The following is a 113,031-nucleotide window of genomic DNA, read 5'->3' as shown; positions in this document are numbered from 1 at the left end:
CGAAGTGGGGGATCACCCGGCAGGACCAGGAGGAGTTCGCCCTGCGCTCCCACCAGCGGGCGGTGCTCGCCATCGACGAGGGCCGCTTCGCCCGCGAGAGCGTGCCCTACGGGGAGGTCACCGCCGACGAGGGGCCGCGCCGGGACACCTCCCTGGAGAAGATGGCCGGACTCAAACCCGTCCTCGACGGAGGCACCGTCACCGCCGCCTGCTCCTCGCAGATCTCCGACGGGGCGGCGGCGATGCTGCTGGCCTCCGAGCGGGCCGTGCGCGACCACGGGCTCACCCCCCGCGCGCGCGTGCACCACCTCTCCGTGCGCGGCGAGGACCCGATCCGGATGCTCACCGCCCCCATCCCGGCCACCGCGCACGCCCTGAAGAAGACCGGCCTGACCATCGACGACATCGACCTCGTCGAGATCAACGAGGCCTTCGCCCCGGTCGTCCTGGCCTGGCTGAAGGAGACCGGCGCCGACCCGGAGCGGGTCAACGTCAACGGCGGCGCGATCGCCCTGGGGCACCCCCTCGGCGCGACCGGCGTCAAACTCATGACGACCCTGCTGCACGAACTGGAGCGCACCGGCGGCCGCTTCGGTCTGCAGACCATGTGCGAGGGCGGCGGCCAGGCCAACGTGACGGTCATCGAACGGCTGTGAGCCGCCTCAGCGTCTCCTCGGCCTCCTTCACGATCCGCTCCACCAGCTCCGCGCACGAGGGCAGGTCGTCGATCACCCCGGCGACCTGCCCGGACGCCATCACGCCCAGGTCCGTACGGCCGTCCACCATCGCCGACTTCAGCAGCATCGGAGTGTTCGCGGCGAGCAGCACCTGACTCCAGGACAGGTCCTTGCCGTGCTTGAGGGCCAGCCCGTCGTGGGCCAGCTGCCGCCAGGTCAGCCCGGACAGCCTGCGGAACCCGGCCGCCGCGCGCACGGCCCGCACCAGCGCCCCGGCCCGGCCGGCGCCCTCCAGGGCTGCCACCAGTTCCGTACGCAGCATGCGGTGCGGCAGCCCGTCCACCGCCCGGGTCACCGTCACGTCCCGCACGGTCGCCGCGAGGTACCGCGCCTTCACCGCGTCCGGCACGGTCGAGTCGGAGGTCAGCAGGAACCGCGTGCCCATCGCCACGCCCGCCGCCCCGTAGGCGAGGGCCGCGGCCAGCCCGCGCCCGTCGAAGAACCCGCCCGCCGCGACGACCGGTATCGGCACCGCGTCCACCACCTGCGGCAGCAGCACGGTCGTGGCCACCTCGCCGGTGTGCCCGCCGCCCTCCGAGCCCTGCACCAGCACCGCATCGGCGCCCCACGCCGCGACCTTCTCGGCGTGCCGCCGCGCCCCCACGGTCGGCATGACGACCACACCGGCCTCCTTGAGCTCGCCGATCAGCTCCCGGGAAGGGGCGAGGGCGAACGAGGCGACCCGGACGCCCTCCTCGATCAGGATCCGGACGCGGTCGCCCGCGTCGGCGGCGTCGGCACGCAGGTTCACCCCGAACGGCGCGTCGGTCCGGGCCTTCACCTCCCGTACGGCCTCGCGCAGCCGGCCGGGCGTCATCGTGGCGGACGCCAGGATGCCGAGGGCGCCCGCGTTCGCCGTGGCGGAGACCAGACGGGGACCGGCCACCCAGCCCATCCCGGTCTGCACGACCGGATGGCGGACGCCGGTGAGCCGGGTCAGTGCCGTCTCCCTCACGCGCCGACCTCCCTGGCCCGGGCGCCGGCCGGGTCGACGACCTCCCGGATCAGCCGGAGCTCCTCGGCGGTCGGCTCACGCGTCGGCGGTACGTCGTCCGGGACGGTCAGCCCGAAGCCCGTCGCCGCCCTGACCTGCTCGACCGTGACACCCGGGTGCAGCGAGGCCAGCCGCATCGAGTGGTCGGTGGTGGCGAAGTCGAAGACGCCCAGGTCGGAGACGACGCGCGGGATGCGGTGGTAGCGCGCGCCGGCCGCACGGTCGTAGCCGACTCCGCAGACCATGTCGACCCGCTCGACGAAGACCCGCCGGGAGTGCCTCGGGATCCAGTAACTGGTCGGGTTGTTGAGGGTGTTGACCGGCGCGCCGCGCACCCCGAGCAGCTGCCGCCTCGGCCGCTCCCAGTCGCCGATGCACGCGATGTTCTGGTTGCCGTAGCGGTCGATCTGGCTCGCACCCATCATCACGTGCCGCCGCCCGCCCGTGACCCAGGCCAGATGCTCGCGGTACGGCAGCCAGCCCTCGGGTGTCCCGTCCGGGCGGACGAGCAGCGCCTCGCCGTCGGTCAGCAGCAGGTCCGGCGCGAAGGTGAGCCGGGCCAGCCGGGCGCCGATCGAGGGGATCAGCCCCATGGGGCTCGCCAGCACCTCGCCGTCGCCCCGCCAGGCCTCCGCGCAGGCGATCACGCAGTACTCGGCGCGCGTGGGTCCGCTCATGTGCCCTCCCGCACGGCCGCCTGGTACGCCTGCTCGTCCCCGCCGAGGTACCCGGCCTTGAAATCGGGCCAGGGCGTGGTCGCATACGTCTTCTGGAAGGCCTCGTCCCGGCCGTAGTCGGGCGCGCAGGACGTGAAGTGCGCCCCGTTCGGGGTCTCGACCACACCGGTGACGGTGTGCCGCCTGACCAGCAGGGTCTGCGGCGGGCCCTCTTTCGTCAGCTCGGCCGTGTCGACGATCCGCTCGCAGCTCACGTACGCCGTGTCGGCCGCCGCGCAGAACAGGTCGTCGAAGTACGGGTCCGGGCCCAGGTACTGCCCGTTGCCCGACCGGTCCGCGCGGTTGACGTGCACCAGGGCCGCGTCCATGCGCAGGGCGGGCACGGCGACGAACGTCTCCCCGTCCTCGTACGGCGAAGTGACCGTCCTCAGACCGGGGTTGACCCGCATCACGTCCGAACCGAATCCGGCCCGCACCGGCAGGAACGGCAGCCGGTTCGCCGCCGCCCGCAGGCCCCACAGGAACATCGCCTCGTCGATCTCCGTCAGTGCGAAGGCACCCCGCTCGCGGGCCGCCCGGTAGTGCGGTTCCAGGGGGATCGAGTCGAGCGTGACGAAGGCCGTGACCAGTCTCCGGATCCGCCCGGCCGCGGCCAGCATGCCCACGTCGGGGCCGCCGTACGAGACGACCGTCAGGTCGGTGATCCCCGACCGGAGCAGCCCTCTCACCAGGGCCATCGGCTTGCGGCGCGAGCCCCAGCCGCCGATGCCGAGGGTCATGCCGCTGGACAGCCGGGACACGGCCTCGTCCGCCGACATCGTCTTGTCCCTCATCGCGCTCCCTCCTGACCGGATGTGCCGGGGCTGCCGGAGTCCCCGAAGCTGTCGCGCACTCGCGCTCCCACCCCGCTGAGGCCCGCCTCGAAGGTGAAGCCCTGCTCGAAGCGGTAGCTGCGCCGCACGTCCACGGGGTCGATGCCGTTGAGCGCGGCCTTGGCCAGGCGGAGCAGCCGGCCGTCCTTGGCGGCGATCTCCCGGGCCAGCTCCAGTGCGGCGGCGCCCAGTTCGCCACGCGGCACCACCCGCCACACCGATCCGTGCGCGTGCAGGTCGGTCGCGCTCGCCGTGCGCGCCGTGTAGTACAGGGCCCGCATGAGGTGCTGGGGAACCAGCCGGGCCAGGTGCGTGGCCGCGCCCAGGGCGCCGCGGTTCAGCTCGGGCAGCCCGAACACCGCGTCCTCGCTGGCCACGATCGCGTCCGCGTTGCCCACCAGGCCGATGCCGCCGCCCAGGCAGAAACCCTGCACGGCCGCCACGACCGGCACCTCGCACTCGTAGACCGCCGCGAACGCCTCCGCGCAGCCGCTGTTCGCGCCGCGCAGCGCGCTGTGCTCCCGGTCGTCGGCCTGCAACTCCTTGATGTCCACCCCCGCGTTGAACCCGCGCCCCTCGGCGGCCAGCACCACGCACCGGACCTCCGGGTCGCGTCCGGCCGCGCGCACCGCGCCGGCCAGGGAGAACCAGCCCGCCACCGGCAGGGCGTTCACCGGCGGGAAGTCGACCGTGACGACGACGATGCCCTTTTCCCCGCACGAGGTGGAGACACCCATGGCCGCATCAGCTACCTTTCCACCAAACGTTTGTTAGGTGGAAGGTAGCAGTGCATGGAGCTGGACGGGAAGGTCGCCGTCGTCACGGGCGGTACCCGCGGCGTCGGCGCCGGCATCGCGCGTGCCTTGGTACGGGCGGGCGCCGAAGTCGTGGTCTGCGCCCGCCGGCCACCGGAAGTCCCGCTCCCCGGCACCGAGTTCGTGCCGCTGGACGTCCGGGACGCCCACGCCGTCGGGCGCCTGTTCACCGCTCTGCCCAGGCTGGACGTCCTCGTCAACAACGCGGGCGGCGCACCCCACCGGCTGCTCACCGAGGCCGGGGCGGACCGGCACGCGCGCGTGGTGGAGCTCAACCTGCTCGCGCCGCTGACCGTGTCCCTCGCCGCATACGAGCACCTCCGGCGGGCGAGGGGCTCGATCGTCATGATCGGCAGCGTCAGCGGCGGCCGCCCCTCGCCCGGCACCGCCGCCTACGGTGCCGCCAAGGCGGGCCTGGAGAGCCTCGCCCGTTCGATGGCCGTGGAGTGGGCGCCCGGCATCCGGGTCAACACCCTCGTCGTGGGCATGGTCCGCACGGAACTGTCCCCCCTCCACTACGGCGACGAGGACGGCATCGCCGCCGTCGCCCGCACGGTCCCGCTGGGGCGTCTCGCCGAGCCGTCCGACGTGGGTGGCGCGGCCGTGTTCCTGGCGTCCGACGCCGCCGCGTACATCAGCGGGGCGAGCCTGCTCGTGCACGGCGGCGGGGAGCGGCCGGCGTTCCTGGACGCGGCCACCGCCTGCCACCCGCCTGCCGCGGACAAGGAGAGCTGACATGAGCGGTATCTGTGCCGGCCGGGTCGTGGTCGTGACGGGCGCGGGGCGTGGGCTCGGCCGGGCCCACGCGCTCGCGTTCGCGGCCGAGGGGGCACGGCTGGTCGTCAACGACCTCGGGGTCGGGCTCGACGGCACGCCCGGCACCCCCGGCCCCGACAGCCCTGCCGCCCGGGTCGCCGAGGAGATCCGCGCGGCGGGCGGCGAGGCGGTGCCGCACGGTGGTGACATCGCCACGACCGAGGGCGCCGCCTCGCTCGTCCGGACCGCCCTGGAGACGTACGGCCGGCTGGACACCCTCGTCAACAACGCGGGCTTCCTGCGGGACCGGATGCTGGTCAACCTCGGCGAGGACGACTTCGACGCGGTCGTACGCGTCCACCTCAAGGGCCACTTCCTGCCCCTGCGGCACGCGGCCGCGCACTGGCGGTCCGAGGCGAAGGCGGGCCGCCGGTCCGAGGCCCGGATCATCAACACCAGCAGCGGCGCGGGCCTGCTGGGCTCCGTCGGGCAGGGCAACTACAGCGCCGCCAAGGCCGGAATCGTCGCCCTGACCCTGGTCGCGGCGGCCGAACTGCACCGCTACGGCGTCCAGGTCAACGCGATCGCTCCCGCCGCCCGGACCCGGATGACGGAACGCACCTTCGCGGACACCATGACGGCCCCCGACTCGGGCTTCGACGCCATGGCCCCGGAGAACGTCTCGCCCCTGGTCGTCTGGCTGGGCTCAGCGGCGAGCACGGGGGTGACGGGCCGGGTCTTCGAGACGGAGGGCGGCCGGATCACGGTGATGGAGGGGTGGAGGCCCGGGCCGAGCGCGGACAAGGGAGGGCGGTGGAGCCCGGCCGAGGCGGGGGAGCAGGCACGGAAACTGCTGGCGGAGACGGGAGTGCCCGGGGCCGTCTACGGCGCTTAGAGGAGACGCAGGCACCTCGCACGCGACGACGCCGGACCGACGGACAGCCCACCTCACAGGCAACCGGGACGGCTTGCGAGTCGGGCGGGGGTAGGCCGGGGGACTGGGGGCGGGCTGCGGCACAGCCCGCCCTGCACGCTCCGGGCCGGCTGGCAGGGGCACACGCCCGCCTGCCTCGTACTGCTCCGGGCAGGAGCGTAGGCCGGGGCCGGGGCCGGGGCCGGGGCCGGGGGCCAGGGGTCGGGCTTCAGCCCAGCCCACCCTGCACGTTCCAGGCCGGGTGGCAGGGGCACACGCCCGCCAGCCTCCTACGCTTCGGGCCGGAGCGTAGGCCGCCGGTGTCTGGGGGCGGGCTACAGCGCAGCCGCCTCGACACTCCGGGCCGTATGGCAAGGGCACAGCACGGCCCGCCTCACATGCTCCGGGCCGGATGGCAGGGGCCCCCGCGCGCCCTACGTGTCGCACTCCAGCACGCTCCGGCACAGCGCACACCGCGCCCTGACCCGCCCCCGCACCGGCACCCTGATCCGCTGGTGACACGTAGGACAGGGGAACGACACCCGCAACCGCCCGACCCCGTCAGGGGAGAACGCGTACCGCACCCCCGGCTGCGGCGGATCCGACGGCCCGTGCCGCCGGTCCCGGGCGTACCGCCGCCGCCCCGCCCACCCCGCCGCGGTCAGCGGCGGCTGCTGCTCATCACGGCGGGCCAGCTCCATCCCCTTCACATACGCCGTGTACGCCTGCGCACTGGTGAACCACACCGACGGGTCCTCGCCGAAGACCAGCGCCCGCTTGGCCAGCACATAGCCGAACTCCTCCGGCGTGAGATACCCCAGCTTCTGCGACGACGCCCCGTCCTCCCGGTACGCGTCCAGCAGCAGCCACCCCGCCCCCAGATACGTCGTCGCCGTGTCCGTGAGGATCTCGTTGTCCCGGACGCCCGGGAAGGACAGGTCGAGGCGATGCAGGTACACGTGCATCACCTCGTGCGCGAGGGCCGCTCCGATGTCCCGCCGATGCGAACGGAACCGGTCGTTCAGCTCCACGAAGTACTCAGGCCCGGCCGCGAGCTCCACGTTCGCCGCGTGCCGCATCTCCCGGAAGCTCACGATCAGCCGGGCATCCGGCAGCCGGTAGTGCCGCACCAGCTCGCGCGCCACCCGCTGCGCCCCCAGATACAGGTCGTCGGTGTCGCAGAACGCCATGTCGGCGGGGACCACACTGGTCGCGAACGTCTGGATGGTGTCGTACGACAGTCGCCTGTACAGCGCCGTGATGGCGGCCCGCACCGTCTCCAGATGCGGGTAGCCGTGCTCGACCGGCCCGTCGTTCGCCACGCCTCACCCCCAAGACGCCCCTGAACCCGGTTCCACTGTACGAGGACGCGACCCGCAGGGGACGGGCCGTACCACGGCGAAAACCGGTCGTCGCCGCCCGGCACCTCCGGCAGAATCCGGGCCGTGACCAGCGAACAGCACACCGTCGCCGCCGCGCTCCGGGTGGGCGGCCGGGACGACGACCTCAGCGCCCGGCTTCTACCCACGCCTCGGCTACCGGGAACGCGGCCGGATCGAAGGCGTCCCCGGCGGTCACGAGGACGTCTACTTCCACAAGCGACTCTTACCGCCGAAGAATGAGACGGCCCACGGCCACCCGGCGTGGTCCCCGTAGGCTGACGCCCCATGACCACCAGCAACACCGGTTCCCGCGACGTCGACCCCGCCGTCCGTGAAGAGCTCGCCCGGCTGCGCGACAGCATCGACAACATCGACGCGGCCGTCGTCCACATGCTCGCCGAGCGTTTCAAGTGCACCCAGCAGGTCGGCCACCTCAAAGCCCGGCACCAGCTGCCGCCCGCCGACCCGGCCCGCGAGGCCCGCCAGATCGCCCGGCTGCGCGCGCTCGCCGAGAGCGCCAAACTGGACCCGGCCTTCGCCGAGAAGTTCCTGAACTTCATCGTCGCCGAGGTCATCCGCCACCACGAGCGCATCGCGGACGAGGCGCTCAACGGCTCCGCCACCGGCGCCAACTGACCCCACGCGCGCCCCGGGGGAGTGACACGGCGGCCCGCCGGGGGCATGCTGCGCTCTACACAGCATGTCAACTGACGGGCACTGCGCGTCAGTGTCCCGGACTACTCTGGTCCTCCACGAGGGAGGGGCGTCGGGCCATGCCGTCGGATACCAGGATCCTCATCGTCGACGACCACGAGGACACGCTGTACGCACTGGAGAGCGCCCTGGCCCCGCTGGGCTACCAGCTCAGCCGGGCCACCAGCGGCGACGAGGCACTCAAGCAGGTCCTGCGCGGCCAGGTCGGCCTGCTGCTGCTCGACGTACGCATGCCCGGCGTCAGCGGGCTGGAAGTCGTGCGCTACATGCGGCGCGTGGAACAGACCCAGCACATCCCCGTCATCCTGCTCACCGGCTTCGGCGCCGACCACGAACTGACCACCACCGCCTTCGGGCTCGGCGTCGCCGACCTCGTCCTGAAACCCGTGGACCCCTGGGCCCTGCGCACCAAGGTCCGCTACCTCTACGACGCCCACCGGCGCCATCTCGCCCTGGAACGAGAAGTGCACCGCCTGCGCACCCTCGTCGGGGAGCACACCGAAACCGCCGCACACCCCCGCCCCGGCCTGCCGCACCCCGACGCGCGCGTCCCCCTGCAACGGCCCATGGGGGCGCACGCCGGGGAGCTCGAAAAGGACCGCACATAAGACCGGACATTGGGCACGTACCGATCCGCCTCTGTGCCTTGCCGACGCCATCAGGCAGCATGTCACGCATGTCCGTACTGACGCGCGACGAAGCGCAGACCCGAGCAGACTTCCTCGACGTCCACCACTACACGATCGAACTCGACCTGACCTGCGGAGACGACACCTTTGACTCCCGCACCCTGATCAGGTTCGGCACCCGCGTGGACGGGGACACCTTCGTCGAGCTCAAGCCCGCCGAGCTGCGCTCCGTCACCCTCGACGGACACCCCCTGGCCCCGGAAACCCTGGACGGCAACCGGCTCGCCCTGCCCAACCTCACCGCCGGCGAGCACGAACTGCGCGTGGACGCGCGGATGCGCTACTCCCGCACCGGTGAGGGCATGCACCGCTTCACCGACCCCACCGACGGCGAGACCTACGTCTACACCCAGCTGTTCATGGACGACGTCCAGCGGGTCTTCGCCGCCTTCGACCAGCCCGACCTCAAGGCCGTCTTCGAACTGTCGGTGAAGGCCCCGCAGCACTGGACCGTCCTCGCCAACGGCATCACCGAACAGGCCGACGGCGTATGGAAGGCGGCCCCCACACCGCTGATCTCCACCTACCTCGTCGCCGTCGCCGCAGGCCCCTGGCACTCCGTACGCACCGAGCACCGCGGCCTGCCCTTCGGCCTGCACTGCCGCCGCTCCCTCGCCCCCTACCTGGACGCCGACTGCGACGAACTCCTCGACGTCACACGCGCCTGCTTCGACCGCTACCACGAGAAGTTCGACGAGCCCTACCCCTTCGACTCCTACGACCAGGCCTTCGTCCCCGAGTTCAACGCCGGCGCCATGGAGAACCCGGGCCTGGTCACCTTCCGCGACGAGTTCGTCTACCGCTCCGCCGTCACCGACACCGAACGCCAGACCCGCGCCATGGTCATCGCCCACGAGATGGCCCACATGTGGTTCGGCGACCTCGTCACCCTCAAGTGGTGGGACGACATCTGGCTGAACGAGTCCTTCGCCGAGTACATGGGCTACCAGACCCTCACCGAAGCGACCCGCTTCACCGACACCTGGACCGACTTCGGCGTCACCCGCAAGTCCTGGGGCTACGACGCCGACCAGCGCCCCTCCACCCACCCCGTCGCCCCCGAGGCCGTCGACGACACCGCCTCCGCCCTGCTCAACTTCGACGGCATCTCCTACGCCAAGGGCGCCAGCGCCCTGCGGCAACTGGTCGCCTGGCTCGGCGAGAAGGACTTCCTCGCCGGCATCAACACCCACTTCGCCCGGCACAAGTTCGCCAACGCCACCCTCGCCGACTTCATCGACAACCTCGCCGGCGCCACCGACCGCGACGTCCACGCCTGGGCCGACGCCTGGCTGCGCACCACCGGCGTCGACACCCTCACCCCGCGGATCACCCCCGGCGAGCACGGCACCTGCGCCCTCACCGTCGACCGCGCCGGCAGCCGCCCGCACCGCATCGCCGCCGGCCTCTACGACCGCGACCTCGGCGACGACGGCGGCCAGCTCGTCCTGCGCGAACGCCTCCACCTGGACCTCCCGCAGACCGACGCCCACCCCATCGGCAAGCGGCCGGCCCTGCTCCTCCTCAACGACGGCGACCTCACCTACGCCAAGGTCCGCTTCGACCCCGAGTCCTTCGAAACCGTCCGCAAGGAGCTGTCCGGCCTGCCCCGGCCGCTCACCCGCGCGGTCGTCTGGAACACCCTGAGGGATGCCGTCCGCGACGGCGAACTCGCCCCCGCCGCCTACCTGGAGACCGCCAGGGCCCACCTCCCGCTGGAGACGGACCTCGCCATCGTCCAAGGTGTGCTCGCCTTCGCCTCCACCTACATCGCCGACCGCTACCTCACGCCCGAGGAGCGGCCCGCCGCACTCGCCACCCTCTCCGAACTGTGCCGCGACCTCATCCGCCGCACAGAAGACGGCGACAACCCCGGCCTGCGCCTGATCGCCGTACGCCACCGCATCGACGTGGCCGCCCACCCCGACACCATCGCCGCCTGGCTCGCCGACGGCACCGTCCCCGGCGGCCCGGAACTCGACCCCGAGCTGCGCTGGCGCGTGCTCGCCCGGCTCGCCGTCCTCGGCGCCACCGACGAGGCCGCCATCGCCGCCGAACTGGAACGCGACCCGAGCGCCACCGGCCAGGAAGGCGCCGCCCGCTGCCGGGCCGCCCTGCCCGACCCCGAGGCCAAGGCCCGCGCCTGGGAGGCCATGTTCGGCTCCGACGACCTGTCCAACTACCTCTTCACCGCCACCGCCCGCGGCTTCTGGCAGCCCGAACAGGCCGACCTGGTACGCGAGTACGTGGCGCGCTACTACCCCGACGCCCTCGCCGTCGCCGACCGCCGAGGCCCCGCCATCGCCGAGGCGGCGGGCCGCTGGGCCTTCCCCGCGCACGCCGTCGACCCGGACACCCTCCGCCTCGGCGAGGCCTGCCTGCGCGACGCCGACCCGATCCCGGCGCTGCGCCGCAAACTCGTCGACCAACTGGACGACCTGACACGGGCATTGCGGGTCCAGGGGATCGGGAAGGACTAGGACCGTCCACCCGGCGCACCTGCGGGGCGGCCGGCCCCCACCGCTGATGCGGCGTGCCGGCCGCCCTGTTCGAGGGCAGATGTCCAGGCGGGCGGCGACCTGAACCCCGGGCCTGTCGGCCGCGCTCCCGGCCTGCCGGTCGAACCCCGGGCCTGTCGGCCGCGCTCCCGGCCTGCCGGTCGAACCCCGGGCCTGTCGGCCGCGCTCCCGGCCTGCCGGTCGAACTCCGGGCCTGCCAGCCGTGTTCCCGGCCTGTCGGCCGAACCCCCGGCCTGCTGGCGGCGGCGCGAGCCGCCGGGGCGCGCCACACAGCCCGCCCCTTCACCGCCTGGGACGCGGGCCGCGGGCCGGCTTCGAGACCTTGAGACCGCAGGCCGCGACCGACGCCGAGACCTGAGACCGCGGGCGCGGCCGGCCTCGAGAACCGACACCGCCGGCCAAGCGACCCCGACCGGTTTTCCCGTACGGAGGTACCTCCACCCGGGTTGGGTCGTTGGGCTCTTCGGGCGCGCCGCCCCGCGCACCGGAGGTCAGCCCCATGAGCACGCCGCCCCTCGCCTCAGGCCCCGAAGGCCCCCGCGCCCTGCGGCCCTTGCTCGACACCGTCCTCGAAGCGCTGGACACCGGTGCCCGGGCACGGGGCGGGCCGCTGCCGGCGGGCGGCCCGGAGGCGGTCGCGGCCCGGATGCGAGCGGCCGTGGGAGACGTCCTCCCCGATCGGGGCGACCCGCACGCCGTCCACACCCTGGTCCACGCCTTCGCCGAAACCGCCGCCGACCCGGCCCACCCCCTGTGCGCCGCCCACCTCCACTGCCCCCCACTCGCCGTCGCCGCCGCAGCCGACCTCGCCGCCTCCGCCCTCAACCCCTCCCTGGACTCCTGGGACCAGGCACCCGGAGCGTCAGAACTGGAGAAGCTGGTCGCGGGAGCACTGGCCCGCGAGATCCACGGCAGCGGCGGGCCCGGAAAACCCGACTCCCTCATCACCACCGGCGGCACCGAAGCCAACCAGCTCGCCCTCCTCCTCGCCCGGGAGACCCACGGCGCAAACGTCCGGCTCGTGTGTGGGACCAACGCCCACCACTCGCTGCCCCGCGCCGCCTGGCTGCTCGGGCTGCCCGAACCCGTCGTCGTACCCGCCCCCGGCGGGAGGCTCGACCCCGACGCGCTCGACCGGGCCCTCACCGGCCTGACCGGCCCGCTGCTCGTCGCCGCCACCGCCGGCACCACCGACGCCGGACACATCGACCCGCTGGACGAGATCGCCGCCCGCTGCACCGCCCACGGCGCCCGGCTCCACGTCGACGCCGCCTACGGCGGAGGCCTCCTCTTCAGCGACCGGCACCGGAACATGCTCGCCGGCCTCGACACCGCCGACACCGTCACCCTCGACCTGCACAAACTCGGCTGGCAGCCGGTCGCCGCCGGCCTCCTCGCCGTCCGCGACACCCACGATCTCGCCGCCCTGCGGCAGCACGCCGACTACCTCAACGCCGACGACGACACCCAGGCCGGACTGCCCGACCTGCTCGGCCGGTCCCTGCGCACCACCCGCCGCCCCGACGTCCTCAAAATCGCCGTCACCCTCAAAACCCTCGGACGCAGCGGCTTCGGCGCGCTCGTCGACCAGGTCTGCGCCCACGCCCGGCAGTTCGCCGACCTCGTCGACGCGCACCCCGGCTTCGAACTGCACGCCCCACCCGTCATCAGCACCGTGCTGTTCCGGCCCACCGACGCCACCGACGCCACCGTGGCCGCCGTACGCCGCGCGCTGCTCACCGAAGGCCGCGCCGTCCTCGGCCGGGCCCGCCTCGACGGCCGGCTCTGGCTCAAGGCCACCCTCCTCAACCCCGCCACCGGGCCCGACGACCTGGCCGCCCTGCTGCACCTCGCGGCAGCGAGCCGAGCGACACTCGTGGAAGGACACACCCCCCGATGAACCCCGCGCAAACCCCCCGTCCCGACGCCCCCCGCGACCTCGTCGGCATCGGCATCGGCCCCGCCAACCTCTCCCTCGCCGCACTCGCCCACCCACTCGGCGGCCTCGACACCGTCTTCTACGACCAGCGCCCCGCCTTCGGCTGGCACCCCGGCCTGCTCATCGACGGCGCCACCATCCAGGTCCCCTTCCTCGCCGACCTGGTCTCCCTCGCCGACCCCACCAGCCCCTGGACCTTCCTCAACTACCTCAGGTCCCGCGAGCGGCTGTTCCCCTTCTACTTCGCCGAACGCTTCCACATCCAGCGCGCCGAGTACGACGCCTACTGCCGCTGGGTCTGCGAAAACCTCCCCGGCCTGCACTTCGGCCACCAGGTCGACGCCGTCCGCTGGGACCCCGAACGCGACCTCTTCGAAGTCGACTTCACTCAACTCGACACCGACGGAGAAGCCGAGGCCCTCGGCCGGACCTACACGCGAAACGTCGTCCTCGGCATCGGCACCGAACCCTACGTCCCCGACCCCCTCAAGCCCCTCGTCGAAGCCCCCGGCGTGCCCGTCCTGCACGCCGCCGACTACCTCGACCACCGCGCCGCCCTCCTCACCGCCGAGCACGTCACCGTCGTCGGCATCGGACAGTCCGGCGCCGAGATCTTCCTCGACCTGCTCCGCAACAGGCCGGCCGGACGCGAGAAACTGCACTGGCTGGGCCGCACCGAGGCCTTCGCACCCATGGAGTACTCCAAGCTCGGCCTGGAACACTTCACCCCCGACCACACCCGCTACTTCCACGCCCTGCCCGAGTCCACCCGCGACCGCCTCGTCGACGGCCAGTGGCAGCTGCACAAGGGCATCGACGCCGCCACCATCGCCGCCGTCCACGACGAGCTCTACCGCCGCACCCTGCACGGCGGCTGGCCCGACGCCGTCCTCACCCCCGGCGTCCGCGTCCGCACCGCCGGCCGCGTCGCCACGACCAAGGTGGAACTCCACCTCGAACACGGCCGGCAGGACAGCCGCTCCCGCCTCACCACCGACGCCGTCGTCCTCGCCACCGGCTACCGCGAACGCCCCCTCGACCGGATCCTCTCCGGCCTCGACCCCTACATGCGCCGCGACAACCGGGAACGGCCGCGTGTCGACGAGGAGTACCGGCTCGTCCTCGACCCGTCCGTCACCGGCACCGTGTACGTCCAGAACGCCGAGACCCACACCCACGGCGTCGGCGCCCCCGACCTGGGCCTCGCCGCCTGGCGCAGCGCGATCACCCTCAACTCCCTGACGGGCAGGGAGGCCTACGCTCTCCCTGCCCGCACCGCCTTCACCACCTTCGGCCTCACCCAGCGGGGCCACGTCCCGCCGCCCCGCGAGGCACCGGCACTGACCCCCCTCGTCGACGACCGAAGGTGACGAACAGCGCGGCTCAGAAGACGGGCGTGCCCTCGCGCGTCAGCTTCCAGTCCACCGAGGCGAACCCGGCCGGGTCGATCGCCCCCTTCGCCTTCACCCAGGCGATCATGGTGTTGCGGATCTCGTCCGAGTTCGACCACAGCAACTGGGCCGCGGCGACATGCGGGAAGTTCCCGCCGCCGTTGGCCCGGTAGTTGTTCACCGCGAACACGAACTGCGCGTCGTCCGCGAGCGGCTGCCCCTCGAACCGCACATCCGCCACCCGCGACCCGGCCGGCCTCGCGATGTCGATCTCGTACGTCAGACCGCTCACCACGTCGTAGTTGTAGTCCGGCGTGCCGTTCGCGTTCGTCAGCTTCGCCGGATCCACCGGGGCGCCCGGCGCCGTCTGCACGAAGTAGTTCGCCGAGAACTCCAGATACGCCTTCATCTGCGCACCCGTCATCAGACGCGCCTCCAGCGTGTTCTCGAAAACGTACAGACCCGCCACGTCCCGGATCGTCACCTCACCCGCCGGAATCCGGGCACTGCGCGAGAAGCACGCCGCCTGCGACAGCACCGGCAGCGCCGCGTGCTCCGTGCCCGCCAGCGCCTGCTTCACCGTGTCCGCCTGGATGTGGTTGATCAGATCGATGATCGGCACGTCCTTGTACGGCGCCTCCGCCGACGTCATCTCCGCCGCGTTCGTGCCGATCACCTGGTTGACGTACGCCACGACCTTCTCGTGCTCGTCCGACAGCAACCCGACGATCTTCGGGTCCTCCTCCACCGCGTTGGAGTTCAGGACCTTCGCCCCCACCTTCTCGACCTTCCAGCAGCCCTTCTCCCAGACCAGCTCGAAGTCGAACACCGTCAGCCGCTGCCCCCACTTCAGCGGCTCCGACAACAAGACCTGCTGACCGGTCGCCTTGTTCGTGACGAAGTACTCCGGGATCTCCGTGTGCGCGTGCCCGACCAGGATCGCGTCGATCCCCGGCACCTGCTCGGCCACCAGACCCGCCGCGTTCTCGACGTACGGCAACTGGTCACCGTAGGACGACGTCCCCGACGAACCACTGTGCGCCGACACGATCACCACGTCCGCGCCCATCGACCGCAGCTTCGGCACCCACTTCGCCGCCTGCTCCTCCAGACCCGGGAACGTCATCTTCCCCTGCACGTTCGCCTTGTCCCAGATCGCGATACCCGGGTTGGTCAGCCCCAGCACCGCCACCTTCACATCCCGCCCGTGCGGCGTACGCAGCCGGTGCATGCTGTACGGCGCGAACGCCGGCCGCAGCGTCTTCGCGTCCAGCGCGTTCGCACCCAGCAGCGGGAAACGGCACTGCTGCTCGAACTTCCGCAGCACCGGAATGCCGTAGTTGAACTCGTGGTTGCCGAGCGCCGCCGCGTCATAGCCCATGGCGTTCATCGCCTGCGCCATCGGATGCACCGGACCGCCCTTGGCCGTGATCGGGTCCACCTTGGCGTAGTAGTACGACAACTGCGTGCCCTGGATGGTGTCGCCCGCGTCGATCAGCAGCGTGTTGCGGCGGCCCTTCTCCTCGCGGACCTGGTTCACCAGGGTCGACACCTTGGCGAGACCGATGTCGTTGTGGTCCTTGTCGTCGAACTCCTTGTCCGTGAAGTAGTCCCAGTTGAAGACGTTGCCATGCAGGTCCGTCGTCCCCAGCACGGTGAACGCGTACCGCTTCGCACCCCGCTCCGCCTCCGCCGCCTGCGCACCCGGCGCTGCGACCGCACCGGCCAGCGCCACCCCCGCCCCGGTCACAGCGGACTTCTCCAGGAACTTCCGGCGGTTCAACGGCATGTCTGGCTCCTCGCGGAATCTGTGGAACGACGCGCGTAGATAACGCGCGTAGATTCTGACCCGCCCACGACCGGCCGCAACAGACCCGGCAGGTTGCGATCTGATGACTCGACCTCCCGGAACCCAAGCCCCCAACCAGCCCAGACATGACAGAGTGGGACGTATGACCGCGGCCACCCCAGACGCCTCCCAGCCCGCCGTCCCCTACGGCACACCAGAGGCCCCCCGCATCGCCGTCCGCGGCGAAGCCCGCCTCGAAGTCGACCCCGAGATCGCCCGCATCGGCATCACCGTCGCCGCCCGCGGCCGCGACCGCCGCTCCGCCCTCGACGACCTCACCCGCCGCAACGCCGGCGTCCTCGACCTCGTCAAGTCCTACGGCGACGCCGTCGAACGCCTGGAGACCGGCGCCTTCTCCATCACCCCCGAACTCACCAAACACGGCCGCGGCGAACGCGTCCGCACCTACCACGGCAACGTCCGCGTCACCGCCGAACTCACCGACTTCACGGCCCTCGGCGAACTCACCACCCGCCTCGCCGACCTCGAACTCACCCACGTCGACGGCCCCTGGTGGGCCCTGCGCCCCGACTCACCCGCCCACCGCGAGGCCAGGAAGAAGGCCGTACGCGAAGCCGTCCAACGCGCCCGCGAATACGCCGAAGCCCTCGGCACCAGCCTCTCCGCCCTCGTCGAACTCGCCGACATCGGCGCCGAAAGCGCCCCGCCGGCCTACCCCCAGGCCCCCGGCCGCATGCGCTCCGCCGCCTTCGCCGGCAACGCCGAGGACACCCCCGCCCCCCTCGACCTCGAACCCCAGCGCCAGCGCGTCCACGCCCAGATCAACGCCCGCTTCACCATGGTGCCGCCACAGCTGTAATCCCCACCGGGCGATTTCCCGAAAGCGCGACCGAATTCCCCCGGGTGCTCATCGGAGCACCCGGCCGCACAATTCAACACTTGGCAATAACACTTCACCCAAAGTCTGTTGAGTGGTCACACCCGACCAATTCACTACCAGTCGGTAACTCATAGGCTCGTTCCATGCGCCGAGCAAAAATCGTCTGCACCCTTGGACCCGCCACCGACTCGTACGACCAGATCAAAAACCTGGTCGACGCCGGAATGGACGTAGCCCGCTTCAACCTCAGCCACGGCGACCACGCCGAACACGAGGAGCGCTACCACCGGGTCCGCAAAGCCGCAGACGAAACCGGCCGCAGCGTCGGCCTCCTCGCCGACCTCCAAGGCCCGAAAATCAGACTCGGCCACTTCACCGAAGGCCCCGTACTCCTTGAACGCGGCGACACCTTCACCATCACCGTCGAAGACGGCGCCGAAGGCGACGGCCAGACCTGCGGCACCACCTACGCCGGCCTCGCCACCGACGTCACCACCGGCGAACGCATCCTCATCGACGACGGCAAGGTCTGCCTCGAAGTCACCTCGGTGGACGGCCCCCGCGTCCACACCGAGGTCATCGAGGGCGGCGTCATCTCCGACCACAAAGGCCTCAACCTCCCCGGCGTCGCCGTCTCCGTCCCCGCCCTCTCCAAAAAGGACGAAGACGACCTCCGCTGGGCCCTGCGCACCGGCTTCGACGTCATCGCCCTCTCCTTCGTCCGCACCGGCCGCGACATCCAGGACGTCCACCGCATCATGGACGAGGAAGGCCGCCGCCTCCCCGTCATCGCCAAAGTCGAAAAACCACAGGCCGTCGAAAACATCGACGACATCGTCGCCGCCTTCGACGGCATCATGGTCGCCCGCGGAGACCTCGGCGTCGAAATGCCCCTGGAGCAGGTGCCGATCGTCCAAAAGCGCGCCATCAAACTGGCCAAACGCAATGCCAAACCGGTCATTGTCGCCACGCAAATGCTCGACTCCATGATCGACAACGCCCGCCCGACACGCGCGGAGGCGTCGGACGTCGCCAACGCCGTCATCGACGGCACCGACGCGGTGATGCTCTCCGGCGAGACCAGCGTCGGCAAACACCCCGTCGAAACCGTCCGCACCATGGCCCGCATCGTCGAAGCGGCGGAGGAAGACATCCTGGCGAAGGGCCTCCCGCCCCTGACCGAACGCAACAAGCCCCGCACCCAGGGCGGCGCGGTGGCCCGGGCTGCCGCAGAAATCGGAGACTTCCTCGGCGCGAAATTCCTCGTCGCCTTCACTCAGTCCGGCGACACCGCCCGCCGCCTCTCCCGCTACCGCTCCCCGATCCCCCTCCTCGCCTTCACCCCCGACCAGGCCACCCGCTCACAGCTCGCCCTGACATGGGGCGTCGAGACCTTCCTCGGCCCGTGCGTGGACTCCACGGACGCGATGGTCGACCAGGTCGACGAGCTACTGCTGCGCTCCGGCCGCTGCGAGAAGGGCGACATGGTCGTCATCACGGCAGGCTCCCCGCCCGGCGTCTCCGGCTCGACGAACATGGTCCGGGTCCACCACATCGCGGAGTAACCAGGTCAGTACTTGGGACCGACGTGGGCGTCCATGAGAGCGACTGAGGCTTTGCGGGCGACGGAGATGTTCCGCGCGTTCGCCTGCTTCCACTCGACGCCCACGTAGTCGAGCGTGGTGGTGAAGAGGCGGATGATGTCGGGCGAGAGGTTGGTGAGGAAGTACCGGGGATATTCGTAGCGCTTCTGCTCACCGGCAACGGTTCGGGTCGTCCAGTTGGTGATTCGGCAGCCGTCGGAGTGGATGAGTCCGCGGATGAACTCCCAGGGATAGGCGTCGACGATGACTTGTTGCCAGGGTTCGAGGACGATACGGCGTTCGTGCTTCTTGCCCGGCCCGTGCTGGGGGAAGAAGTGCGGCCAGTGCCTGCTGTAGCTGACCACTGAGACGTATCCCTGCGCCTGAGTGCGAGAGGCGCACCCAGTCGGGTTGATGGCGCGCATGGCAATCTCGCATGCTTCGATCAGACCGGGCCATGAGTTCGCGCACGCGATTCTCAGGTAATAGCCGGTGCTGCGAGGGTGGCCGCTGATGCAACCATCTCCGAGATATAGGCCTAGCAGGTAAGCGTACGCGCACTCGTCGGCGGGCGGCCCCGGGGTCGGAGGCGCCATTCGGGGCAGCGGTTCGAGGCGGTCCTGCCAGGAGCGGATCGCGGCCCGTGAGATGCCCGTCTCACGGCTCACCGAGTTCAGGCTGCGGCCCTGGGTCATCAGTGCGAGTGCTCGCTTGCGTGTGCTGACGTCGTACATGAGGCCACTGTGCGAGTGTGGCCATGGCGACACGCAGCAAAAAACGGATGTTCACGAGAACGTGGACATCCGCTTCAGAGTGACCTTGGAATCAAAGGAAAAGTGCCCCGGGTGGGATTCGAACCCACGCTGTCGGTGGTTTGAGCACCGTGTCTCTTCCGCTGGACTACCGGGGCTTCCTGCAAAACAAAGGCGGGCAGCCACCCGCCGTGCCCCCACCTTACCGCAGCTAGGTACGCTCTTGGGAGCAGTACCGGCCTGCCCCTACCAAGGAGCCCACGTGAGTGCCCCCGAGTCGCCCCAGCCTGTTGACGTGCCTGAAGAGGACAAGTCGCACGTGCCTCCGTTGACGACGCGGGTCGTCATCGCCGAGGACGAGGCGCTGATCCGGCTCGATCTGAAAGAGATGCTGGAGGAGGAGGGGTACACCGTCGTCGGTGAGGCCGGTGATGGTGAGCAGGCGGTGGAGCTGGCTCGTGAGCACCGGCCCGATCTCGTCATTCTCGATGTGAAGATGCCGAAGATGGACGGTATCTCCGCGGCGGAGAAGATCGCGGAGGAGAGCATCGCGCCGGTGCTGATGCTGACCGCGTTCTCGCAGCGTGATCTGGTGGAGCGGGCTCGGGACGCGGGTGCGATGGCGTATCTCGTGAAGCCGTTCAGCAAGACGGACGTCGTGCCGGCGATCGAGATGGCTGTCTCGCGGTTCACGGAGCTGAAGGAGCTGGAGAAGGAGGTCGCCGACCTCACGCTGCGGCTGGAGACGCGGAAGCTGGTGGACCGGGCGAAGTCGATTCTGCAGACGGAGTACGGGCTGTCGGAGCCGGCGGCTTTCCGGTGGATCCAGAAGACGTCGATGGACCGTCGGATGTCGATGCAGCAGGTTGCGGAGGCGGTCATTCAGGACGCCGACGAGAAGAAGGCCGACAAGGGCTGAGAGCTCGACGCGAGAGGCCCGCTTCCCTTCTGAACTGAAGGGGAGCGGGCCTCTCGGCGTACGGGGTGGGACGTCAGTCCTCGCCCAGGTATGCCTTGCGTACCGACTCGTCGTGGAGCAGGTCCTGCCCGGTTCCGGAGAGGACGATGTTGCCGACCTCCATGACGTGGCCCTGGTCGGCGAGGGAGAGGGCGGCCTGGGCGTTCTGTTCGACGAGGAGGATCGTCGTGCCCTGGGACTTCAGCTCCGAGATGGTCGCCATGATCTTCTGCATCATGATCGGGGAGAGTCCCATGGAGGGCTCGTCGAGCATGAGGAGCTTGGGCTGGGACATGAGGGCGCGGCCCATGGCGAGCATCTGCTGTTCGCCGCCCGACAAGGTGCCTGCTGCCTGCTTCCTGCGTTCCCCGAGGATGGGGAAGAGGTCGTAGGCGCGCTGGATGTCCTTTTCGATGCCTTCTTTGTCCTTGCGGAGGAACGCTCCGAGCTGGAGGTTCTCGGCGATGGTGAGGCGGGGGAAGATGTGCCGGCCTTCGGGGGAGTGGGCGAGGCCGAGGGCGACGATCTTGTGGGCGGCGATGCCGTTGAGGGGTTTGCCGTCGAAGAGGATCTTCCCGGAGGTGGGCTTCAGCAGGCCGGACAGTGTGCGCAGGGTGGTTGTCTTGCCGGCGCCGTTGGTGCCGATGAGGGTGACGACCTGGCCTGCTTCGACGCTGAAGGAGATGCCTTTGACGGCTTCGATCTTGCCGTAGGAGACCCGGAGGTCTTCGACCTCGAGGAGTGCGGTCACTTGGCTTCTCCCTTGGTGCTGCTGGTGGTGCTGGTCGCGTCGGCGGCGGCTTCGGCGGCCTCGACCTCGGCGGCTTCGGCTTCTCCGGGGTCGCCTTCGAAGGGTTCGCCGAGGTAGGCGGCGACGACGCGTTCGTCGGCCTGGACGACGTCGGGGGTGCCTTCGACGAGCTTTTCGCCCTGGACGAGGACGGCGACGCGGTCGCTGAGGTTGAAGACGAAGCGCATGTCGTGCTCGATGAGGAGGACGGCGATGCCCTTGTCGCGGATGGCGAAGACGAGTTCCTCGGCGGCCCTGGTCTCTTGGGGGTTCATGCCGGCGGTGGGTTCGTCGAGCAGGAGCAGGCCGGGGTCGGAGGCCATGGCGCGGGCGATCTCCAGCTTGCGCTGTTCGCCGTAGGGGAGGTTCCGTGCGAGGTGGTCACGCTTGTGGGCGAGGCCGATGAACTCGAGGAGTTCCATGGCGCGTTCTTCGCTGGCGCGTTCGGCCTTCTTGAAGCCGGGGCCGCGCAGGAGGGCTGACCAGAGGCCTTCCTTGGTCCGCGTGTGGCGTCCGACGAGGACGTTTTCCAGGACCGTCATGTTGGCGAACAGGCGGATGTTCTGGAAGGTGCGGGCGATGCCTGCCTGGGTGACCAGGTGGGGCTTCGGCGGCAGGACCGTGCCCTTGTAGGAGACGGTGCCCTCGGTGGGGACGTAGAGGCCGGTCAGGCAGTTGAAGAAGGTGGTCTTGCCGGCGCCGTTGGGGCCGATGAGTCCGACGATCTCGCCTGCGTTGACGGTGAAGTCGACGGAGCGTACGGCGGTGAGGCCGCCGAAGCGCATGGTGACGCCGCGTGCTTCGAGTACAGGTGTGGGCTGTGTGGTCATCGTGGTTACGCCCCCGCCTTGGTGACGGCCGGTTCGTCGGTCAGCGTGGTCTGTTTGGGTACGTCGAGTTGGCCGGTCTCGTGGAATTCGAGCTGGCGCCGGCGGTTGGCGATGATGCCTTCGGGGCGGAAGCGCATCAGGAGGATGAGCGCGATGCCGAAGGCGAGGAGTGACTTCTCCTGGAGGAAGACGAGCTTCTCGGGGAGGAGGTAGAGCAGGGCTGCGCCGAGGAGGGGTCCTGCGACCGTGCCCATGCCGCCGAGGACGACCGCGGCCAGGAGGAACGCGGAGTTGGGCGGGGTGGAGCCGGCGAACTGGTACGGCGTCGGGACGACGCTGTAGGTGACGTGGGCGCTGACGGTGCCGGCGAGGCCGGCGAGGGCGGCGCCGAGGGCGAAGGCGACGAGTTTGACGCGGAAGCCGTTGATGCCCATGGCGGTGGCGGCGGTCTCGTCCTCGCGGATGGCGATCCAGGAGCGGCCGATGCGGGAGTCCGCTGCACGCGTGTAGACCAGGACGACGATGGCCATGACGAGGACCATCAGCAAGTAGTAGTTGGCGAACCGGCCGAGGGTGAAGCCGCCGATGTCGTGCGCCTCGCCGAAGTTGAACCCGAGGAGCTTCAGGTCGGGGATGGAGGGGATGCCGTTGGGGCCGTTGGTGACGTCGGGTCCGGACTGGCCGTCCATGTTGTTGACGGCGATGCGGAAGATCTCTCCGAAGCCGAGGGTGACGATGGCGAGGTAGTCGCCGCGCAGTCGCAGGGTCGGGGCGCCGATGAGGACGCCGAAGACGAGGGAGGCGGCGGCGCCGGCCAGGGCGGAGGCCCAGAAGGGCAGGTGGAAGCCGGAGATGGTGGAGAACTCGGAGCCGGAGACGAGGGCGGCGGTGTAGGCGCCGACGCCGAGGAAGGCGACGTATCCGAGGTCGAGGAGTCCGGCGAGGCCGACGACGATGTTCAGGCCGAGGGCGACGGTCCCGAAGATCAGGATGTTGACGCCGATGTTGGCGTAGTGGTCGTCGGTCTGGGTGAAGGGGAAGGCGATGGCCGCGGCGAAGCCCATGGCGAGGGTGAAGCTGCGGTTGCCGGCGACGAGTGCGGAGAAGCGGTCGAGGAGGCCTGCGGTGTGCAGGGCCCAGATCGCGAAGGTGACGACGAAGAGGTAGCCGACGAAGAGTTCGCCGTACTCGGTGTCGATGCCGTAGGTGAAGACGCCGAGGCCGATGATGGTGACGACGGTGATGACGGCCCGCTGGATCCAGGGTGCGGTGGCCTGGGGGGCGGGGATGCGGTCGGGTTTGGCGATGTAGGCCTTGAGGGCCTCCTTGGTGCCGGCGGTGCCGGTGCGCTCCTGGGGGAGGGCGAAGGCGCCGATGACGGGCAGCAGGGAGGCTATGGCCGCGATCCAGCCACCGGGTTCGAGGTTGACGACGCCGCCGAGCTTGGTGCTGATGGCGATGACGGTGAACCAGGTGACGGCGAAGCCGCCGAGGGCGGTGAGGGCGAGCGGCGCGTTGTTGCGGGCGGGCAGCAGCCAGCCGAGGCCGCGGACGCCGTAGGAGGCGAGGGCGAACAATGCGGTGAGGACGCCGGCGGTGAAGGTCAGCCACTGCAGGCCGCCGGGGTAGCCGTTGAAGGTGAGGTCGCCGGGGAATTCCGCGGTCCAGGTCCAGGCGAGGTACGCGGAGGCGGCGGTGGCGATGCCGCCGGCGAGCAGCAGGGCGCGGGCGGCCGCGGTGGGCAGTGGTATGAGACCGCGCGGTGCGGGCGTCGGGGTGGGGACGGCGTCCGGGACTGGGGTCTTGGTCGTCTCGGTCATGTGATCACGCCCTGTCCGCGACGCGCTCGCCGAGCAGGCCCTGTGGCCTGAAGAGGAGCACGAGGATGAGGAGGCCGAAGGCCCAGACGTTGGCCCAGCTCTGGCCGCCGAGCTGCTGCATGCCGGGGATCTCGTCGATGTAGGCGGAGGCGAGGGTCTCGGCGACACCGAGGACGACGCCGCCGAGCATGGCGCCGTAGATGTTGCCGATGCCGCCGAGGACGGCCGCGGTGAAGGCCTTGAGGCCCATGAGGAAGCCCATGCGGTAGTCGACGTTGCCGTACTTGAGTCCGTAGGCGACGGCGGCGACGGCGGCGAAGAAGCCGCCGATGGCGAAGGCGATGACGATGATGCGGTTGGTGTCGATGCCCATCAGCTGCGCCGTGTCGGGGTCCTGCGCGGTGGCCTGCATGGCGCGGCCGGTGCGGCTGCGGCGCACGAAGAAGGCGAGGGCGGCCATGCAGCCGATGGCGGCGAGGATGAGGAAGATGTCGGCGTCCTTGATGGTGACGGAGCCGATGTCGTGGGTGGTGTCGAGGCCGGGGAAGGCGCGGGCGCGGTCGGCGCCGGGGTAGAAGTTGCGCACGACCTCCTGGAGGGCCAGGGAGAGGCCGATGGCGGTGATGAGTGGTGCCAGGCGTGGTGCTCCGCGCAGTGGTCGGTAGGCGAACCGTTCCGCTCCGACGGCTATGAGGATGGCCACGAGGGCTCCGCCGAGGAGCATGAGGGGTACGGCGAGGGCCATCGAGGTGCCGTCGGGGAGGATGTAGAAGTAGACCGTGAGGGCGCCGAAGGCCCCGGTCATGAAGATCTCGCCGTGCGCGAAGTTGATGAGCTGGACGATGCCGTACACCATCGTGTAGCCGATGGCGATCAGCCCGTACATCGAGCCTAGAAGCAGCCCGTTGGCCAGCTGCTGCGGCAGGGTGTTCACCGCATGGCCTCCATGTCGCTGGTGGTCGTGTGCACTGGATGTGTGCGTGGTCGCGTGCTGTGTGGGGGTGTGGAAACGGGCCGCGCGGTCGGGGTCCCCTTCCGCGCGGCCCGTGGTGGGGCGTTGTGGCGGGCCGGACTACTGCAGGTCGGCGGTGCCGGTCTCCACGTCCTTCCAGGCACCCTTCTCGACCTGGTAGACCGTCAGCTGCTTGTTGGTGGTGTCGCCGTACTCGTCGAAGGAGATCTTGCCGGTGAGGCCTTCGAAGTCGGACTTCTGGACACCGTCGACGACCTTGGAGCGCAGGTCGTTGATGTCGGTGGGCACCTTGCCGCCGTTGGCGTCGGCCGCGGCCTTGACGGCCTTGATGATGGCGGTGGTGGCGTCGTAGGCGTAGGCACCGTAGGCGCCGTAGTCGCCCTTGTAACCCTTGTCCTTGTACGTCTGGATGAAGGTCTTGGCGGCGGGCAGGGTGTCGGCGGGGACGCCGATGGCGGTGGCGAGGTCGCCCTCGGAGGACTTGCCGGCGGCCTCGATGTAGGTGGTGGCGAACATGCCGTCGCCGCCGAACAGCGGGATCTTGACGCCGGCGTCCTTGAGCTGCTTGGTGATCAGCGCGGACTCGTCGTACTGGCCGCCGTAGTAGAGCAGGTCGGCACCGGAGTTCTTGATCTTGGTGACGAGGGAACCGAAGTCCTTGTCGCCGGTGTTGACGTGGTCGGTGCCGACGACCTTGCCGCCGAGCTTCTTGTACTGCTCGTTGAAGATTTTCGCGAGGCCGGCGCCGTAGGTCTGCTTGTCGTCGACGACGAAGGCCTTCTTCTTCTTGAGGCCGTTGTAGGCGTACCCGGCCGCGAAGCTGCCCTGGAGTTCGTCGGTGGTGGCGGTGCGGAAGTACGTCTTGAACGGACGCTTCTTGTCCGTCTGCCAGTTCTTGCCCTGGGTCAGCTCGGGGGCGGTGTTCGCCGGGGAGATCTGGACCATGTCGGCCGAGGCGAAGACCTGCTGCATCGTCTGGGCGACGCCGGAGTTCAGCGGGCCGACGGCGCCGACGGCGGTCTTGTCGCCGACGATGTTGGTGGCGTTGGACTGGCCGGTGGCGGGCTGCGCCTTGTCGTCGAGGGCCTTGAGCTTGAACTTCACGCCCGGGACCCAGTTGTTCTTGTTGGCGTCGTCGACGGCTATCTGGGCGCCGTACTGGATGCCGAGGCCGGTGGTGGAGTTCTCACCGGAGAGGGGGGCGTCGACGCCGATGGTGAGCGTGGTGCCGCTCCCGTTGTCTCCGCCCTTGTCACCGCTGTCGTCTCGGGAGCCGCAGGCGGTGAGAGTCAGAGCTCCGGTCGTGAGAACGGAGGTAAGAATCACCAAGGAACGCTGTCGCACAATCAGTCCTTTCACAGGCAGGCCCCGCCCTGGTCGGGGGGTGAGTGCCGCGCTGGTACCGAACTCCCGATGGAGGCGGTGACTGGCCGTGACTCTAAGCCCGGGGTAAGGGCAGGGTCAGCGGCGTGGGCTGGCTTGTGACTTTCTTGTTATGACGCGGTGGATGCCCGGTCTCGGCGGCGGGCCCTCTCGGCGGGTTTGGTGGATTTTCGTCGAGGTCCGCATTCTGAGAACGCGCACTTCCGGTTGGCCATGGCTGGGATCGTGCGGTGCCCGGGCCGCTTGCGGGCCGGAAGAGATCAGAAAGGCCCCCGGGCGTGGGCGCGGCCGAGGATGAATGTGTGGCGTTGTATTGCGCGCGCGTTACGGAGCGTTACGTGGAGAGAAGTGGATGGCGGGCGTGCGGGGGCAGCGCCGGGCCATCGGAATCGGCGATTTCCGCGGTGCTCCGCGGGGGGTGCCGGGCGACGCGGGCGGTGCCGGCCGGGTGGGGGGTGCCTGGATGAGGGCTTCTATTTCGTGTCCGTCGAGTTGGCCGGTTCGAACGGGGCCGGTGCCCCGCCGCTTCGCGGGTGCGCGATGCGGCGGGGCGGTCGGCCGTGCCGTGCGGCCGGTGGCCGTCGGTGCGGGTGACGCCGGTGAGGGTGACGGTGGTACGGGTTACGGCAGCTTCACGAACGGTGAGAGGAACGCGCGGGCGCCGGGGGTATCCAGGCGGTACGTCACGTTGGTCGCGTAGCAGGGGGTGTCGCCGGTGATGGTGGTGGCGGCGAGGATGCTCCTGCCGCCGATCACGGCGAAGTTGGGGCCGCCCGAGTCGCCGTAGCAGGCGCCTCCGTTGCCCTGGGGTGCGGTCATCGCAAGCCGGGCCCACGAGTCGTTGAGGGCGTTGAAGGTGACGGGTGCCTTCATCCGGACGCCGCCGCCGGGGTGGGTCTGGCCGCCGGGGCCGTTGACGGCCTCCTGGGTGCCGTATCCGGCGACGAGCCAGTCGGTGTCGTTCAGGCCCTGCGGGCCGAGTCTGCCGAGCTGGTCGGCGGTGGGCAGGGTCGCGGGGGTGAAGCTCCAGCGGGCCTTGACCTGTGCGGCGGGCAGCTGGATCACCGCGATGTCGTGGGTGTCGGAGGCGGGCCCCGGGTAGCCGGGGTGGCTGTGGGCGGTGCCCGGGACGGCGACGGCGGCGGCCTGCGCGGCCGGGTCGCCGGGGTACTTCTTCGCCGCCGCGTCGAGCCCCAACTGCACGTCCTGGTCGAGGGAGACGTAGAACCGCACGTTGTCGGGCCAGTCCGAGGTGCAGTGCGCGGCGGTCAGGAAGGTGTCCGCGTCGATCATGGTGCCGGAGCAGACCCAGTCGGCCCGGTCGGGGGTCGTGGGGTCGCCGTCGTCGTCCCAGGTGGCCACGAGTGCGCCGACCTCGGTGCGTTCGGGGGCGGGTGCGGCGTTGTAGGAGTTGATGGCGGAGGAGGGCAGCGCGGTGGCGAGCACGGTGGCACAGGCCGCCGCGGTGACGGCGAAGGCGCGTACGGAGGTCAAGAGAAACCCTTCTGCGGGTGGGACGGGTCTTCTCCTGTGGGGGTGGGGCGCCAGTGAAATGCCCGGAGGGCGGTCGCGACAAGAGCGCGTCCGCCTCTCCAGGGTTTTCCCTACGTCGCTCAGTTCGCGGCGCGGATGAGTTCCTCGTCGCCCGGATTCACGTCGCGCAGGAGGCAGGTCAGCCGGGCCGTGCACACCCTTTTGTCGTTTTCGTCCGTGATGACGATGTCGTATGTGGCGGTCGACCGCCCCCGGTGCACGGGCGTGGCCACACCGGTGACCAGCCCGGAACGCACGCCGCGGTGATGGGTGCAGTTCAGGTCGACGCCCACGGCGATCTTGGAGCTGCCGCCGTGCAGCATCGAGCCGATCGAGCCGAGGGTCTCGGCCAGCACCGCGGAGGCCCCGCCGTGCAGCAGTCCGTAGGGCTGGGTGTTGCCCTCCACCGGCATCGTCCCGACGACCCGGTCCGCCGACGCCTCGGAGATCTGGACGCCCATCCGGTTCCCGAGGTGGCCCGCGGAGAACAGGGCCAGGAGGTCCACGCCGAGCGCGGCGTACTCGTCGATGACCTCTTGCGGGAACTTCACATGCTGCTGCTCACCCATCGGGCCCGGCTCCGTTCGTCCTCGTCACTCGGCTGCCTCTGTCACTGAGCGAACGCTCAGTCGGTCGCCGATTGTTCCAGACGCACCACCACGGACTTGCTGGCCGGGGTGTTACTGGTGTCCGCCGTGGCATCCAGCGGCACCAGCACGTTGGTCTCCGGGTAGTACGCGGCCGCGCAGCCCCGGGCCGTCGGGTAGTGCACGACGCGGAAACCGGGCGCCCGGCGCTCCACCCCGTCCTTCCACTCGCCCACCAGGTCGACGTAGACGCCGTCCGCCAGCTTCAGGGTCCGCGCGTCCTCGGGGTTGACCAGCACCACCCGGCGGCCGTTCCTGATGCCCCGGTAACGGTCGTCGAGGCCGTAGATCGTGGTGTTGTACTGGTCGTGCGAGCGCAGCGTCTGCAGCAGCAGACGGCCCTCGGGCAGCTGCGGGTACTCCACGGGCGCGGCCGTGAAGTTGGCCTTGCCGGTGGCCGTGGGGAAGCGGCGCTCGTCGCGCGGGGCGTGGGGGAGCGCGAAGCCACCGGGGCGCGCCACGCGCGCGTTGAAGTCCTCGAAGCCCGGGATCACGCGCGCGATACGGTCCCGGATCGTCGCGTAGTCCTTCTCGAACTCCTCCCACGGCGTGCGGCTGTTCTCGCCGAGCACGCGGCGGGCCAGACGGCTGACGATGGCCGGCTCCGACAGCAGGTGCCGGCTCGCGGGCTCCAGGCGGCCCCGGGAGGCGTGCACCATGCCCATCGAGTCCTCGACCGTCACGAACTGCTCGCCGCTGCCCTGCAGATCACGCTCGGTGCGGCCGAGCGTCGGCAGGATCAGGGCCCGCGCGCCCGTGACCGCGTGCGAGCGGTTCAGCTTCGTCGACACGTGCACGGTCAGCCTGGCCCGGCGCATGGCCGCCTCGGTGACGTCCGTGTCGGGCGACGCCGAGACGAAGTTGCCGCCCATCGCGAAGAAGACCTTCGCCTCGCCGTCACGCAGGGCGCGGATGGCGCGCACGACGTCAAAGCCGTGCTCGCGCGGGGGCGCGAAGCCGAACTCCTTCTCCAAGGCGTCCAGGAACGCCGGGGCGGGCCGCTCGAAGATGCCCATCGTGCGGTCGCCCTGCACGTTCGAATGCCCCCGCACCGGGCACACGCCCGCGCCCGGGCGGCCGATGTTGCCGCGCAACAGCAGGAAGTTGACGACTTCCCTGATCGTGGGGACGGAGTGCTTGTGCTGGGTGAGGCCCATCGCCCAGCACACGATGGTGCGTTCGGAGGCCAGGACCATGCGGAGGGCCTTCTCGATGTCCTCCTGGCTCAGGCCGGTCGCGGTGAGCGTCTCGTCCCGGTCGGCGGCGCGGGCGGCCTCGGCGAACTCCTCGTAGCCGTGCGTGTGCTCCCGCACGAACGCCTCGTCGACCGCGCCGTCCGTCTGAAGGATCAGCTTGTTCAGGAGGCGGAACAGGGCCTGGTCGCCGCCGATGCGGATCTGCAGGAACAGATCGGTGAGCGCGGCGCCCTTGACCATGCCCTGCGGTGTCTGTGGGTTCTTGAACCGCTCCAGGCCCGCCTCGGGCAGCGGGTTGACGCTGATGACCCGCGCGCCGTTGGCCTTGGCCTTCTCCAGCGCCGACAGCATGCGCGGGTGGTTCGTCCCGGGGTTCTGCCCGGCGACGATGATCAGGTCGGCCTGGTAGAGATCCTCCAGCAGGACGCTGCCCTTGCCGATGCCGATCGTCTCCGACAGGGCCGAACCGGACGACTCGTGGCACATGTTCGAGCAGTCGGGGAGGTTGTTCGTGCCGAACTCGCGGGCGAACAGCTGGTAGAGGAACGCGGCCTCGTTGCTGGTGCGGCCGGAGGTGTAGAAGACGGCCTCGTCCGGGGAGGTGAGCGCGGCGATCTCCTCGCCGATGATGTCGAAGGCGCGCTCCCAGGTGACCGGCTCGTAGTGCGTGCCCCCCTCGGGCAGGAACATGGGGTGGGTGAGCCGGCCCTGCTGGCCCAGCCAGTAGCCGCTGCGGCCCGCCAGGTCGGCGACCGGGTGCGCGGCGAAGAACTCGGGCGTGACCCGGCGCAGGGTGGCCTCCTCGGCCACGGCCTTCGCGCCGTTCTCGCAGAACTCCGCCTTGTGCCGGTGTTCCGGCTCCGGCCAGGCGCAGCCAGGGCAGTCGAAGCCGTCCTTCTGGTTCACGCTCAGCAGCGTCAGCGCGGTGCGCTTCACACCCATCTGCTGCTGGGCGATCCGCAGCGTGTGCCCGATCGCCGGGAGCCCCGCGGCCGCGTGCTTCGGCTCGGCGACCTGCGGCGCGTCCTGAACCGGATCGCTCTTGGGCGGCTTCGACGCCATCGCACACTCCCCTTCGACTGCGCTGTGAGGTACGTCTCCGATCCTCGCACGCGGTGGTGACAGCGGGTGAGGGCGGGCCGGGGAGGCAAGGGCCTGTGCGGTGTCCCCGCGGGGCCCGCCCACCCGGGCACCTCCGTGGGGCCGGGGCCGAGTGTCAGTGGGGCGTGGCAGGATCGGGGGCGTGGCAGAGACAGCATCGAAGACGACCGACCAGACCTCCGGCGGCAGCCGGCCGCGACTGATGCTCATGGACGGGCACTCGCTGGCCTACCGTGCGTTCTTCGCGCTGCCCGCGGAGAACTTCACCACCGCGACGGGCCAGCCGACGAACGCGATCTACGGCTTCGCGTCGATGCTGGCCAACACGCTGCGCGACGAGGCGCCCACGCACTTCGCGGTCGCCTTCGACGTCTCCCGCAAGACCTGGCGCTCCCAGGAGTTCACGGAGTACAAGGCGAACCGCTCCAAGACCCCGGACGAGTTCAAGGGTCAGGTCGAGCTGATCGGCGAGCTGCTGGACGCGATGGGCGCCCAGCGCTTCGCGGTGGACGGCTTCGAGGCGGACGACGTCATCGCCACGCTCGCCACCCAGGCCGAGGCCGAGGGCTTCGACGTGCTGATCGTCACCGGCGACCGCGACTCGTTCCAGCTGGTCAGCGAGCACACCACGGTGCTGTACCCGACCAAGGGCGTCTCCGAGCTGACCCGCTTCACCCCGGAGAAGGTATTCGAGAAGTACGGGTTGACGCCCGCGCAGTACCCCGACTTCGCGGCCCTGCGCGGCGACCCGTCCGACAACCTCCCCGGCATCCCCGGCGTCGGTGAGAAGACCGCCGCGAAGTGGATCAACCAGTTCGGCTCCTTCGCCGAACTCGTCGAGCGCGTCGAAGAGGTCAAGGGCAAGGCCGGCCAGAACCTCCGCGACCACCTCGAATCCGTCAAGCTCAACCGTCGGCTCACCGAGCTGGAGCGCCGGGTCGAGCTCCCCAAGGGTGTCACCGAACTGGAGCGCGCGGCCTACGACCGCAAGGCCGTCGCGATGATCCTGGACACCCTGGAGATCAGGAACCCCTCGCTGCGCGAGCGGCTCTTCGCCGTCGACCCCGGCGCCGAGGAGGCCGAGACCACCCCGGTCAGCACCGAGGGCGTCCAGCTGGACGGCGCGGTGCTCGGCACCGGCGAGCTGTCCGCCTGGCTCACCGAGCACGGTACACAGCCCCTCGGCATCGCCACGGTCGACACCTGGGCGCTCGGCACCGGCTCGGTCGCCGAGGTCGCCCTCGCCGCGCCCGGCGGGCCGGCCGCCTGGTTCGACCCCGCCGAGCTGGACGAGGCCGACGAGAAGGCATTCGCGGCCTGGCTCGCCGACGCCGGCCGGCCCAAGGTCTTCCACAACGCCAAGGGCGCCATGCGCGTCTTCGCCGAGCACGGCTGGAGCGTCGAGGGCGTGCGCATGGACACCGCGCTCGCCGCCTACCTGGTCAAGCCGGGCCGCCGCTCCTTCGACCTGGACGCACTGTCCCTGGAGTACCTGCACCGCGAGCTGACCCCGGCCGCCGCGGCCGACGGCCAGCTCGCCTTCGGCGCGGACGAGGGCGCCGAGGCCGAGGCCCTGATGATCCAGGCCCGGGCCGTCCTCGACCTGGGCCAGGTCTTCGAGAGCCGCCTGGAGGAGGTCGGCGCCGCCGACCTGCTGCGCGACATGGAGCTGCCCACGTCCGCGCTGCTCGCCCGCCTGGAGCGGCACGGCATCGCGGCCGACCGGCCCCACCTGGAGGCCATGGAGCAGATGTTCGCCGGCGCCGTCCAGCAGGCGGTCAAGGAGGCCCACGCGGCGGCCGGACACGAGTTCAACCTGGGCTCCCCCAAGCAGCTCCAGGAAGTCCTCTTCGGCGAGCTGGCCCTGCCCAAGACCAAGCGGACCAAGACCGGCTACACCACGGACGCCGACGCCCTCGCCTGGCTCGCCGGCCAGACGGACAACGAGCTCCCGGTGATCATGCTCCGCCACCGCGAGCAGGCCAAGCTCCGCGTGACCGTCGAGGGCCTGATCAAGACGATCGCCGCGGACGGCCGGATCCACACGACGTACAACCAGACCGTCGCCGCGACGGGCCGCCTGTCCTCGACCGACCCGAACCTGCAGAACATCCCGGTCCGCACCGACGAGGGCCGCGCCATCCGCCGGGGCTTCGTCGTCGGCGAGGGCTTCGAGTCGCTGATGACGGCCGACTACAGCCAGATCGAGCTGCGCGTGATGGCGCACCTCTCCGAGGACGCGGGCCTGATCGAGGCGTTCACCTCGGGCGAGGACCTGCACACCACGGCCGCCTCCCAGGTGTTCGCGGTAGAGCCGACCGCGGTCGACGCCGAGATGCGCCGCAAGATCAAGGCCATGTCGTACGGCCTGGCCTACGGACTGTCCGCCTTCGGCCTCTCCCAGCAGCTGAACGTCGAGGCGGCGGAGGCCCGCGCCCTGATGGACGCGTACTTCGAGCGGTTCGGCGGCGTACGGGACTATCTGCGCCGGGCCGTCGACGAGGCCCGGGCAACGGGCTACACGGCGACGCTCTTCGGACGCCGCCGCTACCTCCCCGACCTCAACAGCGACAACCGCCAGCGCCGCGAGGCCGCCGAGCGGATGGCCCTCAACGCGCCCATCCAGGGCACGGCGGCCGACATCGTCAAGATCGCCATGCTCAAGGTCGACGACGCCCTGAAGGACGCCGGCCTCGCCTCCCGCATGCTTCTCCAGGTCCACGACGAAATCGTGCTGGAGATCGCCCCCGGAGAGCGGGCCGCCGCCGAGGAACTGGTCCGCCGGGAGATGGCGAACGCCGTCCAGCTCCGCGTCCCGCTGGGCGTCTCGGTGGGCGCGGGCCCGGACTGGGAGTCGGCGGCCCACTAGCCCGCTGCCCGGCGGCCCGGGCGAGGTCCGACGGGCGGGGTGGGACCGGCGTGGGCGGGGAGTACGCCCACGCAGCCCGGGCCCTGACTCGGCCGGGCCACTGGGGTCCCGTCCCGGCAGAAGCACTGGGGCCCTGGCCGGGGCGAGGTCCGACGGGCGCCGGCCGTGGGCCTGCTTGAGCCGGGGCGCTGCGGTTTCCTCCGTCGGAGCTCGGGCGGGGTGGGACCGGCGTGGGCGGGGGAGTACGCCCACGCAGCCCGGGCCCTGCCCCGGCCGGGCCACTGGGGTCCCGTCCCGGCAGAAGCACTGGGGCCCTGGCCGGGGCGAGGTCCGACGGGCGCCGGCCGTGGGCCTGCTTGAGCCGGGGCCCTGCGGTCCCCTCCGTCGGAGCTCGGGCGTGATGGGGCCGGGGTGCGCGGAGAGTACACACCCAGCCCGTCCTGCTGAGCCGAGGCCCTGGGCGTCCGCCTGAGCCGAGACGCAAGGCTCCGCCCGAGCCAGGGCCCCCGGGGCGCCCCGGGGCCCAGCCGCCCCGGGCCCCGGCCCCGGCCCCGCGGAAAAATGTCACTCTCGTGGCCCCCGAGAAGGCGCCTCCCCTCCCGGCGGTCGCAAAGATGCGGGGCATGGGTATACGCACGCTCCTCAGCCGCACGGCACCAGGCGTGGCACTACCGCCGGTCCCGGCATTCGAGGCCGCCGCGAGTACGGTTCGCGTCCCCGTCACCTTCTCCACGGCCCTGCGCCACGCGACGGCGGACCTCCGGCAGCGCCTGACCGCCCGCGGACGGCGGCCCGCCGCCGACACCGGCGACCCGACTGTCGCTCCTGCTCTCCCCGGCGGCGCTGGTGGCCTGGCCGCCGCTCCTGCCCTCGCCGGCAGCGAGGCGCCGGCCGCCCTCACCGGCCTCATCGGCGCCGACGCCACGCCGACCGGCACCGGTCCGCACGTCGCCACCGGCCGCCCACCTGCCGAGGCCCGGCTCTCCGGCACCCCAGAAATTCCGGGCAAACCCTCCCGCCCCTGGGCCCGACTGGCCCACGACTACCTGACCCTCGTCCTCACCCTGCTCCCGCGCCCGCACCCCGCGCACACCACCATCAGCGTGTACATCACGACGACGGACAGTGTCCTCAGCGGGCGGCCGGGCGGCTCGGCTCCGCATCGGCGGCAGGGGCAGGACCGGCGGGGGCCGGAACCGGACGCCACACCCTGACTGCCACGGCGTAGAGCAGCAGCGCCGGGACGAGTCCCGCGCCCGCGCCGAAGCACACCGTCGGGATGATCTCCCACGGCTTCGCCGCCGAGCCCCAGTACGCCCACCAGCGCGACGCCCGCTGCACCGCCCCCACCAGCGCGAAGCCGCAGATCACGGCGGCGGCCGCCCACCGGTCTCCTACGGCGAGCACGGGGACTCCCACCGGCTCGCGCTCGGGCGCCCGCCGCAGCGCGTGCGCCACGAACACGGCGATCACGACCGTGGCCACCGCCGAACCGCCGTACTGCAGGTACCAGTACAGCGGCGAGCCCGCCACCTCCCGGCCCAGCGCCGGAAACACCCGCATCCCCCACTGGTCGAGATGCGTGAACGCGTCCCACACCACATGGGTCGACGCACCGAGCACCGCGGACACGTACCACCACGCCACCAGCGACGGCCGCACCCGCGCGCGTGGGGCCCCGCACCGCAGCAGGGCCGCCACCCGCCCCTGCCGGGCCCGCGGCAGCAACGCCACGAGCGGCTCACGCACCAGCAGCCACAGCCCCACCAGTGCCCAGGCGATGAGCACATCGACCGTGAAGACACCCGGGAACGCGTGTGTGACGTCACCGAACTCCATCGCCCCGGACAGCACACTCGCCGCGTAATAGGTCATGTCGGGCGCGAAGGAACCTGCCACGAGCACGGCGGGCACCAGCGAGCCCCGGCCGGTGCCGTCGGCGCGTACGGCGGGCAGTACGGCTGCCGCATGGCTCAACGTGAACGGCAACTCGGCTCCTCGCGACGGTCGTTGCACCAGGCCCGGGGTGCCCGGCGGTCAGTGGCCCAGTATGCGGGATACGGCTCCGTCGACGACGTCACGAGCACATATGACCAACTGGTGAAAAACGGTCACGAACGGGTGCCCGAGCAAAGGAAGTTGTCGTAGGGTCGCCAGAGTCGCCGCGCGGGGAGTGCGTCGACCACGTGAACGCGGTAAAGAGCAGAGCACGCAAGAGAACAGAGTTGTGGCCGTCGGAGGGCAACCCCTCGGGCGGTTGGATCGTCACAACAGGGCGAACACTGCAGACGTAGACCGGGCGCTCGGGCGTCCACGGGAGGGGTTCACTCTATGGCGGCGCAATTCGGCAGGAGGCTGTGCAAGGGGGCGGCGACCACCGCCGTGGCCGCGGTAGCGGTCGCGGCCCTGTCCGCCTCCCAGGCTCCGGGCGTGAACGACCACGGCGGACAGGCCGCTGCCGACGCCACCTCCTCACCCGAAGCGAGTGCCTCCGACGGCAGTGCCACCGGCAACTCGCCGTACTACACGGACCTGCCCCCGCTCAAGAGCCCGAACCCGTCACCGTCCACGGGCCCCGGCCCGGGCGGCACGGGCACCACGGAAGCCGGTATCCCCGCGACCGTCCTCGACGCCTACAAGAAGGCCGAGGCTTCGCTCCGCGAGGCCAAGCCCGGCTGCAACCTGCCCTGGCAACTCCTCGCCGCCATCGGCCGGGTGGAGTCGGGACAGGCTCGTGGCGGCCAGGTCAAGGCCGACGGCACCACCATCAAGCGGATCCTGGGCCCGCAGCTCGACGGCAACGGCTTCGCCCTCATCAAGGACACCGACGACGGCGCGTACGACGGCAACAGCTCGTACGACCAGGCCGTCGGCCCCATGCAGTTCATCCCCTCCACCTGGGCCTGGGCCGGCCGCGACGGCAACGACGACGGCAAGAAGGACCCCAACAACATCTACGACGCCGCGCTCGCCGCGGGCCACTACCTGTGCCGCAACAACTGGGACCTGTCCGACCAGGGCGACCTCGACCGGGCGATCCTCAGCTACAACAACTCGCGGGACTATTTGAACCTCGTCATGAGGTGGCTGGAGTACTACCGCAAGGGCACGCACGAGGTCCCGGACGGCACCGGCACGCTGCCCGACAACCGCAGCGACGACGGCGCGGGCGCGAGCCCGACACCCACCACACCCGGCACGACCGTTCCGGGCGGCTCGACGCCGAAGCCCGGCCCCAAGCCCGAGAAGCCCGGCGGCGCTCCGACCACCCCGAAGCCGCCCACCACTCCACCCACGACCCCGCCCGGTACGCCGTCCACGCCGCCCACGACGCCCCCCACCCCCACCGACACGGTGGACCACCTGGAGGACGCCGGAACCGCCAAGCTCACCGCGATGGCCGGCGACGCGTTCAGCCGGCGGATCAGCACGCGCGCCGAGACCGAGGCAGGCAAGGCCGTCGCCAAGGTCAGGGTCCGCTTCACGATCCTCGGCGACACGGACACCACCTTCACCGGCGGTGAGAGCGTGGCCACGGTCGCCACCAACAGCTCCGGCGTGGCCGTGGCGCCCGCCCTGCAGGCGGGGGAGAAGACCGGCGCCGTCACCGTCCGCGCCACCGTGGTGGGTCGTGCCGTCCCGGGCCTCGACTACAAGGCCACCGTCACCGAGCGGGCCGCCGACGCCCTCGCCCGCACCGGTGACGCCGCGCTGACCTGCGCCCCGGGCGGCGAGTTCGCGAACCAGGTCGAGGTGAAGGCCACGTACCAGGGCGCCGTCGCCGACGGTGTCGCGGCCACCGCCACGCTGATCAAGTCGGCGGACGACCCGGCTGCCAACGACAAGGGCCCCTACTTCAAGGACGCCGACGGCAAGACCGTCCGCACCCTCACGGGCCTGAAGACGGACGCGAAGGGCCTGCTGAAGCTGCCCGAGCTGTACGCGGACGACACGACCGGCACGTTCCTGCTCCGCATCACCACGGCCGGCGGAGCGACGCTCACCGTCGAACTGACCGTGGCGGCGGCCGAGACGTCCTCGCCGAGCCCGTCGGCCAGCCCGAGCGCGTAGCTCTCCGGTACGACAGACGACGCCCCTCCTTGTAAGGAGGGGCGTCGTTGTGTGTGCAACGTGTTCTCATCTCCGCCGCGCGTTGCTACGGTGCCGAGAAACCTGACGGAGCATCAGTTCTGCCCGTCACGACCCGTGGGGAGGCTCGTATGCGCGCCCTTGTCGCCGCCGCCACCGGTCTCGCCGTCGCGTTCGCCGTGGTCCTGACGCTGACCGCCCTCGGCTCCCCCTCGGGGGAGACGTCCCCGAAGCCGCTGCTGACGACGGTGCCCGCACACCCCTGACCGCCCGCCCGGGAGGGAGGCCGAGATGCGCCGCAAGGCCGGCCTGGTCCTGCTCGCCCTCGCCGTGTTCTTCGCGGCCCTGTCCCCGCTGCTGCGCTGGTACGCCTTCCCGCGCCTGGCCAAGGTCCCCGCGCACCAGTACCAGGACATGGTCCTGGAGGCGAAGGACGCCACCCTCCTCGACTACGGCACGATGCGGGCGAAGAAGGTCTCCAAGGTCACCATCGTCCAGACCCTCAAGGGCGACGTGGAGGCCTCCGAGCGGATCGAGGAGTCGGCCGGCCGGGACGTCGTCGTCTGGGACGGCCTGTCCTACGTCGTCGGCCCCGACGGCAAGATGGTCTCCAAGATCCCCGAGCGCTACATCTTCGACGCCCACACCCAGGAACCCGTCCACGCCACCGGCGAGACGGTCGACGGCGACCCGGTGCGCCGCCAGGGTATCGAGTTCAAGTGGCCCTTCCTGACGGAGAAACGGGACTACGAGTACTTCGACGCCCAGGCCCGCATCACCGCGCCCATCGAGTACAAGGGCACCGAGGACTTCCGCGGCCTGGAGGTCTACTACTTCGAGCAGACCATCCCCTGGACCAAGGTGAAGATCCCGAAGACCCTGCCCGTGAAGGGCCTCACCGCCGAGGCGGTGGCCCGGACCGGCACGACCCGCTGGTACACCACGGTCCGCAAGTTCTGGGTCGAACCCCTCACAGGCGCTCCCGTGTACGGAGAAGAGATCCACCAGGAGGAACTGCGCGGCGGTGCCCTCCTCGGGGACCGTGACAAGGTGACCGCGTTCGCCGGCCACGTGAAGATGCGCGAGGACTACATCACGCACACCGTCGACCTGGTGAAGTCCCAGCGTCTGCTCGTCCTGCTGATGACGTCCTGGCTGCCCTGGGGCTTTCTGACCCTCGGCGTCCTCCTGCTGGCCGTCGCGCTGTACCTGGAGGCCCGCAGCCGCCGCCCCTCGGGCCCGGCACCCACGGCGGCCGAGGAACCGTCGTCGGTCACCGCCTGAGCCGCGCGTTGGTGTGCCGGGTCGGCTCGGCGCCCGCCGGGTCCTCGGGCCACGGATGCTTCGGATAGCGGCCCCGCAGCTCCGCCCGTACACCCTTGTAGCCCTCCCGCCAGAACGAGGCGAGATCGGCGGTGACAGCGGCCGGCCGGCCCGCCGGGGACAGCAGATGCACGAGCAGCGGCACCCCGGCGACCCGCGGCGACTCCTGGAGCCCGAACATCTCCTGCAACTTCACCGCCAGCACGGGCTGCTCGGGCCGGGAGTAGTCGATCCGGATCCTCGACCCGCTCGGCACGGTCATCTGCTCCGGGGCCAGCTCGTCGAGCCGCCCCGCCACTCCCGAGGCCCAGGGCAGCAGCCGGGCGAGCGCCTGCCCGGCATCGATCCGTGCCAGATCGGCCCGCCGCCGCGCCCGGCCGAGCTCCGGCTCCAGCCACTCCTCCACGCGCGCGTGGAGCGCGTCGTCGGACACGTCCGGCCAGGGCGCACCGAGATGCAGCCGCAGGAACGCGAGCCGCTGCCGCAGGGCATCGGCCTCCGCCGACCACCGCAGCAGCCCGAACCCCTCCCGCCGCAACCCGTCGAGCAACGCGTCGCGCACGAGCCCGGGATCGGCGTCCCTCAGCGCCCGCACCGCCAGCTCCACCGCCCCCAGCCGCTCCACCCTCCGCGCCACGACGTCCCCGTCGTCCCACCCGACCTCATCCCGCTCCTCCAGCAGGGCGCCGGCCGCGAGCCGGGCCGTCTCCTCGTCGATCACAGCCCCGAGCCGCACACGCGCGTGCCCCTTGCCGACGGGCCGGTCGGCCATGGCGACGGCGATCCAGGGTGAACCGCGCAACGCGCTCCCGTCCCCGGCCTCGGCACGGGTCCCGGACGCCATGAGATACGACCCTCCGTCGGCCTTGGCGACGCGCTCGGGAAAGGCCAGAGCGGCGACGAGGCCCACCTGCTGGTCATCGGAGAGGTTCTCCGGCCCCTGGGAAGTGCCCGGGGCTCCCGGAGAGGCGGCCCGCAGCCGCCGTACTTCCGCCCGCCACCGCCCGGCATAGGCGTCGCCCCCACGCCGAGCACGACGCAAGGCACCCGTCAGGTCATCCCCGTACTCCCGCGGAGCCTCCTCACTGAGCAGCGCGATGACCTCAGCGGCCCTGTCCACCCCGACCGAGCCGGACCCGTCCAGCAGCGCCCGCCCCAGCCGGGGATGCAAACCCAGCCGGCTCAGCCGGACTCCCCGCTCGGTGGCGCGCCCGACGGAGTCCACCGCCCCCACCGCCGTCAGCACATTCCGCGCCGCCGCCATCGCCCCACCCGGCGGCCCGTCCAGCAGCGCCAGCCCGGACGCGTCCGGATCCCCCCAGCACGCCACCTGCAGCGCGAACGCCGTCAGGTCGGCCACCTTGATCTCCGGCGACGGATAGCGCGGCAGACGCGCGTCCTCGGCCTCCGCCCAGCAGCGGTACACCGCCCCCGGTGCCTCACGCCCGGCCCGCCCCGCCCGCTGCCGCCCCGCGGCCTGCGACGCCCGTACCGTCGTCAGCGCGCTCAACCCGCGCGCGTGGTCCACCCGCGGCTCGCGCGCCAGCCCCGAGTCCACGACCACGCGCACCCCGGGCACCGTCACAGACGACTCCGCGACGGACGTGGCCAGCACGACCCGCCGCCGCTGCCCGGGCACCAGTACCGCGTCCTGGACGGCCGCCGGCGCCCGCCCGTGCACCTGGAGCACCTCGACGTCACCGAGCCCCCCGAGCTGCCCGGCGACGCGGGCGATCTCGCCCACGCCCGGCAGGAAACACAGCACGTCCCCGTCCCGCTCGGCCAGCGCCCGCCGCACCACGGACGCCACATGCGTCAGCAGCGCCGGATCCACCCGCATCCCGTGCGGCGGACGCACGGGCCGCACCGGCGGCACCCACACGGCCTCCACCGGATACGCCGTCCCCTGCGCCTCGACCACCGGCGCCCCGCCCAGCAGCCGCGCCCACCCCTGCGCGTCGGTCGTCGCCGAGGCGGCCACCAGCCGCAGCTCCGGGCGCAGGGTCTGCCGCACGTCCCAGAGGAAGGCCGCCGCCGTGTCCGCGTCCAGGTGCCGCTCGTGGCACTCGTCGAGCACCACCACGTCGGCACCGGCCAGCTCCTGGTCCCGTTGCAGACGCTGGACGAGCACACCGGTCGTGACGACCTCCACGCGCGTGTGCCGCCCGACGACCCGCTCCCCGCGCACGGTGTAGCCGACGCTCTCGCCGGGCTTCTCGCCCAGCAGCCACGCCATCCGCCGCGCCGCGGCCCGGGCCGCGATCCGCCGCGGCTCGGCCACGATCACCCGCCGCTCGGGCCCCTCCCCGAGCAGTCCCGCCAGTGTCGGCGGCACCAGGGTCGTCTTGCCGGTGCCGGGCGGCGCCACGAGGACGGCGGTGCCGTGCCCCTCCAGGGCTTCGGCCAGGGCAGGCAGGGCAGCGCGTACGGGCAGGGCGTCCAGAGCGTCGTAACGGATCACGCCATCAGTGTCGTACGCCCGGGAAGAGGGGCCACGCGCGTGGATCAGTCCCGCTCGCACACGAAGATCGCCGTCCCCGGAATGAGGTTCCCGCGCAACGGCGACCAGCCGCCCCACTCGGAGGTGTTCCAGACGGGCCACTCCGGCTCCACCAGGTCGACCAGACGCAAGCCCGACGCCACGACGTCCCGGACGCGGTCGCCGAGCGTGCGGTGGTGCTCGACATAGACCGCCTGCCCTTCGTCGTCCTGCTCGACATAGGGAGTGCGGTCGAAGTACGAGGCCGACACCGAGAGCCCCGCCGGCCCCGGCTCGTCCGGGAAGGCCCAGCGGATCGGATGCGTCACCGAGAAGACGAGACGGCCCCCGGGGCGCAGCACCCGGCGCACCTCGTGCAGGACCTGACGCGGGTCGGCGACGAAGGGCAGCGCCCCGTACGCCGAGCAGGCCAGGTCGAACGAGCCGTCCGCGAAGGGGAGCGCACCGGCGTCGGCGCACACCAGAGGGAAGGAACCGCCGATGCGCAGCGCGTGCTGCAACTGCCGGTGCGAGATGTCCAGGGCCACCGGGCGCGCGCCCTGGGCGGTCAGCCAGCGGGAGCACTGCGCGGCGCCGGCGCCGATCTCCAGGACGTCCCGGCCCTTCAGCTCCTCCGGCGGGCCGAGAAGTTCGGCCTCCACCTCGTCCAGACCCTCGGGGCCCCATACGAAACGGTCGTCGCCGAGGAACGTGCCGTGCTCGACCTGGTAGTCGTCCGCGTTGCGGTCCCACCAGCCACGATTGGCGCGGGAGCTCTCCGTGGTCCCGGCATCACGCCGGGTGGCCTCGGGTTCGGGTGCTTCGGACTCTTGGATGATCGGCTCCCTCGTCGTACTCTTCCGTCCAGCCGGTCCCGGCGGTGTCACACAGGGGGCGTCGTACGGCCAGCGTGGCCTCGGACGACAGGACTTGTGCCGGGTATGCGGCGATCCGCCCCGCGTGGGCGGCTTCGCGCATTGACCCTGCCCGGCTGCCCCCGTATGCTACAAGTTGCGCTGCGGGCCTGCGCACCTCAGACGTAGCAGGTTGCGCTCGCATCTGTATGTATGTCCCCTCGGTTCTCGAGGCGCCACCGTTTCTGTGTGGCGCTTCCTTGGCTGTCCGGCTTCTGCAGAGCGAAACGGGCTCCCGGCGTAGCAGTACCTACGACTCAATGTCCGTACCGGAGCCCTTTCCCACATGACGAGCAGCACCGAGACCACCGCAACCACCCCGCAGGTAGCGGTCAACGACATCGGTAACGAGGAAGCCTTCCTCGCCGCGATCGACGAGACGATCAAGTACTTCAACGACGGCGACATCGTCGACGGCGTCATCGTGAAGGTCGACCGGGACGAGGTCCTGCTCGACATCGGTTACAAGACCGAAGGCGTGATCCCGAGCCGCGAACTCTCGATCAAGCACGACGTCGACCCCAACGAGGTCGTCGCCGTCGGTGACGAGATCGAGGCCCTTGTTCTCCAGAAGGAGGACAAGGAAGGCCGCCTGATCCTCTCGAAGAAGCGCGCTCAGTACGAGCGTGCCTGGGGCACCATCGAGAAGATCAAGGAAGAGGACGGGATCGTCACCGGTACCGTCATCGAGGTCGTCAAGGGTGGTCTCATCCTCGACATCGGCCTCCGTGGCTTCCTCCCGGCCTCCCTGGTCGAGATGCGCCGCGTTCGCGACCTCCAGCCCTACGTGGGCAAGGAGCTCGAGGCCAAGATCATCGAGCTGGACAAGAACCGCAACAACGTGGTCCTGTCCCGCCGTGCCTGGCTGGAGCAGACCCAGTCCGAGGTCCGCCAGACGTTCCTCACGACCCTCCAGAAGGGTCAGGTCCGTTCCGGCGTCGTCTCCTCGATCGTCAACTTCGGCGCCTTCGTGGACCTGGGTGGCGTCGACGGCCTGGTTCACGTCTCCGAGCTCTCCTGGAAGCACATCGACCACCCCTCCGAGGTTGTCGAGGTCGGCCAGGAAGTCACCGTCGAGGTTCTCGACGTCGACATGGACCGCGAGCGTGTCTCCCTGTCGCTGAAGGCGACCCAGGAAGACCCGTGGCAGCAGTTCGCCCGCACCCACCAGATCGGCCAGGTCGTGCCCGGCAAGGTCACGAAGCTGGTTCCGTTCGGTGCGTTCGTCCGCGTGGACGAGGGCATCGAGGGTCTGGTCCACATCTCCGAGCTGGCCGAGCGCCACGTGGAGATCCCGGAGCAGGTCGTCCAGGTCAACGACGAGATCTTCGTCAAGGTCATCGACATCGACCTCGAGCGCCGTCGCATCAGCCTCTCGCTGAAGCAGGCCAACGAGTCCTTCGGTTCGGACCCGGCCTCGGTCGAGTTCGACCCGACGCTCTACGGCATGGCCGCGTCGTACGACGACCAGGGCAACTACATCTACCCCGAGGGCTTCGACCCCGAGACCAACGACTGGCTCGAGGGCTACGAGACCCAGCGCGAGGCGTGGGAGACCCAGTACGCCGAGGCGCAGCAGCGCTTCGAGCAGCACCAGGCGCAGGTCATCAAGTCCCGCGAAGCGGACGAGAAGGCCGCTGCCGAGGGTGTCGACACCGCGGGTGCGGCTCCGGCCGCGTCCGGTGGTGGCGGTTCGTACTCCTCCGAGGGTCCGGACAACTCCGGCGCGCTGGCCTCGGACGAGGCGCTGGCCGCGCTTCGCGAGAAGCTGGCCGGTGGGCAGAGCTGAACGCCCGCTGAGCTGTAGCTCCTGACTGAAGGCCTGCACCTTTCGAGGTGCAGGCCTTCAGCGTGTTTCAGGGCCCGTCGTCCGGCTGCCGACCGGTGGGGGCTGGTCACGCAGTTCCCCGCGCCCCCTGAGGGGCGTTGCCCCAGCCGCCAAGATCAATGTTCTCCTCCTCCGGGGAATGCCCACGCCCGCAACGGCGTTGTGGAGTGTGAACACGAGGAGGAGCGGTCACTGTGCTTGATCCGCAGGATTTGTACGCCTGGGAGCCGAAGGGGCTGGCCGTCGTCGACATGGCGCTCGCCCAGGAGTCGGCCGGACTTGTCATGCTCTACCACTTCGACGGATACATCGACGCGGGCGAGACGGGCGACCAGATCGTCGACCGGGTGCTCGACTCTCTGCCCCACCAGGTCGTCGCCCGCTTCGACCACGACCGGCTCGTCGACTACCGCGCCCGCCGCCCGCTGCTGACGTTCAAGCGCGACCGCTGGAGCGACTACGAGGAACCCGCTCTCGAGGTGCGGCTCGTGCAGGACGCGACCGGCGCGCCCTTCCTGCTGCTGTCCGGCCCCGAGCCGGATGTGGAGTGGGAACGCTTCGCCGCCGCCGTGAAGCAGATCGTGGAGCGGCTCGGCGTCCGTCTCTCCGTGAACTTCCACGGCATCCCCATGGGCGTCCCGCACACCCGGCCCGTCGGCCTCACCCCGCACGGCAACCGCACCGACCTCGTCCCGGGCCACCCCAGTCCGTTCGAGGAGGCGCAGGTGCCCGGCAGTGCCGAGTCCCTCGTCGAGTACCGCCTGCTCCAGGCCGGGCACGACGTCCTGGGTGTCGCCGCCCACGTCCCGCACTACATCGCCCGCTCCCCGTACCCGGACGCGGCCCTGACGGTCCTGGAGGCCATCACGGCGGCGACCGGACTGGTCCTGCCCGGCATCGCCCACGCCCTGCGCTCGGAGGCCCACCGCACCCAGACGGAGATCGACCGGCAGATCCGCGAGGGCGACGAGGACCTCACCGCGCTCATCGACGGCCTGGAGCACCAGTACGACGCCGTCGCGGGCGCCGAGACCCGGGGCAACATGCTCGCCGAGCCGGTGGACATCCCGTCGGCGGACGAGATCGGCCAGGAGTTCGAGAAGTTCCTGGCGGAACGAGAAGGCGACAACTGATCCCGGTGGACCTGGGCGAGGGCTCTGTCAGTGGCAGGGCCTAAGCTGCGGAACATGCTGAAGGTGGGCCTGACCGGCGGCATCGGCGCCGGCAAGAGTGAGGTGTCACGGCTGCTCGTCGCGTGCGGGGCCGTGCTGATCGACGCGGACCGCATCGCGCGGGAGGTCGTCGCACCGGGGACGCCGGGGCTCGCCTCGGTCGTCGAGGCCTTCGGGGAGGAGATCCTCGGCGCCGACGGCAGCCTGGACCGGCCCCGCCTCGGCGCCATCGTCTTCGCCGACGCGGACAGACTCGCGACCCTCAACTCGATCGTGCACCCCCTGGTGGGCGCCCGCTCCCGCGAGCTCGAGGAAGCCGCCGCCGAGGACGCGGTCGTGATCCACGACGTCCCGCTCCTCACGGAGAACGGCCTGGCACCGCTGTACGACCTCGTGATCGTCGTCGACGCGGCTCCCGGGACCCAGCTCGACCGGCTCGTCCGACTGCGCGGCATGACCGAGGAGGACGCCCGCGCGCGGATGGCCGCCCAGGCGACACGCGAGCAGCGCCGGGAGATCGCGGACATCCTGATCGACAACGACGTCCCGCTGGAGCAGCTGGAGCAGCGCGTGAAGGACGTGTGGGCCGACCTGGTGCGCAGGGCGCAGGCGCCCCGGCCGTCTCCCGCGGAATAGCGGCACCCCGTGGGGGCGTTGAACCCGTCGAGTGAGGGAAGGACTCTGCCGTGCCCGAGACCAGCGGTTCGACCGGACCCAGCCCGGAGACGCATGTCATCGACTTCCGTGCCGCCGAGCAACTGCTCGCGGCGCGGGACCCGCGGGGCGCGGTGAAGCTGCTCGACGGGGTCATCGCCACGCACCCGGAGAACACCGCGGCGCGGCTGCTGCGGGCGCGTGCCTTCTTCGCGGCGGCGCAGCTGAGGCCGGCGGAACTCGAGTTCCAGATCGTCCTGGAGCGGGAGCCGGACAACGCCTTCGCGCACTTCGCGCTCGCCCGTACCTATGAGCGCCAGGGCCGCCCCGACCAGGCGAAGCGCCACTTCCGGCTGGCGGCCGCGCTCGACCCGAATCCGGAGTTCGTGAAGGCGGCGCGCTTCGACTCGTGAGCGGCCGCGCCCGTCTGCTTCAGGGGCGTCGGTCCGGCGGCCGGTAGGGCGGGATGCCGGGGCCCGGCTGGTAGTGCGGACCCTGACGGATGCGCCGCAGGACGACGGCCAGGTCGATCGTGACGATCAGCAGCAGCACACCGCAGGCGATGGCCCACCCGGTCCGCCCGGCGAGCGCGAACGCCACCGTCCCGACGAGCGCCCAGACCAGCCCCCACACACTCAGCCAGAAGCGCGCCCGCAGGGCACTGCGCGCGGTCCGCGGTTCATTGCCTGTACGCATCCTTCGATCACCACTCCTGCTTGCAACGTACTCTTCGTGGCGTGTGTTCACCAAGGTCGACAGGGGGAGCCGCGCATGCTGCCGGACGCCGGCACACGGCCCGAGCTCCTGCTCGACCTGGCGGTGCCGCAGACATCAACGACCTGGTCGCCCTGCGACGGACCTCGTCGCGGACGCCGAGGCCGTGAGACTCCTGGCGGAGTGCGTCGAGGAGCTGGTACGGGACATCGGAGAGTTCGGGGTGGAGGTGCCGCTCGATGCTCGCGCGTCGCCGAAGCCCGTCCGCTTCGTCTTCGAAGTCCCGGACCTGCCGGTGGCCGGTCTGCCGAGGCGCACGTCGGTGGAGCGGGCGCTGGCGGACCCTCTGCGGGCGGGCCGTCACTGGCACATCGGGCACGGCTGGTTTCCGCTGTAGCCATCCATGGTCCTCAACTCCTGGCGCTCGCTGCCCCGTTCACTCGGTCGGGTGAAGAAGGCTGTCACGGGAACGGGCGTGCGGATGTGGCCCGTTGGACGGACATGGAGATGAAAATGCGTGAGGGGTACGAGGGGACGGGGCCGGGGACCATCACCCCGGACGGCTGCGCGGTGGAGCTCTACTCACGGCTGCCCGTCGGGGACGAACCGGATGTCATCGCCGCCGCGGCCCCCGAGGGCGCGCGCATCCTGGAGCTCGGCAGCGGAGTCGGACGCATGACCCACGCCCTGCTGGAGCGCGGCTTCACGGTCACGGCGGTGGACGAGTCCGCCCCGATGCTGGAGCGCGTGCGCGGCGCGCGGACGATATGCCGCCCGATCGAGGAGCTGGACCTGGGCGAGAGGTTCGACGTGGTGCTGCTCGCGTCGTTCCTCGTGCACGCGGGAGACGTCGAGGTGCGGCGCGGCATACTGCGCACCTGCGCACGCCATGTCTCGGAGACCGGCTGCGTACTGATCCAGCGGGAGGGCGAGGACTACCACGACGACGTGCCGCGCGAGCGCGAGGACCCCAGCGGCTTCACCGTGCGGATCGCGTCGTCGGAGCCGGTCGGCGCCGGGGTCAACTCGGTGCGGGCGGAGTACGAGTTCCCGGACGCGGTCTGGACCCAGACGTTCCGGGCGCGCCCCCTGACCAGGGAGCAGTTCGAGGAGGCGCTGGAGGAGGCGGGTCTGACGGTGGACCGGTATCTGACGCCTGACCGTGTGTGGGTGAGGACGGTGCCGAGGGACTAGCCGGGGCGAGGGGGTGGGAATGACCGGGCGAGGACGTCTGACCGCCTACGACTCTGTCTCGACACACCTCGCGTTGTGCGGGGACGCCGAACTGCGCGCACTGCTGGACACCGCCGTACCGCTGGGCACCGGCATCGGAGGGAAGTCGGCCCGGCTGGACGTGGCCGGAACACCGGTCTTCGTGAAACAGGTGCCCCTGACGGACCTGGAGCGGCGGCCGGAACACCTGCGGTCCACGGCCAACCTGTTCGGGCTGCCGGCCATCTGCCAGTACGGCATCGGCGGGCCCGGGTTCGGGACGTGGCGGGAGGTCGCCGTCCACACCATGACCACGAACTGGGTGCTCTCCGGGCAGCATCAAGGCTTCCCCCTGATGTACCACTGGCGGGTGCTGCCGGGCGAGGCGCCCACGTTGTCGGAGGAACTCGCGGACGTGGAGCGGATGGTGGCCTACTGGGACGGCAGCGTGGAGGTACGCCGGCGCGTCGAGGCGCTGCACCAGTCCTCGGCCGGCGTCGCGCTGTTCCTGGAGTACATCCCCCACACTCTGCACACGTGGCTCACCGACCAGGCGCGAGCCGGTGGCGAGGCTCTCGACCGGGCGTGCTCCCTGGTGGAGGAGGAGCTGGCGGCCGGCACAGCCTTCATGAACAGCCGTGGGCTGCTCCACTTCGACGCTCACTTCGAGAACATCCTGACCGACGGCCGGCGCCTGTACTTCGCCGACTACGGCCTCGCCCTGTCCGACCGTTTCGACCTGACGCGCGCCGAGGCCGACTTCTTCCACCGGCACAGCGCCTACGACCGCTGCTACACGGCCAGCTGGCTGGTGAACTGGCTGGTCACCGCCCTGTACGCGGACGACGGGGACGCGCGAGAGGCACGGATACGGGCGTTGGCCCAAGGCCGGCGGCCCACCGGGACACCACCCGGGATCACGAAGATCCTCACTCGGCACGCGCCGGTCGCGGCAGTGATGACGAACTTCTACCGCACCCTCCAGAGGGAGAGCAGGAAGACCTCGTATCCGGCGGAGAGACTCCGGCAGCTCAGCCCCTGAGGGACGGCGGCGGCGAACGAATCGTGCGGAAATCGCCTGGGGCGCGATGAGTTCGGCGCCATGAGCCGGTCTACCCCAACGACAGCATCACGGACCACTTGCCCCAGGAGACCTCCATGTCAGAGACCACCGCTCCCACCACCGCGCCCACCGCCTCCGCCCCGGCCGGTGTCGTCGTCGCCGAGTCCGCGACCGCTCGCGGGCGGCGGGCCCGGATAGCGCTGCGCGGTCTCCAGGTCCTGCTGGCCCTCTTCTACGTGATCGCGAGCGCCCTGCCCAAGCTCATCGCGCACGCGTCGGCCGTCGAGTCCTTCGATGAGCTGGGCTGGGGCAGTGCCGGGATGTACACCATCGGTGTGCTCGAACTGGCAGGAGGGGCCGCCCTGTTGATCCCGGTGCTCCAGTCGGTGGCGGCGATGGCGCTGGGCGCGCTGATGGTGGGCGCGTTCGTCGTCCAGGTCACCGTCTTCGACGGGCAGTACGCGGCGACGCCGCTCATCCTGATCGTGCCGCTCGCCCTGATCGCCTGGGCGAGGCGGAGTCACAACGCCGACCTGGTGCGACTGCTGAAGCGACAGGCCTGACCGTGTCGGGTGCGACTCCGGCCGCTTCCGGGAGGGCCGAGAGGCCCGTTCCGGGCGCGGGCGCCGGCGTGCCGCTCCGGCTCAGGGCTCCGGCTCAGGGCTTCGGTTCAGGGCTTCGGTTCACCGAAGTCGGGGCCGGCACCAGGACCGGGGGCCGGGCCGGGGCCGCCCAGGCCGCGGAGGCGTTCCAGTTCACGGCGGTCGCGCTTCGTCGGGCGGCCCGCGCCGCGATCGCGGATGCCGGCGGGGGCGACGGCCTCGCGGGGCGGGGGAGGCGGGGAGTTGTCGACGTAGCACTGGGTGGCGACAGGGGCCCCGACCCGCTTGCGGATCAGCCGCGTGACGACGACGACCCGCTCGCGGCCCTCGTGCCGGAGACGTACTTCGTCACCGACGCGGACGCCGTGTGCGGGCTTCACACGCTCGCCGTTGACCCGCACGTGGCCGCCCCGGCAGGCGGTGGCTCCCATGGAACGGGTTTTGACGAGGCGTACGGCCCAGATCCAGCTGTCGACGCGGACGGTCGTACCGCCCTGCGGGCCCGCGGCCTCGGCCGCGGCGATCGCCGCGGCGACCTTCGGGTCCACGGGCTTGGTGTCGTCTCCCGCGGAGGTGCCGACCGGCTCGGGGGACTCGGGCGCCGTTGCGTCGGTCCCGTCCGCCCTGTCGTACTGCGCACCTTGAGAAGCCATGTCCCCGACCTTAGTCCTCCGCGTCGTGCTGCCGGGCGGAATATCGCCCCCCGAGGCAACTCTGCCAAACAAGTTTTGCAAAAACTCTTTTGCCGAGTGGGTCCGGCTGCCTAATCTCGCGGCATGGACAGTGACGAGCACAAGCGCGTACTCGATCCCGAGCACGACACCGCCGCCCTGAAGGCGCTCACCCACCCCCTGCGGATCCAACTGCTCGGGCTGCTGCGGCAGGACGGGCCCGCCACGGCGAGTGAGCTGGCAGCGCGGACGGGGGAGTCGTCGGCGTCGGCCAGCTATCACCTGCGGGTGCTGGCGAAGTACGCGTTCATCGCCGAGGCCGAGCACCGCGACGGCCGGGAGCGGCGCTGGCGGGCACTCCATACCCTCACGTCCTGGAGCAACGAGACGATGGAGTCCACCGCCGCGGGCCGGGCCTTCGTCAGCCTGGCGCGGCGGCGGCAGATCGAGCACCTGGAGAGATCCCTCGCCCGGCACGAGGCGGACATGGCCGCCGGACGGCTCGGCCAGGAGTGGGTGGAGGCGTCCGGGATCAGCGACCTCCTGCCCCGGCTGACGGCCGAGTCGCTCACCGAACTCCTCGACACCGTCGCCGGGAAGCTGGCGGAGCTGACCGCCCGGGACGCGGACGACCCACGCGCCGCACAGGTCGTGTTCCTCGCCGCCGGACTGCCGCTCGCCGCGCACGAACACGCCGACGTCGACGCCGAACACGCCGACATCGACCCCGAAGACCTCAAGGGTTCCCACCCCGAGAACCCCGACAGCGGAAACGCCCCGTGACGCGGCTCATGACCGAGCCGTCCGGGGAACGGACCGCTCGGCGCCGGTACGTCACCGTCTGTGCGCTCCTCTGGCTGCCGCCGGGTCTGGGCATGGCCACGATGGTCCTGCTGTTCAGCGAGCGCGGCATGTCCCTCGCCGCGGTCGCGGGGCTGTTCGCCGCGCACTCACTGACCGTGGCCGTGCTGGAGCTGCCCACGGGAGGGCTCTCCGACGTCCTCGGGCGCCGGCCGGTCCTGGCCGCGGCCGGCGCACTCAACGTGGTCGCCTTAGCGCTGGTCGGCCTCGGCACCACCGCCTGGCCGCTCACCGCCGGCATGGTGCTCATGGGTGCGGCCCGGGCCCTGGCAAGCGGTACCGCCGAGGCCTGGTACGTCGACACCGTCCAGGCGTGTTCCGGCCCGGACACCGAACTGCGCTCAGGCCTGGCCCGGGGCGGCTCCGCGACCTCCGCCGCGCTCGCGGCCGGCATGCTGCTCGGCGGTGCCCTGCCCTGGCTGCTCGGCCTGGGACCCGACCTGGGTGCCCGGCTGAGCGAGGCGACGGACGGGGCGGTGCTGCCCCTGTCCGTTCCCCTGTTGCTGGGAGCCGCGCTGAGAATCGCCTTCGTCGCCTACGTGCTGACCGCACTGCGGGAGCCCCCGCGACCGCCGGCGACCCTGCGTTCGGTGCTGCGCGGCGTCCCCGTCACGGTGCTGGACGGGCTGCGGCTGGGCGGACGGGACGCGATGGTCCGCAGGATCCTGCTCTGCGCCGCGGCCGCCGGAAGCGCCCTGGCGGCCATCGAACTGCTCGTACCGGGCCGTACCACCGCACTGACCGGCGCGACCGGCTCCGGAGCGATGGTCTACGCCGCACTGTCCTGCGCGGGCTTCGTCTGCTCCGGTGTCGGCAGCCACTTCGCGCCGCTCACCGCCCGGCTCGCGGGCAGCGGCGAACGAGCCGTGCTGGTCGCTCTCGCGGCCGGAGCGGGCGGCCTGCTGCTGCTCGGGGCCACCGCGTCCTCCGTCCACCCCGCGGCCACGACCCTCGCGGCCGTCGGCTTCGGACTGGTCTACCTCGGTCTCGGCGCGGCGGCCCCGAACGAGAACGAGCTGCTGCACCGCCGGGTCGCCGGCCCGGGCCGCGCCACCGCCCTGTCCGTCCAGTCCCTCGCCCAGCAACTGGTCGGCGCGCTCACCGGCCTGGCCGTCGGGGTGTTGCGCCCGGGCCCCCTGCCCTGGCTGCTGACGGGCGCCGTACTGCTGGCGGGGGCCCTGCTCTGGCTGCGCCGGAGCGACGCACGGGCCGTGCGCGTCACCGGCGTCTGAGCCCGGCGGAGAGCGGGCCCGGACAGGTCCGCGCGGATCTCGCCCCCGTGACGAGCGCGACCCCGCCTGCGCCTACGGTGGAGTGATGGATGCCAGCGGCCTTCCCCTCCTCGACCGGCGCATCGCCGACTGCCGGGCCTGCCCGCGGCTGGTCGCCTGGCGCGAGGAGGTGGCCGGTGCCAAGCGGGCGGCCTTCGCGGACTGGACGTACTGGGGCCGGCCGGTGTCGGGTTTCGGGCCGGCGGATGCCCGGCTGCTGATCGTGGGACTCGCCCCCGCCGCCCACGGCGGCAACCGCACCGGCCGGATGTTCACGGGCGACCGCTCCGGGGACGTCCTCTTCGAGGCGCTGTACGACGTCGGCCTCGCCTCCCAGCCCACCGCCGTGCACGCCCATGACGGTCTGGAGCTGTACGGCGTGCGCGTCACCTCGCCCGTGCACTGCGCCCCGCCCGCCAACAAGCCCACCCCGGAGGAGCGGGACACCTGCCGCCCCTGGCTCGTGCAGGAACTGCGGCTGCTGCGCCCGACGCTGCGGGCCGTGGTCGTACTCGGCGCCTTCGGGTGGCAGGCCGCGCTGCCGGCGTTCGCCGAGGCCGGCTGGCCCGTGCCCCGGCCGCGCCCCGCCTTCTCCCACGGCGCCCGGTTCCACCTCGACGGCCTGGAGCTCTTCGGCTGCTTCCACGTCAGCCAGCGCAACACCTTCACGGGCCGGCTCACCCCCACCATGCTGCGCGACGTCCTACGGACGGCCGGACGGGCGGCGGGACTGCCCACCGCCGACGGCTAGGCCGTGTCCGCGAAGTCCCGTCGTTCGCCCGTAGGGCAGGCGGGACTTCGCGGACACGGCCTCTAGGGAGCCTCCTCGCCGAACAGGTGGCGGACCGTGGAGCGGTAGTTGGTCCGCACGTGCGTCAGCGCGTGCGCGCGGGCCCGGTCCGGGTCGCCCGAGGCGATGGCCTCGTACAGCTCGCGGTGCTCCACGAGGAGCTGGGGCCACTCCTCGTTGCGCCGGGTCATCCAGCGCAGCCGGCCGGCCACCGGTTCCAGGGCCTCGGTCAGCAGGCTGTTGCCGGCCATCGCCACGATGCGGTCGTGCAGACGACTGTTGACGTCGGTGATCACCTCGGCGTCCGCGGCCTCGGTGGCGGCGGCCGCGCGGTCGATGAGCTCCCGGACCTCGGCCAGGTCCTCCGGTGTCGCGCGGGACGCGGCGAGTCCGGCGGCGTAGACCTCCAGGGCTTCTCGCAGTTCGAACAGTTCCTTGACGTCGGTCGGGGTGAGGCGGCGTACTACCGTGCGACGGGGTGTCTCGAAGTGGACGAAGCCCTCGGCCACCAGCGCCCGGATCGCCTCCCGGACCGGCACGCGCGAGACACCGAAACGCTCCGCCAGTTCGCGCTCGACCAGGCGGTCCCCGGGACGGAGGCTGCCCGCGATGATCTCCTGGCGCAGCTCGGCCGTGACGCGTTCGCGTACCGCTCCGAGAGGTTCGATCTTCGTCATGCAGCCCATCCTCGTCGACGCGAGGTGTCTTTTACGCGGCGTTAACGAGAGCGACATCGGTCGGAACGGTTGACGGGGGACCATGACGCAGTTTGGTATACCAAACACCTCGCAGGGTGGCCGTTCGCGGTCCTGCTGAGCAGTCCTCCGTCGTCCCCTTGCTCTGGAGGCCCCCGTGTCCCTCGCCGACCGTGCCGCGACCACCGGCACTCCAGCGTTCGTCCCAGACCCCCGGCTCACCAACGAAGACCTCGCGCCCGCCAAGAAGCGCAACTGGAAGGTCTTCGACCTCTTCGCCATGTGGATGTCCGACGTCCACAACCTCGGCAACTACACCTTCGCCGCCGGGCTGCTCTTCCTGGGCATGAACGTCTGGCAGATCTTCACGTCCCTGCTCGTCGGATTCGTGATCATCTACATCGGTATGAACTGGATGGGGAAGATCGGCCAGCGCCACGGCGTGCCCTTCCCGGTGGTCAGCCGGATCGCGTTCGGCATCTGGGGCGCCAACATCCCGGCGCTGATCAGGGCCGTGATCGCCATCATGTGGTACGGCATCCAGACCTACCTCGCCTCCGTCGCCGTCAACGTGATGCTGCTGGCGGCCTGGCCGGGCCTGGAGTCGTGGACGCACAACTCCTTCCTGGGCCTGGACGCGCTCGGCTGGGTCTCCTTCATCGCCCTGTGGCTGGTCCAGGCGGCGATCATCAGCCGGGGCATGGAATCGGTCCGCAAGTTCCAGGACTTCTGCGGCCCGGCGATCTGGCTCGTGATGATCGCACTGGCCGTGTGGATCCTCGCCAAGGCCGGCTGGACGATCTCGCTCACCTCGACGCCGCACCCGGTCTCCGTCGGCGAGCAGTGGCGCCAGTGGTTCGGCGCGATCGGCCTGGTCCTCGCCACGTACGGCACGCTGATGCTCAACTTCTGCGACTTCTCCCGCTTCGCCCCCGACTACAAGTCGGTCAGGCGCGGCAACTTCTGGGGCCTGCCCGTCAACTCCACGGCCTTCGTGATCGTGTCGGTCATCGTCACCGCGGGCGCCTTCGAGGTCTTCGGCAAGGAGATCACCGACCCGGCCTATCTCGTCGCCGAGATCGGCAACACCTGGGTGCTGGTGGTGGGCGCGCTGACCTTCGCCATCGCCACCATGGGCGTCAACATCGTCGCCAACTTCGTCTCACCGGCGTACGACCTGGCCAACGTGTGGCCGCAGAAGATCACCTTCAAGGTCGGCGGCATGATCAGCACGGTCGCCGCGTTGCTCGTCACCCCGTGGAACCTCTTCTCCAACCCGACCGTCGTGAACTACTTCCTCGGCGGCCTCGGCGCCTTCCTCGGCCCGCTGTTCGGCGTGATCATGGTCGACTACTACTGGGTCAAGCGCGGCCGCGTGAACGTGGACGAGCTGTTCGACGCCTCTCCCGGCGCCCGCTACCACTACCGCAGGGGCTTCAATCCCAAGGCGCTGTGGGCGTTCCTGCCGGCGGCCGGTGTCGCGGCGGTGCTCGCGCTGGTGAAGACCTTCAGCGACGTGGCCCCGTACTCCTGGTTCATCGGCACGGCGCTCGCCGCCGGTCTGTACGCGGCCCTGTGCCGTCCCGAGCGCGCCACCGCGGAGGTCTGAGAGACGTGCGGATCGTCGTCACCAACTGCAACACCACGCAGGAGATGACCGAGGAGATCGTGCGAGGTGCCCGGGCCGCCGCAGGCCCGGGCACCACCGTGACCGGACTGACCCCCACCTGGGGGCCCGAGTCCGCGGAGGGCTGGCTCGACAGCTACCTGTCCGCCGCGGCCGTCCTGGACACCCTGCGGACCTACGACGGACCGCCCTACGACGCCGTGGTCATGGCCGGATTCGGGGAGCACGGGCGGGAGGGCGTACGGGAGCTGGTGGGTGTGCCGGTCGTCGACATCACCGAGGCCGCGGCACACCTCGCCTGCCTGCTGGGCCGCCGCTACGGCGTCGTGACCACGCTGGAGCGCTCGTGCGGCCAGATCGAGGACAGCCTGGCGACGGCGGGCGTGGCGCGGAACTGCGCGGCGATCGTCGGAACGGGCCTGAACGTGCTCGACCTCGGCGACGACGAGCGGACCGAGGCGGCGTTCCTGGCCGCCGCCGAACGGGCCTGCGCGGCCGGGGCGGAGGTGCTCGTCCTGGGCTGCGCCGGCATGACGGGGCTGCAACGGGTCGTCGGGGAGAAGCTGGGCCTGCCGGTCGTGGACGGGGTCGGCGCGGCGGTCAAACTGGCGGAGTCGTTGGTGGCGCTGGGGCTGACGACGAGCCGGGTGGGGAGCTATGCCGAGCCGCTGCCGAAACGGAGGACGTGGGGGAGGCCCGCAGGGCGGTAGCTCAGGCCGGGCCGTCGAGGGTGACGTCGTCGCGGTGGGCCCCGTAGAACCCCGCCTGCAGGGCCATGACCTCCCGCATGGAGGTGCCGCGCGGGATGCCGTACACCGTGCCGGGGAAGTCCAGCGCCTCCTGGATCTGCCAGAGTTCGTGCGGGCCGACGAGCACCGCGTCACCGATCACGGCGGATGCGCGGACCGCCCCCGCACCAGCGCGTTCTCCATGACGACGACGTCGGAACCGACCCGTACCTCCCCGTCCTCCGCGGTGAGCACGGCCCCGTGCAGCACCCGGCTGCGCTCACCCAGGACGACGGCCCCGCACAGGACGGCCGTCGGCGCGACGTACGCGGACTCGGGAACGACGGGACGCAGCCCGCGGTGCTCGATCAACAGGGGACTCTCCTCAGGCGGACGACCCCTCGGGTACGACGGCTGTCGCCGTAATCTCCACCAGCTGTCCCGTGTACCCGAGACACGCCACGCCGATCAGCGTCGACGAGTGCGGGCCCGTACTGAGGCCGGACGCCTCGACCACACTCCAGACGGCGGACAGCACGGCCGGTTCACCGCTCACCACGTACACCTCGGTCGCCACGACATGCGCCAGGTCGCTCCCGACGGCGGCCAGTTGCTCCCGCAGATTGCCGATGACCTGCTCCGCCTGCCGCACCGGATCCCCGGGCCCGACGAGTGCGCCGTCGGGGCCCAGCGGTACGGACCCGGCGAGGAACGCCAGCCGCGTGCCGGCCTCGACCACGGACACGTGGGAGTAGGCGGGCGGCGGGAAGAGGCTCGGGACGGTGACGCGGCGGATCACGTGAGGGTCTCCGATCTGTGGGTGGCGACAGGACAACCCACCGATCATGGGCACCACGGCACGCGCACGCACCCGTATTTCGGTTTCCGGCGACCAGGCCGTCCCTCTACGCTTCCCCGGACCCCCCGCCTGCCCAGGAGCCCGCCGTGCCCACCCTCCCGGACCACGCCTTCCTCGCCACCACCGCCGACCGCCTCGCCGCCCTGCCCGCCGTCGAGGCCGTCGCCCTCGGCGGCTCACGGGCCCAGGGCACCGAACGGCCCGACAGCGACTGGGACCTGGCGGTCTACTACCGCGGCGGCTTCGACCCGGCCGATCTCCGCGCGGTCGGCTGGGAGGGCGAGGTCTGCGAGATCGGCGCCTGGGGCGGCGGCGTCTTCAACGGAGGCGCCTGGCTGACGATCGAGGGCAGGACGGTGGACGTCCACTACCGCGATCTGGCCGTCGTCGAACACGAGCTGGCCGAGGCGGAGCAGGGCCGCTTCCGCGTCGAACCCCTCATGTTCCACCTGGCGGGCATCCCGACCTACCTGCTCGTCGCCGAACTCGCCGTCAACAAGGTGCTGCGGGGCGACCTGCCGCGCCCGGGCGCCTATCCGCCGGCACTGCGCGCAAGCGCCCCGGCCCACTGGCACGGCATGGCCGCGGCCACCCTCGCCTACGCCAAGGCCGGCCACGCCCCGAAGGACGCCGTCACCCAGGTCGCCGGCGCGATCGCCCTCGCTACGACGCAGACGGCACACGCGGTGCTGGCGGCGCGCGGGGAGTGGGTCACCAACGACAAGGGGCTGGTGGCACGGGCGGGGTTGCGGGAGGTGGACGCGGTCGTACGCGATCTCACGGACGGCCCGGCCGCGCTCACCCAGGCCGTCACCGACACGGAGACGCTCCTCGAGCGGGCCGTGAGAGCCGTCACCGCCGGGTGAACTGCGCGCGGGCCGGCTGGACGGTGTCCGGGCGGATTGCGATGCCGTCGAGGGTGAGCTGTTCGCCGTAGATGTCGGTGAGCCTGAGCGAGCCGCCGCAGCCGGTGCCGTCGGGGGAGAGGAAGTAGTTGTACTCGGTGCGGGTCAACCGGCTCCAGCCGCTGCCGGTCCTGACCTCCAGCCGGGCCAGCGGGTTGCGGTGGCCGAGCGCCTGGATGCCGCACCAGTGGCGGCTGGAGCCGGTCTTATAGCGGATCGAGACCGTCTCGGACGTGCCCGGGCTCAGCAGGCTCCACGTGATCGGTATCCGGCCCGCGGAGAGTCCGGCGAGCTTCGCGAAGGCCTCCTTGCTCAGGTCGAGCTGGCCGGGGGCGCAGGGCAGCGGGCACTCGTTGGTGATCCGGACGGTGACAGTGGCGCCGCTCGCGGCGCGGACCAGGACGTACGCCCCGCACGCCCGGGACGTCTCGTAGTCGGCGTGGTTCATCGCCGCGACCATGAGGTCGGGGCTCGGACCGTACAGGCAGGCGCCGTCACCGTCCTTTGCGTCGTAGTGGGTGGCGACGCCGTTGTAGGTGGTTCCGGGCTTGATCCGTCCTGCCAGGGGCGCGGCGCCGGACGCCGGGCGCGGCGCGGACGACCGGGTGGGCGTGGGCGAGGGCCGCGCCGGCGTGGTGGCCGGGGTGGGCGTCGCAGTCGGGGAGGCGGAGGGCTGCGGTGCCGGTGTGGGCTTGCGGGTCGTCGGCGTGGCGCTCGGCCGGGTGCTGGTGGCCGCCCCGGCCGCCGTCCGTACCGTGTCCGGTTCGCCGCCGGGGCGCAGGGCGATCACGAGGGACACGAGGAGTCCCACGGCTGCCACGGCGACGGCCCAGAAGAGGGCCGTGCGCCGCTTGCGGAGGGGACGGCGGTGGGATGCGGATGCCACGGATGAGTCCTTCGAGTCCTTGCGTGGTTCAGGAGAACGCGCGCTCACGACTCACAGTGGCCGCCGGGCCCGGAAAGGTTGCCGGGGCCGGTTCTTGATCACGTACCTGCCGGTTCTTGATTACGTACATAAAGAACGCCGCTTTCGACCCGTCCGACACGTTCCGGAAACCTAACCTCCAGGAACCCCGCCTACCGTGGGCAGCCACACCCCGCCCCGGCCGCCGTCGCCCGAAGGCTCACCCCTGCCCTCGTCGAGACGACAGGAGCCCCGTGTCCCGCCGCATCGCCCCGCATCTTCCGCCCTGGCTCGCGCACGCCCTGCGTGCTCAGCGGGGGCCCGTGCCCTGGAGCGCGGTGACGCGAGGGGCCCTGTCCGCCGGGCCCCTGCTGCTCGTGGCCGTGCAGACCGGTCTCACCTCCCTCGGCGTCGTCGCCGCCGTCGCCGCCATGCTCGCCGGGATCAACGACCGGCCCGGGAGCCGGCGCGTCTCGGTCAAGCGCATCGGAGTGCCCGCCCTGGGCGGTGCGCTGGGGCTCGTCGTCGGGACGTACACCGGGCAGGAGACCGGGGCGGTGGTGCTGACCGTGGTGCTCACGGCCGTCGGGCTGGTCGCCGGGGGGATGAGCGCCGTCGGGCCCGTCGCGTCCGCCGTCGGGACGCAGCTGCTCGTCGGCGCGGCGATCGGCGCCGGGATGCCCCTGCCGGAGCCGGGATGGGAACGGGCGCTCGCCTATCTCGCCGGGGCGGGGTGGCTGCTCGTGCTGCGGCTCGCCCTGCCCACGCCCGGCTCCCTCGCCGGTGACTTCCGGTTCGACGGGGAGCGCGAGGCCGTGGCCGGTGTGTACGAGGCCGTCGCCGAACTGCTCGACGCCGTCGGCGGGCCGGACGCCATCCGCCGCCGGGCCGCCCTGACCGCCGCCCTCGACCACGCCCAGGACGCCCTCGCCGGACCCCGCCTGCGGAGGTACGCCGCCTCCTCCACCGAGCGGCGGCTGCACGCGCAGTACGCCGCGGCCCTGCCCCTCGCCGAGGCCGCCACCGCCCTAGCCTGGGCCGAGGAGACCGTCGCCGAGCGGGCCTCCGCAGGCCCCCGGCGGCTGGCCGCCGCCGTACGCGGCAACTCCCACACCGGGCCGCTGCCCGCACCGTCCCGTTCGGCGCCCGCCCTGCGTGCCCTGGACGACGCCCTCCTGCAGGCCGCCGAGGTGTTCGACCAGGGCGGGGGCGGCGATCTGCACACCCGGCCCCGCAGCGCCGGGGACCGGCTGCGGGCCGCCTTCGGCAGTGCCGGACGCGAGTACGGGCTCCGCGTCGCCCTCTGCTTCGGGGCAAGCTCGGCGGTCGCCCAGGCCCTGCACCGGTCGCAGTGGTACGGGCAGCACGAGCACTGGTACTGGCTGCCCGCCACCGCCGTGTTCCTGGTCAAGCCCGACCTGGGGCCGCTGGCCTCGCGCGTGCTGAACCGGGCCGCCGGAACCGTCTTCGGGGCGCTGCTCTTCGCGGCGCTCGCAGCCGTCCTGCCCCGCCCGGAAGGGCTCATCGCGCTCGTCGCCCTCAGCGGAGCGCTCATACCCGTCGCCACCCGGCACTTCGCGGCCCAGACCGCCGTCGCCACCGTCCTGGTCCTCGCGCTCGTCATGGTCGGCGGCGAGCCCCAGGCCTCCGCCGGACGGATCGGCGAGACGCTGCTGGCCTGCGCGATCGTGCTGATCGTCGGGCACCTGCCGATGCCCGGCCAGCGCGGCGGGGGAGTGCGCGCCCGGCTCACGGCGGCGAGCGAGGCCGCGTACGCCTACCTCACGCACGTGCTCGCCGAGGCCGAAGCGCCGCGCATCGGGACCTCGGGCACTCCGTCCGACCACCGCGCCACCCGCTGGACCCTGCGCCGCGAGGCCTACCGCACCCTGGCCGAGGCCCGCTCGGCCATCTCCCTCTCCGCGCACGAACTGCCCGCCCTGGCTCGGCACACGGAGGGCGCGGACGAGGTGGCCCACCTCCTCGAACGCCTCGTCGACACCACGACCGCCTGCGCCGTGCACCTCGACGACACGGGTCGGATCGGCCCTCGCCACAGGGAACGCCTCGCATCCGTCCTCACCGAACTCGCCGGGCGCGGAGAGCGGATGGGACTACGGCCGCCTGGGACACCCCTCGCCGGATAGCGCGTCCGGCACTGTCGCCGGGTCGCCGTCTCGCGTCGGCATCGCCGCCGGGTCGCCGCCTCCGCGCCCCTGATCCCAGCAGGCCCCGGGCACCGGCCGCGTGCTCAGCCGCCGATCCGTACCCACACCGGAGCGTGGTCCGACCCGGGCTCGCCGCGGCGCTCCGCCGGATCCGGGCCGACCGACGGCAGGCCGGGCGGGCCCTCGCCGGGCAGGCCCGTGCCCGCCGCCGTCGCCCGGTGCACCAGCCGGTGGCTCAGCAGCACGTGGTCGATCAGCTCGCGCCGCCCGGAGTTCACCCGGGACCAGCGCTGCCCGGGCGGGATGAGCGGGGCCACGTCCCACAGCCGCGTCGCGTCGCCCCCGTCGGCCCGGTCGTAGCCCGGTGTGCCGATCTCCGAGCCGGGCGGGCCGAGCAGGATCTGCGTGGTCGCCGCCCGCACCTCGTCGTTCAGGTCACCCAGCACGGCGACGTCCCGCGCCCGCCCGTCACCGGCCAGCAACTCGTCCGCGAGTGCGCGCAGCGCCGTCGCCTCGGCGGCCCGCCGGTACAGGGCATAGGCGCCGTAACGGGCCCGTTCGCCCTCGTCGCGCGGCTGGAACCGGCCGTTCGGATACGACAGCAGCTTCGACTTCAGGTGGCAGACGGCCACCCGCAGCGGCCCGTCCCCGGCCTCCACGGCCAGCAGGCCCCGCCCCGCCCGCGTCACCGTCAGCCCCGAGTCGTCCGCCTGCACGGGGTGCAGCTTCGCCGGGAACGCCGTTGTGTCCGCCACGACCGTCAGGGGCATACGGCTCAGGAACCCGACCCGTATGCCCCGGCTGTCCGCGTGCTCTGACAGGGCGACATGCCAGTCCTCGTCGAGCATCCCGGCCAGGTCCTTCAGTGCCTCGGGGTCTCCGACCTCCTGCACGCCGAGCAGGGTCGGATCGAGTTCCGTGATCACGGCGGCGAGCGCGGCGAGCTTCGCCTCGTAGGCGCCCTCGTCCTTCGGGCCGTACGGGCCGCCGGGCCGGTAGAGGTTCTCCAGATTCCAGGTGCCGAGGAGCATGCCGGGCTCCTTTCAGAAGCCGACAGACGGGGTGGTGGGGCCAGGGTGCGCGCCCGGCCCGCCCCGCGACAGAGCCGTGACGGGATGCGCGGTTCGGCTCATGCCGCCCTACGACGCCGTCGTACGTTGGCGTGATGACGCCTTCTGCCGCGGACAGTCCCGCCGACCTCATCATCAGCGCATGTACCGTCCTCGTGCACGACGATCAAGAGCGGATCGGGTTCGCGCAGGACGCCGCGATCGTCGTACGGAACGGCGTCGTCGAGGCGGTCACGACCACCGCCGAGGCCGCGCACCTGTCCGCCGCCGAGCGGATCGACGCCCCCGGCCAGGTCGCCCTGCCCGGCCTGATCAACTGTCACACCCACGCGCCGATGGTCTCGCTGCGCGGCCTCGCCGAGGACCTCCCCACCGAGGAGTGGTTCAACGACGTCGTCTGGCCGGTCGAGTCCAACCTCACGGCGCGGGACGTCGAGTTGGGCGCGCGGCTCGCCTGCGCCGAGATGATCCGCGCGGGCGTCACCTGCTTCGCCGACCACTACTTCGCCATGGACGCGGTGGCCCGCGTGGTCGCGGACTGCGGCATGCGGGCGCTGCTGGGCGAGGCGTTCTTCTCCTCGCAGGGCCCCGAAGGCCGGGAGCGGTCACTGGAGTTCGCGCTGCGGCACCGAGGAGCGGCAGGCGGCCGGATCACCACCGCGCTCGCGCCCCACGCCCCCTACACGGTCGACGACACCGACCTCGCCGCCACCGGCGAGCTCGCCCGCACACACGGCCTGCCCGTGCACCTGCACGCCGCCGAGAACCGCGACCAGACCGAGGCCAGTCTGGCCCGCCACGGCGCGACCCCGATCGAGGTCCTGGAACGCACCGGCATCCTCCACACGGACCTGCTCCTCGCCCACGGCACCGGCATCGTCGACAGTGACCTTCCCCTGCTGGAGCGGGCGGACGGTCGTAAGGCCGTCGCCACCGCGCCCCGCGGCTACCTCAAGTTCGCCTGGCCCGACACCACACCCGTCCGCGCCCTGCGCGACATCGGCGTCGACGTCGGACTCGCCACCGACGGCGCCGCCTCCAACAACTCCCTCGACGTGTGGGAGTCCATGGCCCTCACCGCGCTGGTCCAGAAGTCGGCCGAGGGCGACCCCCGCCGGCTCACCTCCCGCCAGGCCCTGCACCACGCCACCCTGCAGAGCGCCCGTGCCGTGGGCCTCGGGGACAGCGCCGGCAGCATCGCCCCCGGCCGGCGGGCCGACATCGTCCTGGTCGACCTCAGCGGGCCGCACACCCAGCCCGTCCACGACCTCGCCGCCACCCTCGTGCACAGCGCACGCTCCGCCGACGTCCGCACCACGATCGTCGACGGGCGGATCCTGATGCGTGACCGGGAACTGCTGACGATCGACGTCCCGGCGGTGGTACGGGAGCTGGAAGAGCGGCTGCCCGCGCTCGTCGACCGCAGCCACGGCCGGCGCGTCCAGCGGTACGACACCTGACGGCACGCGAAGACGTTCCAGCCGGCAGGAGGGAGTGGGAGGAGCCCAGGGGCGCGCGTGGGCCTTTGGGGCGCCTGCGGGAAGTGAGCGCATCCGGTATCACGACGAGTGCGGCGACAGATACGTAAAGTGAGCACATGCGCCAAGAGGCTGAGAGGTTGGTCACACTAGGCGGTGAACACGTGTCAACTACGTCTCAGTACCGTCACTTCGCGAGCCGTTCACCCCATGGTTGGCGTTTAACTCTACGAGTACAGCGCTACATGGAGGTGCAGGGTGAACGGGCGAACGGTGCTCGAGCGCTTTCCCGCCGGTGGGCCGCGTGGCTCCTGGCCTGCGGAGGAGTTCGCGCAGGCGCGGCGCAGCGAGGGCCTGCCTGCCGAGGTTGTGATGGACCTCGCCACGGACATGTTCCTGGTGATCGTGCGCAGCGGGGACGTGGCCGACGCCACGGCCTGACGTGTGCCCTCAGCCCGCCTTCGGCGACGGCACCTTCCTGACCGGCGCGGGTGCCGAGGCGAACTGCTCCGCCTGGAGCGCGTACAGCTCGGCGTAGAGCCCACCGGTCGCCAGCAGCTCCTCCGGTGTCCCGGACTCCACGAGCCGGCCCTGGTCCAGGACGTGCACCAGATCCGCGTGCCGTACGGACGCCAGCCGGTGCGTGATCAGTACGACCGTCTGGCCGCTGCCGGCCAGGGCGCGGATCCGCTCGAAGACCTCCAGCTCGGCCCGGGCGTCCAGGGCCGCCGTCGGCTCGTCCACGATCAGGATGCGGCCCCCGCGATAGGCCGCCCGGGCGATGCCCAGCCGCTGCCACTGGCCGCCCGACAGTTCGTGCCCGCCGCTGAAGTCGCGGGCGAGCAGGGTGTCCAGCCCGCGCGGCAGGTCCGCGACCACCGTCTCCGCCCCGGCCTCGGCGACCGACGCGGCCAGCCGGTCCTCGCACACCGGCGCCGAGGTGCGCCCCAGGGCGATGTTCACCCGGGCCGTGAACGGCCACCGCTTGAAGTCCTGCGCCACCATCGCGATCCGCTCGGCCAGCCGGTGCCGGTCCGCGGTCGCCGCGTCCACGCCGTCCCACAGGATCCGCCCACGCTCCGGCTTGTAGAGCCCGGCGAGCAGCTTGACCAGGGTCGTCTTGCCGGAGCCGTTCTCGCCGACCAGAGCGATGATCCGGCCCAGCGGCAGGTCGAGCGTCACGTCGTCGAGAGCGGGGCTGGCCGAGTCGCCCGGGTAGCGGAACGTGACGTTCTCGAAGCGGATCTCGCGCGGATCCTCCGGCAGCGGAGCGCCGCCCGCAGGGATCGCCCACTGGTCCGCCTCGGTGTACAGCCGCTGCAGGTCGCCCACGAAGAGCGCCTCCTCGTGCAGCGCGTTGACCTCCACCACGAGCGTGTCGAGGCTCTGCGAGCCGGTCCGGATCGCGATCACGGCCGTACCCGCCACCGACAGCGCCATCGCCCCCGCCAGCAGCAGCCCGCCCAGCGTCGCGTACGTCGCCACCGTCGCCAGGCCCGTGAACGCCGCCGCGATCAGGCCCGTGCGCGCGGCGAGCTCCGCCAGGCGGGCCTGCTCGGCCTCGGCCGTCTCCGACATCGCGCGAAAGTGCCGCAGCAGGAAGGAGCCCACCCCGTGCACCCGGATCTCGGGGGCCGCCTCGGGCTCGATCAGCAGGTTGCCGAGCAGCCGGCCCGCGCGGACGTGCTGCACCCAGGCGTGGAAGGACTCGTAGCGCCGCCGGGCGACGGTCAGCGCGCTCCAGGCGCTCGGCAGGGTCATCGTGACCAGCAACGGCAGCAGGGCCGGGTGCAGCACGGTCAGCACGCCCGCCGCCGCGACCAGCGAGATCATCGCGTTGATCACGCGCGTGCCGTAGGAGATCATCCGGCGCGCGGAGGCGGCGCCGTACTGCGCGGTGTCCAGCAGCTTGTGGAAGGCGTGGTCCTCGATCGCGGCCAGCTCCACGGCCGCGGCCCGCTCCAGGTACCGCTCGGTCGCCACCCGCTCGACCTTGGGCTCCAGCCGGCCCGTGGCGTAGGTGCTCGCGGCCCGCAACAGGGCCGCGAGGAACATCACGACGGCCACCGTGACCAGAGCGGGGACGGCTCCGCGCAGCCGGTCGTCGATCGGGCCGCCGCCCATCAGCCCGGCCAGCACACTGTTCACCGCGAGCAGGCTCACCGCCTGCGCCACGCCCCGGCCCGCCTCGGCGGCCAGCACGATCCGCGCTGCGGCCCGGTCGGCCTGCCGGGCGAGCCTGAGGCTGGACGCGAGCAGGGACGGCAGCCGGGTGATCATGGCGCGGAAGTTCAGCTCCAGGAACGCGTCGGCGTGCTGGCTCCAGCCCATGTCGTAGCGCAGCGGCCCGCCGAAGAGCAGCCGCTCCGACTCGGACACCTCCGGCGCGGTCCGCTTCTTCCCCACCGTCGACCGCCTCCCCGCCTCGTGCCCCGCCCATGAGCGGCCCACTATCGCGGGGCGGACCTCATCCCGGGCAGGGCGCAGCCCGGGGCGCCGGATGCGCGCGGGCGCACGACCTGGCCGGGAGGAAGTGCGGGGCGGCGCGGGGCCGCGCCGGGGGAGCGGACGGAGTGCGGCACCCGGGTCGGCGGTGGTCAGGCCGGCGGGCGGGCGTCGGTCGTGCGCGGGGCGGCCGTGCGGGGCTGCTGCGCAGGCGTTGTGCTGCGGGCCGGGCCTGCGGAGGTGGAGACCGGGCGTCCGACGGGCCGTCCGCGTGGGGGTTTGTCGTGCGGCTGGGTGGCGATCGGGCGGACGGGGGCCGGTCCGTGTGCGGGTTCGTCGTACAGGGTCGCCTCGGGGTCGCCTGCGAGAAGATCGGGCGGGCGGAGGCCGGGTCGCGCGAGGCCGGGCGCTCGGGGCTGCCGTGCGAAAGACGGTCGTGCGAGGGGCGGTCGCGGGCCCGGGTCTACGCGCTGACCGGGCGGGACCAGGACGGGGCCGTTCCCGTCACGCGGCACAGTGCCAGGTAGAGGGGGATCGGCGGGGTGTACGGAAGCGTGCCGTCCGGGCGGTGGACCAGGTCGGGGATCTCCGGCAGATCCGGGACGAGCGCGCCGGTGACGTACCGCGCCGGGGCGGGCCACTCCAGGGCGTGGTCGGAGTCGGACGGCACCAGCCAATACCAGTGCGTCTCGTCGGCGTAGACGCAGCCCACGCGGGGCAGCCGCGGCATGACCAGCGGGCCGACGTGGGCGGGGACGGCGATCGCGTCGCAGCCGAGCGGGGCGGTCATGCCGTCGGGCACGGGCAGCCGCAGGGCCGGGCCGGGCGTCCGCAGCCCGCGCCGGACGCGCACCAGTGTGTCCAGGTTCAGCACGCGGCCTCCCTGCACCGGGCTCATGCGTGCCCCCGATCTCGGCGACGCTCCTGAGGGGGAACCTCCGGGGCGCCCCGCGTGTGGCGTGCCTGACGGGTTTCGTCCCCGTCGTCCGGGGCGTCGGACGGGCCGCGCTTGGGGCGGGCGCCCCAGCCCAGGTCCCCCTGGGGCTCGACCGGATCGTGCGGGGTGGTGTCCGCCGTGCGCGGCAGCTCGGCCCAGACCAGCAGTCCGGGGCCGTTCTCATGGGCGCCCCAGGAATGGCAGAGAGCGTCGACGAGAAGCAGTCCCCTCCCGTGCTCCTCCTCGGGCCGTGTCCGGCTGGCGGCGTGGGGCTGACCCGGGGCGCAGCCCTCGTCGCGCACGGCTATCCGCACCAGGTCGTCACTGTCGTGCAGCTCGCACACTATGTGGGTGCTCGCCGTGTGCACGATGGCGTTGGTGACCAGCTCGGACACCACCAGGGCCGCGCTGTCGCAGGTGTCCGCGCACACCGACCAGCCGGTCAGCCGGGCTCGCGTCAGGCGTCTGGCCTGGGCGGGAGAACCCGGATGTGCGGCCAGCTCGAAACGGAACCGGCGCTCGGCAGCGGTCCCGAGGGAGACCTCTCCCGTGGCGGCGCCCAGCCCGAGAGGGCCTGCGGCGGCATCTGTTCCTAAGGGCGCGGACGGAATCACGCTTGCCACTATCGCCCCGCCGTGAACACTTGGCAAGTGTCACTCTGAAAATTGCAGAGTGCTGTGTGACGGTCTGGAAGGCCGTGGCACACTGCTCGCAACAGCACCCCGCGCGGCGCCAGTTGAGATCGTCGAAGATGCGTTCGGAACGTTTGTTCGGATCGGCTTTTCGAAAAGGTCTTCGCATGGCGCCGCCGGGCTGTCAGCGTTTTCTGTGACCGGCTCGTCACAACTCTTCGTGGAGGTGGAGCGTGAGTGAACCGCGGTCCGCGCCGACGGTCGGTCAGGTCGTTCTCGGCCGACGTCTGTTGGACCTGAGGGAACGCGCCGGGATGAAGCGCGAGGAGGCCGCGCGCATCCTCCGTGTCGCCCCCGCCACGGTCCGCCGTATGGAGATGGCCGAGGTCGCCCTCAAAATCCCGTACCTGCAACTGCTCCTCAAGGCCTACGGAATCCCCGACGACGAGGCCGAAGCCTTCGTCGAACTGGCCGAGGACGCCAACAGGCCCGGCTGGTGGCAGCGTTTCCACGACATCCTGCCCGGCTGGTTCTCGATGTACGTGAGCCTGGAGGGCGCCGCCGACGTCATCCGCAGTTACGAGCCCCATTTCGTCCCTGGGCTGCTGCAGACCGAGGACTACGCGCGCGGCGTGCTCCGGTCGGGAGCCATCGGCCAGACCCGGCCCGAGGACATCGAGGGCCACGTCGCCCTGCGCATGCAGCGCCAGGACCTGCTCACCCGCGAGGACGCGCCCCGGCTGTGGGTCGTGATGGACGAGACCGCGCTGCGGCGTCCGGCCGGCGGGCCGGAGGTGATGCGTGACCAGATCGACAAACTGCTCGACGCCACGAAGCTCCCCAACGTGACGCTGCAGATCGCCCCGTTCGCCAATGGGCCGCACCCGGGCACGTACGGGCCGTTCGTGCTGTTCCGATTCGCCATGCCCGAACTGCCGGACATGGTCTACAGCGAGTACCTGACCGGCGCGGTCTATCTCGACGCGCGCACCGAGGTGGCGACCCACCTCGAGGTCATGGACCGCATGGCGGCGCAGGCCGCTACGGCACATCGCACGAAGGAGATCCTCCGGGATCTCCGCAAGGAGCTGTGAATGGATCGCATCAAGCCGCGCAAACACGTCTACAACGGCATGCCCGCGCGCGACTTGGGCAGCGAAGGCTGGCACAAGCCGTGGAGCGGCGGAAACGGAGGCAACTGCCTGGAGGCGATGAAACTCGCCGACGGCCGTATCGCCGTCCGGCAGTCCACCGACCCGGACGGTCCGGCGCTGATCTACACCACCGACGAGATGACGGCCTTCATCGAGGGAGCGAAGGCGGGGCAGGCGGACTTCCTGCTGTCCTGACGTGATTGCCGTCGCCGTCGCTCGACCCATCCAGCCGACATTGCATCGCTGGTGCTGAATTGACCACCCTCTGTGCCTTACGGAGTGCCTCATGACCGGGCAGGACCCCACGTCGGCCGTCCAGATCGACACCACCAGACCCCATCCCGCACGGATGTACGACTGGTACCTCGGCGGCAAGGACAACTACCCGGTCGACGAGGAGATGGGCCGTCAGATGCTCACCCTCGACCTGCGGGTGCCGGTGATGGCGCGGGTCAACCGCGCGTTCATGCACCGGGCCACGCGCTGGCTGGCCCGCAGCGGCGTAAGGCAGTTCCTGGACGTCGGCACCGGCATCCCGACCGAGCCCAACCTCCACCAGGTCGCCCAGGAGACCGCGCCCGGCGCCCGGGTCGTCTACTGCGACAACGACCCCATCGTCCTGGCCCACGCGGCGGCCCTGCTGCGCGGCACGGACGAGGGTGCGACCGAGTACCTCCAGGCCGACGTGCGCGACCCGGACGCCATCCTGGAGGGGGCGAGGAAGGTCCTGGACTTCACCCGGCCCGTCGCGCTGTCGCTCGTCGCGCTGCTGCACTTCGTCTCCGACGAGGACGGCGCCCACGACCTGGTCCGGCGGCTGCTCGCCGAACTGCCCTCCGGCAGCTACCTGGTGATGACCCACGCGACCGCCGACTTCACCCCGGAGGAGTCGAAGGCGGCGACCGAGAAGCTGCGCGCCGCGGGTGTCACCCTGGCCCTGCGCTCCCGCGAGGAGTTCACCCGCTTCTTCGACGGCCTCGACCTCGTCGAACCCGGCGTCGAGGTGCCCCACCGCTGGCACCCCGAGCTGGGCGAGCCCGTGCCCGGGCAGGACGACGGGGTGATTCCGGGATACGGGGCCGTGGGGCGCAAAACCTAGGCCGCCGCGGGGGCTTCCCAGGGTTCCGCTTCGGGCCGGTCACGGTGGCGGCAGTGCACCGCACAGCGCCTCCAGGGCCGGCCCGTAGGCGTGCTCGGAGGGGGTCGCGTACCCGACGACGAGCCCGTCGCCCACCGGCATGTCCGTCTCCGGGTGCCGGAACGCGGCGAGGCCGTCGAGGGCGATGCCCTGCCAGGCGGCGGCCTTGACCGCGGACGCCTCGGTGCCGGGCGGCAGCCGCAGCACCGCGTGCAGCCCGGCCGCGATGCCGGTGGCCTCGATGTGCGGCGCGTGCTCGGCGAGCGCCGCGACGAGCCGGTCCCGGCGGCCGCGGTACCGCAGCCGCATCCGCCGCACGTGCCGGTCGTACGATCCCGAGGCGATGAAGTCCGCCAGGCTCAGCTGGTCGAGGACGCTCGCCCACGCCTCGCGCTCGCCCTTGGCGGCCAGGGCGGCGTCGACGTACCGCTCCGGGAGCACCATCCAGCCCAGCCGCACCGCCGGCGACAGGCTCTTGCTGACCGAGCCGATGTGGATCACGCGCTCGGGGTCGAGCCCCTGGACGGCGCCGACCGGCTTGCGGTCGTAGCGGAACTCCCCGTCGTAGTCGTCCTCCAGGACCAGCCCGTCACGCGCGCGTGCCCAGTCGATCACGGCTGCCCGGCGCGCGGGATGCAGGAGGCCGCCGGTCGGGAACTGGTGCGCCGGCGTGAGCAGCACGGCCCGCTCGCGCCCCAGCCGGTCGATCCGCGCGCCGTCTTCGTCGAGGGGCAGCGGAACGGTCCGCACCCCGGCCGTGGCCAGGACCTCCCGGTGGAACCCGAGCCCGTACGCCTCCACCGCCAGCGGCCCGCGCAGGACGCCGCCGCCGAACAGCAGCCGCAGCGCGTGGGCGAAGCCGGAGCAGATCACGATCCGGCCCGGCTCGGTCCGCACGCCACGCGCGCGTGCCAGGTACTCCGTGAGCGCCTCCCGCAGTTCGGCCCGGCCGGCGGGGTCGCCCGGCCCGAACACCTCGTTGGGTGCCTGTTGCAGGGCCCGTCGGTAGGACGCCAGCCAGGCGGTGCGCGGGAACGCCGAGGCGTCCGGCGTGCCCTGCGTCAGGTCGTGCCGGGGGCCACGCGCGCGTGGCGGCGCCTTCTTGGGCAGGCGAGCGGCGGGCCGCAGCGGTTCGGCACGCTCCGCGACCCGCGTCCCCGAGCCCTGCCGGGCGGTGAGCCAGCCCTCCGCGACGAGCTCCGCGTACGCGTCCGCCACCGTGTTGCGGGCGACGCCGAGGTCCGCCGCGAGCGAGCGGTACGGCGGCAGCCGCGTGCCCGGAGCGAGCCGCCCGCTGCGCACGGCCTCGCGCAGGGCCCGGATCAGAGCCGCCCGCCGGCCGCCCGGCCCGGTCAGCTCCAGATGCAGATCGGACCCGATGCGCTCCGCTGAATTGACCCACGATGACCCCATGAAAGTGCACCATACAGCGGGTCTTTCCGGCACGTAGGTTGAAGGGCATGACGACGGACACGAACACGAACAGCACCCCTGTGGCGGCGACCCGGCTGGACTTCGGCACGTCCGCCCCGAAGGCCTTCCGGGCCCTCATCGCCCTCGACGCCGCCGCCCGCGAGGGCATCGACCCGGCCCTCGTCGAACTGATCCAGATCCGCTCCTCGCACCTCAACCACTGCGCGTACTGCCTTCACATGCACACGGACGACGCCCGCAAGGCCGGCGAGAGCGAGGACCGGCTGCACATGGTCGCCGTGTGGCGCGAGGCCCGCCACTTCTTCACCGAGCGGGAGCAGGCGGTTCTCGCCCTCACGGACGCGATGACCCTCGTCGCCGACGCCGGTGTCCCGGACGACGTCTACGCGCAGGCCGCCGCTCGGTTCGACGAGCGGGAACTGGCCCGGATTCTCGCTCTGATCTGCACGATCAACACGTGGAACCGGGTGGCGCTGTCGACGGGGAAGGTGGCGGGGACGGACGAGCGGTGATCGTCCCCGGACGGGGCGGCGGCCTACGCCATCATGGGCCGGTCGTACGGCCCGATCGGCGCCGGCAGCCTCGAACTGCCCGTCAGATGACGGTCGACGGCCGCCGCCACCGCCCGCCCCTCGGCGATCGCCCACACGATGAGCGACTGTCCCCGGGCCGCGTCCCCCGCGGCGAACACCCCTGGCACGTTCGTCGCGAAAGCGGAATCCCGCGCGATCGTCCCGCGCGGTTCCATCTCCAGCCCCAGCTGATCGACGAGCCCGTCCCCCCGGTCGGGCCCGGAGAAACCGAGGGCGAGCAGCACGAGGTCGGCGGGGAGCGTCCGCCCGGTGCCGTCCACCGGCCGGCGCCGCGCGTCCACCTCGACCAGGTGCAGCGACCGCACATGCCCCTGCGCGTCACCGTCGAAGCGCAGCGTGGACGCCGCGAACAGCCGCGCATCCGCGTCGGCGACCGGGGCGGTCCGCAGGTCACGGGCCTCTTCATGGGCGGCGGACAGCCGGTAGACCCGCATCGGGTACGTCGGCCAGGGTTCGGTGTCCTCGTCGCGCTCGGTGTCCGGCAGCGCGTAGATGTCCAGCTGGGTCACGGACGCGGCACCCTCCCGGACGGCCGTCCCGAGGCAGTCCGCGCCGGTGTCGCCACCGCCGACGATGACGACGTGCTTCCCGGCGGCCGACAGCGGGGACGTCTCCAGATCCCCCTCGCACACCCGGTTGGCCGGCGGCAGGTACGCCATCGCCTGGTGAATGCCTGCCAGCTCCCGCCCCGGAACCTGGAGTTCACGCCATGCGGTCGCCCCGGTGGCGAGCACCAGGGCGTCGTAGCGGCTCCGCAGCTCGTCGGCCCCGATGTCCCGCCCGACCGCCGTCGACGTCCGGAACTTCGTCCCCTCGGCCCGCATCTGCTCCAGCCGCCGCTCCAGATGGCGCTTCTCCATCTTGAACGCGGGAATGCCGTACCGCATCAGACCGCCGAGCCGGTCGTCCCTCTCGTACACGGCGACCGTGTGCCCGGCTCGCGTCAGCTGCTGGGCCGCGGCCAGCCCGGTCGGACCCGAACCGATCACCGCGACCGTCTTGCCGGACAACCGCTCCGGCGGCCTCGGCGGCGCGAACCCCTCCTCCCAGGCCCGGTCGGCGATCGCGCACTCGACGTTCTTGATGGTGACGGCCGGCTGGTTGATCGCCAGCACGCACCCCGCCTCGCACGGCGCCGGGCACAACCGTCCGGTGAACTCCGGGAAGTTGTTCGTGGCGTGCAGCCGGTCGGCAGCCGCCCGCCAGTCCTCCCTGGACACCAGGTCGTTCCACTCGGGGATCAGGTTGCCCAGCGGGCAGGCCTCGTGGCAGAAGGGGACGCCGCAGTCCATGCAGCGGTCGGCCTGCTTGCTGATGATCGGCAGCAGCGCCCCGGGGACGTAGACCTCGTCCCAGTCCCGCGCCCGTTCCTCGACCGGCCTGCGCGGCCAGTCCTGGCGGGGCGTGGTCATGAAACCCTTGGGATCGGCCATGGCCGTCTTCCTCGCGTGCGCGTGTGACAGGCCGCGCGTCGGCGGGCGGCCCTCTTCTCACTCCTCGTGCGGCACTCCTTTCGTCACGATACGTCCGCCTCCCGGCCGGTGCCTGTCGCCGCGTGCGTGGACGTCAGGTGAGCGGCCGGCTCGGGTGTCAGGTGAGCGCCAGCACGTACGCCAGCGCCGCCCCGGCCGAGGCGGCCGTGCGGACGTGGTTCCACAGCGTCCACTCGCGTACGTACGCCGGCCAGTACGCCGCCGCCTGCGGTGTGCCCGGCTCCAGCTTGGCCAGCGCGTCGTTGCGCGGCACGTTCGCGACCATGGTCGGCCCGAACGAGCCGAACAGGTACAGCGCGCTGCCCACCAGCAGCTCCACCGTCCCCTCGTCCGGCCACAGCACGAACGTCACCACGGCGATCACCGCGCACAGCACGGCCGATCCCAGGAACACGATCATGAAGGGCAGGGTCACCGCCGCCACGTTGATCGCGTTCATCGCGGCGACGCCCTGCGCGGGCGGCAGCATGCCGAGGCCGCGCATCACGAAGGTGGAGAACCCGCAGAACACCCCGGCCACCAGGCCGGTCCCGAGCACCCCCAGCACCGTCAGCACGAAGTACGGTCCGTCGATCATGTCCCTCTCCCGCCCGTCGAGCCGGGATCCTGCCCGGCGCCCTTTCGCACCACAAGTGAATTCCCGTACGGGCACAGTGACCATGGCCGAGGGCCGCAGGGCCATAAGCAGACGTCCACGTCCACCGAACGGCCGTGTCAGCCCGGCTCACCGATACCGCCACGTCACCCCGCGGAACCGAGCCCCGCCTCGGTCCAGCCCCTCAGCACCGTCGCCACCGCCGGCGCGATCCGCCGCCGCGCCTCGTGTCTGGGCACGCCGCTCATGAGCAGCCGGTCGTACGGCGTGTCCAGATGCCGTACGGACGCCACGACCGCCGAGGTCACCGCACCCTCGGTCAGCGCACGCCCCGCCGCGCTGCGGCCCACCCGCCCGCTGCCCCGCTCCGAGGCGTGCAGGGCGATGGCCCGCGCCCGGTCGGCCGGGCACCCGGGAAACAGCCGGAGTATCTCCGCCGCGAAGGCCTGGGCGAACAGGGCGTCCTGAGCCGCCCGCCGCCGCGCGTCCCGCACCCGCCGCCGCCGTCGTGCCTCGGCGTCCGCGAGACACCGCTGCTCGGCCCGCGCGAGCGCCGCCTCCTCGACCAGAACGCCCTGCCGCTCGTAGCGGCCCTTGCGCCGGTTGAACCGCACGACCACCGCCGACAGCGTGCTCTCCTCCCGCGCTCTGCGCGTCAGCGCGGTGTCGCCGCTCGGCAGGAACACCAGATGCCCGAGGTCGGCGCAGTCGAGGCAGCGCGGGGCGCCGTCCTCGAGGACGAGCAGCGGAAGCGGCCCTTGCCGGCACTCGGCGCAGTACCGCCGCTTGAGGGGCTGGAAGACGAGAAGTCCGGTGAGGGGCGGAAGCGTCGCGCGGGGGACCATAGGTGGTTCATTCCCCCTGACGGCAGCGCGAACTACGCACGCCATGACAGACCCTGGCGATCCGGTCGCCGCTCCTTCCGGACGTCCGCGGGCGGGGCGGCTCCTGCCCCGGCCTGACGCATCATGGGCCGTGTGCGACTCGAAGCGATCACCTGGGAACGGCTCGGCGACCTGCTCGCCGAGCGCCTGCTCGACCTGAAGCCCGCCGACGGCTCTCCCTGGCTTCGCATCGCCCTCGACGGCGCCCCGGCCGCCCGCCCGGGAGACCTCGCCCACCGCGTCGGTGAGGCACTGCGCATACGCGGTCGATCCTCGCTCGTCGTGGGCACGGAGGGCTTTCTGCGCCCCGCCTCCGTACGGCTCGAGTACGGCCACCAGGACGTCGAGGCCTACTACAGCGGCTGGTACGACACCGGCGCTCTGTGGCGCGAGGTGTTCGGCCCGCTCGAAGCCGACGGCGACGGCCGCGTCCTGCCCGATCTGTGGGACCCGGCCGCCGACCGCGCCACCCGCAGCCCCTACGCCGAGCTCCCGCCCGGCGGCGTGCTGTTGCTGCACGGACCCTTCCTCCTTCGGCACTGGTTCCCCTTCGATCTGAGCGTCCACGTCCTCCTCTCCCCGGGCGCCCTGCGCCGCCGCACACCCGAGGCCGAGCACTGGACCCTCCCGGCCTTCGAGCGCTACGAGCACGAGACGGACCCGGTGGACACGGCCGACGTCCTGGTGCGGGCCGACGACCCCCGCCATCCCGCGTGGAGCGGCTGAGCAAGCCGCCGGGGTTCGGCGGCGGGCGGGTGGTCCTGCACCGAGCCGTGATGGCGTCCTGCACCGAGCCGTGATGGCGGCCTGCGGCGAGCCGTGGTCGCGGGTCCCGTGTGCGGGCATCCGGGGGCGCGGCGAGAATGAAGGGCGTCGGGACTCGCGGTGCGTCCCGCGCCGCGCCGGCCGTCCGGCACCGGGAGGTACCCCATGACCACCGCCGGAGACATCATGCACCGCGGTGCCCAGTGGATCCCCGCCCACGAAACCCTCGACCGCGCCGCCCAGCTCATGCGCGAGCTGAACGTCGGCGCCCTGCCCATCAGCGACGAGAACGAGCGGCTCTGCGGCATCCTCACCGACCGCGACATCGTCGTCGGCTGCGTCGCCATGGGCCACGACCCCGCCAGGATCACCGCGGGCGAGATGGCCAAGGGCACGCCCCGCTGGATCGACGCGGACGCCGACGTCGGCGAGGTGCTCCGCGAGATGCGGGAGCACCAGATCCGCCGGCTGCCCGTGATCCGGGACAAGCGCCTGGTCGGCATGATCAGCGAAGCCGACCTGGCCCGGCATCTCGCGCAGGACCAGATCGCTTCGTGGGCGGAGAGCGTCTACGCCACGACCGCCATGCGCTGACCTCGCCGATCACCCCACAGACGCCCCACAGACCCTTCGCGGATCACGGCCCGCGTCAGAGCCAGCCGCTGCGCCGGAACCCCCGGTACAGGGCAAGACACGCGACAGATATCACGCCGATGACCATGCCGTAGCCGTACCGCCAGTGCAGCTCCGGCATGTGGTCGAAGTTCATGCCGTAGACCCCGCAGACCATCGTCGGCACGGCGACGATCGCGGCCCACGCCGTGATCTTCCGCATGTCCTCGTTCTGCGCGACCGTGACCTGCGCGAGGTGCGCCTGCAGGATGGAGTTGAGCAGTTCGTCGAAGGCGGCGATCTGCTCTTTCGCCCGCAGCAGATGGTCCGAGACGTCACGGAAGTACGCCTGTATCTCCGGGTCGACCGCCCGGATCGGCCGGGTGGCGAGATCCTCGAGCGGCCGGCTGAGCGGCACCACCGCCCGCTTCAGCTCGAGCAGTTCACGCTTGAGCTGGTAGATACGCCCCGGGTCGGCCCGCGCGCCGGCCTCGGAGAAGACGTCCGTCTCCACCTGGTCGATGTCCCCCTGCACCGCGTCCGTGACCGTCAGGTAGTCGTCGACCACGTGGTCCGCTATCGCGTGCAGCACCGCCGACGGGCCCTTGGCGAGCTGGCCGGGATCGGATTCCAGCTCCTCGCGCAGCGGGCCCAGCGAGCCGTGCCGGCCGTGCCGCACCGTGATCACGAAGTCCGCGCCGACGAACACCATGATCTCGCCGGTGTTCACCACCTCGCTGGTGGCCGTCAGTTCCTCGTGCTCGACGTAGCAGACCGTCTTGAACACCGCGAAGAGCGTCTCGTCGTAGCGCTCCAGCTTGGGGCGCTGGTGGGCCTCGATCGCGTCCTCGACGGCCAGCGGGTGGAGGTCGAAGAGCTCGGCGATACCCGCGAACTCCTGATCGGTGGGTTCGTGCAGACCGAGCCAGACGAAGCCCTCCCGGCTCTTGCGTACCCGCTCCACGGTGTCCACCAGATCGCCGCGCGCGGGGGTGCGGACGCCCTCCCGGTACGTCACGCAGTTCACCACCGAGGAGCCCAGCGGGGACCGGGCCGGGTGGCTCAGGTCGACGCGCGGGCGCCGCCGGGCCAGCCGGGCCACCTTGCGAAGGCCGCCGACCCCGCCGAGGCTCGTGACCTTCCGCAGATTCCCTGCCATGGACATCCGGATCTCCTTGCGTGGAACTCCTCGCGCCGTTCCTGCGCCTTGGCGCGTCAGTCTGCCAGGCCTGCGTGAGCTGCGGGTAAGCCTGTGGAAACGGCCCATTCCGCTTGGTTCCCGGCTGTGGACGAACCACGCCCCGACGCCGTGGCCCTGCCACATCGACGCAGTCCCGTGCCGGGCGGTTCTCGTACCGGCATGCATCCGACGCGGTTCTCCGCGCCGGAGCGTCGACGGGCACGGATAAGTCGGACAACTGGGATGATCGCGGCATGACGCGAACCGACGGGTACCTCCTCGACCACCGGCAGACCGCGGCGGCGGAGCACTTCAGCGCCTTCGCCGCTCTCTTCGATCCCACGACGTTCCGGCACCTCGAAGCGCTCGGTATCGGATCCGGCTGGCGGTGCTGGGAGGTCGGCGCCGGCACCACCGTGGTGTCCTGGCTGGCGAAGAAGGTCGGTCCGACCGGACGCGTCATCGCGACCGACACCGACACCTCGCGGCTCGCCTCCGCCGCCCGGCCCCCCGTCGAGGTGAGGGCCCACGACCTCGGCGCGCAGGAGCCGCCCGGGGAGGGCTTCGACCTGGTGCACGCCCGACTCGCCCTGGTCCATGTGACCGACCGGGAACAGGCGTTGCGGTCCATGGCCGCATCCCTGCGCCCCGGCGGACGCATCCTCGTGGAGGACGCCGACCCCGCCCTGCAGCCCCTGCTCTGCCCCGACGAGCACGGTCCCGAGCAGCAGCTCGCGAACCGGCTGCGGCAGGGCTTCCGCAGACTGCTCACCGAGCGTGGGACCGACCTGCCGTGCGGCCGCGCCCTGCCGCGGCTGCTCCGGGACGCCGGTCTGACCCGGGTCCACGCCGACGCCTACTTCCCCCTCGCCTCGCCGGCCTGTGCGGCCCTGGAGTCCGTCACGATCCGCCAGATCCGCGACCAGCTCGTCACGGCGGGCCTCGCCACGGACCAGGACATCGACCGGCACCTCGAGAACGTCACCTCCGGCGCGCTCGATCTGACGACGGCACCTATGATCTCGGCGTGGGGGCGCAAGCAGTAGCCGATGGCCGGTGGCCGGTGGCTTCAGACCGTTCAGGCCGTTCAGGCCGTTCCGACCGTTCAGGCCGTTCAGGCCGTTCCGACCGTTCAGGCCGTTCAGACGGGGCCTGCGTGTTCAGCCCGGCAGGGGCGGTCTGCCGCCCACCCGCTCCACCGCCCGCGCGCCCGCGCGGCAGCCCTCCGCCGCGGCACTCTCCGGCCCGGCACCCGCGAGCAGCGCGGCGAGGAACGCGCCGGTGAAGGCGTCACCGGCACCGGTCGTGTCCCGCGGAGCCGCCGGTACGGCCGGAACGCGGGCGCGCACCTTCCCCGAGCGTGCCACGACCGCCCCCTCGTGGCCCTGCTTGGCGACGACCAGCGGTCCGCGCAGGCTCAGCCGGGCCGCCGCCTCGGCCGCGTCCGCCAGCCCCGTCAGCAGGCACGCCTCGTCCCGGCTGGGCAGCAGGACGTCCACACCCTCGACGAGCGCCAGGAACCGCTCGACGCCCAGCTCGGCGAGGAAGCCGGCCGAAGCCGGGTCCAGACTCACCGGCACTCCACGCGCGCGTGCGGCTTTGAGTGCCACCTCCACCAGGGCCCGGCTCGGCTCGGCGAACAGGAGGTAGCCCGACAGATGCAGCCGGGCCACGCCGTCGAGCAGCGCGTCCGACCAGTCGGCGGGTCCGAGCCGCACCGAAGCGCCGCTGTCGGTGAGGAACGTCCGCTCCGCCGAAGCGCCCCCGTCGACCATGCAGATCACGGTGCCGGTCGGCGCCAGCGGGTCGACGACGAGCTGCGGACGCACTCCCTGGGCGACCAGCTCCCGCTCGTGCCAGGCCGCCGACTCCGCCCCCACGCGTCCGAGCATCCGCACGTCCGCCGCTCCGCGGTGCGCCGCCCAGCACGCCACATTGGCGCCCGCCCCGCCCGCCACCGTCCGGATCGAGGCAGCCGTGTCCGTCCCGGCCGCGAGCGGCCCTCGATGCCGCGCGACGACGTCGGTGATGACATCCCCGACGACCAGCAGCCCCCGTCCCGCCACCGGGCCGGCGCTGGTCTCCCCCGGGCCGGTGCCGGTCACCGCCGAGCCGGTGCCGGTCTCCCCCGAGCCGGTGCCGGTCACCGCCGAGCCGGTGCCGGTCACCGTCGAGCTCGCGCCCCTGGAACCCGGTCCCGCGCCGCCGTCCGCCGTCATCTCCGGGCCCAGGCCGCCGCGATCCGGGCCGCCAGGCGTACATTGCCGCGGACCGCCGCCAGGTTGGCGCTCAAGGAGGCGCCGTCCGTGTGCCGCACCAGATAGTCGAGCAGGAAGGGCGTGACCGCCTGGCCGGTGATCCCCTCCTCCTCGCACGCGTGCAGCGCGTCCGCGAGCACGCGCGCGTGCAGCTCCGGATCGAGCTGCTCCTCCTCGGGGACGGGGTTGGCGACGATCAGAGCCGACTCCGGCCCGCCGAGCGCGCCCTGGGCCCGCATGACGCCCGCCACCTGCTCCGGCGTCCCCAGCGTCCAGTCCACCGGATGCCCCGAGTCCGAGAGGTAGAAGCCGGGGAACCGGTCGGTGCCGTATCCGGCCACGGCGACACCCAGCGTCTCCAGCCGCTGCAGGGTCGCGGGCACGTCCAGGATCGACTTCACCCCGGCACACACCACCGTGACGCGCGTGCGCGCCAGCAGCCCCAGGTCGGCCGACTCGTCCTGCGTCACCGTCCACTCCCGGTGCACCCCGCCGAGCCCGCCCGTCGCGAAGACCCGCACGCCCGCCAGCGCCGCGAGCAGCGCGGTCGCCGACACCGTGGTCGCCCCGCTCGCCCCGGACGCCGCCGCGAGCGGCAGGTCACGGTGGCCGAGCTTGCGGATCCCGTCCTCGTTCGCGACCCGTTCCAGCTGCTCCTTGTCCAGGCCCACATGAGGGCGCCCGTCCAGCACGGCGATCGTGGCGGGCACCGCGCCCTCCTGGCGCACGGCCGTCTCCAGCTCCAGCGCCACCCGGAGGTTGCGCGGCCGCGGCAGCCCGTGGGCGATGATCGTGGACTCCAGGGCCACGACCGGCCGGCGCGCGTCGATCGCCTCCCGCACTTCCTCGGACACCACCAGCACCACGCGCCTGCCTCCTGTCAGCCGGTCAGTCGTCTTCCCTCATCTCTGGCGGGCGGCGCGCCGGGCCAAACCCTTGCGGGCCGACCGAGTCGTCACGAGCCTGGGGTGCATGACGGACCACACAGCACGTCTTGACCACGTCGTCCTCTGGGTGCGCGACCCGCTCGCCGCCGCAGACTTCTACGAGAAGGCCGTCGGCTTGGAGGCCGTCCGGCTCGCGGAATTCGCGGCGGGTGAGGTGCCGTTCCCCTCCGTGCGCGTCAACGACGAGACCATCCTCGACCTCATGCCGCTGAGCTTCGTGGCGCGCATGACGATGCTGCCCGGCTCCGCCGACAGCGCGGGGCACCCGGTCAACCACGTCTGCCTGTCGCTGCCCCGCGACGGCTTCGACGCCCTCCTCAGCCGCCTGGCGGAACGCTCCGTACCGATGTCCGACCTCGCGCACGACTCTTTCGGAGCCCGGGGCAAGGCCACCCGCAGCTTCTACTTCCGCGACCCGGACGGCAACGTCTTCGAGGCCCGGCACTACGACTGACCGGGCTCGGCGCTACCACTGACAGGACTCGGCACTACCACTGACAGGACCGGTACTCAGAAGAGCGGCTCGGGAAGCACCCCTTCCAGGGCGAGCAGCCTCCGCTTGGTCTCCAGGCCGCCTCCGAAGCCGCCGATGCCGCCGCCGCTCTCGACGACCCGGTGACAGGGCACCACCACCGGCAGCGGATTGGCGCCCATCGCCATGCCCACGGCCTGGGCGGCCCCCGGCTGGCCGACCCGCCCGGCCAGGTCGCCGTACCCGACGACCGTGCCGTACGGCACGCCCGAGGCCAGTGCGCGCAGGACCTCCCGGTTGAAGCCGGAGATCAGCGACCAGTCGAGCGGCAGGTCGAAGTCGCGTCGCGCACCCGCGAAGTACGCCTCGATCTGGCGTATCGCCTCGGCCAGCAGCGGGGAGCCGGGCGCCTCGACGGGCTCGGTGCCCAGCCGCGACGCCAGCCGCTCGACCGTCCGGTCCCGCACCGCGTCCGTGGCGTGGAACACGACGTTGACCAGGCCGTCCCGGCTCGCGGCCAGCAGCAACGGCCCGATCCCGCTCTCGACGACCGCCCACACGATCCGCGGCTCGGCCTGCCCTCTGCTCTCCATGCGCCCACAGTAGGACCCGCCACTGACATCGCCGCCCGGGCGCAACGAGGGATCAGCCGCCGACGGCCTTCCGCACCACATCCGGCTTGTTCGTGATGATCCCGTCGACCCCGTACCCGGCGACCCGCTGGGCCGTCCGTGCGTCGTCGACCGTCCAGGCGAACACCTCCATCGGCCTGCCGTGCGGGCCGTCGAACGCCTGCACGGAGGACACGTACGCCCGGGAGAGCGAGCTGTACGAGGGGTTGATCTGGTCGGCGAACTCCGCGCAGTCGAGCAGGTCCGACACCGCCGGCGTCCCCAGGAGGCCCGTCTTCACGCCGGACTTCAGCTCGTGCACCGTTCGCACGCTGTCCGCGCTGAAACTCTGCACGATCAGCCGGCCCGCCAGATGCGACCGGTCGAGCCAGCCCTCGTTGCTGAGGACCTTCAGCGTCTGCCGCTCGATGCCCGGGTACAGCTCCGGGTTCTTGATCTCCAGGAGCAGCTTCTGATGATGACGCTCCAAGCGGTGCACGAACTGCTCCAGCGTCGGCACGCGCGCGCCCCCGTGCGCGGGTCCGAACCAGCTGCCCGCGTCCAGCCGTGCGATCTCCGCGGCGGTGAAGTCCTTCACCTTCCAGGGAGCCCGGCCGGGGAAGACCTCCTCGGCGTCGGTGGTGCGCCGCAGGTTGTCGTCATGGATGACGACCAACTCGCCGTCCCTGGTCCGCTGCACGTCGTTCTCCACCCAGCGGATGCCCAGCTCCGCCGCTCTGTCCACAGCGGCCAGGGTGTTCTCGGGCGCGTACGCGGAGGCACCCCGGTGCGCGATGACCAGCGGCGACGTGGCACCTCCCGCGGCCCGCGCGGGGGAGACGGGGACCAGCAGGGCGGCGGTCCCCAGGAGTGCGGTGGTCGAGGCGGCAACAGCGCGCGCGTGCATGCGTACTCCTCGCGACGAGCGATCGGCGACATCACAGACAGCACAACTGTGACAGCAGAGGGTCAACGCGAGAGGGGTACAGGATGGCCACACGTTGAACGGAGGTGACCCAACTCCGCTCACTGGTACCGCACAACTGCGGCAAGGGCGTGTTTCTTTGCCGGAAAGTCGTTCGACCATTCCGGTGGGGGTCATACTCTCTGCGTCAACCCTGACCGCTCGTGCGGTCCTGGGAGGGGGCGCACATCAGAAATTCCGGGACGTACACGGGCGGGAAGGGCAGCCGCGCATGCAGGGCACGGTCGACGGATTCAGCTATGGCCTGGTCACACCCCTCGTGGCCTACTTCATGGCCTGCCTCGGCGGCGCTCTGGGGCTGCGCTGCACCACGAGATCCATGCTCGTCTCCCAGTCGTGGCGCCCCGGCTGGCTCGCCCTCGGCTCCGCCGCCATCGGCTCCGGCATATGGACCATGCACTTCGTCGCGATGATGGGATTCACGGTCCGGGGGACGCCGATCCACTACGACAAGGCGATGACCTTCGCGAGCCTGGCCGTCGCGATCATCATGGTGGGCGTCGGGATCTTCATCGTCGGCTACAAGGGGGCCCGCGGTACGGCCCTGTTCACCGGCGGCACCATCACCGGCCTGGGCATTGCGTCGATGCACTACCTCGGCATGGCCAGCATGAGCCTGGACGGAAAGCTGGAGTACAACACCGTCACCGTCGGCATCTCCGTCGCCATCGCCATGGGCGCCGCCACCGCCGCCCTGTGGGCCGCCGGCCAGGTCAGGGGCTTCCTGTGGAGCGTGGGTGCCAGCCTCGTCATGGGGCTCGCCGTCAGCGGCATGCACTACACCGGCATGGCCGCCCTCAGCGTCCACCTGCACGGCACGGCCGAACCCACCACCGGAGAGTCGCCCGCGTCCCTGCTCGCGCCCATGCTGATCGGCCCGCTGGCCTTCTTGCTCCTCGCGGGCGTCGTGGTGATGTTCGACCCGCTGATGGTCATGGGGAAGCCCACTGTCGTCCCCGTCGAGCACAAGCCCGGCATCCCCGCCCACACTCCCGTCCGGCACTCCGCCCACCGCCTGCGGTTCCGCCCCCGCCGCACCGTGGAGCACCGGGGCTCCCGCACCCCGCAGAACCGCTGATCAGAGCCCGTTGTCAGTGCGGGGTCGTACGGTGGATCCCATGCGGCCAGTTTCCAAGATCGAACGCACGGTGGCGCCCTTCGAGGTCGTCAGCTCCTACCAGCCGAACGGCGACCAGCCGGCGGCCATCGCCGATCTCGCCCGGCGCGTCCAGGCAGGCGAGAAGGACGTCGTCCTGCTGGGCGCGACCGGCACCGGCAAGTCCGCCACCACCGCGTGGATGATCGAGAAGCTCCAGCGCCCCACGCTCGTGATGGCGCCGAACAAGACGCTGGCCGCCCAGCTGGCGAACGAGTTCCGCGAGCTGCTCCCGAACAACGCCGTCGAGTACTTCGTCTCGTACTACGACTACTACCAGCCCGAGGCGTACGTCCCGCAGTCGGACACCTACATCGAGAAGGACTCCTCGATCAACGAGGAGGTCGAGCGCCTGCGCCACTCCGCGACCAACTCGCTGCTCACCCGCCGCGATGTCGTCGTGGTCGCCTCGGTCTCCTGCATCTACGGCCTCGGCACCCCGCAGGAGTACGTGGACCGCATGGTCCCCCTCCGCGTCGGCGAGGAGATCGACCGCGACGAGCTGCTGCGCCGCTTCGTGGACATCCAGTACACGCGCAACGACATGGCGTTCACCCGTGGCACCTTCCGCGTCCGCGGCGACACCATCGAGATCTTCCCGGTCTACGAGGAGCTGGCCGTCCGCATCGAGATGTTCGGCGACGAGATCGAGGCGCTGTCCACCCTGCACCCGCTCACCGGCGAGATCATCAGCGACGACCAGCAGCTCTACGTCTTCCCGGCCTCCCACTACGTCGCGGGACCCGAGCGCCTGGAGCGGGCCGTCAACGACATCGAGAAGGAGCTGGGCGAGCGCCTCGCGGAGCTGGAGAAGCAGGGCAAGCTCCTGGAGGCCCAGCGCCTGCGGATGCGCACCACCTACGACCTCGAGATGCTCCGCCAGATCGGCTCCTGCTCCGGTGTCGAGAACTACTCGATGCACTTCGACGGCCGCCTGCCCGGCTCCCCGCCCAACACCCTGCTCGACTACTTCCCGGACGACTTCCTGCTCGTCATCGACGAGTCGCACGTCACCGTTCCGCAGATCGGCGCCATGTACGAGGGCGACGCCTCCCGCAAGCGCACCCTCGTCGACCACGGCTTCCGGCTGCCCTCCGCCCTGGACAACCGCCCCCTGAAGTGGGAGGAGTTCCAGGAGCGCATCGACCAGACGGTCTACCTGTCGGCCACCCCGGGTACCTACGAGATGTCCCGCTCGGACGGCGTCGTCGAGCAGATCATCCGCCCCACCGGCCTCATCGACCCGGAGGTCGTCGTCAAGCCCACCGAGGGCCAGATCGACGACCTGGTGCACGAGATCCGGCAGCGCACCGAGAAGGACGAGCGCGTCCTGGTCACCACGCTCACCAAGAAGATGGCCGAGGACCTCACGGACTACTTCCTGGAGCTGGGCATCCAGGTGCGCTATCTGCACAGCGACGTCGACACCCTGCGCCGTGTCGAACTGCTGCGTGAACTGCGCGCGGGTGAGTACGACGTGCTGGTCGGCATCAACCTCCTGCGCGAGGGCCTCGACCTGCCCGAGGTCTCCCTGGTGGCGATCCTGGACGCCGACAAGGAGGGCTTCCTGCGCTCCGGCACGTCCCTGATCCAGACCATCGGCCGCGCCGCGCGCAACGTGTCGGGCCAGGTCCACATGTACGCCGACAAGATCACCCCGGCGATGGAGAAGGCCATCGACGAGACCAACCGGCGCCGCGAGAAGCAGGTCGCGTACAACACGGAACGGGGCATCGACCCCCAGCCGCTCCGCAAGAAGATCAACGACATCGTCGCCCAGATCGCCCGCGAGGACGTCGACACCGAGCAGCTGCTCGGCTCGGGCTACCGCAATGCCAAGAAGGACGGCGGGGGCACCAAGGCGCCCGTACCGTCCCTCGGCAAGGCCGCGGGGACGGCCAGGTCCGCGAAGGGCAAGGCCAAGGAGACGGTACCGACCGACCGCCCCGCGGCGGAACTGGCCGGGCAGATCGAGGAACTCACCACGCGGATGCGGGCAGCCGCCGCGGAGCTCCAGTTCGAGATCGCGGCCCGGCTGCGCGACGAGGTCTCCGAGATGAAGAAGGAACTGCGCCAGATGAAGGAGGCGGGCCTGGCCTGACAGAGCGCCGCGCACGCGCAGTGTTGCAACACCGACACAAAGTGCGGACCGGGGTACGTCGCTGTCAGTGCCCCTGCGTAGGGTTCTGGCAACCGCGATCACGCGGCAACAGGGGACGTTCGAGAGGGGAATCAGCGCGTGACCGTCAACATGACCAAGGGTCAGGCCATCAGTCTGCAGAAGAACGACGGCGGCAGCCTGACTGCGGTTCGCATGGGTCTCGGCTGGCAGGCGGCTCCCCGGCGCGGCCTGTTCGGCTCGCGCACGCGAGAGGTCGACCTCGACGCCTCCGCCGTCCTGTTCGCGGACAAGCAGCCGGTCGACGTCGTCTTCTTCCGCCACCTGGTGAGCGACGACGGCTCGGTGCGCCACACCGGTGACAACCTCGTCGGCGGTGTCGGCCAGGGCGGCGACGACGAGGCGATCCTCGTCGACCTCGCGCGGATCCCGGTCCACATCGACCAGATCGTCTTCACCGTGAACTCCTTCACGGGCCAGACCTTCCAGGAGGTGCAGAACGCGTTCTGCCGCCTGGTCGACGAGACCAACGGCCAGGAGCTCGCCCGCTACACGCTCGCCGGCGGCGGCCAGTACACGGCCCAGATCATGGCCAAGGTCCACCGCTCCGGCCAGGGCTGGGCGATGACGGCCCTGGGCAACCCGGCCAACGGCCGTACCTTCCAGGACCTGATGCCGGCGATCCTGCCGGTGCTCTGAGAGCACTCGGGCCCCGGACCGGCGGGCCCGGCGGGCAGTACCCGACTCCACACAACGACACAGGGGGACGAAGGCGATGACGGCGGAGCTGGTGCGGGGGCAGAACCACCCGCTCTCCCAGGCCCGTCTCGAGATCAGGGTCTCGGCCGGTACGCCGATCGTGGCCGTGGCCGCGCTGGGTGACGAGAACGGCCGTATCCACGGCGCGGAGTGGGTGGCCCACCCGGGCGCACCCACCCAGCCGGGTCTCGAGGTCTCCCGGCAGGCCGCCGCCGACCATCGCCTCGCGGTGGATCTCGACGCCGTGCCGGAGGCCGTCCACCGGGTGAGCGTGTTGCTCGCCCTGCCTGCCGGGGGGACGGGCCCGGTCCGTTTCGGCGTGGTGGCGGCCCCCTTCGTCGCCGTCACCGGCCTCGACGGCGGCGAGGTCGCCAGCTACACCATCACCGGCCTGGAGGCCGAGTCGGCGGTCGTCGCCCTGGAGCTCTACCGCCGGCAGGGCGCCTGGAAGGTGCGCGCCGTCGGCCAGGGCTACGCGGGGGGCCTCGCCGATCTCCTCACCGACCAGGGCCTGCCGCAGGCCCACCAGCTGGCCGGCTCCATCAACGACGCGGTGGCCCAGGGGCTGGCCCGTTCGGTGCAGGCGCCCCCGCCGCGCACGGCGGACGGCGACCGTTCCCGGCAGGCGGCGGCTCCCGCCCTCGGCCCGGACCAGGGCGGCGCCACGCCTCAGTCCGGTCCCGTGCCACCGATGTCCCCCTACAGCGCCGGCGGTCAGACGCCCGGCGGCCCCGGGCAGCCCGCTCCGCAGCAGTCGTCGTATCCCGCCGCCACGCCGGACCCCAACGCCGTCAGCCAGCCGTCCGCGCCCACGGCCGGCGGCCCGATCGACTACAGCCACCCCCGCCGCCGGACCGCCGCTCCGCCCCCGCCTCCGCCGACCGCGCCCCCGGCCGCACCCGGGCAGTCCGCACAACCCGTCGCGGGCGACGCGACCGGCTGGTCCATGGAGGAGCGGCTCTACAACCAGGTGTGGGGCATGTTCGAGGACCTGGCCCGCACCACCGCCGCCTACCGCAGCGCCGTCGACTTCGCCGAGTCCCGCATGGACAAGGAGCTGGAGCAGGTCCTCTCCGACCCGCGCAGCAGGATCGGCGGGCAGGGCGACGCCGCCCGGGAGGCGGCCCGGGCCCGGCACGCCGAGCTCGTCGCCCGGGCCCGGGAGGCCCTCGACCGGGACCTCACCCAGCTCGAGGCCGAGGCCGACGTCGTCGAACCGGCACTGCCACCCGCGTACGCCCACTGGGACAACCCGGTGTGGCACGCCTACCGGGTGCCGATGGAGATCCCCATGGCCCTGCGCCTGGGCGACCTCCACCTCCCCGAGGCCGACCGGATCCGCATCCCGATGCTGGTCCGGCTGCCGCTGGAGCGCGGCCTGTGGATCGACAGCGCACCGGCCGGATCGTCCGACGGCTCGTTCACCGACTCCCAGGCCATGAGCCGTCTCGCCATGGAGACGGCGGTCGCGCACGCGGCCCGGCTGCTCGCCGTCTACCCGGCGGGCGAGTTCACCGTCCATGTCATCGACCCGGCCGGCTCGGGAGCGCAGCCGCTGGCGCCCCTCGTGCAGACCGGTGTGCTCGCGGCCCCGCCCGCGCTCGGCGCCGCCGGGGTGGCGGACGTACTGGGCCGGCTCACCCAACGGGTCGACCTGGTGCAGATGGCGGTCCGGGGCGGCGCCGCCGACTCCCTCCCGCCCGGCTTCGACACCTCCCAGCAGCTCCTGATCGTCAACGACTTCCCGCACGGTTTCGACGACCGGGCGGTGAACCAGCTGCGCTACCTCGCCGACGAGGGCCCCGCCTTCGGCGTCCATCTGATGATGGTGGCCGACCGGGAGGAGTCCTCCGGGTACGGGCCTTTGCTCGACCCGCTGTGGCGTTCGCTGCTGCGACTGACACCGGTGGCCGACGATCACCTCGCCGACCCGTGGGTCGGTCATGCCTGGACGTACGAGCCGTCGCTCGTGCCGCCCGGCAGCCAGGTCCTCCAGCAGGTGCTCACCCAGGTCGCCGCCGCCCGCACCAAGTTCAGGTAAACCAACCTGACCAGGGGTTTTGGCCTTTCTTTGCCAAGCGCTTTACCTGTTCTTGGTGATTGGGGTACTGTTGACGGCACGGAGGGGAGTACTCCCTGTCTGCTGCGGCGTACCCGTCAATACGGATCAGGCCAGATCCCGGGGCGTCGGCCCATCATTGGGTGGAAGAGACCTCCGGCAGCGACGACGCTGACATTTGCCGTTACGACTGCCGGAGGCGCAGTGGATGTTTCCATGACCCTATGGGTCCTGACGATCGTGGGGCTCGCCGCCCTGATAGCGGTCGACTTCTTCATCGGCCGCAAGCCGCACGACGTTTCGATCAAGGAAGCCGGAATCTGGACGGTCGTCTGGATCGTTCTGGCCGCCCTCTTCGGGTTCGGCCTGCTCCTGTTCGCCGGCGGCCAGCCCGCCGGTGAGTTCTTCGCCGGCTTCATCACCGAGAAGTCGCTGAGCGTCGACAACCTCTTCGTCTTCGTCCTGATCATGGCGAAGTTCGCGGTGCCGTCGCAGTACCAGCAGCGGGTGCTGCTGATCGGTGTTCTCATCGCCCTGGTCCTGCGAGCGATCTTCATCGCCGCCGGTGCGGCGATCCTCGCGAGCTTCGCGTGGGTGTTCTACATCTTCGGCGCCTTCCTCATCTACACCGCCTGGAAGCTCATCCAGGAGGCCCGGGCCGACGAGGAGGACGAGGAGTTCGAGGAGAACAAGCTGCTCAAGGCCGCCGAGCGCCGCTTCGGCGTGGCGGACCGGTACCACGGCACCAAGCTGTGGATCGAGGAGAACGGCAAGCGGGTCATGACCCCGATGCTGGTCGTGATGCTGGCCATCGGCACCACCGACGTGCTGTTCGCCCTCGACTCCATCCCCGCGATCTTCGGTCTGACCCAGGACCCGTACATCGTCTTCACGGCCAACGCGTTCGCCCTGATGGGTCTGCGCCAGCTGTACTTCCTCATCGGCGGTCTGCTGAGGAAGCTGGTCCACCTCAGCTACGGCCTGTCGATCATCCTTGGCTTCATCGGCGTGAAGCTGGTGCTGCACGCGCTGCACGAGTCCGGGGTGCATGTCCCCGAGATCAGCATTCCGGTCTCGCTCGGCGTGATCTGTTCCGTCCTGATCGTCACCACGATCACCAGCCTGCGAGCTTCCAAGAAGCAGGCGGAGGCCGAAGCGGCGCAGGGGAAGAGCGGAGACGCTCCGAAGGACAGCATCGACGTCTGACCGCGCCGGACGCAGGAACAATCATCACCGGGGCCGGTGGTCGGCGAATTGCCGACCACCGGCCCCGGTGCTTGCTTGGTTCCTGAGCGCGTTCCCCAGGCCCGGGGGCGCCCTGGCCGGCTGGAGGCTCCATGAAGTTCGTACAGATCATCGACTTCGAGACCGAGCGCCTGGAGGAGATGCAGCAGGTGCTCGAGGAGGCGGGGCAGCGCAACGCCGACCGGACGGGAGGCCCCACCCACAGCATGCTGCTGAAGGACCGGGACAGGCCCAACCGCTATCTGGCGCTGATCGAGTTCGAGTCGTTCGAGGAGGCCATGCGCAACAGCGACGACCCCGAGACGAGCAGGATGGCGGAGCGGCTGGACTCGCTCAGCACGGGCGAGCGGGTGTTCACCAACTGCGACGTCCTGGACGTGCGCGACCTCAAGTAGCCCGACAGGACGTCCCCGGGGGCCCGGCGTGACCGGAGTGCGGGGCCCCTGCACGTCTGCGACGATCTCTCCATGATCGCTCGGCACAGGCGGCTCGCGGCTCAGTGGACGACCCTGGTGCCCCTGCTCGCGGCGGTGCTGCTGGTCCTGACCTGGGGTCGAGATCTACCGGTCGCGGTCGTCGCCCTGGTGACCCTGGTCCTCGCGGGAGCCGTCCTGGCCGCCGTGCACCACGCGGAAGTGGTGGCTCATCGGGTCGGTGAGCCGTTCGGCTCCCTCGTGCTCGCCGTCGCGGTCACGATCATCGAGGTCGCCCTCATCGTCACCCTGATGGCCGATGGCGGCGAGAAGAGCTCGACCCTGGCCCGGGACACCGTCTTCGCGGCCGTGATGATCACCTGCAACGGCATCGTGGGCCTGTGCCTCCTGGTGGCCTCGCTGCGGCACGGTACGGCCGTCTTCAACCCGGAGGGCACCGGCGCCGCACTCGCCACCGTCGCGACCCTGGCCACGCTCAGCCTGGTCCTGCCGACGTTCACCACGAGCAAGCCGGGGCCCGAGTTCTCCACCGTCCAGCTGACCTTCGCGGCGCTGTCCTCGCTGATCCTGTACGGCCTGTTCGTCACCACGCAGACCGTGCGGCACCGGGACTACTTCCTGCCGATCACCCGGCACGGCGAGGTGATCACCACCGAGGAGCACGCCGAGGCGCCGACCACCCACACCGCCCGGATCAGCCTGGCCCTGCTCGGCCTGGCCCTGGTGGGCGTGGTCGGCCTGGCCAAGGGCGTCTCGCCCACCATCGAGTCCGGAGTGGAGGCCGCCGGGCTCCACCATGCCGTCGTCGGAGTGATCATCGCGCTGCTGGTACTGCTCCCGGAGACGATCGCCGCCCTGCGCTCCGCCCGCCGCGACCGCGTGCAGACCAGCCTGAACCTCGCCCTCGGCTCCGCCATGGCCAGCATCGGACTGACCATTCCCGCCGTCGCACTTGCCTCCCTCTGGCTCTCCGGCCCGCTCGTCCTCGGCCTCGGCGCCACCCACATGGTGCTGCTCGCCCTGACCGTGGTGGTGGCCTCGCTGACCGTGGTGCCGGGTCGGGCCACGCCGCTCCAGGGCGGGGTCCACCTGGTGCTGTTCGCGGCCTACCTGGAGCTGGCGATCAACCCGTAAGCGCGCGCAAACGCTCACGCAATCGCTTGCGCGCACCGGCACGGCACCAGGAGCCCCGGCCCGGCTCACCCCGGAGCGACCTCCGCAGCCGCACCCACCCGCACCGGACGCGTCTCCGGCAGCAACGCGAAGCACCCCAGGCTGAACAGAGCGATCACCGTCAGATACGCCGCCACACCCCACGGCACCCGCCCGCCCTGCTCGGCCAGGGCGGTCGCCACGATCGGTGTGAGCGCGCCTCCGATCACTCCTCCGAGGTTGTAGCCGACGGCGGCGCCGGTGCAGCGCACCCGCGGCTCGTACAGCTCCGGCAGATACGCGGCGATCACGGCGAACATCGTGATGAACGCGAGCATCGCCCCGAGGAAGCCCAGGAACATCGGCAGCGGTGCCCCGGTGGCGAGGAGCGCGACCATCGGGAACATCCACAGGGCGGCGGCCGTACACCCGGCCAGGCACAGCGGCCGCCGGCCGTAGCGGTCTCCGAGCAGCGCCATCAGCGGGGTGAGCGCACCCTTCACGAGCACCGCGCCCATGATGCAGGTCAGCATGACGTTGCGGCTCACCCCGAGCCGCTCCGTCCCGTAGGCGAGGGACCAGGTCGTCACGGCGTAGAAGATCGCGTAGCCGATCGCGAGTCCGCCGCCGGTCAGCAGGAGGAGCCGCCAGTGGTCGCGGACGACCTCGGCGAGCGGCACGCGCGCGTGGTCGTCGATCTCGAGGAAGCTGGGGCTCTCGGTGAGCGACGACCGCAGCCACAGTCCCACGACGGCCAGCACCCCCGCCGCCCAGAACGGCACCCGCCACCCCCACGCGGCGAACTGCGCCTCGGTCAGTGTCGAGGACAGCCCCAGCACCACACCGTTGGCGAGCAGGAACCCCAGCGCGGGCCCGACCTGCGGGAAGCTCGACCACAGGGCGCGCCGCTCGGCCGGCGCGTGCTCCACCGCCAGCAGCACCGCCCCGCCCCACTCCCCGCCGAGCCCCAGCCCCTGGAGGAAGCGCAGCACCAGGAGCAGTAGGGGAGCGGCCACGCCGATCGTGTCGTACGTCGGCACGCAGCCGACCGCGACCGTGGAGGCCCCGGTCAGCAGCAGGGAGGCGACGAGGACCGGCCGCCGCCCCCGCCGGTCCCCGATGTGCCCGAACAGCACCGCCCCGAGCGGCCGGGCCACGAAGCCCACACCGAAGGTGGCGAAGGCGGCCAGCGTCCCGGCCACCGGGGAGAAGGTCGGGAAGAACAGCGGCCCCAGGATCAGGGCCGCCGCGGTGCCGTAGACGAAGAAGTCGTAGAACTCGATGGCAGTGCCGGCGAGTGAGGCGGCCGCGAGGCGCGGCATGGAGGGTGCCCTTACGGTGCGTACGTCGTGCATGCCGCGTCAACCACCCACCGTGACCGCCGGTTACGGGGGCGCGCGGAGGGCTTGGGGGCCCTCAGTACGTGACCGTGATGCGCCGGGCGGGTCCGTCCATACGCACGGTGCCGCCGTAGGGGATCACCAGTTGCGGATCGGTGTGCCCGAAGTCCACGTCGAAGACGATCGTGGCCTCGGGGGCGTACGTCCGCATGGCGCGCAGGACGGCCTCCCGCTGGTCGGCCGCGTAACGAGCGGCCTCCTCCGGGGTGTTGGGCCGCTCGAAGCACCAGGTCTTCGGTCGGCCCATCAGCAGGGCAGAGAAGCGCCTCAGCAGCCCGCGCTCGCCCATGCCGCGCAGGGTGTGGAAGACCTCCGTGGCGCTCGGCATGTCCTCCGAGGTCTCCATGAGCAGCACGCCGCCGTCGTACTCGGACAGGTCGCGCGCGATCTCCCGGTCGGCCATCAGCAGCCAGGCGACGATCTCCAGGCAGCCGCCCCAACTACGGCCTTCTATGACCCGGTCGGGGTTCACCCAGGTCCAGCCGGTGCCGGGCCGGGTCTCCGGCTCCGCGTCGAAGGTCGCCGGGTCCGCCCAGTCCCGGTCGGTGTCACGCCACCGCTCGGCGGGCCTCAACTCGTACGGTCCCGAGGTGAACAGGGCGGCGCGCAGGGACTCGGCGGTCTGCGGATGCATGGCCCCCGGTCGGCCCAGTTCGCACATCACGCTCCCGCCGTGGAAGCCGACGATGCCGCAGGTGCGCAGGAACGCGAGCAGGTTCGTGTTGTCGCTCATACCGAAGAACGGCTTCGGGTTGGCCCGGATCAACTCCCGGTCCAGGTACGGCAGCACGGTGATCTGGTCGTCGCCGCCGATCGACGCGATGACGGCCTTGATCTCCGGGTCGGCGAAGGCGGCGTGGATGTCGTCGGCCCGCTCCTGGGGCGTGGAGCCCATCGTGCAGGTCGCCGGATACTCCACCGGCTCCAGCCCGTACTCCTTGCGCAGCCGCTCCAGGCCCAGCTCGTAGGGGAGCGGGAAGAGCCCCGGCAGACCCGAGGAGGGCGAGATCACGGCGATGCGGTCACCGGGGGACGGCTTGGGCGGATAGACCGGGCTGGTCAGGCTCGTCATACCGGGAGGCTACGGCCCGGTGGGCTGCCGGCGCACCGTGATAAACGGGCCCCGTGCGCACCAGGACAAGCTCGATGCGCCGCGCTGAGACGAGATCGGCGGGCGACATCGAGACAGGACGGGCGCACGCACCAAGACGAGACCAGCGCGCGCATCTAGGCAAGAACGGCGCATGCACCGAGAGAAGACCAGCGCACGCACCGTGATAGACCGGCTCTGAGCGGTGGTCCGCCACGGGCCGCCCGACCCTGAACGGACCGGAGGAACCGTGCCCCGCACCCTGGCCCACGCCCCGATCATGATCCTCAACGGCCCCAACCTGAACCTCCTCGGCCAGCGCCAGCCGGAGATCTACGGCTCCGACACCCTCGCCGACGTCGAGGCCCTGTGCGCCAAGGCGGCGGCCGCGCACGGCGGCACGGTCGACTTCCGCCAGTCCAACCACGAGGGCGAACTGGTCGACTGGATCCACGAGGCGCGGCTGAACCACTGCGGCATCGTGATCAACCCCGGTGCCTATTCGCACACCTCCGTCGCCATCCTGGACGCCCTCAACACCTGTGACGGCCTGCCGGTGCTGGAGGTCCACATCTCCAACATCCACCAGCGTGAGGCGTTCCGGCACCACTCGTACGTCTCGCTGCGCGCCGACGGGGTCATCGCGGGCTGCGGGGTGCAGGGGTACGTGTTCGGCGTGGAGCGCGTCGCGGCGCTGGCGGGGGCGGGCAAGGCGGACACGTGAGCCGTTGCCGGTAAGCCCCGCAGGCCATGGCGGACGCCCCTTACAGCCCGCCTTCCTACAGCCTCCCCGCCTCCACGATCCGCCGCAGGAAGCGCCGCGTGCGCTCCTGCTGCGGATCCCCGAACACCTGCTCGGCGGTGCCGCGTTCCAGCACCACCCCGCCGTCCAGGAAGCACACCTGGTCGGCGACCTCCCGGGCGAAGCCCATCTCGTGGGTGGCCAGCACCATGGTCATGCCCTCGTCCTTCAGTCCGCGGACGACGGTGAGGACCTCGCCCACCAGCTCGGGATCGAGGGCGGCGGTGATCTCGTCGAGCAGCAGCAGCCGGGGACGTACGGCCAGGGAGCGGACGATCGCCACGCGCTGCTGCTGTCCGCCGCTCAGCCGGTCCGGGTACTCGCCCGCCTTCCCGCCCAGCCCCAGCCGCTCCAGCAGTTCACGCGCGCGTGCCTCCGCCTCGGCTCGGGGCACCCCGTGCACGCGGCGCGGGGCGAGCGTGATGTTGTCCAGGACCGTCATGTGCGGAAACAGGTTGTACGCCTGGAAGACCACGCCGATCCGGCGGCGCACCGCGTCCTGGTCGGCGCGCGGGTCGGTGATCTCCTCGTCGTCCAGCCAGATCGCCCCGTCGTCGATCTCCTCCAGCAGGTTGGCGCACCGCAGCAGTGTGGACTTGCCGGAGCCGGAGGCGCCGATCAGCGCGGTGACCGTGTGGGGGGCGACCTCCAGGTCGACGTCCCGCAGGACGACCGAGTCGCCGAAGGTCTTGCGGACGGACTCCATGCGCAGCACGGGCGTCTCGCTCATGTGGCTCCTCCCTGGGCCTGCCGGCGGTCCATCCGTGCCGTCACCCAGTCCGTGAAGCGGGTCATGGGGATGGTCAGCGCGACGAAGACCAGACCCGCGACGATGTACGGCGTGTAGTTGAGGCTGCGGCCGACGATGATGTCGGCGGCCCGTACGGCGTCCACCGCACCGCCGATCGAGACGAGCCCGGTGTCCTTCTGCAGCGACACCAGGTCGTTCAGCAGCGGCGGCACCTGGCGGCGCACCGCCTGGGGCAGCACCACGTACCGCAGTGCCTGCCGGTTGCTCAGTCCCAGCGAGCGGGCCGCTGCGCGCTGCGAGGGGTGCACGGACTCGATGCCGGCGCGGAACACCTCGGCGACATACGCCGAGTACGTCAGGGTCAGCGCGGTGCCGCCGAGCAGCACCGGGTCGACGGTCACCCCCTGGAGCCGCAGCGCCGGGACGCCGAGGACCACGATCATCAGGTTGATGATGAGCGGCAGCCCCCGGAAGAAGTCCGTGTACGCGGCGGCCAGGAAGCGCAGAGGGAAGAACACCGGGCCGCGCAGCGTACGGGCGACGGCGATCAGCATGCCGAGGACGAGCACCGCGGCCCCGCAGACCAGCAGCAGCCGGACGTTCAGCCACAGTCCTTCCAGGACCTTCGGGAGCGCCTCGCGTGCGTACCCCCAGTCGAAGAAGGTCTCCTTGGTGCGCGGCCAGCCCGGGGCGCTGACGACGACCAGGTAGAGGACGACCGCGGTGACGAGGGTCGAGAGCGCGCCGATCGCCGTCGCGCGCCGGGCGCGGGCGCGCTGGTAGCGCTCCCGGTCCAGGCGCCGCTGCGACGGGACGTAGTCGTCCGCCGCATCGTGCTCGCCGGAGCCCGGCTCTGCCTTGTTCAGGGTCACTTGAGCACCGGTGCGTCGACGGCGTCCGACAGCCACTGCTGCTCGATCTTCGCGAGCGTGCCGTCCTCGCGCAGGGCGTCCACGGCCCGCGAGACGCAGGAGGTGAGCGCGCTGCCCTTGTCGAGCACGAGACCGAACTGCTCCGGCGTGCCGCCCTGGTGCTCGAACTGACCGACGATTGTCGCGTCGGTGACCTCGGCCCCGGTGATGTAGAAGGCGGTCGGCAGGTCGACGACGATGGCGTCGACCTGGCCGTTCTTCAGCGCGGACTTGGCCTGGTCGTTCTTGCCGTAGACGGCCGCGGCCTGCGTGGGCCGCACCACGGCGTCGATGTAGTCGAGGCTGGTGGTGCCGACCTGCGCGCCCAGCTTCACGCCCCTCAGGTCCGCGATGCTCTTCGCCTTCGCGGCCTTGGAGCCCTTCAACGCGACGACGGCCTGGCGCACGTCGTAGTAGCCGGTGGAGAAGTCCACGGCCTTCTTGCGCTCCTCGCTGACGGACACCTGGTTGATGTCGAAGTCGAAGGTCTTCTCGCCGGGCGCGAAGGCCTTGTTGAAGGGGACCGTCTGCCAGGCGACCTTGTCCTTGGCGTAGCCGAGCTGTCCGGCGACGGCGTAGGCGACCGCCGACTCGAAGCCCTTGCCGTTGGCGGGCTCGTCGTCCTTGAACCAGGGCTCGTAGGCGGGCTCGTCGGTGGCGATCGTCAGCTTGTCCGAGGTCCGGGTGGCCAACTCGCCCTTCTGGCACGCGCTCCCGGCGGAGGACGACGGCTTGCCGGCCTCCTCCGGCTGCGGAGCGCAGCTCACGGCGGCGGCGAGGAGAACGACGGCGGCGGCGCGGCGCAGGACACGCGGGGCAGGATGCATGGCGGGAGATTGACAGTCGGCGGTCCCGTTTGTCGAGGTCACGGCACCATCTGTCCGGATCGTGGGAACGGGTGTTGCGATCACGTGAACGGGCCTCGAACGGCGCCGTGTTCGGCAGGTGCCGGTGCCGGTGCCGGTGCCGGGGCCGCCGGCCGAGGGCGGGGATCGACAGGCCGGCGGCCCATCCGCTCAGGAGCCGTCATCCTGCGCGGGGCTGATACCAGTTGACTGCGCAACCACAGAGGAAGGGAGCGCACGTGCGACCCTCGTATGTGCGAACGATTCACACGGGGCGCGGGCGCGGCTCACCACCCCACGCGTTCGCGCCCCGCGCAGTCACGCACCACTCGTGCCCGTCCTCACCACCCGCGCGGCTTCACCACCCGCGCGCGTGCCACTCCGGCAGGTGCGGGCGCTCCGCGCCCAGGCTCGTGTCGTTGCCGTGCCCCGGGTACACCCAGGTCTCGTCCGGGAGAGCACCGAAGATCTTGGTCTCGACGTCATGAAGGAGACGGGCGAACGCCTCCGGGTCCTTGTGCGTGTTGCCCACGCCGCCGGGGAACAGGCAGTCCCCGGTGAACACATGGGGATGCCCGTGCGGGTCGTCGTAGACGAGGGCGATCGAACCGGGTGTGTGCCCGACCAGGTGGCGCGCGGTGAGTTCCACGCGCCCCACCCGGATGGTGTCGCCGTCGTCGACCCGCACGTCGGTCCGTACGGGGATGCCGTCGGCGTCCTCCCGGCCCGCGTAGGTTCGGGCGCCGGTGGCCGCCACGACCTCGGCGAGCGCCTGCCAGTGGTCGCCGTGCTGGTGAGTCGTGACGACGGACGCGATGCCGTCGTCACCGATCATGCCGAGCAGTGTGCCCGCCTCGTTCGCGGCGTCGATCAGCAACTGCTCGTCCGTGGCCCGGCAGCGCAGCAGATAGGCGTTGTTGTTCATCGGACCCACCGCGATCTTGGTGATCATCAGGTCCGCGAGCTCGTGCACATCGGCCGGTCCGCCGACCGTCACCTCTCCGCTGTACGTCATGTCCGCCAGCCTATAGCGGGAGAGTGGCCCCGGTCCCGCGGCCGGGGAAGCGGTCCTAGAGAGGCGGCAGCGCGGGCAGCGGACCCCCCTCCACCGCCGGCGCGGCCCCGGTGCTGCGGCCGGCGAGCCAGCCCAGCAGGTCCGCCGGCGAGCCCGTGACGGTCACCTCCGGTCCGCTCGCCGCCTCCCGTCCCGTGCTCCACGCGCGCGTGCCGTCCGTGAGGCGAGTGGACGGTACGTCGGGATGCCCGGCGAACCGGTCGGCGAGAAAGTCGATCTCCCGCTCGGTGAACTCCGCCGGCAGATCCTCCAGCTCGTACCCGATCCCCAGGTCCACATGATGCAGCTCCACCTCGGCCCACCGCCGGAACGGCACCCGGGAGGCGGAGTCCGTGACCCCGTTGCGCAGCTCCACGGTGCGCGACCAGTCCGCCGGAGCGTCCCCGGCGGACTGGAAGCGGGCCGCGCTCTCGCGCAGGTCGTCGAGCTGGAGATCGATGCCGCGCGGGGCGTCCCGCTCGATGTCGGCGTCCCGGGTTTCCCCGGAGACGTACATGGGGCGCCCCTCGAGCACGTTCACGAGGGCGTCCGCGTTGCGGGCGAGGTGGGCCAGGACATGGCCGCGGCTCCAGCCGGGCAGCCGTGACGGGTGGGTCACAGAGGCGTTGTCCAGTTTGCCGACTGCGGTCAGCAGCCGTTCCGTCGCGTCACGTACAGACGCCAGGTCATGAGCGTGATCAATCATGGTGCTGACCCTAACTCCGCCACTCCTTCGGGTGAAGGTGGTGAAGCAGTGCCATAAATCGAAAGCACGTGCTATATGGTCGGACGTGGCGTCGGGCATGCTGGAGAGCCGGGGTTTGTTGGCAACCCGTGAATCCGTCCGGCGTTGTCAGTGGCCTCCCCTAGTCTGAGAAAGACGGGGGCCCCGCCCCTGTCACTTCTCTCAAGAAAGGTGCGGACCGGCGTGGCCGACCGTCTCATCGTCCGTGGAGCGCGCGAGCACAACCTCAAGAACGTCTCGCTCGACCTCCCGCGCGACTCGCTCATCGTCTTCACGGGCCTGTCGGGGTCGGGCAAGTCCTCGCTGGCCTTCGACACCATCTTCGCGGAGGGACAGCGGCGCTACGTGGAGTCCCTCTCCTCGTACGCCCGGCAGTTCCTCGGCCAGATGGACAAGCCGGACGTCGACTTCATCGAGGGCCTTTCCCCGGCCGTCTCCATCGACCAGAAGTCGACCTCGCGCAACCCGCGCTCCACGGTCGGCACCATCACCGAGGTCTACGACTACCTGCGTCTGCTCTTCGCGCGCATCGGCAAGCCGCACTGCCCGCAGTGCCGCCGCCCGATCACCCGCCAGTCGCCGCAGGCCATCGTCGACCGGGTCCTGGAGCTGCCCGAGGGCAGCCGCTTCCAGGTGCTCTCGCCGCTGGTGCGCGAGCGCAAGGGCGAGTTCGTCGACCTCTTCGCCGACCTCCAGACCAAGGGCTACTCCCGCGCGCGGGTGGACGGCGAGACGATCCAGCTGTCGAACCCGCCCACGCTGAAGAAGCAGGAGAAGCACACCATCGAGGTGGTCGTCGACCGTCTCACGGTGAAGGACGGCGCCAAGCGCCGCCTCACCGACTCCGTCGAGACCGCCCTCGGTCTGTCCGGCGGCATGGTCGTGCTCGACTTCGTCGACCTCCCCGAGGACGACCCCGAGCGCGAGCGCATGTTCTCGGAGCACCTGTACTGCCCGTACGACGACCTGTCCTTCGAGGAGCTGGAGCCGCGCTCCTTCTCCTTCAACTCGCCCTTCGGCGCCTGCCCGGACTGCACCGGCATCGGCACGCGCATGGAGGTCGACCCGGAGCTGATCGTCCCGGACCCGGACAAGAGCCTCGACGAGGGCGCCATCCACCCCTGGTCGCACGGCCACACCAAGGACTACTTCGGCCGCTTGATCGGCGCCCTCGCCGACGCGCTGGGCTTCCGTACGGACATCCCCTTCGCGGGCCTGCCGCAGCGCGCCAGGAAGGCCCTGCTCCACGGCCACAAGACCCAGGTCGAGGTCCGCTACCGCAACCGCTACGGGCGTGAGCGCCGGTACACCACGGCCTTCGAGGGTGCCGTCCCCTTCGTCAAGCGCCGGCACAGCGAGGCCGAGAGCGACTCCAGCCGCGAGCGCTTCGAGGGCTACATGCGCGAGGTGCCGTGCCCCACTTGTGAGGGCACGCGCCTGAAGCCGATCGTCCTCGCGGTCACGATCATGGACAAGTCCATCGCCGAGGTCTCCGCGATGTCCATCAGTGACTGCGCGGACTTCCTGGGCGAACTCAAGCTCACCGCCCGCGACAAGAAGATCGCCGAGCGCGTGCTGAAGGAGGTCAACGAGCGGCTGCGGTTCCTGGTCGACGTCGGCCTGGACTACCTCTCGCTGAACCGCGCGGCCGGCACCCTCTCCGGCGGCGAGGCCCAGCGCATCCGCCTGGCCACCCAGATCGGCTCCGGCCTCGTCGGCGTCCTGTACGTCCTCGACGAGCCGTCCATCGGTCTGCACCAGCGCGACAACCACCGGCTGATCGAGACCCTGGTCCGGCTGCGCGACATGGGCAACACGCTCATCGTCGTCGAGCACGACGAGGACACGATCAAGATGGCCGACTGGGTCGTCGACATCGGCCCCGGCGCCGGTGAGCACGGCGGCAAGGTCGTGCACAGCGGCTCCCTGAAGGGGCTGCTCGCCAACGACGAGTCGCAGACCGGGCAGTACCTGTCCGGCAAGAAAGCCATCCCGCTGCCCGACATCCGCCGCCCGCTGGACCCGTCCCGGCAGCTCACGGTGCACGGCGCCCGGGAGAACAACCTCCAGGACATCGACGTCTCGTTCCCCCTGGGCGTGTTCACCGCCGTCACCGGAGTGTCCGGCTCCGGCAAGTCGACGCTGGTCAACGACATCCTGTACACGCACCTGGCCCGCGAGCTGAACGGCGCCCGGAGCGTGCCCGGGCGGCACACGCGCGTGGACGGCGACGACCTCGTCGACAAGGTCGTGCACGTGGACCAGTCGCCCATCGGCCGCACCCCCCGCTCCAACCCGGCCACGTACACCGGCGTCTTCGACCACGTCCGCAAGCTGTTCGCCGAGACGACCGAGGCGAAGGTCCGCGGCTACATGCCCGGCCGCTTCTCCTTCAACGTCAAGGGCGGACGCTGCGAGAACTGCTCGGGCGACGGCACCATCAAGATCGAGATGAACTTCCTCCCGGACGTCTACGTCCCGTGCGAGGTCTGCCACGGCGCCCGGTACAACCGGGAGACCCTGGAGGTCCACTACAAGGGCAAGTCCATCGCCGAGGTGCTGAACATGCCGATCGAGGAGGCCACCGACTTCTTCGAAGCGGTCCCCGCGATCGCCCGGCACCTCAACACGCTGAAGGACGTCGGCCTCGGCTATGTCCGCCTCGGCCAGGCCGCGACCACCCTGTCCGGCGGTGAGGCGCAGCGCGTGAAGCTCGCCAGCGAACTGCAGAAGCGCTCCACCGGCCGCACGGTCTACGTCCTGGACGAGCCGACCACCGGCCTGCACTTCGAGGACATCAGCAAGCTGCTGACGGTCCTGTCCGGACTGGTCGACAAGGGCAACACGGTCATCGTCATCGAACACAACCTCGACGTGATCAAGACCGCCGACTGGATCGTCGACATGGGCCCCGAAGGCGGCGCCGGCGGCGGTCTGGTCGTCGCCGAGGGCACACCCGAGCAGGTGGCCGGAGTCCCGGCCAGCCACACCGGCAAGTTCCTGCGGGAGGTCCTCGGCGCCGACCGCGTCAGCGACGCGTCCTCGGTGAAGGCGCCGCGCAAGACGACGGCCCGCAAGACGGTCGCGGCCAAGACGGCATCGGCCCGCAAGACCGCCACCAAGACGGTCAACAGCACGGCCACCGAGAAGACGGCGGCCAAGACCACCAAGGCCGCCGCTAAGAAGACGACCAGGGCCGGCAAGGCCTGAGGTCTCCTGCTGCACGCGCCGTGCCCCACAGGCAACCTCCTGTGGGGCACGGCGCGTTCGGTGCGCGGTCAGGCCGTCTTCGGCTCCACGAACTGCATGTCGAGCTGGATCTTGACCACTTCGCCGAGCAGACCGGGGGCGAAGTCCAGTCCGAAATCGCCGCGCCGGATCTCGCCCGTCGCCTCGAACCCGGCGTGCCGGCTGCCGTCCATGGGCACCTCGACCAGTCCGCCGAACTCCACGGCGAAGGTCACCGGGCGGGTCACGTCGCCGATCGTCAGCTCGCCCTCCATGGCCCAGTCCTCACCCTCGCCCGACACCCGCGTCGAGCGGTACGTCATCGTCGGGCGCTTCTCCACGTCCAGCAGGTCGGAGGCGCGGACGTGCCCGTCCCGGTCGGCGTTGCCGGTGTTGACCGAGGCCAGGTCGACGGTCGCGGAGACCCGCACGTCCTCGATCCGCTCCCCGACGAACAGTTCGGCCTCCAGCCGCTCGAAGCGCCCCCGCACCTTGGCGATGCCCAGGTGCCGGATGGTGAAGTTCACGGAGGAGTGGAACGGGTCGAGGGCCCACTGACCGGAGGCCAGCGGCAGGGCGGTGATGGCGGTGTCATTCGTCATGCCCTCCACTGTGCGAGCCGCGCGGCCCGGAAGGGAGACCGGCCGGAGCCTGGTAGTGACGGGGCCACCCTCCGCGCCCCGGGGCGCTGTACGTTCGGCAGGTGAGCGACAACGAGTTGGGCACGTTCCTGCGCACCTGGCGTGAAGCCGTCACCCCGGCCGAGGCAGGTCTGCCCGCAGGCCCCCGGCGCCGGACCCCGGGCCTGAGGCGGGCCGAACTGGCCACACTCGCCGGCGTCAGCGTCGAGTACCTCACCCGGCTGGAACAGGGCCGCGACCGCAACCCCTCCGCCCAGGTGCTCGGCGCCCTCGCCGACGCCCTGAACCTCTCCCTCGGCGACCGGATGCTGCTGCGCCGCCTGACCAAGGAGGCGGACGGCGGCGACCCGCTGGTCTGCGCGGCGGCCCCGCCGCTCAGCCGCGCGGCGCGCCCCACCGTACGGGCCGTACTGGACCGCCTGGAGCCGACTCCCGCACTGGTGGTCAACTGGATCGGCGACGTCCTCGCCCACACGGCCGGGTACGAACGGCTGGTCGGCCCCCTCGGCCTGCTGGATGGCGAGCGGCCCAACCTGCTCCGGTACCTGTTCACCGACGAGCGGGCACGCAGCGCCTACCGTGACTGGGGCCGGGTGGCCGACGACCTCGTCGCCCGGCTCCGGCACAACGTCCCCCTGAGGGACCCGTACCTCGCCGAGCTGGCCGACGAGCTGACGGTGACGGCGGGCGCGGACTTCACCGACCGGTTCGCCGACCTGGCCATGGCACCGAGGCGGACGGGCTCCCAGCACATCGAGCACCCGGAGGCCGGTCCCCTGCGGCTGCTGCTCGAGACGCTCGCGCTTCCCGGCGAGGGGCAGCAGCTCATCATCCACCTGCCCGAGGACGAGGCCACGGCCGCCGCCCTGGACCGCCTCGACGGCCGGCGCCCCGGCGCGCTGCGGGCGGTGACGATGGGAGAGACCGGCTGAGGCCCCCGGCCGCTGTGGGGGCTTCCGTCCGTGTCAGCCCTCCAGCTCGTGCGCGTACGGCGGCTCAGCCCCGGCCCGTGAGCAGGTGATCGCCGCCGCGCGGGCCGCGAAGCCCAGCAGCTCCGTCCAGCCGCCGGGGCCCAGCCCGGAAAGCGCCCGGGCGCTGAGGGCGTCCCGTACCGCGAGCCCGTGCAGCAGGGCCGCGTTGACCGTGTCGCCCGCGCCGATCGTGTCCACGACCGCCACGCGTTCGCCCGGCACTGCGTACTCGCCGCCGTCGGCGGTGAAGGCGGTCAGCCCGTCGCCGCCCCGGGTGATCACCACCGCCGCCGGACCGGCCGCCAGCCACTCCTGAGGCGTCCCGCCCAGCCACTCGGCGTCCTCCGCGGACAGCTTCAACAGCGACACCGACGGCAGCCAGCTCTTGAACCGCGCCCGGTAGGCGTCCGCGTCCGGGATCAGCCCGGCCCTGATGTTCGGGTCCAGTGCGGTGAACACGCCCTGCGCGGCCGCCCGGCGCATCAGCTCCTCGTACGCGCTCGCCCCCGGCTCCAGCACCAGCGAGCAGGTGCCGAAGGACACCGCGCGGGTGCCGGACGGCAGCGCCGAGGGCGCCTCGAACAGCCGGTCCGCCGTCCCGTCGACGTAGAAGGAGTAAGCCGCCGAGCCGTCCGCGCCGACCGTGGCGACGGCGAGGGTCGTCGGCTCGGTGCCCCGCTGCACCGAGGACACGCCGACCCCGGTCTCGAGCAGCCGGTCCAGCAGAGCCTCTCCGAAGGCGTCGGACGACACCCGGGAGCAGAAGGCGGCGGGGGAGCCGAGGCGGCCCAGCGCCACGGCTGTGTTGAACGGGCCGCCGCCGAGCGCGGGCCGCAGCGCCGCCAGGGCACCCCTGCCCTGCGGTACCAGGTCGATCAGTGCCTCACCGGCGACGACGATCACGACGACATTCCTTCCTCGGACGGGCTGGGGCAGCCGCACGACGTGCGGTGCACGAAGGCAGAGGGCAGGCGCACGGTCCGGGCGGGCCGGTCCGGCTCGGCGAGACGCTCCAGCAGCACGCGGACGGCCCGGGCGCCGATGTCCCTGGCGGGCTGCGCGATCGCGGTGAGGCGGGGCGAGAACAGGTCCGCCCAGGCGAAGTCGTCGAAGCAGCACAGGGCGATGTCGCCCGGCACGGACAGGCCGTGCGCGCCCAGGGCACGCAGCACCCCGATGGTCATGGCGTTGTTGCCGGTGACCAGCGCGGTGGGCGGCACGCCCAGGGACAGCAGGGCCTCGATGGCCTGCTCGGCGCCGGCCGACTGCGAGTCGCCGTGCACCAGCAGCCGCTCGTCGTACGCCAGCCCCGCGAACGCGAGACCGCTGCGGTAGCCGGTGATCCGCTCGCTCGTGGTGCTGAGCCCCGGCCTCCCCGCCACCAGCCCGATCCGCCGGTGACCGAGGCCGGCGAGATGGGTGACCAGCCGGGACGTCGGTTCGGCGTTGTCGGCGCACACCTGGTCGAAGCGCGGACCACCGTCCGTCCCGGCCGCGTCCACCAGCCGGTCCAGGAACACGGCCGGTACGTCGTGCCGCCCCAGGTAGGCGAGCAGCCCGCGCGGATCGGCGGAGGGCGCGACGATCATGCCGTCCACCCGGCGCTCGTGCAGCAGCCGGACGACCTTGCGCTCGTGCTCCGGGTCGTCGTGCGGATCGGCGATCAGCAGGCTGTAGCCGGCCTCCAGCGCGGCGGCCTCGACGCCCTGGAGGATCTCCGTGAAGTACGGGTTGCTGATCGCCGACACCGCCAGCCCGATGGACCGGGTACGGGCCGTCACCAGGGAACGGGCCAGCGTGTTCGTGCTGTAGCCGAGCTCCTCCACGGCGTCCAGGACCGCCTGCCGGGTGTGCGGCAGCACCGGACGGGTGCCGTTCAGCACATGCGAGACCGTCGCCACGGAGACACCGGCGCTGCGCGCGACGTCGGCCATGGTCGCCATGCCGCTCCCGCCTCCTCCGTCGGTCTCCTGGCGGGGAACGTATCGCATCCGGCGGCAGACGTAAACGCTTGCGCAAACGCTTACGTCCGACCGCGCGTCCAGGGAAAGGTCAGACAGGAGGGCAGATCCAGATCCGTGCGGTTACTCCCAGTCCCAGCCGATCCCCAGGAACCCCGCCCGCACCCGTGGCTCGACCAGATGGACCGACCGGTGCCTGCCGCTCAGCGCCAGGTCCTGGCAGCCGTTGCGGGGCGCCGCGGCCGAGTGCTGGGCGAAGCGGTGGCAGCGCACCGGCAGGGCCGCCGCGTCGAAGCACACCTGGAGGGCGTACTGGCCGCCGGGGGCGTCGAAGCCGCGGACGTACTCGCGTGACACGCCCGCCGTGCCGTCCTCCACGCCGTAGCGGAACAGGAAGGTGTCCCCGGCCCGCAGCCGGGTGTCGAAGAGCAGCTCGGCCGCGAGCACTCCCGTGTCGCGGTGCCAACGGACCCGCCCGGTACGGCAGTTCTCCAGGGCGTGCACCCGCATGCGCTCGGGCGTGGCCCCCCGGTCGCCGTGGTGGACGGCCACGAAGCGGTCGATGCCGTCCCGGTGGGCGCGCACGATGTGGTGCGACTCGCGCTCGGCCAGCTCGCGCCGCGCCCCGATCCGGAGCCGTTCGTGGTGGCCGAGGGTGTGCAGGCCACCGTCCGGCGGGCAGCCCAGCTCGGCCAGCAACTGGTCCAGGACCCCGGACGCCTCGACGAGGGAGCGGTAGGAGCGGGCGGCGGACCGCACCCCGGACGGTCCCTCTCCGGACTCGGAGAGCAGCCGGATCAGCGACTCCTCGGGAAGCTCCAGGATCTCCTCCAGCGCGCGTACGGCCCGCAGCGACTCGGGACGCTGCGGACGCCGGGCGCCCTGCTGCCAGTAACTCAGGCTCGTGACGCCGACCTTCACACCGTGGCGGGACAGATGGTGCTGCACACGCTGCAGCGGCAGCCCGCGGGCGGCGATCGCTGCCCGCAGGGCGGCGTGGAAGGGGCCGCCTCGCAGGGCCGAGTCCAGTTCCGCGGTGGCGACGTCCGCGTGCTGTGGGGCGTGCGGCATGCAGGGGCCTCTCTGTGAGTCGGCGACGGCTGGTCAGACCGTCGGCGCGGGCCGCCCGGGGCCGTCCCGCCGGCGCGGGGGAGGTCTTCACATCCGTACGCCGTCGTTCAGGGCCCTGAGTTCCCCCGCATTGAAGCGTGTTGACCTGGTCCCGACAACACCTGATGCCGGACAGTGACGTACGTGCTCCCGCCGGCTCCGTCCGGACATGCGAACGCCCGGGGCGTGCGCCCCGGGCGTTCGCGGTGGAGGTGTGCTTCTAGGAGCGGTCGCTTCCGCGCTGTTCCCGCAGGGCCAGGCGCTTGGCCCTCGCGATGTCGGGATCGCGCGGGTCCAGGGCGTCGCGCAGCGCCAACGGCTCGTCCGTGTACCGGCGGGCACGGGCCGCCCGCCGGGTTTTCTCGATCCGCATCTGCTTCATGTGCGCAGCCCTCCGACCCGTGGCCCGTCCGCTCCGCACCGGGAACGACGGTCCGCACCGACAACCTGTGCCTGCACCGGGACGGACTCCGTCCGCCGGACGTCGCCGTGTCCCGTGGGTGAGCCCCATTCCCGCTCCGGGGTGGCCGTAACCCCGGGGCGGGACATGCCGTTGGAATCTGCCCTCCCGCCGGGGCCGTGATCTGTCCCGTGGCCGCGCCGGACTGTCGGTGCTCGCCAGTAGGGTGTGAGACATGGCCGACCCCTCCAGCTACCGCCCCAAACCGGGTGAGATCCCCGACTCGCCGGGGGTCTACAGGTTCCGTGACGAGCACCGCCGGGTGATCTACGTCGGAAAGGCGAAAAGCCTGCGCCAGCGCCTGGCGAACTACTTCCAGGACCTGGCGGGCCTGCACCCGCGCACCCGCTCCATGGTCACCACAGCCGCGTCCGTGGAGTGGACGGTGGTGTCCACGGAAGTCGAGGCGCTCCAGCTGGAGTACTCCTGGATCAAGGAGTACGACCCCCGGTTCAACGTCAAGTACCGCGACGACAAGAGCTACCCGTACCTCGCGGTGACGATGAACGAGGAGTTCCCGCGCGTGCAGGTGATGCGTGGTCACAAGAAGAAGGGCGTGCGCTACTTCGGGCCGTACGCGCACGCGTGGGCCATCCGGGACACGGTCGACCTGCTCCTGCGCGTCTTCCCCGTGCGCACGTGCTCGGCCGGCGTCTTCAAGAACGCCGCCCGCACGGGCCGCCCCTGCCTCCTCGGCTACATCGGCAAGTGCTCGGCGCCCTGCGTCGACCGGGTCTCCGCCGAGGAGCACCGGGAACTGGCCGACGAGTTCTGCGACTTCATGACCGGCCGGACGAACACGTACATCCGCCGCCTGGAGAAACAGATGGGCGAGGCGGCCGAGGAGATGGAGTACGAGCGGGCGGCCCGGCTGCGCGACGACGTCGGGGCCCTGAAGAAGGCCATGGAGAAGAACGCGGTCGTGCTCGCCGACGCGACCGACGCCGACCTGATCGCGGTCGCCGAGGACGAGCTGGAGGCGGCCGTCCAGATCTTCCACGTGCGCGGCGGACGCGTGCGCGGCCAGCGCGGCTGGGTCACCGACAAGGTGGAGGAGATCACCACCGGCGCCCTCGTCGAGCACGCCCTGCAGCAGCTGTACGGGGAGGAGACGGGCGACGCCGTCCCCAAGGAGGTCCTGGTCCCGGCCCTGCCCGACCCCGTGGAGCCCGTCCAGGAGTGGCTCACCGGCCGACGCGGCTCGAACGTCTCCCTGCGCATCCCGCAGCGCGGCGACAAGAAGGCCCTCATGGAGACCGTGCAGCGCAACGCCCAGCAGGCGCTCGTGCTGCACAAGACCAAGCGTGCCTCCGACCTGACCACACGCTCGCGTGCCCTGGAGGAGATCACCGACGCCCTCGACCTGGACAGCGCCCCGCTCAGGATCGAGTGCTACGACATCTCCCACCTCCAGGGTGACGACGTCGTGGCGTCCATGGTGGTCTTCGAGGACGGGCTCGCCCGCAAGAGCGAGTACCGCCGCTTCCAGATCAAGGGCTTCGCCGGGCAGGACGACGTCCGCTCCATGCACGAGGTGGTCACCCGCCGCTTCCGGCGCTATCTCGCCGAGAAGGAGAAGACGGGCGAGTGGACCGACGGCGAGAACGCCGAGACCCCTGAGACCGACAGGAACGGCGAGATCGTCGGGACCGGCCCCACCGAGGACGACGGCCGCCCCAAGAAGTTCGCCTACCCGCCCCAGCTCGTGGTCGTCGACGGCGGCGCCCCCCAGGTCGCCGCCGCCCGGCGCGCCCTGGACGAGCTCGGTATCGACGACATCGCCGTGTGCGGCCTCGCCAAGCGCCTGGAGGAGGTCTGGCTGCCCGGCGACGACGACCCGGTGGTCCTGCCCCGCACCAGCGAGGGCCTGTATCTGCTCCAGCGCGTCCGTGACGAGGCCCACAGGTTCGCGATCACCTACCAGCGCACCAAGCGGTCCAAGCGCTTCCGCTCCAGCCCCCTGGACGACGTCCCCGGCCTCGGGGACACGCGCAAGCAGGCACTTCTGAAGCACTTCGGTTCGTTGAAGAAACTGCGATCCGCCACCATCGACCAGATCTGCGAGGTCCCCGGCATAGGCCGCAAGACGGCCGAGACGATCGCCGTGGCCCTCGCCCGGTCGGCCCCGGCCGCACCCGCCGTCAACACGGCGACTGGAGAGATCATGGAAGAGGAACCCGGCACCATGGGTTCCAGTGGGGAACCCGTGACGCTGGGCGCCCCGGACGAACGACGGGGGCAGGAGACATGAATGTGAACGAGCACGACGGGCAACAAGAGCAAGCCGGAGACGGAGCACAGGTGAGTACGGGCACGCCCAACGAGAAGACCCCGGTCCCGGACGCGGCCATCCCCGAGCTGGTGATCATCTCCGGCATGTCCGGAGCGGGACGCTCCACGGCGGCGAAGTGCCTGGAGGACCTCGGCTGGTTCGTCGTCGACAACCTGCCGCCCGCGCTGATCCCCACCATGGTGGAGCTCGGCGCCCGCTCCCAGGGCAATGTGGCGCGGATCGCCGTCGTCGTCGACGTGCGCGGCCGTCGCTTCTTCGACAACCTGCGCGAATCCCTCGCCGACCTCGAGGCGAAGAACGTCACGCGGCGGATCGTCTTCCTGGAGTCCTCCGACGAGGCCCTGGTCCGCCGCTTCGAGTCGGTGCGCCGCCCGCACCCCCTGCAGGGCGACGGCCGCATCGTCGACGGCATCGACGCCGAGCGCGAGCTGCTGCGTGAGCTGCGCGGTGACGCCGATCTGGTCATCGACACCTCCAGCCTGAACGTGCACGAGCTGCGCGCCAAGATGGACGCCCAGTTCGCCGGAGAGGAGGAGCCGGAGCTGCGGGCCACGGTCATGTCGTTCGGCTACAAGTACGGCCTGCCGGTCGACGCCGACCTCGTCGTCGACTGCCGCTTCCTGCCGAACCCGCACTGGGTCCCGGAGCTGCGCCCGTACACCGGCCTCAACGACGAGGTCGCCGGGTACGTCTTCAACCAGCCCGGTGCCAAGGAGTTCCTCGACCGCTACACGGAGCTCCTCCAACTGGTCGCCACCGGCTACCGCCGTGAGGGCAAGCGCTATGTGACCATCGCCGTGGGCTGCACGGGCGGCAAGCACCGCTCGGTCGCCATGTCGGAGAAGCTCGCCGCCCGGCTCGCCGCCGAGAGCGTGGAGACGGTGGTCGTACACCGGGACATGGGACGCGAATGACACGACGTACTCCGCGGCTGAGCCGGCTGCGCCGGGTGGTGCCCGAGGGCAACGGCGGCAAGGGCGACCCCGGCGGAAAGGGCGGCCGGCCCGCCGAGGCCCGGGGCGGCAGACCACGCCGTCGCGGTACCCAGCCCAAGGTCGTCGCCCTCGGCGGCGGCATGGGCCTGTCCGCCTCGCTCGCCGCACTGCGCCGGATCACCGGCGACCTCACCGCCGTCGTCACTGTGGCCGACGACGGCGGCTCCAGCGGCCGGCTGCGCGACGAGCTGGGCGTGCTGCCGCCCGGCGACCTGCGCAAGGCACTGGCCGCGCTGTGCGGCGACGACGACTGGGGCCAGACCTGGGCCCGGGTCATCCAGCACCGCTTCCAGTCCCAGGGCGACCTGCACGAGCACGCGGTCGGCAATCTGCTGATCGTCGCCCTGTGGGAGCAGCTCGGCGACCATGTCCAGGCCCTCGACCTGGTCGGACGGCTGCTGGGCGCCCAGGGCCGCGTCCTGCCGATGTCGGCCGTGCCGCTGGAGCTCCAGGCCCTGGTCAAGGGCCACGACCCGGCGCGCCCGGAGGCGGTCGACACGGTCCGCGGCCAGGCGACCGTCGCCCTCACCCCGGGCGAGGTGCAGTCCGTGCACCTCGTGCCGAACGACCCGCCGGCCGTGCCCGAGGCAGTCGCGGCCGTCCTGGACGCGGACTGGGTGGTGCTCGGTCCCGGCTCCTGGTTCTCCTCGGTCATCCCGCATCTGCTCGTGCCCGAGCTGCTGGACGCGCTCACGCAGACGAAGGCCCGCCGGGTGCTCTCCCTGAACCTCGCGCCGCAGCCCGGAGAAACCGAGGGATTCTCCCCGCAGCGTCATTTGGAGGTTTTGGGACGACACGCCCCTAAACTCGCCCTGGACGTGGTGCTGGCCGACGAGGCCGCCGTGCCCGACCGTGACTCCCTGACCGATGCCGCCAAGCGGTTCGGAGCCGCGGTCGAGCTGGCGCCGGTGGCCGGACCCGACGGAACCCCGAGGCACGACCCGGAGCTGTTGGCCGCCGCGTACGACCGTATTTTTCGGATGCATGGAAGGATCGGCCCATGGCGATGACGGCAGCGGTGAAGGACGAGATCTCCCGGCTCCCCGTCACCCGGACCTGCTGCAGAAAGGCGGAGGTCTCCGCCATTCTGCGGTTCGCCGGCGGCCTTCACCTGGTGAGCGGTCGGATCGTGATCGAGGCAGAGCTGGACACGGCGATGGCGGCCCGCCGTCTCAAGCGGGACATTCTGGAGATCTTCGGCCACAGCTCCGAACTGATCGTGATGGCTCCGGGCGGGCTGCGCCGCGGCTCGCGCTACGTGGTGCGGGTGGTGGCGGGCGGTGACCAGCTCGCACGCCAGACCGGCCTGGTCGACGGGCGGGGCCGCCCGATCCGCGGCCTGCCCCCGCAGGTGGTCTCGGGGGCCACCTGCGACGCCGAGGCCGCCTGGCGTGGCGCCTTCCTGGCGCACGGCTCGCTCACCGAGCCCGGCCGCTCCTGCTCCCTGGAGGTGACCTGCCCGGGCCCCGAGGCGGCGCTCGCCCTGGTCGGCGCCGCCCGCCGGCTGTCGATCCCGGCGAAGGCCCGCGAGGTGCGCGGCGTGGACCGGGTCGTCGTCCGGGACGGTGACGCGATCGGCGCCCTGTTGACCCGCCTCGGCGCGCACGAGTCGGTGCTGGCCTGGGAGGAGCGCCGGATGCGCCGGGAGGTGCGCGCCACGGCGAACCGGCTGGCCAACTTCGACGACGCCAATCTGCGCCGCTCGGCCCGCGCGGCCGTCGCCGCCGGGGCCCGGGTGCAGCGCGCCCTGGAGATCCTCGCCGACGATGTGCCCGAGCACCTCGCCGCCGCCGGCCGGCTGCGCATGGAGCACAAGCAGGCCTCCCTGGAGGAGCTGGGCGCGCTCGCCGACCCGCCGCTGACCAAGGACGCGGTCGCCGGCCGGATCCGCCGCCTGCTGGCCATGGCCGACAAGCGCGCCTCCGACCTCGGCATCCCGGGCACGGAGGCCAACCTCAGCGAGGAGCTGGCCGACAACCTGGTGGGCTGATCCCACACAGCGTCAGGAAGCCGGTGCCGGAGCCCACTTGGGTGACCGGCACCGGCTTTTGCGTGTCGCTGAGGCACCCTTGACTCGATCATGGTCTGTCATGAGCCTGGCATCTGTTCGCTGCT

Annotated in this window: 104 protein-coding genes, 1 tRNA gene and 1 pseudogene (1 of these 106 running past the window's edge); 55 read left to right on the top strand and 51 right to left on the bottom strand. The window is 71.5% G+C overall.

Features of this window, described 5'->3' with window-relative positions; all coding sequences use genetic code 11:
* Positions 1 to 656: the 3' portion of an acetyl-CoA C-acetyltransferase gene (locus CEB94_RS10790; RefSeq protein WP_175431987.1), read on the top strand. Its footprint begins 502 nt before the window's first position; the window shows 656 of its 1,158 coding nt (coding positions 503–1,158); its start codon lies off the left edge, out of view; the stop codon is at positions 654 to 656.
* Here CEB94_RS10790 and CEB94_RS10785 read toward each other — a convergent pair.
* Genes CEB94_RS10785 through CEB94_RS10770 form a run of 4 tightly spaced genes read right to left on the bottom strand, consistent with a single transcriptional unit; the run spans position 640 to position 4,017 of the window.
* On the bottom strand, positions 640 to 1,692 hold the full coding sequence (locus CEB94_RS10785) for an NAD(P)H-dependent flavin oxidoreductase (protein WP_175431986.1): 1,053 nt from the start codon (positions 1,690 to 1,692) through the stop codon (positions 640 to 642). The genes CEB94_RS10790 and CEB94_RS10785 overlap by 17 nt on opposite strands.
* On the bottom strand, positions 1,689 to 2,408 hold the full coding sequence (locus CEB94_RS10780; protein ID WP_175431985.1) for a CoA-transferase subunit beta: 720 nt from the start codon (positions 2,406 to 2,408) through the stop codon (positions 1,689 to 1,691). Before CEB94_RS10780 ends, CEB94_RS10785 begins: the two co-directional genes overlap by 4 nt.
* Positions 2,405 to 3,241 carry a CoA transferase subunit A gene (locus tag CEB94_RS10775; protein WP_175431984.1) on the bottom strand — a complete coding sequence of 279 codons (837 nt, stop codon included), beginning with the start codon at positions 3,239 to 3,241 and terminating at the stop codon, positions 2,405 to 2,407. The genes CEB94_RS10780 and CEB94_RS10775 overlap by 4 nt, the downstream gene beginning before the upstream one ends.
* Entirely contained in the window at positions 3,238 to 4,017 is a 780-nt protein-coding gene (locus CEB94_RS10770; protein WP_175431983.1) for an enoyl-CoA hydratase family protein, read from the bottom strand. Before CEB94_RS10770 ends, CEB94_RS10775 begins: the two co-directional genes overlap by 4 nt.
* 54 nt (positions 4,018 to 4,071) lie before the next feature.
* Here CEB94_RS10770 and CEB94_RS10765 point away from each other — a divergent pair, with 54 nt between their 5' ends.
* Positions 4,072 to 4,830: an SDR family oxidoreductase gene (locus tag CEB94_RS10765; protein ID WP_175431982.1), complete on the top strand. Its 759-nt coding sequence runs from the start codon at positions 4,072 to 4,074 to the stop codon at positions 4,828 to 4,830.
* Position 4,831: 1 nt separating this feature from the next.
* Entirely contained in the window at positions 4,832 to 5,746 is a 915-nt protein-coding gene (locus CEB94_RS10760; RefSeq protein WP_175431981.1) for an SDR family oxidoreductase, read from the top strand.
* A gap of 452 nt (positions 5,747 to 6,198) precedes the next feature.
* Here CEB94_RS10760 and CEB94_RS10755 read toward each other — a convergent pair whose 3' ends face one another.
* Positions 6,199 to 7,086: a hypothetical protein gene (locus tag CEB94_RS10755; protein WP_175431980.1), complete on the bottom strand. Its 888-nt coding sequence runs from the start codon at positions 7,084 to 7,086 to the stop codon at positions 6,199 to 6,201.
* A 345-nt stretch (positions 7,087 to 7,431) separates the two neighbouring features.
* Here CEB94_RS10755 and CEB94_RS10750 point away from each other — a divergent pair, with 345 nt between their 5' ends.
* The 5 genes from CEB94_RS10750 (at position 7,432) to CEB94_RS10730 (ending at position 14,377) form a co-directional block, all read left to right on the top strand.
* Positions 7,432 to 7,782, top strand: coding sequence for a chorismate mutase (locus CEB94_RS10750; protein ID WP_175431979.1), 351 nt, complete (start codon positions 7,432 to 7,434; stop codon positions 7,780 to 7,782).
* Positions 7,783 to 7,919: 137 nt separating this feature from the next.
* Entirely contained in the window at positions 7,920 to 8,468 is a 549-nt protein-coding gene (locus CEB94_RS10745) for a response regulator (RefSeq protein WP_175431978.1), read from the top strand.
* 68 nt (positions 8,469 to 8,536) lie between these two features.
* Positions 8,537 to 11,029 (top strand): aminopeptidase N, encoded by a 2,493-nt coding sequence (gene pepN, locus CEB94_RS10740; protein WP_175431977.1) that lies wholly within the window; start codon positions 8,537 to 8,539, stop codon positions 11,027 to 11,029.
* 538 nt (positions 11,030 to 11,567) lie between these two features.
* On the top strand, positions 11,568 to 12,968 hold the full coding sequence (locus CEB94_RS10735; protein WP_175431976.1) for a pyridoxal phosphate-dependent decarboxylase family protein: 1,401 nt from the start codon (positions 11,568 to 11,570) through the stop codon (positions 12,966 to 12,968).
* The gene (locus tag CEB94_RS10730; protein WP_175431975.1) at positions 12,965 to 14,377 is read left to right on the top strand and encodes a lysine N(6)-hydroxylase/L-ornithine N(5)-oxygenase family protein; all 1,413 of its coding nucleotides are present in this window, start codon (positions 12,965 to 12,967) and stop codon (positions 14,375 to 14,377) included. The genes CEB94_RS10735 and CEB94_RS10730 overlap by 4 nt, the downstream gene beginning before the upstream one ends.
* A gap of 13 nt (positions 14,378 to 14,390) precedes the next feature.
* Here the strand turns inward: CEB94_RS10730 and CEB94_RS10725 are convergent, their stop codons facing one another.
* The gene (locus CEB94_RS10725) at positions 14,391 to 16,187 is read right to left on the bottom strand and encodes a bifunctional metallophosphatase/5'-nucleotidase (protein WP_175431974.1); all 1,797 of its coding nucleotides are present in this window, start codon (positions 16,185 to 16,187) and stop codon (positions 14,391 to 14,393) included.
* Between the two features lie 163 nt (positions 16,188 to 16,350).
* Here CEB94_RS10725 and CEB94_RS10720 point away from each other — a divergent pair, with 163 nt between their 5' ends.
* Together CEB94_RS10720 and pyk are read left to right on the top strand one after the other, a co-directional pair.
* Complete coding sequence (locus CEB94_RS10720) at positions 16,351 to 17,067, top strand: SIMPL domain-containing protein (RefSeq protein ID WP_175431973.1); 717 nt, start codon at positions 16,351 to 16,353, stop codon at positions 17,065 to 17,067.
* Between the two features lie 164 nt (positions 17,068 to 17,231).
* Positions 17,232 to 18,653: a pyruvate kinase gene (gene pyk / locus CEB94_RS10715; RefSeq protein WP_175431972.1), complete on the top strand. Its 1,422-nt coding sequence runs from the start codon at positions 17,232 to 17,234 to the stop codon at positions 18,651 to 18,653.
* A gap of 5 nt (positions 18,654 to 18,658) precedes the next feature.
* Here the strand turns inward: pyk and CEB94_RS10710 are convergent, their stop codons facing one another.
* Positions 18,659 to 19,405, bottom strand: a complete 747-nt coding sequence (locus tag CEB94_RS10710; RefSeq protein ID WP_175431971.1) for a helix-turn-helix domain-containing protein — start codon at positions 19,403 to 19,405, stop codon at positions 18,659 to 18,661.
* Positions 19,406 to 19,508: 103 nt separating this feature from the next.
* Positions 19,509 to 19,581 (bottom strand) — tRNA-Leu (locus CEB94_RS10705).
* Positions 19,582 to 19,685: 104 nt separating this feature from the next.
* On the opposite strand from CEB94_RS10705, the gene CEB94_RS10700 reads away from it, so the two are divergent.
* Entirely contained in the window at positions 19,686 to 20,342 is a 657-nt protein-coding gene (locus CEB94_RS10700; RefSeq protein WP_175431970.1) for an ANTAR domain-containing response regulator, read from the top strand.
* 73 nt (positions 20,343 to 20,415) lie between these two features.
* Here the strand turns inward: CEB94_RS10700 and CEB94_RS10695 are convergent, their stop codons facing one another.
* The 8 genes from CEB94_RS10695 to CEB94_RS10660 form a co-directional block, all read right to left on the bottom strand.
* Complete coding sequence (locus CEB94_RS10695) at positions 20,416 to 21,132, bottom strand: ABC transporter ATP-binding protein (RefSeq protein ID WP_175431969.1); 717 nt, start codon at positions 21,130 to 21,132, stop codon at positions 20,416 to 20,418.
* A complete protein-coding gene (locus CEB94_RS10690) occupies positions 21,129 to 22,001 on the bottom strand; it encodes an ABC transporter ATP-binding protein (protein WP_175431968.1) in 873 nt (290 codons plus the stop codon). The genes CEB94_RS10695 and CEB94_RS10690 overlap by 4 nt, the downstream gene beginning before the upstream one ends.
* Before the next feature lie 5 nt (positions 22,002 to 22,006).
* Positions 22,007 to 23,821, bottom strand: coding sequence for a branched-chain amino acid ABC transporter permease (locus tag CEB94_RS10685; protein WP_175431967.1), 1,815 nt, complete (start codon positions 23,819 to 23,821; stop codon positions 22,007 to 22,009).
* Positions 23,822 to 23,825: 4 nt separating this feature from the next.
* The gene (locus CEB94_RS10680) at positions 23,826 to 24,755 is read right to left on the bottom strand and encodes a branched-chain amino acid ABC transporter permease (RefSeq protein WP_175431966.1); all 930 of its coding nucleotides are present in this window, start codon (positions 24,753 to 24,755) and stop codon (positions 23,826 to 23,828) included.
* Positions 24,756 to 24,893: 138 nt separating this feature from the next.
* Positions 24,894 to 26,123 (bottom strand): branched-chain amino acid ABC transporter substrate-binding protein, encoded by a 1,230-nt coding sequence (locus CEB94_RS10675; RefSeq protein ID WP_175436960.1) that lies wholly within the window; start codon positions 26,121 to 26,123, stop codon positions 24,894 to 24,896.
* Positions 26,124 to 26,798: 675 nt separating this feature from the next.
* Positions 26,799 to 27,671, bottom strand: a complete 873-nt coding sequence (locus tag CEB94_RS10670; RefSeq protein WP_175431965.1) for a trypsin-like serine protease — start codon at positions 27,669 to 27,671, stop codon at positions 26,799 to 26,801.
* 119 nt (positions 27,672 to 27,790) lie between these two features.
* Positions 27,791 to 28,279: a PaaI family thioesterase gene (locus CEB94_RS10665; protein ID WP_175431964.1), complete on the bottom strand. Its 489-nt coding sequence runs from the start codon at positions 28,277 to 28,279 to the stop codon at positions 27,791 to 27,793.
* A 56-nt stretch (positions 28,280 to 28,335) separates the two neighbouring features.
* A complete protein-coding gene (locus CEB94_RS10660) occupies positions 28,336 to 30,615 on the bottom strand; it encodes an FdhF/YdeP family oxidoreductase (protein ID WP_175431963.1) in 2,280 nt (759 codons plus the stop codon).
* A 181-nt stretch (positions 30,616 to 30,796) separates the two neighbouring features.
* Between CEB94_RS10660 and polA the strand changes: the two genes are divergently transcribed.
* Together polA and CEB94_RS10650 are read left to right on the top strand one after the other, a co-directional pair.
* Entirely contained in the window at positions 30,797 to 33,523 is a 2,727-nt protein-coding gene (polA, locus tag CEB94_RS10655) for a DNA polymerase I (protein ID WP_175431962.1), read from the top strand.
* 623 nt (positions 33,524 to 34,146) lie between these two features.
* A complete protein-coding gene (locus CEB94_RS10650) occupies positions 34,147 to 34,737 on the top strand; it encodes a hypothetical protein (protein ID WP_175431961.1) in 591 nt (196 codons plus the stop codon).
* Here CEB94_RS10650 and CEB94_RS10645 read toward each other — a convergent pair.
* Complete coding sequence (locus tag CEB94_RS10645) at positions 34,655 to 35,512, bottom strand: DUF4184 family protein (protein WP_175431960.1); 858 nt, start codon at positions 35,510 to 35,512, stop codon at positions 34,655 to 34,657. The genes CEB94_RS10650 and CEB94_RS10645 overlap by 83 nt on opposite strands.
* 342 nt (positions 35,513 to 35,854) lie before the next feature.
* Here CEB94_RS10645 and CEB94_RS10640 point away from each other — a divergent pair, with 342 nt between their 5' ends.
* The 3 genes from CEB94_RS10640 to pgfA all read left to right on the top strand — a co-directional run bounded on the left by CEB94_RS10640 (position 35,855) and on the right by pgfA (position 38,896).
* Positions 35,855 to 37,594: a lytic transglycosylase domain-containing protein gene (locus CEB94_RS10640; RefSeq protein WP_175431959.1), complete on the top strand. Its 1,740-nt coding sequence runs from the start codon at positions 35,855 to 35,857 to the stop codon at positions 37,592 to 37,594.
* Positions 37,595 to 37,743: 149 nt separating this feature from the next.
* Complete coding sequence (locus tag CEB94_RS10635) at positions 37,744 to 37,878, top strand: SPW_0924 family protein (protein ID WP_175431958.1); 135 nt, start codon at positions 37,744 to 37,746, stop codon at positions 37,876 to 37,878.
* 25 nt (positions 37,879 to 37,903) lie between these two features.
* On the top strand, positions 37,904 to 38,896 hold the full coding sequence (gene pgfA / locus CEB94_RS10630; protein ID WP_175431957.1) for a cell envelope lipid trafficking protein PgfA: 993 nt from the start codon (positions 37,904 to 37,906) through the stop codon (positions 38,894 to 38,896).
* Here pgfA and hrpB read toward each other — a convergent pair.
* Together hrpB and CEB94_RS10620 are read right to left on the bottom strand one after the other, a co-directional pair.
* Positions 38,886 to 41,396: an ATP-dependent helicase HrpB gene (gene hrpB / locus CEB94_RS10625; protein ID WP_175431956.1), complete on the bottom strand. Its 2,511-nt coding sequence runs from the start codon at positions 41,394 to 41,396 to the stop codon at positions 38,886 to 38,888. The two genes, pgfA and hrpB, sit on opposite strands and share 11 nt — an antisense overlap.
* A 44-nt stretch (positions 41,397 to 41,440) precedes the next feature.
* Positions 41,441 to 42,301 (bottom strand): class I SAM-dependent methyltransferase, encoded by an 861-nt coding sequence (locus CEB94_RS10620; protein ID WP_175431955.1) that lies wholly within the window; start codon positions 42,299 to 42,301, stop codon positions 41,441 to 41,443.
* A 313-nt stretch (positions 42,302 to 42,614) separates the two neighbouring features.
* On the opposite strand from CEB94_RS10620, the gene rpsA reads away from it, so the two are divergent.
* From rpsA to CEB94_RS10600, 4 genes are all read left to right on the top strand, one after another.
* Positions 42,615 to 44,117: a 30S ribosomal protein S1 gene (rpsA, locus tag CEB94_RS10615; protein WP_175431954.1), complete on the top strand. Its 1,503-nt coding sequence runs from the start codon at positions 42,615 to 42,617 to the stop codon at positions 44,115 to 44,117.
* Positions 44,118 to 44,350: 233 nt separating this feature from the next.
* Entirely contained in the window at positions 44,351 to 45,289 is a 939-nt protein-coding gene (locus CEB94_RS10610; RefSeq protein ID WP_175431953.1) for a PAC2 family protein, read from the top strand.
* A gap of 54 nt (positions 45,290 to 45,343) precedes the next feature.
* Positions 45,344 to 45,964, top strand: a complete 621-nt coding sequence (coaE, locus tag CEB94_RS10605; protein ID WP_175431952.1) for a dephospho-CoA kinase — start codon at positions 45,344 to 45,346, stop codon at positions 45,962 to 45,964.
* 50 nt (positions 45,965 to 46,014) lie between these two features.
* Positions 46,015 to 46,395 (top strand): tetratricopeptide repeat protein, encoded by a 381-nt coding sequence (locus CEB94_RS10600; RefSeq protein ID WP_175431951.1) that lies wholly within the window; start codon positions 46,015 to 46,017, stop codon positions 46,393 to 46,395.
* A gap of 19 nt (positions 46,396 to 46,414) precedes the next feature.
* Here the strand turns inward: CEB94_RS10600 and CEB94_RS10595 are convergent, their stop codons facing one another.
* Positions 46,415 to 46,678: a DUF6343 family protein gene (locus tag CEB94_RS10595; RefSeq protein ID WP_175431950.1), complete on the bottom strand. Its 264-nt coding sequence runs from the start codon at positions 46,676 to 46,678 to the stop codon at positions 46,415 to 46,417.
* Between the two features lie 265 nt (positions 46,679 to 46,943).
* Here CEB94_RS10595 and CEB94_RS10590 point away from each other — a divergent pair.
* The 4 genes and pseudogenes from CEB94_RS10590 to CEB94_RS10575 all read left to right on the top strand — a co-directional run.
* Positions 46,944 to 47,093, top strand: a pseudogene (locus CEB94_RS10590) (acyltransferase domain-containing protein); the annotation flags it as partial.
* 116 nt (positions 47,094 to 47,209) lie between these two features.
* On the top strand, positions 47,210 to 47,890 hold the full coding sequence (locus CEB94_RS10585) for a class I SAM-dependent methyltransferase (protein WP_175431949.1): 681 nt from the start codon (positions 47,210 to 47,212) through the stop codon (positions 47,888 to 47,890).
* Positions 47,891 to 47,909: 19 nt separating this feature from the next.
* On the top strand, positions 47,910 to 48,950 hold the full coding sequence (locus tag CEB94_RS10580; protein ID WP_175431948.1) for a protein kinase family protein: 1,041 nt from the start codon (positions 47,910 to 47,912) through the stop codon (positions 48,948 to 48,950).
* A 116-nt stretch (positions 48,951 to 49,066) separates the two neighbouring features.
* Positions 49,067 to 49,534, top strand: coding sequence for a DoxX family protein (locus CEB94_RS10575; protein ID WP_175431947.1), 468 nt, complete (start codon positions 49,067 to 49,069; stop codon positions 49,532 to 49,534).
* 107 nt (positions 49,535 to 49,641) lie between these two features.
* Here CEB94_RS10575 and CEB94_RS10570 read toward each other — a convergent pair whose 3' ends face one another.
* A complete protein-coding gene (locus tag CEB94_RS10570; RefSeq protein ID WP_175431946.1) occupies positions 49,642 to 50,226 on the bottom strand; it encodes an RNA-binding S4 domain-containing protein in 585 nt (194 codons plus the stop codon).
* Positions 50,227 to 50,349: 123 nt separating this feature from the next.
* Here CEB94_RS10570 and CEB94_RS10565 point away from each other — a divergent pair, with 123 nt between their 5' ends.
* The 3 genes from CEB94_RS10565 to CEB94_RS10555 all read left to right on the top strand — a co-directional run bounded on the left by CEB94_RS10565 (position 50,350) and on the right by CEB94_RS10555 (position 53,127).
* Complete coding sequence (locus CEB94_RS10565; RefSeq protein WP_175431945.1) at positions 50,350 to 51,027, top strand: winged helix-turn-helix domain-containing protein; 678 nt, start codon at positions 50,350 to 50,352, stop codon at positions 51,025 to 51,027.
* A gap of 8 nt (positions 51,028 to 51,035) precedes the next feature.
* Positions 51,036 to 52,337, top strand: a complete 1,302-nt coding sequence (locus CEB94_RS10560) for an MFS transporter (RefSeq protein WP_175436959.1) — start codon at positions 51,036 to 51,038, stop codon at positions 52,335 to 52,337.
* An 85-nt stretch (positions 52,338 to 52,422) separates the two neighbouring features.
* Positions 52,423 to 53,127 (top strand): uracil-DNA glycosylase, encoded by a 705-nt coding sequence (locus tag CEB94_RS10555; protein ID WP_175431944.1) that lies wholly within the window; start codon positions 52,423 to 52,425, stop codon positions 53,125 to 53,127.
* Between the two features lie 62 nt (positions 53,128 to 53,189).
* Here the strand turns inward: CEB94_RS10555 and CEB94_RS10550 are convergent, their stop codons facing one another.
* Positions 53,190 to 53,843: a GntR family transcriptional regulator gene (locus tag CEB94_RS10550; protein ID WP_246111766.1), complete on the bottom strand. Its 654-nt coding sequence runs from the start codon at positions 53,841 to 53,843 to the stop codon at positions 53,190 to 53,192.
* A 175-nt stretch (positions 53,844 to 54,018) separates the two neighbouring features.
* On the opposite strand from CEB94_RS10550, the gene CEB94_RS10545 reads away from it, so the two are divergent.
* Together CEB94_RS10545 and CEB94_RS10540 are read left to right on the top strand one after the other, a co-directional pair.
* Positions 54,019 to 55,470, top strand: coding sequence for an NCS1 family nucleobase:cation symporter-1 (locus CEB94_RS10545; protein ID WP_175431942.1), 1,452 nt, complete (start codon positions 54,019 to 54,021; stop codon positions 55,468 to 55,470).
* A 5-nt stretch (positions 55,471 to 55,475) separates the two neighbouring features.
* Positions 55,476 to 56,198 (top strand): aspartate/glutamate racemase family protein, encoded by a 723-nt coding sequence (locus tag CEB94_RS10540; RefSeq protein WP_175431941.1) that lies wholly within the window; start codon positions 55,476 to 55,478, stop codon positions 56,196 to 56,198.
* Between the two features lies 1 nt (position 56,199).
* On the opposite strand, the gene CEB94_RS40795 is transcribed toward CEB94_RS10540, so the two are convergent.
* The 3 genes from CEB94_RS40795 to CEB94_RS10530 are packed head-to-tail and all read right to left on the bottom strand — an operon-like array spanning position 56,200 to position 57,015.
* A complete protein-coding gene (locus CEB94_RS40795) occupies positions 56,200 to 56,379 on the bottom strand; it encodes a hypothetical protein (RefSeq protein ID WP_246111765.1) in 180 nt (59 codons plus the stop codon).
* Positions 56,376 to 56,588, bottom strand: a complete 213-nt coding sequence (locus CEB94_RS40790) for a hypothetical protein (RefSeq protein ID WP_246111764.1) — start codon at positions 56,586 to 56,588, stop codon at positions 56,376 to 56,378. Before CEB94_RS40790 ends, CEB94_RS40795 begins: the two co-directional genes overlap by 4 nt.
* A gap of 13 nt (positions 56,589 to 56,601) precedes the next feature.
* Positions 56,602 to 57,015: a RidA family protein gene (locus CEB94_RS10530; RefSeq protein WP_175431940.1), complete on the bottom strand. Its 414-nt coding sequence runs from the start codon at positions 57,013 to 57,015 to the stop codon at positions 56,602 to 56,604.
* A gap of 146 nt (positions 57,016 to 57,161) precedes the next feature.
* Here CEB94_RS10530 and CEB94_RS10525 point away from each other — a divergent pair, with 146 nt between their 5' ends.
* Positions 57,162 to 57,941 carry a nucleotidyltransferase domain-containing protein gene (locus tag CEB94_RS10525; RefSeq protein ID WP_175431939.1) on the top strand — a complete coding sequence of 260 codons (780 nt, stop codon included), beginning with the start codon at positions 57,162 to 57,164 and terminating at the stop codon, positions 57,939 to 57,941.
* Here the strand turns inward: CEB94_RS10525 and CEB94_RS10520 are convergent.
* A complete protein-coding gene (locus tag CEB94_RS10520; RefSeq protein ID WP_175431938.1) occupies positions 57,928 to 58,866 on the bottom strand; it encodes an expansin EXLX1 family cellulose-binding protein in 939 nt (312 codons plus the stop codon). The genes CEB94_RS10525 and CEB94_RS10520 overlap by 14 nt on opposite strands.
* Positions 58,867 to 59,138: 272 nt before the next feature.
* Between CEB94_RS10520 and CEB94_RS10515 the strand changes: the two genes are divergently transcribed.
* Positions 59,139 to 61,031 (top strand): FUSC family protein, encoded by a 1,893-nt coding sequence (locus tag CEB94_RS10515; RefSeq protein ID WP_175431937.1) that lies wholly within the window; start codon positions 59,139 to 59,141, stop codon positions 61,029 to 61,031.
* A gap of 104 nt (positions 61,032 to 61,135) precedes the next feature.
* Here the strand turns inward: CEB94_RS10515 and CEB94_RS10510 are convergent, their stop codons facing one another.
* On the bottom strand, positions 61,136 to 62,083 hold the full coding sequence (locus tag CEB94_RS10510; protein WP_175431936.1) for an endonuclease/exonuclease/phosphatase family protein: 948 nt from the start codon (positions 62,081 to 62,083) through the stop codon (positions 61,136 to 61,138).
* Positions 62,084 to 62,217: 134 nt separating this feature from the next.
* Here CEB94_RS10510 and CEB94_RS10505 point away from each other — a divergent pair, with 134 nt between their 5' ends.
* Positions 62,218 to 63,582: an amidohydrolase gene (locus tag CEB94_RS10505; protein WP_175431935.1), complete on the top strand. Its 1,365-nt coding sequence runs from the start codon at positions 62,218 to 62,220 to the stop codon at positions 63,580 to 63,582.
* A gap of 276 nt (positions 63,583 to 63,858) precedes the next feature.
* Complete coding sequence (locus tag CEB94_RS10500) at positions 63,859 to 64,041, top strand: hypothetical protein (protein WP_010039591.1); 183 nt, start codon at positions 63,859 to 63,861, stop codon at positions 64,039 to 64,041.
* A 9-nt stretch (positions 64,042 to 64,050) separates the two neighbouring features.
* Here the strand turns inward: CEB94_RS10500 and CEB94_RS10495 are convergent, their stop codons facing one another.
* From CEB94_RS10495 to CEB94_RS10485, 3 genes are all read right to left on the bottom strand, one after another.
* Entirely contained in the window at positions 64,051 to 66,006 is a 1,956-nt protein-coding gene (locus CEB94_RS10495) for an ABC transporter ATP-binding protein (RefSeq protein WP_175431934.1), read from the bottom strand.
* A 502-nt stretch (positions 66,007 to 66,508) separates the two neighbouring features.
* Entirely contained in the window at positions 66,509 to 66,943 is a 435-nt protein-coding gene (locus CEB94_RS10490) for a hypothetical protein (protein ID WP_175431933.1), read from the bottom strand.
* Positions 66,940 to 67,605 carry an ATP-binding protein gene (locus CEB94_RS10485; protein ID WP_175431932.1) on the bottom strand — a complete coding sequence of 222 codons (666 nt, stop codon included), beginning with the start codon at positions 67,603 to 67,605 and terminating at the stop codon, positions 66,940 to 66,942. Before CEB94_RS10485 ends, CEB94_RS10490 begins: the two co-directional genes overlap by 4 nt.
* Before the next feature lie 242 nt (positions 67,606 to 67,847).
* On the opposite strand from CEB94_RS10485, the gene CEB94_RS10480 reads away from it, so the two are divergent.
* From CEB94_RS10480 to CEB94_RS10470, 3 genes are all read left to right on the top strand, one after another.
* Complete coding sequence (locus CEB94_RS10480; RefSeq protein ID WP_175431931.1) at positions 67,848 to 68,708, top strand: helix-turn-helix domain-containing protein; 861 nt, start codon at positions 67,848 to 67,850, stop codon at positions 68,706 to 68,708.
* On the top strand, positions 68,709 to 68,963 hold the full coding sequence (locus tag CEB94_RS10475) for a DUF397 domain-containing protein (RefSeq protein ID WP_175431930.1): 255 nt from the start codon (positions 68,709 to 68,711) through the stop codon (positions 68,961 to 68,963). It begins immediately after the preceding gene.
* A gap of 91 nt (positions 68,964 to 69,054) precedes the next feature.
* Positions 69,055 to 69,867 carry an SAM-dependent methyltransferase gene (locus CEB94_RS10470; protein ID WP_175431929.1) on the top strand — a complete coding sequence of 271 codons (813 nt, stop codon included), beginning with the start codon at positions 69,055 to 69,057 and terminating at the stop codon, positions 69,865 to 69,867.
* Positions 69,868 to 69,906: 39 nt separating this feature from the next.
* Here CEB94_RS10470 and pdxR read toward each other — a convergent pair whose 3' ends face one another.
* Positions 69,907 to 71,319: a MocR-like pyridoxine biosynthesis transcription factor PdxR gene (gene pdxR, locus CEB94_RS10465; RefSeq protein WP_175431928.1), complete on the bottom strand. Its 1,413-nt coding sequence runs from the start codon at positions 71,317 to 71,319 to the stop codon at positions 69,907 to 69,909.
* 47 nt (positions 71,320 to 71,366) lie between these two features.
* On the opposite strand from pdxR, the gene CEB94_RS10460 reads away from it, so the two are divergent.
* Complete coding sequence (locus CEB94_RS10460) at positions 71,367 to 71,852, top strand: carboxymuconolactone decarboxylase family protein (protein ID WP_175431927.1); 486 nt, start codon at positions 71,367 to 71,369, stop codon at positions 71,850 to 71,852.
* Between the two features lie 23 nt (positions 71,853 to 71,875).
* On the opposite strand, the gene CEB94_RS10455 is transcribed toward CEB94_RS10460, so the two are convergent.
* The 3 genes from CEB94_RS10455 to CEB94_RS10445 all read right to left on the bottom strand — a co-directional run bounded on the left by CEB94_RS10455 (position 71,876) and on the right by CEB94_RS10445 (position 74,866).
* Positions 71,876 to 73,366 (bottom strand): glutamate synthase subunit beta, encoded by a 1,491-nt coding sequence (locus tag CEB94_RS10455; RefSeq protein WP_175431926.1) that lies wholly within the window; start codon positions 73,364 to 73,366, stop codon positions 71,876 to 71,878.
* Between the two features lie 157 nt (positions 73,367 to 73,523).
* Positions 73,524 to 74,003, bottom strand: a complete 480-nt coding sequence (locus CEB94_RS10450; RefSeq protein WP_175431925.1) for an anthrone oxygenase family protein — start codon at positions 74,001 to 74,003, stop codon at positions 73,524 to 73,526.
* A 164-nt stretch (positions 74,004 to 74,167) separates the two neighbouring features.
* A complete protein-coding gene (locus CEB94_RS10445) occupies positions 74,168 to 74,866 on the bottom strand; it encodes a DUF2293 domain-containing protein (protein ID WP_175431924.1) in 699 nt (232 codons plus the stop codon).
* Positions 74,867 to 74,998: 132 nt separating this feature from the next.
* On the opposite strand from CEB94_RS10445, the gene CEB94_RS10440 reads away from it, so the two are divergent.
* The gene (locus tag CEB94_RS10440; RefSeq protein ID WP_175431923.1) at positions 74,999 to 75,631 is read left to right on the top strand and encodes a nucleoside/nucleotide kinase family protein; all 633 of its coding nucleotides are present in this window, start codon (positions 74,999 to 75,001) and stop codon (positions 75,629 to 75,631) included.
* A gap of 204 nt (positions 75,632 to 75,835) precedes the next feature.
* Positions 75,836 to 76,264 carry a CBS domain-containing protein gene (locus tag CEB94_RS10435; protein ID WP_175431922.1) on the top strand — a complete coding sequence of 143 codons (429 nt, stop codon included), beginning with the start codon at positions 75,836 to 75,838 and terminating at the stop codon, positions 76,262 to 76,264.
* Between the two features lie 55 nt (positions 76,265 to 76,319).
* Here the strand turns inward: CEB94_RS10435 and CEB94_RS10430 are convergent, their stop codons facing one another.
* Positions 76,320 to 77,447, bottom strand: a complete 1,128-nt coding sequence (locus CEB94_RS10430) for a magnesium and cobalt transport protein CorA (protein ID WP_175431921.1) — start codon at positions 77,445 to 77,447, stop codon at positions 76,320 to 76,322.
* A gap of 269 nt (positions 77,448 to 77,716) precedes the next feature.
* Between CEB94_RS10430 and CEB94_RS10425 the strand changes: the two genes are divergently transcribed.
* The gene (locus CEB94_RS10425; RefSeq protein ID WP_175431920.1) at positions 77,717 to 78,508 is read left to right on the top strand and encodes a methyltransferase; all 792 of its coding nucleotides are present in this window, start codon (positions 77,717 to 77,719) and stop codon (positions 78,506 to 78,508) included.
* Between the two features lie 114 nt (positions 78,509 to 78,622).
* On the opposite strand, the gene CEB94_RS10420 is transcribed toward CEB94_RS10425, so the two are convergent.
* Both CEB94_RS10420 and CEB94_RS10415 read right to left on the bottom strand, forming a co-directional pair.
* Positions 78,623 to 79,567 carry a carbohydrate kinase family protein gene (locus tag CEB94_RS10420; protein ID WP_246112143.1) on the bottom strand — a complete coding sequence of 315 codons (945 nt, stop codon included), beginning with the start codon at positions 79,565 to 79,567 and terminating at the stop codon, positions 78,623 to 78,625.
* 110 nt (positions 79,568 to 79,677) lie between these two features.
* Entirely contained in the window at positions 79,678 to 80,586 is a 909-nt protein-coding gene (locus tag CEB94_RS10415; RefSeq protein ID WP_175431918.1) for a pseudouridine-5'-phosphate glycosidase, read from the bottom strand.
* A gap of 106 nt (positions 80,587 to 80,692) precedes the next feature.
* On the opposite strand from CEB94_RS10415, the gene CEB94_RS10410 reads away from it, so the two are divergent.
* The gene (locus CEB94_RS10410) at positions 80,693 to 81,121 is read left to right on the top strand and encodes a VOC family protein (protein ID WP_175431917.1); all 429 of its coding nucleotides are present in this window, start codon (positions 80,693 to 80,695) and stop codon (positions 81,119 to 81,121) included.
* A gap of 56 nt (positions 81,122 to 81,177) precedes the next feature.
* On the opposite strand, the gene CEB94_RS10405 is transcribed toward CEB94_RS10410, so the two are convergent.
* Both CEB94_RS10405 and CEB94_RS10400 read right to left on the bottom strand, forming a co-directional pair.
* The gene (locus tag CEB94_RS10405) at positions 81,178 to 81,732 is read right to left on the bottom strand and encodes a methylated-DNA--[protein]-cysteine S-methyltransferase (RefSeq protein ID WP_175431916.1); all 555 of its coding nucleotides are present in this window, start codon (positions 81,730 to 81,732) and stop codon (positions 81,178 to 81,180) included.
* A 52-nt stretch (positions 81,733 to 81,784) separates the two neighbouring features.
* Entirely contained in the window at positions 81,785 to 82,657 is an 873-nt protein-coding gene (locus CEB94_RS10400) for a glycerophosphodiester phosphodiesterase (RefSeq protein ID WP_175431915.1), read from the bottom strand.
* Between the two features lie 289 nt (positions 82,658 to 82,946).
* Between CEB94_RS10400 and CEB94_RS10395 the strand changes: the two genes are divergently transcribed.
* The 7 genes from CEB94_RS10395 to CEB94_RS10365 all read left to right on the top strand — a co-directional run bounded on the left by CEB94_RS10395 (position 82,947) and on the right by CEB94_RS10365 (position 91,641).
* Positions 82,947 to 83,813: an MHYT domain-containing protein gene (locus CEB94_RS10395; protein WP_175431914.1), complete on the top strand. Its 867-nt coding sequence runs from the start codon at positions 82,947 to 82,949 to the stop codon at positions 83,811 to 83,813.
* 40 nt (positions 83,814 to 83,853) lie between these two features.
* Entirely contained in the window at positions 83,854 to 85,992 is a 2,139-nt protein-coding gene (gene uvrB, locus CEB94_RS10390) for an excinuclease ABC subunit UvrB (protein ID WP_175431913.1), read from the top strand.
* Between the two features lie 138 nt (positions 85,993 to 86,130).
* The gene (locus tag CEB94_RS10385) at positions 86,131 to 86,709 is read left to right on the top strand and encodes a TerD family protein (RefSeq protein ID WP_175431912.1); all 579 of its coding nucleotides are present in this window, start codon (positions 86,131 to 86,133) and stop codon (positions 86,707 to 86,709) included.
* Positions 86,710 to 86,785: 76 nt separating this feature from the next.
* Positions 86,786 to 88,810: a TerD family protein gene (locus tag CEB94_RS10380; protein WP_175431911.1), complete on the top strand. Its 2,025-nt coding sequence runs from the start codon at positions 86,786 to 86,788 to the stop codon at positions 88,808 to 88,810.
* A 222-nt stretch (positions 88,811 to 89,032) separates the two neighbouring features.
* Complete coding sequence (locus tag CEB94_RS10375; protein WP_175431910.1) at positions 89,033 to 90,034, top strand: TerC family protein; 1,002 nt, start codon at positions 89,033 to 89,035, stop codon at positions 90,032 to 90,034.
* Positions 90,035 to 90,165: 131 nt separating this feature from the next.
* Positions 90,166 to 90,468 carry a hypothetical protein gene (locus CEB94_RS10370; RefSeq protein ID WP_175431909.1) on the top strand — a complete coding sequence of 101 codons (303 nt, stop codon included), beginning with the start codon at positions 90,166 to 90,168 and terminating at the stop codon, positions 90,466 to 90,468.
* A 72-nt stretch (positions 90,469 to 90,540) separates the two neighbouring features.
* A complete protein-coding gene (locus CEB94_RS10365) occupies positions 90,541 to 91,641 on the top strand; it encodes a calcium:cation antiporter (protein WP_175431908.1) in 1,101 nt (366 codons plus the stop codon).
* 65 nt (positions 91,642 to 91,706) lie between these two features.
* Here CEB94_RS10365 and CEB94_RS10360 read toward each other — a convergent pair whose 3' ends face one another.
* The gene (locus CEB94_RS10360) at positions 91,707 to 92,981 is read right to left on the bottom strand and encodes an MFS transporter (protein ID WP_175431907.1); all 1,275 of its coding nucleotides are present in this window, start codon (positions 92,979 to 92,981) and stop codon (positions 91,707 to 91,709) included.
* A gap of 94 nt (positions 92,982 to 93,075) precedes the next feature.
* Positions 93,076 to 94,122 (bottom strand): S66 family peptidase, encoded by a 1,047-nt coding sequence (locus CEB94_RS10355; protein ID WP_175436958.1) that lies wholly within the window; start codon positions 94,120 to 94,122, stop codon positions 93,076 to 93,078.
* A 277-nt stretch (positions 94,123 to 94,399) separates the two neighbouring features.
* Between CEB94_RS10355 and aroQ the strand changes: the two genes are divergently transcribed.
* Positions 94,400 to 94,873, top strand: a complete 474-nt coding sequence (gene aroQ / locus CEB94_RS10350; RefSeq protein WP_175431906.1) for a type II 3-dehydroquinate dehydratase — start codon at positions 94,400 to 94,402, stop codon at positions 94,871 to 94,873.
* 55 nt (positions 94,874 to 94,928) lie between these two features.
* On the opposite strand, the gene CEB94_RS10345 is transcribed toward aroQ, so the two are convergent.
* From CEB94_RS10345 to CEB94_RS10325, 5 genes are all read right to left on the bottom strand, one after another.
* A complete protein-coding gene (locus CEB94_RS10345) occupies positions 94,929 to 95,681 on the bottom strand; it encodes an amino acid ABC transporter ATP-binding protein (RefSeq protein ID WP_175431905.1) in 753 nt (250 codons plus the stop codon).
* A complete protein-coding gene (locus tag CEB94_RS10340; RefSeq protein ID WP_175431904.1) occupies positions 95,678 to 96,574 on the bottom strand; it encodes an amino acid ABC transporter permease in 897 nt (298 codons plus the stop codon). Before CEB94_RS10340 ends, CEB94_RS10345 begins: the two co-directional genes overlap by 4 nt.
* The gene (locus tag CEB94_RS10335; RefSeq protein WP_175431903.1) at positions 96,571 to 97,440 is read right to left on the bottom strand and encodes an ABC transporter substrate-binding protein; all 870 of its coding nucleotides are present in this window, start codon (positions 97,438 to 97,440) and stop codon (positions 96,571 to 96,573) included. Before CEB94_RS10335 ends, CEB94_RS10340 begins: the two co-directional genes overlap by 4 nt.
* Before the next feature lie 376 nt (positions 97,441 to 97,816).
* Complete coding sequence (locus tag CEB94_RS10330) at positions 97,817 to 98,473, bottom strand: MBL fold metallo-hydrolase (RefSeq protein WP_175431902.1); 657 nt, start codon at positions 98,471 to 98,473, stop codon at positions 97,817 to 97,819.
* Between the two features lie 55 nt (positions 98,474 to 98,528).
* Complete coding sequence (locus CEB94_RS10325; protein ID WP_175431901.1) at positions 98,529 to 99,218, bottom strand: maleylpyruvate isomerase family mycothiol-dependent enzyme; 690 nt, start codon at positions 99,216 to 99,218, stop codon at positions 98,529 to 98,531.
* 222 nt (positions 99,219 to 99,440) lie between these two features.
* On the opposite strand from CEB94_RS10325, the gene uvrA reads away from it, so the two are divergent.
* On the top strand, positions 99,441 to 102,467 hold the full coding sequence (gene uvrA / locus CEB94_RS10320) for an excinuclease ABC subunit UvrA (protein ID WP_175431900.1): 3,027 nt from the start codon (positions 99,441 to 99,443) through the stop codon (positions 102,465 to 102,467).
* A 68-nt stretch (positions 102,468 to 102,535) separates the two neighbouring features.
* Here the strand turns inward: uvrA and CEB94_RS10315 are convergent, their stop codons facing one another.
* Complete coding sequence (locus CEB94_RS10315; protein WP_175431899.1) at positions 102,536 to 103,087, bottom strand: YceI family protein; 552 nt, start codon at positions 103,085 to 103,087, stop codon at positions 102,536 to 102,538.
* A 101-nt stretch (positions 103,088 to 103,188) separates the two neighbouring features.
* Here CEB94_RS10315 and CEB94_RS10310 point away from each other — a divergent pair, with 101 nt between their 5' ends.
* A complete protein-coding gene (locus CEB94_RS10310; RefSeq protein ID WP_175431898.1) occupies positions 103,189 to 104,058 on the top strand; it encodes a helix-turn-helix domain-containing protein in 870 nt (289 codons plus the stop codon).
* Between the two features lie 33 nt (positions 104,059 to 104,091).
* Here CEB94_RS10310 and CEB94_RS10305 read toward each other — a convergent pair whose 3' ends face one another.
* The 4 genes from CEB94_RS10305 to CEB94_RS10290 all read right to left on the bottom strand — a co-directional run bounded on the left by CEB94_RS10305 (position 104,092) and on the right by CEB94_RS10290 (position 107,550).
* Positions 104,092 to 105,000: a carbohydrate kinase family protein gene (locus CEB94_RS10305; RefSeq protein WP_175431897.1), complete on the bottom strand. Its 909-nt coding sequence runs from the start codon at positions 104,998 to 105,000 to the stop codon at positions 104,092 to 104,094.
* Complete coding sequence (locus CEB94_RS10300; protein ID WP_175431896.1) at positions 104,997 to 106,040, bottom strand: LacI family DNA-binding transcriptional regulator; 1,044 nt, start codon at positions 106,038 to 106,040, stop codon at positions 104,997 to 104,999. Before CEB94_RS10300 ends, CEB94_RS10305 begins: the two co-directional genes overlap by 4 nt.
* A gap of 141 nt (positions 106,041 to 106,181) precedes the next feature.
* Positions 106,182 to 107,129, bottom strand: coding sequence for a hypothetical protein (locus tag CEB94_RS10295; RefSeq protein ID WP_175431895.1), 948 nt, complete (start codon positions 107,127 to 107,129; stop codon positions 106,182 to 106,184).
* Positions 107,130 to 107,388: 259 nt separating this feature from the next.
* Positions 107,389 to 107,550: a hypothetical protein gene (locus CEB94_RS10290; RefSeq protein ID WP_175431894.1), complete on the bottom strand. Its 162-nt coding sequence runs from the start codon at positions 107,548 to 107,550 to the stop codon at positions 107,389 to 107,391.
* 253 nt (positions 107,551 to 107,803) lie between these two features.
* Here CEB94_RS10290 and uvrC point away from each other — a divergent pair, with 253 nt between their 5' ends.
* Genes uvrC through whiA form a run of 4 tightly spaced genes read left to right on the top strand, consistent with a single transcriptional unit; the run spans position 107,804 to position 112,906 of the window.
* The gene (uvrC, locus tag CEB94_RS10285; protein WP_175431893.1) at positions 107,804 to 109,879 is read left to right on the top strand and encodes an excinuclease ABC subunit UvrC; all 2,076 of its coding nucleotides are present in this window, start codon (positions 107,804 to 107,806) and stop codon (positions 109,877 to 109,879) included.
* Positions 109,876 to 110,835, top strand: a complete 960-nt coding sequence (gene rapZ, locus CEB94_RS10280; RefSeq protein WP_175431892.1) for an RNase adapter RapZ — start codon at positions 109,876 to 109,878, stop codon at positions 110,833 to 110,835. Before uvrC ends, rapZ begins: the two co-directional genes overlap by 4 nt.
* Entirely contained in the window at positions 110,832 to 111,926 is a 1,095-nt protein-coding gene (locus tag CEB94_RS10275) for a gluconeogenesis factor YvcK family protein (RefSeq protein ID WP_175431891.1), read from the top strand. The genes rapZ and CEB94_RS10275 overlap by 4 nt, the downstream gene beginning before the upstream one ends.
* A complete protein-coding gene (gene whiA / locus CEB94_RS10270) occupies positions 111,917 to 112,906 on the top strand; it encodes a DNA-binding protein WhiA (RefSeq protein WP_175431890.1) in 990 nt (329 codons plus the stop codon). Before CEB94_RS10275 ends, whiA begins: the two co-directional genes overlap by 10 nt.
* Positions 112,907 to 113,031 lie beyond the last annotated feature (125 nt).

Origin of the sequence: Streptomyces hawaiiensis (assembly GCF_004803895.1) — a bacterium.
Taxonomy (GTDB): Bacteria; Actinomycetota; Actinomycetes; order Streptomycetales; family Streptomycetaceae; genus Streptomyces; species Streptomyces hawaiiensis.
Note: the sequence above shows the minus strand (reverse complement) of the source record. Positions and strands in the feature narration are given on the sequence as shown.

Excerpts from the sequence above, each read along its gene's own strand:
- CEB94_RS10725 (WP_175431974.1), bottom strand. The coding sequence starts at position 16,187 with ATGCCGTTGAACCGCCGGAAGTTCCTGGAGAAGTCCGCTGTGACCGGG.
- CEB94_RS10445 (WP_175431924.1), bottom strand. The coding sequence starts at position 74,866 with ATGGTCCCCCGCGCGACGCTTCCGCCCCTCACCGGACTTCTCGTCTTC.
- coaE (WP_175431952.1), top strand. The coding sequence starts at position 45,344 with ATGCTGAAGGTGGGCCTGACCGGCGGCATCGGCGCCGGCAAGAGTGAG.
- pdxR (WP_175431928.1), bottom strand. The coding sequence starts at position 71,319 with ATGGGGTCATCGTGGGTCAATTCAGCGGAGCGCATCGGGTCCGATCTG.
- CEB94_RS10325 (WP_175431901.1), bottom strand. The coding sequence starts at position 99,218 with ATGATTGATCACGCTCATGACCTGGCGTCTGTACGTGACGCGACGGAA.
- CEB94_RS10550 (WP_246111766.1), bottom strand. The coding sequence starts at position 53,843 with ATGACGAAGATCGAACCTCTCGGAGCGGTACGCGAACGCGTCACGGCC.
- CEB94_RS10470 (WP_175431929.1), top strand. The coding sequence starts at position 69,055 with ATGACCGGGCAGGACCCCACGTCGGCCGTCCAGATCGACACCACCAGA.
- CEB94_RS10690 (WP_175431968.1), bottom strand. The coding sequence starts at position 22,001 with ATGACCACACAGCCCACACCTGTACTCGAAGCACGCGGCGTCACCATG.
- CEB94_RS10565 (WP_175431945.1), top strand. The coding sequence starts at position 50,350 with ATGGACAGTGACGAGCACAAGCGCGTACTCGATCCCGAGCACGACACC.
- CEB94_RS10410 (WP_175431917.1), top strand. The coding sequence starts at position 80,693 with ATGACGGACCACACAGCACGTCTTGACCACGTCGTCCTCTGGGTGCGC.
- CEB94_RS10750 (WP_175431979.1), top strand. The coding sequence starts at position 7,432 with ATGACCACCAGCAACACCGGTTCCCGCGACGTCGACCCCGCCGTCCGT.
- CEB94_RS10505 (WP_175431935.1), top strand. The coding sequence starts at position 62,218 with ATGACGCCTTCTGCCGCGGACAGTCCCGCCGACCTCATCATCAGCGCA.
- CEB94_RS10585 (WP_175431949.1), top strand. The coding sequence starts at position 47,210 with ATGCGTGAGGGGTACGAGGGGACGGGGCCGGGGACCATCACCCCGGAC.
- CEB94_RS10780 (WP_175431985.1), bottom strand. The coding sequence starts at position 2,408 with ATGAGCGGACCCACGCGCGCCGAGTACTGCGTGATCGCCTGCGCGGAG.
- CEB94_RS10430 (WP_175431921.1), bottom strand. The coding sequence starts at position 77,447 with ATGTCCATGGCAGGGAATCTGCGGAAGGTCACGAGCCTCGGCGGGGTC.
- CEB94_RS10660 (WP_175431963.1), bottom strand. The coding sequence starts at position 30,615 with ATGGCGTCGAAGCCGCCCAAGAGCGATCCGGTTCAGGACGCGCCGCAG.
- rapZ (WP_175431892.1), top strand. The coding sequence starts at position 109,876 with ATGAATGTGAACGAGCACGACGGGCAACAAGAGCAAGCCGGAGACGGA.
- CEB94_RS10370 (WP_175431909.1), top strand. The coding sequence starts at position 90,166 with ATGAAGTTCGTACAGATCATCGACTTCGAGACCGAGCGCCTGGAGGAG.
- CEB94_RS10730 (WP_175431975.1), top strand. The coding sequence starts at position 12,965 with ATGAACCCCGCGCAAACCCCCCGTCCCGACGCCCCCCGCGACCTCGTC.
- CEB94_RS10300 (WP_175431896.1), bottom strand. The coding sequence starts at position 106,040 with ATGGCGACCATGGCCGACGTCGCGCGCAGCGCCGGTGTCTCCGTGGCG.
- CEB94_RS10435 (WP_175431922.1), top strand. The coding sequence starts at position 75,836 with ATGACCACCGCCGGAGACATCATGCACCGCGGTGCCCAGTGGATCCCC.
- pgfA (WP_175431957.1), top strand. The coding sequence starts at position 37,904 with ATGCGCCGCAAGGCCGGCCTGGTCCTGCTCGCCCTCGCCGTGTTCTTC.
- CEB94_RS10275 (WP_175431891.1), top strand. The coding sequence starts at position 110,832 with ATGACACGACGTACTCCGCGGCTGAGCCGGCTGCGCCGGGTGGTGCCC.
- CEB94_RS10335 (WP_175431903.1), bottom strand. The coding sequence starts at position 97,440 with ATGCATCCTGCCCCGCGTGTCCTGCGCCGCGCCGCCGCCGTCGTTCTC.
- CEB94_RS10720 (WP_175431973.1), top strand. The coding sequence starts at position 16,351 with ATGACCGCGGCCACCCCAGACGCCTCCCAGCCCGCCGTCCCCTACGGC.
- CEB94_RS10455 (WP_175431926.1), bottom strand. The coding sequence starts at position 73,366 with ATGGCCGATCCCAAGGGTTTCATGACCACGCCCCGCCAGGACTGGCCG.
- CEB94_RS10650 (WP_175431961.1), top strand. The coding sequence starts at position 34,147 with ATGGGTATACGCACGCTCCTCAGCCGCACGGCACCAGGCGTGGCACTA.
- uvrC (WP_175431893.1), top strand. The coding sequence starts at position 107,804 with ATGGCCGACCCCTCCAGCTACCGCCCCAAACCGGGTGAGATCCCCGAC.
- CEB94_RS10735 (WP_175431976.1), top strand. The coding sequence starts at position 11,568 with ATGAGCACGCCGCCCCTCGCCTCAGGCCCCGAAGGCCCCCGCGCCCTG.
- CEB94_RS10290 (WP_175431894.1), bottom strand. The coding sequence starts at position 107,550 with ATGAAGCAGATGCGGATCGAGAAAACCCGGCGGGCGGCCCGTGCCCGC.
- CEB94_RS10400 (WP_175431915.1), bottom strand. The coding sequence starts at position 82,657 with ATGCACGCGCGCGCTGTTGCCGCCTCGACCACCGCACTCCTGGGGACC.
- CEB94_RS10380 (WP_175431911.1), top strand. The coding sequence starts at position 86,786 with ATGACGGCGGAGCTGGTGCGGGGGCAGAACCACCCGCTCTCCCAGGCC.
- CEB94_RS10315 (WP_175431899.1), bottom strand. The coding sequence starts at position 103,087 with ATGACGAATGACACCGCCATCACCGCCCTGCCGCTGGCCTCCGGTCAG.
- CEB94_RS10510 (WP_175431936.1), bottom strand. The coding sequence starts at position 62,083 with ATGCTCCTCGGCACCTGGAATCTGGAGAACCTCTACCGGCCCGGCGGC.
- CEB94_RS10295 (WP_175431895.1), bottom strand. The coding sequence starts at position 107,129 with ATGCCGCACGCCCCACAGCACGCGGACGTCGCCACCGCGGAACTGGAC.
- CEB94_RS10640 (WP_175431959.1), top strand. The coding sequence starts at position 35,855 with ATGGCGGCGCAATTCGGCAGGAGGCTGTGCAAGGGGGCGGCGACCACC.
- CEB94_RS10580 (WP_175431948.1), top strand. The coding sequence starts at position 47,910 with ATGACCGGGCGAGGACGTCTGACCGCCTACGACTCTGTCTCGACACAC.
- CEB94_RS10710 (WP_175431971.1), bottom strand. The coding sequence starts at position 19,405 with ATGTACGACGTCAGCACACGCAAGCGAGCACTCGCACTGATGACCCAG.
- CEB94_RS10575 (WP_175431947.1), top strand. The coding sequence starts at position 49,067 with ATGTCAGAGACCACCGCTCCCACCACCGCGCCCACCGCCTCCGCCCCG.
- rpsA (WP_175431954.1), top strand. The coding sequence starts at position 42,615 with ATGACGAGCAGCACCGAGACCACCGCAACCACCCCGCAGGTAGCGGTC.
- CEB94_RS10685 (WP_175431967.1), bottom strand. The coding sequence starts at position 23,821 with ATGACCGAGACGACCAAGACCCCAGTCCCGGACGCCGTCCCCACCCCG.
- CEB94_RS10595 (WP_175431950.1), bottom strand. The coding sequence starts at position 46,678 with ATGCGTACAGGCAATGAACCGCGGACCGCGCGCAGTGCCCTGCGGGCG.
- CEB94_RS10405 (WP_175431916.1), bottom strand. The coding sequence starts at position 81,732 with ATGGAGAGCAGAGGGCAGGCCGAGCCGCGGATCGTGTGGGCGGTCGTC.
- CEB94_RS10365 (WP_175431908.1), top strand. The coding sequence starts at position 90,541 with ATGATCGCTCGGCACAGGCGGCTCGCGGCTCAGTGGACGACCCTGGTG.
- CEB94_RS10760 (WP_175431981.1), top strand. The coding sequence starts at position 4,832 with ATGAGCGGTATCTGTGCCGGCCGGGTCGTGGTCGTGACGGGCGCGGGG.
- CEB94_RS10555 (WP_175431944.1), top strand. The coding sequence starts at position 52,423 with ATGGATGCCAGCGGCCTTCCCCTCCTCGACCGGCGCATCGCCGACTGC.
- CEB94_RS10345 (WP_175431905.1), bottom strand. The coding sequence starts at position 95,681 with ATGAGCGAGACGCCCGTGCTGCGCATGGAGTCCGTCCGCAAGACCTTC.
- CEB94_RS10635 (WP_175431958.1), top strand. The coding sequence starts at position 37,744 with ATGCGCGCCCTTGTCGCCGCCGCCACCGGTCTCGCCGTCGCGTTCGCC.
- CEB94_RS10490 (WP_175431933.1), bottom strand. The coding sequence starts at position 66,943 with ATGAGCCCGGTGCAGGGAGGCCGCGTGCTGAACCTGGACACACTGGTG.
- CEB94_RS10745 (WP_175431978.1), top strand. The coding sequence starts at position 7,920 with ATGCCGTCGGATACCAGGATCCTCATCGTCGACGACCACGAGGACACG.
- CEB94_RS10560 (WP_175436959.1), top strand. The coding sequence starts at position 51,036 with ATGACCGAGCCGTCCGGGGAACGGACCGCTCGGCGCCGGTACGTCACC.
- CEB94_RS10765 (WP_175431982.1), top strand. The coding sequence starts at position 4,072 with ATGGAGCTGGACGGGAAGGTCGCCGTCGTCACGGGCGGTACCCGCGGC.
- pyk (WP_175431972.1), top strand. The coding sequence starts at position 17,232 with ATGCGCCGAGCAAAAATCGTCTGCACCCTTGGACCCGCCACCGACTCG.
- pepN (WP_175431977.1), top strand. The coding sequence starts at position 8,537 with ATGTCCGTACTGACGCGCGACGAAGCGCAGACCCGAGCAGACTTCCTC.
- CEB94_RS10360 (WP_175431907.1), bottom strand. The coding sequence starts at position 92,981 with ATGCCGCGCCTCGCGGCCGCCTCACTCGCCGGCACTGCCATCGAGTTC.
- CEB94_RS10395 (WP_175431914.1), top strand. The coding sequence starts at position 82,947 with ATGCAGGGCACGGTCGACGGATTCAGCTATGGCCTGGTCACACCCCTC.
- CEB94_RS10475 (WP_175431930.1), top strand. The coding sequence starts at position 68,709 with ATGGATCGCATCAAGCCGCGCAAACACGTCTACAACGGCATGCCCGCG.
- CEB94_RS10450 (WP_175431925.1), bottom strand. The coding sequence starts at position 74,003 with ATGATCGACGGACCGTACTTCGTGCTGACGGTGCTGGGGGTGCTCGGG.
- CEB94_RS10330 (WP_175431902.1), bottom strand. The coding sequence starts at position 98,473 with ATGACGTACAGCGGAGAGGTGACGGTCGGCGGACCGGCCGATGTGCAC.
- CEB94_RS10775 (WP_175431984.1), bottom strand. The coding sequence starts at position 3,241 with ATGAGGGACAAGACGATGTCGGCGGACGAGGCCGTGTCCCGGCTGTCC.
- CEB94_RS10665 (WP_175431964.1), bottom strand. The coding sequence starts at position 28,279 with ATGGGTGAGCAGCAGCATGTGAAGTTCCCGCAAGAGGTCATCGACGAG.
- CEB94_RS10770 (WP_175431983.1), bottom strand. The coding sequence starts at position 4,017 with ATGGGTGTCTCCACCTCGTGCGGGGAAAAGGGCATCGTCGTCGTCACG.
- whiA (WP_175431890.1), top strand. The coding sequence starts at position 111,917 with ATGGCGATGACGGCAGCGGTGAAGGACGAGATCTCCCGGCTCCCCGTC.
- CEB94_RS10425 (WP_175431920.1), top strand. The coding sequence starts at position 77,717 with ATGACGCGAACCGACGGGTACCTCCTCGACCACCGGCAGACCGCGGCG.
- uvrB (WP_175431913.1), top strand. The coding sequence starts at position 83,854 with ATGCGGCCAGTTTCCAAGATCGAACGCACGGTGGCGCCCTTCGAGGTC.
- CEB94_RS10460 (WP_175431927.1), top strand. The coding sequence starts at position 71,367 with ATGACGACGGACACGAACACGAACAGCACCCCTGTGGCGGCGACCCGG.
- CEB94_RS10570 (WP_175431946.1), bottom strand. The coding sequence starts at position 50,226 with ATGGCTTCTCAAGGTGCGCAGTACGACAGGGCGGACGGGACCGACGCA.